The organism is Nonomuraea sp. NPDC003707, from assembly GCF_053587055.1.
Genome location: NZ_JBSFNK010000005.1, coordinates 111,263 through 225,806, shown reverse-complemented (window position 1 = coordinate 225,806; position 114,544 = coordinate 111,263). Strand labels below are relative to the sequence as shown.

The window sequence follows — 114,544 nt, the reverse complement described above, 5'->3', positions numbered from 1 at the left end:
GACGCCTGGGGAAGTGCGGCGGGCGTTGCGGAGGGCGGCGGCCGATCCGGGTGGGTTGAGTGACGCCGAGGCCGTGGCGTTGCTGGCCGCCGAAGGCGAGGCGCTGGACGAGCTGGCCGCCATCGCCGACGACCTCCGCCGGCAGGCCGTGGGCGACGAGGTCACCTACGTCGTCAACAGGAACATCAACTTCACGAACGTGTGCTACACCGGATGCCGCTTCTGCGCCTTCGCCCAGCGCAGGACGGACGCCGACGCGTACACCCTGAGCCTGGACCAGGTGGCCGACCGGGCGCAGGAGGCGTGGGACGCGGGCGCGACCGAGGTGTGCATGCAGGGCGGCATCCACCCCGATCTCCCCGGCACCGCGTACTTCGACCTGGCCAGGGCGGTCAAGGAGCGGACGCCCGGGATGCACGTGCACGCGTTCTCCCCGATGGAGGTCATCAACGGGGCCAGCCGCACCGACATGTCCATCCAGGCGTGGCTGGAGGCGGCCAAGGAGGCCGGGGTCGACTCGCTGCCCGGGACGGCGGCCGAGATCCTGGACGACGACGTCAGGTGGGTGCTGACCAAGGGGAAGCTGCCCGCGAAGGAGTGGGTCGAGGTCATCACGACGGCCCACAAAGTGGGCATCCCGACCACGTCCACCATGATGTACGGGCACGTCGACAACCACCTGCACTGGGTCAGGCACATCAAGCTGATCCGCAGCCTCCAGGAGCGGACCGGCGGGTTCTCCGAGTTCGTGCTGCTGCCGTTCGTGCACACCAGCGCCCCCATCTACCTTGCCGGGATCGCCCGCCCGGGCCCCACGGCGGCAGAGAACAGGGCCGTGCACGCGCTCGCCAGGATCCTCCTGCACGGCTCGATCAAGAACATCCAGTGCTCCTGGGTGAAGCTCCGCGACGACCTGTGCCGCCAGGTGCTCCAGGGCGGCGTGAACGACCTCGGCGGCACCCTCATGGAGGAGACCATCAGCCGCATGGCGGGCTCGGAGAACGGCTCGTACAAGACGATCAGCGAGCTGCGCGAGATGGTCGAGGTCACCGGCAGGCCGGTCAGGCAGCGCACCACCGAGTACGGCGTCCCTGCGGACGAACGGCTCGCGGCGTCCGAGGCCAGCGACGGCGTGTGCAAGAGCGTCCGGAGGGTCCTGCCGATGGCGTAGTTGTAACATGTTCTAACAAGGCTTGCGCCCGCCATGGGAGGCGCTGGAAGAATCATCACTCCCCTGGGAGAGAGGTTCACCGTGCGGTTAGGTCGGCACCGCGCTCCGCTGCCCGCTGAGCTGCGACGCAGGAAGGCTTTACGGCGCGGCATGCTGGCGGGTTTGACCGCGGTGGCCATTGTGGCCGCCGGCCTCGTGGTGGTGTTCGGCAGTGGCGGCCTGCTGTGCAGCACACGAGAGCCTGTTCTGGTCAGCGTCGCGGCGGCCGTCGACGTGGCCCCGGCTGCCATGGAGGCGGCCGAGCGGTTCAACGAGACGAAGACGTCCGTGGGTGGCCGGTGCGTGCTGGTCCAGGTGACCGAGCAGTCGCCGGCCACCGTCCTGCGCACGCTGATCGGCGACCGCGCGGGCGTCCTGCGCGAGCGGCCCGACGGGTGGATCGCGGACTCGTCGGCCTGGATCAGGCTGGCCCGCCAGCAGGGCGCGAGCGCGCTGCCCGCCGGTGAGAGCGTGGTGGCGACCTCGCCGCTGGTGTTCGCCACCCGCTCGTCGCTGGCCCAGCGCTTCTCCGTGGGCAGGACCGAGATGAACTGGCGGATGGTCTTCCCCGCCACCGTGCGCGGGCGGCTGACGCCCAACTCGGACGAGCCGGACGTCGTACGCGTACCAGACCCGTCGCTGGCCGGGGCGGGCATCGCGACCGTGGCCGCCGCCAGGGACGTCGTCGGCACGGGGCCGGAGGCGGACAAGGCGCTGACCGCGTTCGTACGGTGGGCGCAGGCCGGCTCCGCCCCCGACTACCGCAGCATGCTGGCGGCGGTCGACGACCACACGTTCTGGCAGCGTCCGGTCGTCATCGTCCCCGAGCAGTCGGTCTGGAACCACAACCAGCGCCCCTCCGCCGACCCGGTCGTCGCGCTGCACCCGCGCGAGGGCACGATCAACCTCGACTACCCATACGTCGTCACCGCGACCGACCCCACGGTGGCCGAGGCGTCCACGGTCTTCGCCGACTGGCTGAAGGGCTCGCAGGCGCAGGACATCGTCCGGCGGGCCGGGTTCAGGTCGGGCGACGGCACCCTGGGCCCGATCTCGCCGGGGCCGCAGATCCCCTCGGAGACCCCGAAGACCAGGTCGTCGGTGTCGTCGCAGGACATCGACGAGGCGCTGCGGGCCTGGAGCCGGCTGGCCCCGCCGACGAACATCCTCGTCCTGGCCGACACCTCCAAGCACATGGCCGAGTCGCTGAACGGCACCACCAGGATCAGCATCGCGCTGGACGCGGCCAAGATCGGGCTGCAGCTCTTCCCGGACTCGACGCACATGGGCCTGTGGGAGTTCGCCGAGGGGCTGGGCGGCCTCAAGCCCTACCGGGAGCGGGTCGGGCTCGGCCCGATCAACGAGCCCCAGACCGGACAGGTGGTACGCAAGAGCCGCCTCGCCGAGCTGACCGGCACGATCACCGCCCATCCCACCCTGGACAGCTCGCTCTACGACGCGGTACTCGGCGGCTTCCGCAAGGTCACCAGCGAGTACCGCGAGGAGATGAACAACGCGCTCCTGGTGATCACGGCCGGCAAGGACGACGGCAAGGGCACGAAGCTGCCGGAGCTCCTCGACAAGCTGCGCCACGAGTGGAACCCCGACAAGCCCGTACAGATCATCATCATCGCCTTCGGCAAGGGCGTCGACCACGACAGCCTGTCGCGGATCACGGCCGCCACGAACGGCTCGCTGCACGAGGCCCAGGAGGCGGGGGAGATCATCGACGTCTTCCTCGCCGCCCTGGCCCGCCGGCTCTGCCACCCCACCTGCAAGCCGACCCCATGAGAAAGGGGGCGCTCCTGGCGGAACGCCCCCTTCTGGCTGGCTAGACGCGCTGCCAGAGCGCCGGGACGTTGGGCGGCTCCCAGCCGGCCAGCGCGGTGTGGGCCTGGATGCAGCGGTACGTGACGCCGTTGTAGGTGACGGTGTTGCCGACCGCGTACGTGGTGCCGGCCTTCCACGTGCCCGACGGCGTCGTGGGAGTGGGCGTGGGCGTCGGGTTGGGGGTCGGCGTGACGGTCGGGGTGGGGGTCGGGTTCGGGTTGCCGCCACCGCCGCCGATCTGCAGGTCGATGCACGAGTAGAAGGCGTTGGCGGTGTCGGAGATGTTCCAGATCGCCAGGACCTTCTGCCGGCCCGAGTAGCCGGACAGGTTGACCGTGTGCGAGACCGTCGCGGGCGGCTGCTGGCCGTTGCCGTTGAAGACGGCGACCCGCGTGTTGCCGATGTAGTACTCGTAGTTGAGCGTGGCGTGCCTGGCGGTGAACGTCCAGTTGAAGGTCACCGTGGTGCCCACCTGGGCGACCGGCCACGGCTTGCTCTCGTCGCTGAGCTGCGCGAACTGCGACAGGTTGGCGTGACAGCTCCGCAGCCCCTTCGGGCCCTCCACGCTCTGCGGCTCGTAGATGATGTTGCCGCAGTTGGGGACCTTGCCCTGGGCGCAGTTGGCCTGCCGGCTGGGCGGGGAGTTGACGTAGCCGTGCGCGAACGCCGGCGCCGTGTTGAACAGCGTGGTGGCGACGGCGATCACCACCACGGCGACTAACGTGAGCGTCCTTCTCATGAAGTTGCTCCTTCACATGGGGGGATGCCCCAAATGTAAAGGAAACTTTCCTAACGGTAAATGCCCGTCTGACCTATCCTTTCGTGCCGTGGTCAGCGCGTGACGATGAAGTCGTCCGGGTCGCGGGGCGCGCGGTCGCGCGGCGGGGCGGCCGCGTGGCCGACGGCCACGCAGCCCATCGGGTCCCAGGAGCCGGGCAGGTCGAGCACCTCGCGGACCACCGGGCGGCAGAACATCGTGGATGACACCCACGCCGAGCCCAGCCCTTCGACGGCGAGCTGGATGAGGAGGTTCTCCACCCCGGCGCCGGCCGCCGCGACGAACATCTCCCGCTCCGACGCGTTGCGCCGATCGTCGCGGTAGGTGTGGGAGCCCTCCATCACCAGGCACGGCACGATCAGACAGGGCGCGTCGCGCAGCACGTCGCCCCGCTTGATCCGCTTGGCGATCGACTGCTCGCTGAACCCGTCGCCGCGCAGGTCCTCGATCCACGCGTCGCGCATGGCGTCGAGCAGCTTGGTGCGCGTCTCCGGCGACTCGACCAGCACGAACCGCCAGGGGGTGGTGTGGTGCGGCGCCGGCGCGGCGATACCCGCCGCGACCGCCCTGCGTACCTTCGCCGGATCGACCGGCCGGTCCGAGAACTCCCTGATCGTACGGCGGGCGAACACGACATCCCGCGACCCGTAGCGGAACAGGTCGTCGTCGGCCGGCCGCACCAGCGGCCTGACCCCGGGCCCGTCGTCGTCGGTGACCAGGTGGGACAGCCCGCGCACGATCGCCACCGGGACCCCGCCGAGCTTGCCCTTGACCAGCTCGGCCGCGCCCGCGATCTCGTCGGCCAGCGCGGTGACGGTGGCGTTGAGCTCGTTGCCGTAGCCGTCGGAGGTGCCACGGAAGTCGTCGAGCGGGCGCATGCCCGCCACTCCGATGGCCACGTCGGTGAGCCCGTTGCGCCACGGGCGGCCGAACGTGTCGGAGACGATCACCCCCGCCCGCACGGCCAGGCCCTTCCTGATGCGCCTGGCCGAGGCGTCGGAGTCTTCGGGGAGGAGGAGCACGGTGCCCGGCTCGGTGTTGGAGGCGTCGACCCCGGCGGCGGCCATGACGAAGCCGTGGCGGGTCTGGGAGATCACGGTGTCGCCCCGCCTGGCCACCACGCGCTCGGTCTCGTCCTCGATGGCCTTGGTGCGGTCGGGCGCCCGGCGGACGCGGCCCTCGGCCTTGCTGATGATCTTGGACGTGACGACCACGATGTCGCCGTCCCGCAGGCCGGCGGCCTTGAGCAGCTCCGCGACGTCGTCGCCGGGCCGCACCTCGCCGATGCCCTCGACGGCGATCACCTCGAAACGCCGGGGGGCGCTGGTCATCGGGCGAGCTCCTGGGCCAGGTCGAGTGCGGTGCGGGCGATGTCGGCGGCGGCGTCGGCGTCGTGCATGAGGATCGGCCGGGCGATCACCCGTACGCCGTCGAGCGCGACCCCTTCGTCCTCCTCCGCCACCAGCCACCCGTCGATCAGCTCCGGGCCGTACAGGTCGAGCACGGCCTGCGCCGTCGTCTCCACCCCGATGGCGGTCAGGCAGGCGTCGGCCATGCCCCTGACCGGCGCGCCGCCGATGATGGGCGAGACCCCGACCACGGTCTTGGGCAGCAGGGCGTCGCGGATGCCCGGGACCTGCAGGATCGTGCCGATGCTCACGACCGGGTTGGACGGCGGCAGGATCACCACGTCGGCCTGCTCGATCGCGTCGAGCACGCCCGGCGCGGGCTTGGCCGTGTCGGCCCCCACCAGCGCGAACGACTGCGCCGGGACCGAGGCGCGCAGCCGCACCCACCACTCCTGGAAGTGGATGGCGCGCTTGCCGTTTTCGTCCTCGATCACCACGTGGGTCTCGCAGCGGTCGTCGGTCATCGGCAGCAGTCGCACGCCGGGCTGCCAGCGCGCGCACAACGCCTGCGTGATCTGGGAGAGCGGGTAGCCGGCCTCCAGCATCTGCGAGCGCACGATGTGGGTGGCGAAGTCGCGGTCGCCGAGCCCGAACCACTGCGGCTCCACGCCGTACGCGGCCAGCTCCTCCTTGACGACGTGGGACTCCTTGGCGCGCCCCCAGCCCTGCTCCTCGTCGATGCCGTTGCCCAGGGTGTACATCACGGTGTCGAGGTCGGGGCAGACCCGCAGGCCGAACAGGGTGATGTCGTCACCCGTGTTGCCGATGACGGTGATGGTGGCATCCGGCGCGGTCGCGCGCAGTCCGCGCAGGAAACGGGCGCCGCCGATGCCGCCCGCGAGTGACACGATGTGCATGCCGCCAGTCTTCCATCGGCCCCTGACAGCCCTGTCTCGGGTGTGGTTTTACCCCACTTGTTATGAGAGAAGTGCCAGGTGTAGGCCGAATTGGGATGCAGGAGGTTCCTGGGACCCCCGCCACCCGAGTCGGTCATGTGGCAAACTCCCTTCGGGCTAAAGGGTCCGATGGGGGTACTTGTGAGCAAATTTGACGTCGCCCGGCTGAAGGAGCCGGGCGCATGGATCATGCTCGTCCTCGGCTTGCTGACCGTGCTGCTGACGGTCGGCGACGTCCTGGTCGGCTCGTCGCTGTCCCTGACGAGGCGGGCGGCGGCGAACGTCCTGGACCTGGCGAACCCCGTCGTGCCCGCGCTGCTGCTCGGAGCCGTGCTGCTGGTCACCAAGGTCGGCGAACCGTCGCCCAAGGCCAAGCCGATCATGTACGGGTCGGCGGTCGGGCTGGTGCTGGCCACGGTGTTCGGCATGCTGTCGCTGATCCTCGGCCTGTTCTCCGGGCTCGGGGCCTGGCCGACGATGCAGCTGGTGCTCCTTGGCGTGCCTTCCGTCGCGTTGATCGCCGTCGCGCTGGTGTACCTGATCCCGCAGATCCTGCCGGAGCGGCCCGTCGCGCAGGTCTACCACCACCCGAACCTCGGGCAGCAGGCGCCCTGGCAGCAGCAGCAGTTCGGCCAGCCCGACCAGCCGCAGCAGTTCGGCCAGCCTGAGCAGCCCCAGCACTTCGGCCAGCCCGACCAGGCCCAGCAGTTCGGCCAGCCCGAGCAGCCCCAGCAGGGCTTCGGGCAGCCCGAGCAGGCTCCCGGCTACGGCCAGGCCCCTTACGGCCAGCAGCCGCCCTCGGGCGCGTACGGCCCGCAGCCGGGCTTCGCCCAGCAGCCGCCGTCCGGCCAGCAGCCCGGCTACGGGCAGCAGCCCCCTTCCGGCCAGTACGGCCAGCAACCCCCGTCGGGCCAGTACGGCCAGCAGCCCCCGAGCTTCGGCGGCCAGCCCGAGCCCCAGGCCGCGCAACCGGAGCCGCAGCCCCAACTGCACGTGATCAGGGGCGCCCTGCCCGCCGCCCCCTCGGACCAGAGCCAGCCCGAGCAGCCCTACCCCGCGCCCAGCTTCGGCCCGCCGGAGCAGAGCCAGCCCGACCAGTCCTACGCGCCGCAGGGCTTCGGATCGGTCGAGCAGGGCCAGCCGGACCAGTCCTACTCCACGCCGAGCTTCAGCCCGTTGGAGCCGAGCCAGCCGGACCAGTCCTACGCGCCGCAGGGCTTCGGATCGGTCGATCAGAGCCAACCCGAGCAGCCCTTCGCCCCGCAGGGCTTCGGGTCGGGCCAGCCCGAGCAGCCCTACGCTCCCCAGGGCTTCGGATCGAACCAGCCTGAGCAGCCCTACGCCCCGCAGGGCTTCGGACCGGGGGAGGCCGGCCAGGGCTATTCCTCGCCGAGCTTCCAGCCGGTGGAGCCGCCCGAGCAGTCCTTCGCTCCCCAGGGCTTCGGACCGGGCCAGCCTGACCCGTCCTATGCCCCGCCGAGCTTCGGCTCGTCGGACCAGGGCCAGCCGGACCAGGCCTACGCCCCGCAGGGCTTCGCCCCGTCGGCCTACGCCCCCGCCGACACGGCCCCGTCGGCCCCCTCGGCCCCCTCGGCCCAGGAGTACTCCACCCCGCCGGCCGTCGAGTACCAGCCCGCCCCGTACGTTCCGGCCGACAGCCAGCCGAGCGCCTACGGCCAGCCCAGCCCCAACCCGTACGCGCCGCCCGGGACCGACCAGCCCAGCCCGTACGCCCCGCCCGCGGACCAGCAGCCCAATCCCTACGCCCCGCCCGCGGACCGCCCGAACCCGTACGCGCCCCCGGAGGCCGCGCCCAACGCGTTCGCCGACCAGGCCTTCCCGACGCCGGCCGGCGACACCGCGCCGAGCGTCCCCTACCCGCCGGCCGCCGAACAGCAGCAGCAGCCGTACTTCGGCCAGAGCGCCTTCGACCAGCAGGGCGGCCAGCCGTTCACCGGCTACTCGGGCCGCGAGTACGCCACCCCGTCCGCGTACCAGGAGCCCGACCCGCCCGTGGACCCGCGCTCCCAGCAGCTCATGGACGCCTACCAGCAGGCGGAGACGTACCAGCACTCCACCGGCCAGCACTCGACGTACCAGCACTCCACCGCGGGCACTCAGCCGGAGCTGCGCGTGCCCGACTACTCCAGCCAGGCGCCCAGGTCGTACGAGGACCCGCTCGGCCACCCGCAGCACCACCAGCAGGGTGGTTACGAGCCCCAGCAGGGCCAGTACCGGCCCACCCACCAGGCGCCCCAACAGCAGCAGCCCTGGCCCCACCAGGCGGAGCCTGTCGGCGACGCGACCATGCGGCTCGACTCCACCCCCTACGGCGCGCGCCCGGGAGACGACCCCATCGACCCTACGGCCATATACACGCCCAACGAGCCCCGCAGGTAACGGACCGGTCATGAACGACTAGAGAGAAGGTGGGGCCTGGGCGGGTGTCTATCCCGCCCTGGTACGGTTCGGACCGCTGACAGGTTGAACGAGCCTTACGACGCCGCGCGCAAAAGGGTGTCGGCCGGGCGTGAACATCACATGCCAAGCACACCGGGGCGAGCTCTGGTCTTTCCCCGGATAGCTGCATGCCGCTTGACGTCAGCTACAGCACACGCGTGTAATTACAACCATGTTGTTACGCCTTCCGATGGGTGGGTAATAAGGAAGGCGTCCATGGGGGGCTCCATTGCGGGCGGGCGGCAGGGAGGTGTGCAGTGACCGATCCGGTCATCGCACAGGATCAGCTTGACGCTGAAGAACTCGGCTGGCAGGAGCGCGCGTTGTGCGCGCAGACGGATCCGGAGGCGTTCTTCCCGGAGAAGGGCGGCTCCACCAGAGAGGCCAAGAAGGTCTGCCGATCGTGCGAAGTCCGTGCAGAGTGTCTGGAATACGCACTCGAGCACGATGAGCGGTTCGGCATCTGGGGAGGGCTGTCCGAGCGGGAGCGCAGACGGATCAAGCGCCAGGCCGTTTAGGTATATGGGCGGAAGGGTCACGCGGTCGAACGCGTGACCCTTTCCGCATCTGCTGTCCCAGCTGTCACAGGTATATGGTGGGCGCGCCTGCTCTACCCCCCTCAGGAGCATCCGCCCATGTCACGTCCCTATGTCACCGTGATCGTCGTCGCGCACGACGGCGCGCGCTGGCTGGGGGAGACGCTGCGTGCTCTGGTGAACCAGAGTCGCAGGCCGGACCGCGTGGCCGGCGTCGACAACGGCAGCAGGGACGGCTCGGCCGACCTGCTCGCCCAGGCGTTCGGCCGCGGCAACCTGATCTCCCTGCCGCGCTCCACCGGCTTCGGCGAGTCCGTCGCCGAAGTCCTCGCCAAGCTGCCACCCGCCGGAAGCGACGAGTGGATCTGGCTGCTGCACGACGACTGCGCCCCCGACAGGCGCGCGCTGGAGGCGCTGCTCACCGCGGCGGCGCAGGATCCGAAGGCCGCCGTGCTGGGCCCGAAGCTGCTCGACTGGCTCGACCGCCGGCGTCTGCTCGAAGTGGGCGTCACCGTGGGCCGTACCGGGCGCAGGGAGACGGGGCTGGAGCCGCGCGAGTTCGACCAGGGGCAGCACGACGGGACGCGGGACGTGCTGTCGGTGTCCACGGCCGGGATGCTCATCCGGCGCGACGTGTGGGAGCGGGTCGGCGGGCTGGACCCGTTCTTCCCGCTGTTCCGCGACGACCTGGACCTGTGCTGGCGGGTGCGCAACGCCGGGCACAAGGTCCTGAACGTGACCTCCGCCGTGGCCTGGCACGCCGAGGCGGCGGCGCGCAGGCGGCGCAGGATCACGGTCAGCGGCGACCATCCCCGCAGGCTGGACAGGCGTAACGCGATCTTCGTGGTGATGGCGAACCTGCCGTTCGGCGCGATGCTCTGGGCGCTGCTGCGGAACGTGCTCGGCTCGGCCTTCCGCACGGCGCTGTTCGTGGTGAGCAAACAGCCCGCGAACGCGCTGGACGAGCTGGCGGCGATGGCGTCGATCCTGCTGCATCCGTTCCGGCTGCTGCGGGCGCGCCGGGCCCGTCGCCACGCCGGAAACAGGCAGGCCCGCAAGAAGGGATATATCCGCATAAAGCGGTTGATGTCCCCTCGGGGTGCGGCCTGGCGGCGGCTCATCGACATGGTGCAGAGCTTCCTCGCCGGCGAGGCGCCCGTGGACTCGACGGGCCGCCACCACCACGCCACCGCCTCCACCTCCGCCGAGGACGAGTACGAGGTCGTGCCGGCGGACACCGGCGCGGTCAAACGCTTCCTCAGCCGCCCCGGCGTCGTCCTCATGCTCGCGCTGACCGCGGTCGCGCTGGTCGCCGAACGCTCCCTCCTCGGCGGCGAACGGCTCGGCGGCGGCGCCCTCGTCCCGGTCACGGGCGGCGCGGGCGACCTGTGGGCCTTCTACACCGAGGGCTTCCACGACATCGAGCTCGGCTCGAACGCCTGGACGCCCCCGTACGTCGCCGTGCTCGCGGCCCTGTCCACGCTCGCGTTCGGCAAGACGTGGCTGGCCGTGTCCGTGCTGCTGCTCGGCTCGGTGCCGCTGGCGGGCGCGACGGCGTACCTGGCCACCCGGCACGTCATCCCGGCGGTGCCCGCGCGGGCCTGGGCGGCGGGGACGTACGCGCTGCTGCCCGTCGCGACGGGAGCGATCGCGGCCGGACGGCTGGGCACCGCGGTGGTGTTCGTGCTGGTGCCGCTCTACGCCTCGCTCGGGACGGTGGTGCTGTCCGGCGAACGCCGCCGCGCCCGCCGGGCCGCGTGGGCGCTCGGGCTGCTGCTGGCCGTGGGGACGGCGTTCGCGCCCCTGGTCTATCCGCTGTTCGCCGTGCTGGGGGTGCTGGCGGCCGTCGCGTTCCGCGGCGCGGTGACCTCGATGGCCATCGCGCTGGCGGTGCCTCCGGTGCTGCTCTTCCCCTGGCTGGCGGGGCTGGTGACCTCCCCGGGCAAGATCCTGCTCGAAGCGGGGCTGCACGATCCCGCCCTGGTGGACGCCGCGCTCGCCCCCGAGTCGCTGCTGGCGCTCAGCCCGGGAGGGCCGGGGCTGCCGCCGTTCTGGGTGACCGGGGGCCTGGTGGCCACGGCGCTGGCCGCGCTCCTCATGCGCCGCCAGCGGATGATCGTCGCCATCGGCTGGGGCATCACCCTGTACGGGGTGCTGGCGGCGATCCTGGTCAGCCGCGTCACCGTCGAAGGCGCACGGGCCTGGCCAGGGGTCCCGCTGGCGTTCGCGGGGACCGGGCTCGTGGTCCTCGTGGGCCTGACCGCCCACCGCCTGGCCGAACTCCGTGCCGGAGGCGCGCTGCGCCGGCTGGGGGCGATGGCGGTGGCGGCGGTGGCGTTCAGCACGCCGCTGCTGGCGGCCGGGTACTGGGTGGCCACCGGGGTGCGGGGACCGCTCGTGGGCGACGTGCCGGACGTGCTGCCCGTGCTGGCCGCCGCCCTTACCACGCAGGGGGAGCGCACGCTGGTGATCAAGGGCTCCTCGTTCACCGTGCTGCACGGCCGTACCCCGCTGATCGGCGAGTCGGAGCTCCCGATCGAGTCCGAGGCCCGCACCCGCCTGGGGGCGGCGGTCGAGGGCCTGGTCGGCGGGCGTGGTGGCGACGCGGCCACCCTGGGCAAGCTCGGCGTGGGCATGGTGGCCGTGGCGCCGCCCGTCTCCGCCGAACTGGCCAGAACGCTCGACTCGCAGCCGTCCCTGGCGCGCATGAGCCTGTCGGAGGCGGGCGGGCTGTGGCGGCTGGCCGAGCCGGTCGTCCGCGTACCCGCCCAGCCGGTCAGCGCCCTGCACACGCCCTGGCTGTGGACCCAGGCGGTGCTGGTGCTGGTGATCGCGGTGCTGGCGGCGCCGGGGCGGCGCGAAGGCGCCCCCGAGGCCGTGGAGGCGCCGCCGGCGGTCGCCGCCAGAATGGCCGTGAACGTGGCGGGTGGGCGATGAAGGCGTTCGTGGAGAACCGGTTCGGGCTGCCGGCGCTGGTCGTCGTGGCACTGGCGGCCCTGTACGGCGTCGCGTACGTCACCAGGCCCTCCCTCCCGGCGGCGGCCGCCCCGCAACCGCAACCCAGGAAGGTCGCCGTCGAGTCGGTCACCGCGGTGTGCCCCGGCTCCAAGGGCGAGCGGGTCAGTGTCTACCTGCCCGGCACGCTCACCTACGAGCCGATGCGCGACGCCAAGCCGTACGTGACGAAAGGCCCTGGCGGGTTGGAGGCCGGCTACCTCACCCGCGCCGCCCAGGGCGCCGGCCGCGGCCTCGCGGGAGTCCGCTGCACCGAACCCGCCCCCACGACCTGGCTCGTGGGCCCCGGCCCCGCCAACGCCGACGTCCTCCTGCACCTCACGAACGCCGACAAGGCGCCGGCCCTGGCGGACATTCAGGTCTACGCGGCGGAAGGCCCCATCTCGGGCGACAAGGGCATCGGCCTGGAGATCGCGCCCGGCGAGCACCGCGAGATCGACCTCAAGACCATCGCCCCGTCGGCGGACATCATGGCCGTGAGCGTCACCACCGCCTTCGGCCGCCTCGCCGTCGCCGCCAGGACCGTCCTCGAAACCGGCGGCGTCGACTGGCTCCCCTCGGCCGCCCCGCCCGCCACCCGCGTCGTCGTACCCGGCCTCCCCGGTGGCGGCGGCCGCCGCGAACTCCTGGTCGCCGCCCCCGGCGAGAACGACGCCCAGGTGCGGATCAAGGCGGTGAGCGAGGACGCCGAGTACGCCATGAAGGGCCGCGAGTCGTTGGACGTGCCCGCCGGCAGCGTGGTCTCCCTGGACGTCACCACAGGTGTGGGCGGCTCCTCGGCGGCCCTGGTCCTCACCTCACCCACCCCGATCGTGGCCGGCCTCGTCATCACGGGCACGGGCGGACGCTCGGACGTCGCCTTCACCGCCGGCACCCCCGCGCTGGACCTGGGCAGCACGGTGGCCCGCAACGGCCCGGGCTCCAAGCTGATCCTCACGGCCGTCGGCGTCCCCGGCAAGGTACGGATCCAGGTGATACCCGAGAAGGGCCGGCCGGAGGAGCCGTTCGAGGTGTCGATACCGGCGGGCCGCACGAAGAACGTCAAACCGAAACCGAAGGGGGACTACGCGCTGGCGGTCACGCCGGTCGCGGGGGAGGTCTACGGCGCGAGAGTGATCGAGGACCACCTGAAATCCGGCCTCCTCCTCACCACCCAGCCCCTGGCCCCTTCCCGCCTATGGACCCTGCTCCCACCCTTGACCGACACCCCCAACGTGGTTGCGCCTTAGACCCCGGGGACCGCATGGACCTCCGCGTTGCGGGGCGCTTCGCGCGATGGAGAGCTCGGGCAGCGCTCTGTGGGGGCAAGCCCCCACACCCCCGGCGAGGGGCTTCCCAGCCCCTCGCGCTCCCAGGCCCTGGACATCTCCACCACGGATGATCTTTGATCTGAGGGCACAAACGCTTGATTCCAAAGGGTCCAGGAGAAAAAGAGTCGCGAGAGGGTGGATGAGAGCCGTACCGTCACGCTGTATGAGGCTCCTCTCCGTCAATGTCGGCAGACCTCGGCCCAACCCCTGGAAGGGCCTGAGCGCGACGGGCATCGACAAGCGGCCCGTTTCCGGCCCGGTCGCCGTGAGCGCCCCTGGCCCGAAGGGCACCGGTGAGGTCGGTCTCGCCGGCGACCGGGTGTATGACGTGAAGCATCACGGCGGCGTTCACCAGGCCGTCTACGCCTACGCCCGCGAGGATCTCGACACCTGGCAGGCCGAGCTGGGCAGGCCGCTCGCCAACGGCGTCTTCGGGGAGAACCTCACGACCCTGGGTCTGGACGTCAACGGTGCCCTGATCGGTGAGCGTTGGCGGATCGGGTCGGATGTCGTCCTGGAGGTGTCGTGCGCGCGGATCCCGTGTGGGACCTTCCAGGGCTGGCTGGAGCGTGACGGCTGGATCAAGCGTTTCACCCAGGCTGCGCGGCCGGGCGCGTATATGCGCGTGATCGAGCCCGGCGACATCAGCGCCGGCGACCCGGTCGAGATCGTGCACCGGCCCGATCATGATGTGACCGTCGCGCTCGTCTTCCGTGCGATGACCCTGGAGCCGGAACTACTGCCGCGGCTGTTGGCCACCGAGGCACTGCCTCCAGAGGAGAAGGAATCGGTCCGCAGGCGCTCCGCATAGAGGTCATCTTCAGGGGGTCGCCTGTGCTGACGGGGTGGGGGTGAGTCGAGCCCCGCTCTACGGACCGGGTTCGACTCCGCCAGGCTCTCCAGCTGGAATTGGCTCGCCCCGACCCGAATCGATGCCGACAGCCCCTGTGAGATCGGCACCACTAAGATCCGCTCCAGAAAGGCTCGAACCGGTCAGGTCGGCGTTCCGCAGGATGGCACCGGCGAAGAGGGCCTCCGTGAGGTCGCATCCGGTCAGGATCGCGCCCTCAAGGTTGGAGCCGGCGAAGCAGAATCGGCTCAGGTCGTGCCCGGCCAAGTCGGCCGCCCGTAGATCGATCTTCTCCAGTTCGATGCTGTCGCCCGGAAGGACCATCGTTCGCCGGCTGAGCACCGCCATCGCCGCACCGATATCGTCGCGCAGCCCTCCGTGGTAGCGCTTCCGTTCAAGATCGACCTCCTGCGTCGGGCGGCTTGGCGGCCAGGGCGCATGCAACCGGACGAAGGAGGCCAGCAGGGCGGCGGCGTGACCGCGATAGTGCGGCGCGGCAGACGCGATCTGCTCCATCGCGTATACACCGCCCATCCGCGTTCCGACGTGATCGCTCGCCAACTGCTCGATGGCCTTGGTGAACAGATCGATGAACTGTCCCTCCCTGCTCACCCGGATCTGGCGCAGCGTTATCACCGCGCCCAGCGCAACGCTCCCCAGTGCCACCAGCGCGGCCAGCCCCTGCAGCAAGGTCACCCGCACGTCGTTGACCGCTTTGAGCCGGTCGCCGGCCGAGAACCCGGGCGCTGCGCCCCCAAGGTCGTGCCGGACAATCCAGGCGGGAAGAAAGAAGACGCATGCGACGACCAGGACACCCACAACAACAACGATCAGAGTCGTCAAGACAGCGCGCCGCTTCACGCCTCGAAGCATGACGGCACCACCCTGTGGACAACCCCGAAGTCGCTCGCTAACGCAGGATCCTCGCCGAACCCCAGGACGGTCATAGCTGTCATCTTCCCTCTGCCGGATCTCTCCTACCGTGACCGCGGAGGGGGCAGGCGTGCTCAACCCCCGGCTCCCGGAGCGCCACGATCGCCACCGCCGAAAAGGCTCGGCGAACCGCATCAAGGCCAAGGTGAAGGTCGCCAAGGCGTACGCCAAAGTAGCCAACACGCGCCGAGACTGGGCACACAAGCTCTCCACCACGATCATCCGCGACAACCAAGCGGTGTACGTGGAGAATCTTGCGGTGTCCGGCCTGGCGCGCACACGCTTGGCGAAGTCGGTGCACGACGCGGGCTGGTCGCAGTTCGTCGCCATGCTGGAGTACAAGGCCGTCAGGTACGGCCGCCACTTCGGCAAGATCGACCGCTGGTTCCCGTCATCGAAGCTGTGCTCGGCGTGCGGGACCATCGCCGAGTCGATGCCGCTGAACATCCGGGAGCGGACCTGCCCGTGCGGGGCGGCTCACGATCGGGACGTCAACGCAGCGATCAACATCCTCGCCGCCGGGCAGGCGGAGAGGCTAAACGACTGTGGAGCGCAGGTAAGACCGGGACTTGTTCCGGCACCGCGCGAAGAAGCAGTAACCCGCCCGGAGCCACACGCGTGGCAGACGGGAATCTCCGTCCTTTAGGGCGGAGTGGATGTCAATTGATCCGTTCCAGCAGGTGGATCGTGACGCTGTCCCCAGGCCCTTTCCCGATCAGCTCCCGGACGTCGTTCTTCACGGGCAGCTTGTGCGTGCCATCCCCCAGTGCCATGAACGAGCTCCGGAACGGGTGACCGTCGATGGTCCCCCGGATCTTCACCAGTCCCCGGGTGCCGAAGAACTCGGCGGACCCGGGCATCACGACGTACGTCCACCCGCCCTTGTTCGGGCTCTTCCGCAGTGTCGCGGTGAACTCCTTGTCGAGCTCCTGGACCACGTCATCCGCTCGCGTGACACCACTCATCGCAGGTTCCCCTCTCCGCTATTCGACGATCTCGAGGCCGTTGCCGTCCGGGTCGCGCAGGGCGAACATCGGCGGGACGCCCTCCCACTGCAGCAGCTCGCCCACGTCGGCCCCGCGCGCCACCAGCTCCTTGTGCAGGGACGCCGCGTCCGCCGTGCTCAGCCGGATGCCCGTCTCGACTCCGACCGCAGTCCCGGGCGCCGCCAGGATCAGCGCGATCGTGGTCGTCGCTCCCGGCGGCGCCACCTCGATCCATCGCCCGCCGAGCTGTTCGACGGGCGCGTCCAGCCGCTTCTCCAGTCCCAGTGTGCCCACGTAGAACTCGACGGCGCGGTCCTGGTCGGTGACGGGGATACCGACGGTCCTGACGCCGGTGACCCCGGTACTGACTTGCTCGCCCACTTCGGGCCTCCTGTCGTTCGGTTCACCTGGTTGGACTCGTGAACCGCGCAAAACTCATCGCTTCCTGTCGAGTTGTCAGGTCGTACTACCCGTTGCACGTCGCCGCGGGTACTCCTCTGGCTGTTCGGAGAAAGATCCGTGGAGGCGCGCCCCAGGTCCTGGCCGAGCTGGGATTTCCGGAGCGGCACTTCGAGGACCGCATCTCCGTGCGGCAACCCACGACGGAGGACGTCGAAAGCCTCGACTTGCCGCCCGGCGTGCCGGTGTTCCGGCAGTTCCGGGTCGTCTACAGCGACTCCGGACGACCCGTGGAGGCTTCGATCCTGATCAAGGGTGGCCACCTCTACGAACTGTCGTACCGGCAAGTCGCCGACTCGGAGAAATCGCCCGGCACGGTGGAATGACTCTTGACCGGTGGTGACGAACGATGACCGCCGCGCTCCAGCTCTTTCTCTTCCCCTGAACGCACAACTGTCATTCGGCTCAAGCGCATGAGCCACACGCTTGCCACGAGATAACTGGGATCGCGTCCGAGGGGTGCGGGGACCGGCAGGTCCCCGCCTGGGGGTGTGGGGACCGGCCCCCACAGGGCGCTGCCCGAGCTCTCCATCGCGCGAAGCGCGCCCCCGTGCGAGGACCTCGCTGTTTGCCCCGGGAGCGCCCGTACGGGGTCAGCGGCGGTCGTCGTAGCCGGGGTCGACGGTTTCGGGGGAGAGGCCCAGGAGGGTGGCCACTTGTTCCACCACCGTGTCGTGGACCATGGCGCCCAGGGTGTCCCGGTCTCTGGCGCGTGCTTCGAGCGGGCGGCGGTAGACCACGATCGACGCCGGGTTCTGGCCGGCTGCGGCGTCGGCGCGGCCGAAGGGGATCGGGTCGGTGCCCAGGCTCGGGCCGTCGCCGAGCTCGCTCAGCGGAGGGACCTCTTCCACCGCGAACTCCACCGCCGACAGCTGGCGCTCCCAGCGGGGGCGCAGGCGGTCGACCGCGTCCAGCACGAGGTCGTCGAAGCGCTCGCTCCGGGACTTGGCCATGGGCACGTGGGAGGGAGCGAGCGGGCCGCGGAGGCCACGACCGTGGCGATCGCGCCGTCTGGGACCGCGCTTCTGTGTCACGCAAGCAAGTGTACGGGGATGGCCTGTCGATTCTGAGGAACGGTGTCACCTCTCCGCGCCTCTGGGTGATGTTCCGAGGCTCTGGGTGGTTGCCACCACCGTGAAAGGTCGTGGGCCGCTGAGGCGTTGGCTGTAGCCCGGCGTTCGGGTGGGGTGTCGGGGTGTCGGTCGTGCTTCGGCGTTCGGGTGGGCCGGGGTGCGTGATCTCTGGGGGTGGGGTGCGGCGTTGCCGCTCCTCACCACGCGTTGATCCCCTTAGGCTCTGAGGAAGCGTCACTGCTCACCACCTCTACGTGATCCCCCAAGGTCCGGAGGGCCGGTGTCTTCGGGGCATGTGGGTGGAAAGGCTGCGACAGGTGTCCGAATTGTGGCGACACGCTCGTTAAGAGCGCTCAGATAGTGGCGCCTCGCACACTTACCAGATACGGTCCCTCCGTGAGCCCCGTCCGCCGCTGTTCCCGCACCGCCTGCAGTCAGCCTGCCGTCTTCACGCTCACGTACGTATACGCCGACTCGACCGCTGTTCTCGGCCCCCTGGCGACGTACGCGGAGCCACACTGTTACGACCTGTGCGCCGAACATGCCGAGCGGTTGACCGCTCCCCGAGGCTGGGAAGTGGTACGGCTGCCGACGGACGGCAACTCCCCGAGTTCCGACGACCTCGAGGCGCTGGCCAACGCGGTCAGGGAGGCCGCGCGGCCCACGCCGTCCGGCAGCGGTGAGCCGGTCGGTCAGGGCGTCGAGGTCGGTCGCAGGGGGCACCTGCGCGTTCTGAGGTCGGCTCAGCAGCACCGCGACCGGTAGGCTCGATTACGCCGGAGAATCGACCCAAGGGCGGAGCTGGAGAGTGGGCGACCTCGCCAAGATCTTCAAAGCGTACGACGTTCGCGGAGTGGTGCCCGAGGAGCTCGACGAGCCGACCGCCGAGGCCGTGGGGGCCGCCTTCGTCGAAGTGACCGGGGCCGAGTCGATCGTGGTCGCGCACGACATGCGCGAGTCCTCAGTTCCGCTGGCAGAGGCGTTCGTCAGGGGTGCCCGTTCGCGTGGCGCCGACGTGGTGCACGCCGGGCTGGGCTCCACCGATCTGCTCTACTACGCCAGCGGCAGCCTGGGGCTGCCCGGGGTGATGTTCACCGCCAGCCACAACCCCGCCCGCTACAACGGCATGAAGATGTGCCGGGCCGGTGCGGTGCCGATCGGGGGCGACACGGGGCTCATCGACATCCGTGACCGGGCCGCCGAGCTGGTGGGCGTCACGGCCACCCCCGGCGGGTCGGTGATCGAGAAGGACCTGCTGCAGGGCTACGCCGACCACCTGCGCACGCTCGTCGACCTGTCGCGCATCCGGCCGCTCAAGGTGGTCGTCGACGCGGGCAACGGCATGGGCGGGCACACCGTCCCGGCCGTGTCCGAGGGGCTGCCGATCGAGCTGACGCCGCTCTACTTCGAGCTGGACGGCGACTTCCCCAACCACGAGGCCAACCCGATCGAGCCGCAGAACCTCGTCGATCTCCAGCGGGCCGTGGTCGAGAGCGGGGCGGACCTGGGGCTGGCGTTCGACGGTGACGCCGACCGGTGCTGGGTGATCGACGAGCAGGGGCGGTCGGTCTCGCCGTCGGCCGTCACGGCGCTGGTCGCGACCCGGGAGCTGGCCAAACATCCCGGCTCGACGATCATTCACAACCTGATCACGTCGCTGGCCGTCCCCGAGATCGTGCGCGAGCAGGGCGGGGTGCCCGTGCGCACGCGCGTCGGGCACTCGTTCATCAAGGCCGAGATGGCCCGCACGGGAGCCGTCTTCGGCGGTGAGCACTCGGCCCACTACTATTTCCGCGACTTCTGGTTCGCCGACTCCGGGATGCTGGCGGCGCTGCACGTGCTGGCCGCGCTGGGCGAGCAGGAGCGCCCGCTGTCGGAGGTGGTGGGGGTCTACTCGCGCTACCACGCCTCCGGCGAGGTCAACAGCACCGTGGCGGACCAGGGCGACGCGTTGCGGCGGGTGCGGGAGGCGTTCGCGGCGCGGGGGGAGTTCGACGAGCTCGACGGGCTGACCGTGACCGGGCCGGACTGGTGGTTCAATGTGCGGGCGTCCAACACGGAGCCGCTGCTCAGGCTGAACGCCGAGGCGGCCGACGAGAGCACAATGAGGGCGATCAGGGACGAGGTCCTCGCCATCGTGGGAAGGGTGTCAGAGTGAAGATCGACGACTGGCTGCTGGAGATCCTGGCCTGTCCGGCCTGCAAGGCTGCCTTGCGTGCCGAGAACGAGGCCGAGGAGCTGGTCTGCACGGGCTGCGGCCTGATCTATCCGGTACGGGATGACATCCCCGTCCTGCTCGTCGACGAGGCCAGGAAGCCGTGACCTGGGAGCCGGAGCGGCTCGACGACCAGCGTCACCTCAGCGAGGCAGATCCCGGCGGGATGCTGCCGGCGGTCGCCTCCTCGGCGGCGCACGTACGCACCGGCTACCGCACCGCGGTCGAGGCCCGCGTCGGCCGCCTGGCCGACCACGGGCGCCCGCGCGCCATCGTGGTCGCGGGCATGGGCGGCTCGGGCATCGTCGGCGACATCCTGGCGGCGATCGTCGGCAACGGCGCGCCGCTGCCGATCGTCACGCTGCGCTCCTACCAGCTCCCCGGCTGGGTGGGCGCCACAGACCTGGTCGTGGCCGTGTCCGGCTCGGGCGACGCCGAGGAGACGGTGTCCGTCGCCACCCAGGCGGTCCGGCGCGGATGCGCGCTGCTCGGCGTGGGCGCCCCCGGCTCTCCGCTGGAGGCCGTCGCCACCCAGGCCTCGGCGATCTACGTGCCGGTGCCGGTCACCGGCCCGTCCAGGTCGAGCCTCTGGCTGCTGGCTGCCCCGGTCATCGTGGCCGCCGCCGCGCTGCGGCTCGTCCAGGCCGACGCCGACCTGTTCGAACGGGTGGCCAAGACGCTGGAGGACATGGCGCACCGGTGCCGGCCGTCCAGCGAGTCGTTCATCAACCCCGGCAAGTCGCTCGCCATGGATCTGGCCGAGAGCGTGCCGATGATCTGGGGGTCGTCGCCCGTCGCGTCGGTGGCGGCGTACCGGCTGGCCTGCCAGCTCAACACCAACGCGAAATACCCCGCCGTCCACGGCGAGCTGCCCGAGGCCGGCCACAACCAGGTCGAGGTCTTCGACGGGCCGCTGGCCGAGCGCGACATCTTCGCCGACACCGCCGGGCGCACGCTCCGGCTCGTCGTGCTGCGCGACGTCGAGGAGCATCCCCAGGTGGCGCGGCGGCGCGAGACGTCGGTACGGCTGGCGCGGGAGCGCGACGTACCGGTGACGGAGCTGTCGGCGGAGGGCGAACATCCGCTGGAACGGATGGCCACGCTGATCGCGCTAGGCGACTACGCGAGCACGTATCTGGCGCTCGGATATGCCATCGATCCGACCCCTGTGTCAGCGATCACTGAGCTGAAGGCCAGAATTTCGCAATAGGATCCCTTTTCAGGCCTTTGTACGTGATCTTTATGAGTGGAGAAGACCGGTGAGCGCGAGCGGCGGTACTAAAGCGATCATTGCGGCCTTGACCGCGAACCTGGCAATCGCCGTGTCCAAATTCGTGGCCGCGTTCTTCACCGGGTCGTCCTCGATGCTGGCGGAGGGCATTCACTCGGTCGCCGACTCGGGCAACCAGGTGCTGCTGCTGGTGGGCGGCAAGCGGGCGGCCAGGGCCAGCACGAAGGAACACCCGTTCGGCTACGGCCGCGAACGTTACTTCTACGCCTTCGTGGTGGCCGTCGTGCTGTTCACGATCGGCGCGGCGTTCTCGATTTACGAGGGCATCCACAAGCTCTCCGCTCCGGAGCCGGTGCAGGCGCCGATCTGGGCGTTCGCGGTGTTGATCTTCGCGATCATCGCCGAGGGTTTCTCGTTCCGCACGGCCATCAAGGAGTCGAACGCCGTACGCGGCAAGCTGTCGTGGGTCGCGTTCGTCCGCCGGTCCAAGTCGCCCGAGCTGCCGGTCATCCTCCTGGAGGACCTGGGCGCGCTGCTCGGTCTGATCTTCGCGCTGTTCGGCGTGACGATGGCGGTCATCACCGGTGACGGCACCTGGGACGGCATCGGCACCCTGATGATCGGCGTGCTGCTGGCCGTGATCGCGGTGGTGCTGGCCATGGAGACCAAGTCGCTGCTGGTCGGCGAGGGCGCCACCCCCGAGATGGAGGCCCAGATCCGGTCCGCGCTGGAGGGCTCGCCCGAGGTGGCCAGGGTCATCCACATGCGCACGCTGCACCTGGGCCCCGAGGAACTGCTGGTGGCGGCCAAGATCGCGGTGGCGTACAACGACACGGCGGCCGAGGTCGCGAAGGGCATCGACGAGGCCGAGCGGCGCATCCGCGAGGCCGTGCCGATCGCCCGCGTGATCTACCTGGAGCCCGACCTGGACCGCCTCCGCAGCAGCACCTCCGCCTCCTGACGTTCACGACGTGAGCTGGGCCGGGCGGAGGCGCGGGAGGCGCAGCCGGGGCCTGCGGGGCCGGCCCAGGGTGATGAACGCCTCGGCCTGCAACGCCGAGACACCGATGCGGGGCAGGTCGCGGGCGTTCGGATAGACCACGAAGCGGGGCTCCCAGATCGGCCGGAACTTGGCGTTGAACCGGTACAGCGACTCGATCTGGAACCAGTGCGACAGGAAGATCAGCAACGCCCGCCAGGCCCGCAGCACCGGTCCGGCCCCGAGGCGCTCCCCGCGGGCCAGGACCGCGCGGAACATGGCGAAGTTCAGTGAGACCTGCGTGATGCCCAGGGCCGGCGCGGCCTGGAGGGTCTTGACGATCAGGAACTCGTTGAGCCCCGGATCGGCGCCGCGGTCGCGCCGCATCAGGTCGAGCGAGATGCCGTGCGGCCCCCACGGCACGAAGTGCAGCACGGCCTTGAGCTCGCCGTCCTTGTGGGCGGTGGCCACCAGGCACTGGGAGTCGGCCGGGTCGCCGAAGCGGCCGAGCGCCATGGAGTAGCCGCGCTCGGTCTCGGTGCCGCGCCAGGAGTCGGCCGCCTGCTGGACGCGTTCGCGCTCCTGGCCGGTCAGGTCGGCGCTGCGGCGCACGTGGCATGTGTAGCCGTTCCGCTCGGTCCTGTTGACCATCTGGCGGACGTTGCGCATGGCGCGGCCCTCCAGCGTGAAGTCGGCGACGTCGACGATGGCCTCGTCGCCGATCTCCAGCGCGGACAGCTTGGCCTCGCGCGTCCACACCTCGCCGCCGGTCTCGCCGCAGCCGATGACGGCGGGCACCCAGGCGTGCCGCCTGGCCTCGTTCATGAACACCTTGATCGCCGCCGGCCACGCCTCGCGGTCGCCGATCGGGTCGCCGCTGGCCAGCATGACCCCGGACACGACGCGATAGGCGATGGCCGCCTTTCCCGAGGGGGAGAACAGGACGCTCTTGTCCCGCCGCAGCGCGAAGTAGCCGAGCGAGTCGCGTTCGCCGTGCTGGGCGAGCAGGGCGCGCAGGCGCCGCTCGTCGTCCTCGGTGAGCTCGGCGGCCGGGCGCTCGGGGCGCAGCGCCAGGTAGAGCGTGGAGACGGCGGTGAGTGTGCCGAGCGCGACCAGGGAGAAGTAGACCAGGTCGGAGATCCGCTCGACGGTGAACGTGACCGGTCCCTCGATCCCGACCAGGCCGAGCAGGACGTGTTCGAGGCGGTCGAGCACGCTCGGACGGCCCACGATCACGTGGGGGCGGGCGCTGATGATGAGGTAGCCGAGGCCCACGTCGATGGCGCCGAGCACGAGCAGGTTCCCCAGGGCGCGCCAGCGCGAGCGTGGGTCGGGCAGCGCGGAGAACTCGCCCCTGCCCCACACGAGCAGGACCAGCAGGGCGAGGCTGATCACGGCCGAGGCCGGACGCAGGTGGACGAAGCTCACGGCGGCGCTCACCGGGAGCAGCAGCACGACCGCGCGCCAGGCGCGCACCTTCCCGCGGCGCAGCGCGTGCGCGAGCATGATCAGCATGATGCCGACGACCAGGGAGGACGCTCGGGCGAAGGTCGTGACGATGCCCGGCAGGATGTCCGTCCACACACCCATGCGGCTGTGCTCGAAACGGGGGAACACCGCCTTGCTGATGTCCAGCAGACCGACCACCAACGACGCGTAGGCGGCGACGGCACGAATCCAGGAGCGCTTCACACTCCGAGATTGAAGACCCGGCCGGGTAATCTCCATGTTAACTCCCTGCTTACGGCCCTCCCTGTATTCCATGCCTCATGGGACTGAACTCAATCGGCCTGCTGGTCACCTTCTCGGTGCTGGCTGTGGCGGCGCTGGCGACGACGGTGTGGCTGTGGCCACGGCTGAGCGCGGCGCGCCTGAGCGCCGTGCTGGGCCGGGTGGGCGCGCTGACCGTCTGCCAGGCGTTCACGCTGGCCGCCCTCGGTTTGGCGGTGAACCAGTACTTCGCCTTCTACAGCTCTTGGAACGATCTCCTGGGCACCGACACGGGGACGGCGCCGATCACGGTCGCCGCCTCGGGGCTGCAGGTGCTGAGCACCCGCTCGGTGCCGGGCGGGCGGATCGAACAGGTGATCATGCCGGGGCCGTCCACGCGCCTGAGCGAGGAGGCGTACGTGTTCCTGCCCACGGCGTACCTGAAGCACACCACGGAGCGCTTCCCCGCGATCATCGCGCTCACCGGCTACCCGGGGGACCCGCGCAACCTCATGACCCGGCTCGACCTGCCCGGCCGGATGGCGAAGGCGATCGCCCAGCACCAGGTCAAGCCCACGGTCCTGGTCATGATGCGGCCCAGCGTGGTGCTGCCGCGCGACACCGAGTGCGTGGACGTGCCGAACGGGCCGCAGATCCAGGCGTACTTCACGAACGACGTCAAACATGACATGACCACTCACTACCGGGTGGCGGAGGGCCGGGACTCGTGGGGCATCCTGGGCGGCTCGACCGGCGGCTACTGCGCACTCAAGATCGTCATGAGCCATCCCGACCAGTTCTCCGCGGCGGTCTCGCAGTCGGGCTACTTCAAGACGATCGTCGACAGCACCACCGGCGACCTGTTCCACGGGGACAAGTCGGTCGAACAGCGCAACGATCTGATGTGGCGGCTGGCCAACCTGCCCGCGCCCCCCGTGAACGTGCTCGTCACCAGCAGCAGGAAGGGGGAGAGCGACTATCCGGCGACCATGAGGTTCCTGAGTGCGGTGAAGCCGCCGATGCGGGCGTCCTCGCTGATCCTGCCCAGCGGCGGGCACAACTTCAACACCTGGAACCGCGAGCTCCCGCAGGCCCTCCCGTGGCTGGCCCAGCAACTCGTCACCCCCGCCGCCTGAATGGTCAGCGGCCGGAGGGACGCAGGAGGCGCAGTGCCTTCTCCTTCTCGAAGTCCAGGGCCCGGCGCGGCACCTGGATCCGCCCGATCCGTATCCCGAGGTCGCGGACGGCCGCCGCCACCGTGGGCTCGCTGAGCACCCGCAGCGCGAAGGCCAGCTCCGCGGGTGAGACGTCGAACTGCTTCTCCAGCTCCACCCCCTGCGCCACCGCGGCCAGCTCGTCGGGCCCGAACCGCCGGTGCGCCCCCTGCTCCCGCACGGGCGGCAGCAGACCGAGTGCCTCCCGATATCGGAGCATTCGAGGGGACATGCCGAGCCGCTTCGCGGCCTCCGTGATACGCATTCTTACATTCTTACGTCAGTTTCGGCCGCCTCGAGATGCGCACCCCTCGAAGGGCCGCCTAAACTCGTCGGGACAACCATCAGTGACGCGAGGGGAAACCCGATGGACTTCAAGGTCGCAGACCTTTCACTTGCCGACTTCGGCCGCAAGGAGATCCGGCTCGCCGAGCACGAGATGCCCGGCCTCATGGCGATTCGCAAGGAGTACGCGGCCTCCCAGCCCCTTCGCGGTGCGAAGATCATGGGCTCCCTGCACATGACGATCCAGACGGCCGTCCTCATCGAGACGCTCGTCGCGCTCGGCGCCGAAGTCCGCTGGGTCAGCTGCAACATCTTCTCCACGCAGGACCACGCCGCCGCCGCGGTGGTCGTCGGCCCCAACGGCACCACGGACGACCCGCAGGGCGTGCCGGTGTTCGCCTGGAAGGGCGAGACGCTGGAGGAATACTGGTGGTGCACCGAGCAGGCCCTCACCTGGCCCGGCGGTGACGCGCCCAACATGATCCTCGACGACGGCGGCGACGCCACGCTGCTGGTGCACAAGGGCGCCGAGTACGAGAAGGCGGGCGCCGTGCCGGCCGCCACGGCCGACGACCCGGAGGAGTGGCACGTCATCATCGACCTGCTCACCCGCACGGTCGGCGCCGACAAGCGGTGGACCAAGATCGCCGAGAGCATCAAGGGTGTCACCGAGGAGACCACGACCGGCGTGCACCGCCTCTACGAGATGCACAAGAACGGCCAGCTCCTCTTCCCGGCCATCAACGTCAACGACTCGGTCACCAAGTCCAAGTTCGACAACAAGTACGGCTGCCGCCACTCCGTCATCGACGGCCTCAACCGCGCCACCGACGTGCTCATCGGCGGCAAGGTGGCCGTGGTGTGCGGCTACGGCGACGTCGGCAAGGGCTGCGCCGACGCGCTGCGTGGCCAGGGCGCCCGCGTCATCGTCACCGAGATCGACCCGATCTGCGCGCTCCAGGCGGCCATGGACGGCTTCCAGGTGACCACGCTGGACGAGGTCGTCGGCATCGCCGACATCTTCGTGAGCTCCACCGGCAACTTCAACATCATCACCGCCGACCACATGGCGAAGATGAAGCACCAGGCGATCGTCTCCAACATCGGCCACTTCGACAACGAGATCGACATGGCCGGCCTCGCCAAGCAGCCCGGCATCACGAAGAACAACATCAAGCCGCAGGTCGACGAGTGGGTCTTCGCCGACGGCCACTCGATCATCGTCCTCGCCGAGGGCCGCCTGATGAACCTCGGCTGCGCCACCGGCCACCCGAGCTTCGTCATGTCCAACTCGTTCACCAACCAGGTGATCGCGCAGATCGAGCTGTTCGCGAAGACGGCCGAGTACCCGATCGGGGTCTACACGCTGCCCAAGCACCTGGACGAGAAGGTCGCCCGCCTGCACCTCGACGCCCTGGGCGTCAAGCTCACCGAGCTCACCAAGGAGCAGGCCGCCTACATCGGCGTCCACGTCGAGGGCCCCTACAAGCCCGACCACTACCGGTACTAAATCGTCTTGAGCTCCGGGAGGTGGTTTCTCGCCTCCCGGAGCTTTCCGCTATAACCCGTTTTTTACGGCTGCGCACGGTGGGCCGCACGCGCCGACGTCAGTGGCCGTCCGTCATGGCCGGTCGTGAAGGCTCACGGGTCGCTCGCCGTGACGACGCGTGTTCTTGGCCGTCTTCTTCGCTCAAAGGGCTGGCATGGATCTCTGGGAAAGTGGCGAGCGGCAGATCTCCTGGGCCGCTCGTTCGATGCCGGTGTTGACCGCGATCGGAGAGCGGTTCGGCATCGAACGGCCGCTGGACGGGCTGAAGATCGCCGCCTGCCTGCACGTCACCGCCGAGACGGCCGTTCTGATGGGCGCGTTGAAGGCGGGCGGGGCCGAGATCGCGCTCGCCGCGTCCAACCCCCTGTCCACGCAGGACGACGTGGCCGAGGCGCTGCGTGTTTACGGGATCTCCGTGCACGCGCGGGCCGGCGTCGATCGGGCCACCTACTACCGGCACATCCACCAGGCGCTCGACCTCGAGCCCGACCTCGTGCTCGACGATGGCTGCGACCTGGTGAACATTCTCCACACCGAACGCACCGACCTGCTCGAACACGTCACGGGCGGGTGCGAGGAGACCACCACCGGGATCATCCGGCTGCGGCAGATGGCCGCCGAGGGCGCGTTGAGGTTCCCCGTCGTGGCGGTGAACGACACCCGGACCAAGCGCATGTTCGACAACCGCTACGGCACCGGGCAGTCCACGCTGGACGGCATCATGCGCGCCACCAACACCATGCTGGCCGGGCGCACGGTGGTCGTGGCCGGGTTCGGGTTCTGCGGGCGGGGCGTGGCCGAGCGGGCCAAAGGGTTCGGCGCGCGGGTGATCGTGACCGAGATCGACGCCGTGAAGGCCCTCGACGCGACCCTCCAGGGATACGAGGTCCGGCCCATGGCGCAGGCGGCGATGCTCGGCGACCTCTTCGTCACCGTGACCGGCAACCGCGACGTGATCAGGGCCGAGCACCTGTCGGTCATGAAGGACGGCGCGATCCTGGCCAACGCCGGGCACTTCGACGTGGAGATCGACGTGCGCGCGCTGGACGAGCTGGCCACCGAGGTGCACCGGGGGGTGCGGCCCAACACCGACGAGTACGTGCTGCCCGACGGCCGCAGGCTGCTGCTGCTCGCCGAGGGCCGGCTGGTCAACCTCACCGCCGCCGAAGGCCATCCCGCGGCCGTCATGGACATGTCGTTCTCCGCGCAGGCCCTGGCCGTGGTCTGGCTGGCCGGCGAGCGTTCCCGCCTCGATCCCGGCGTCTACGACGTCCCGGAGGAGATCGACCACGAGGTCGCCAAGCTGAAGCTGGCCGCGGCCGGGATCGGGATCGACGAGCTCACGCCCGAGCAGGAGGAGTATCTCCACTCCTGGAGGGTCGGCTCCTAGAGGGGCCCGAGAGGGCTGTGGGGTTGGCGTGGCCGATGATATTGCAGGATGATCGGATGATCCTGGTATGTCCGGTGGAGAAAGGGTCTGCCACGTGAGTCCATCCCCCAAGTCCCTTCCGATGGGAGGGTTCGCGTTCTCCGCCCTCGGTGTCGGCGCCGTGGTCCTGCAGATGCTGTCCGTCGCCTACCCCGACGGCGACCCGGCCAAGGCGCGCGAGGCCGCGCGCCTGTTGCGGCAGCTGGCCACGCGGGTGGACACGAGCCTGGACGACGTGGAGGACGTCGCGCGAACGGTGTGGCGGCCGCCCAGCTCCGGCGCGGGGGTCGACGCCTTCAGGAAATACTTCAACGAAGATCTCGCGCCCTATCCGCCGCACGTGTCCGCGTACCTCCGCGGGCTGGCCGACGCGGTCGACGACTACGCGGACATGCTGGAGCAGACCCAGCACGCGCTCCACACGATGGCCATGATCCAGTGGCTCGAACTGCTGATGTTCTTCTGCTGGCCGGCCATCGACAAGAAGGTCCAGGTGCTGATCAACTGGGCGATGCGCAGGAGGCAGGCCGGGCTGCTGCTCAAGCTGTTCAACCACGCGGTGGGCAAGCGCTTCATCTACGCCGTCGGCGGCAGCCTCGCCTACACGGCCCTCGACCAGCTGCTCGTCGACGGGGTCAAGCTGGGGCGCGGCGAGGACATGGGGTCGTGGGGCGACCGCGGCGAGTACATGGTGAAGAACTTCGCGGCGTGCATGGTCTTCTACCATGTGGATCCCGCCAACTTCAAGGCGGCCGCCAACCTGCTGTCGAAGAACAAGGCGGGGAAGAACGCCATCGAATTCCTCGGAAAGGGCGCCAACCTGCTGCCGAAGAACAAGGCGGCGCAGGACGCCATGTGGTTCCTGACCGGGTCCTCCATCTTTACCTCCACGGCGAACGCGCTCAACCGCCCCGGCGACGTGATCGACGATCCGGCCAGCCTGCTGCCCACCTGGGAGCAGATGCTCGCCAAGCTGGGTGTCGCCGCGGGCCAGGACCAGTTCAGGCGCTGGCGCGGATACTGACGGCTGGTGACCACGTAGCTATTCCCGGCTGAAACGCCTGACCTCGTCGGCGAACGGGGTCAGGCCGTCCGTCATCATCCCGGCCATCTGCTTGGCCAGGTCCGCGGCGGCGTCGTTCGCGGCGGCGAGCACCGCCTCCGCCAGCGCGTCCGCGCCGAGCCGCATCGCCCGCGGGTCGATGCGCAGGCCGCCGAGCGCGCCGCTCGGCAGCACCTCGGCCTTCACCTGGCCATTGGCCGCCTCACCGCGGCCGCGGATGTCGTTGAGGCTCTCCCGCAGCTCTTCCAGCGGCCGAAGGTCGGCCTGGAACTGGGCGAGAAGGCGCTGCATCTCCTCGTCGAGGAAGTTGGCGCCGTCGTCTGGTGTGGGCATCAGGTCTCCGAACAATGTCAGGGGTTGAGCTTTCCGTCCGACTTCGAGTACTTGGGCGGGTCGGACACTTTCGGCAGGGACTGGATGCTGGCCCAGTGTGCGACGTCGAAGCCGGTCTTCATGCCGGCCAGCCGTTCGGCGATCCCGGGATAGACGTCGCGTAACGCGTTGACGTACGTCTCGGCCTTCTTCAACCCGGTGGAGTAGCCCTGTTTGAAGGTGTTCGCCGTCTCGTCCGTGCCGGCGAAGTCGCCCAGCGCGGTGATGGCGTCGAGAATGCGGCGGGCGTCCCTGGCCAGCTCGTCGTGCTCGGTGACGAAGCCACCGGCCGCCCCTGTGAAGGTGCTCCCGCGGACATCGATGTTCGGCATGCCCGGGCGGCCGAGGCCGGGTGAGCTGGGCGAAGGGGTGGGGACGGGATACGTGGGGGCAGTCGTGGGAGTCGGCGACGCCACAGGCGCTTTGGTTGGCGACGACGATGGCGTGGGCGTCGGGGTGGGTGTGGGGGAAGGGCTTGGCGACGTCGGACTCTGGCTGGGCGTCGGGGATGGGGAGCTTGGGGTGGGCGTGGGGCTGGACGTGGGTGTCCCAGTGGGTGTGCCAGTGGGTGTGCCCGTGGGGGTTCCGGTGGGGCTCGGTGTGGGTGACCCCGTGGGGGTGGCCGACGGCGTTGGCGATGCGGATGGAGCGTTTGAATCTGCCATTGGACGTGACATCCTCCTCGCACATTGCCTGCACTACCGGCAGGGATAGTGTACTTTAGCGCCGGGACGAGGCCCCCGTCCTCGAAGTTCCGGCCTTCCTAAAGGGCGGACTGCATCTGCTGCATGCGGCGGATCTCGGCGGCCTGGGTCACGCTGACGTCACTGGCCAGCTCCTCGACCCGGATGTGCGAGCCGCTCGTCAGCACCTGCTCCGACATCTTGATCGCCCCCAGGTGGTGGTTGATCATGAGCTCCAGGAACATCCGGTCGAAGTCCTTGCCCTTGGCCGCCTTCAGGGCCTCCATCTGGGCGGGCGTGGCCATCCCCGGCATGCCCTCATGCGCGGCGTGGTGCTCGGGCACCGTCTGCTGCTGCTCCCGCAGCCACGTCGTCATGAACTGGATCTCCGGCCCCTGGGCGTCCTTGATCCGGCCCGCCAGGTTCTTCAGCTGGGCAGACTCGGCCCGGGTGGGCGCGAGGAGCGACATGTCCAGGGCCTGGCGGTGGTGGACGATCATGTCCTGGACGTACTTGATGTCGGACGCGTTGGCCGTGGCCGAGGGCACGGCGGTGGCGGCCTCGCTCGGCGACAGCGTCCTGGCCTGCTCCCCGGGGCGGCCGGGAGCGAGCACGGGCGCGGTCGAGTCGGCCCGTGGAGCCGGCGGCGGAGAGGAGGAGGTGCAGCCGGAGAGGGCAACGACCGTGCCCATGATGACGATGAGCGCGGCGCGCACCCACAACCTCCCTGACTGACTCGGACGAGAATGCGCACTCTAGGCCATAAGTGGACAAATTAAAAGAGAGTGAACAGGAACAAAATTTGACAAGTTGTCTGCTTGGCCAGTCGAGGGGGGAAACGCGAGGATGGCGTAGATTTATGCTCTCTTTATAGGAGGATCCCTAGTGTTCTCCCTCCGCAGGGCCCTCACCCTGGTCACGGCGGTCGTGGCGATGGTCGGCGCCGTCTTACCGGCTCAGGCCGCGGACATCCCGGCTCCTGGCGAGATCGTCATGAGCCCCAACATCCAGCACGTCACCAACGTGCCCAAGCCCGAGGCTCTGGCCGACATCCACACGGACATGGCCTTCCAAGGCGACTACGCGTACGTCGGCAACTACTACGGCTTCTCGATCTACGACATCAAGCGCCCGAAGCGGACCTCGCTGGTGAGCTCGGTCGTCTGCCCCGGTGGCCAGATGGACATGTCCGTCTACGGCAACCTGCTCTTCGGCTCCGTCGACTCCTCCCGCAACGACGACTCGTGCAACAGCACCTCGCAGCCCGCGTCGGTCAAGGAGTCGTGGGAGGGCATCCGCATCTTCGATGTCTCCGACAAGGCCAACCCGAAGTACATCAAGTCGGTCGAGACCAACTGTGGCTCCCACACGAACACGCTGGTGCCCGACCGCAAGCGCGAGAACGTCTACATCTACGTCTCCTCCTACAGCCCGAACGCCTCGTTCCCCGACTGCCAGCCGCCCCATGACCTGATCTCGATCATCAAGGTGCCGCTGCGCGACCCGACGGCCGCCACCGTGATCGCCACGCCGAACCTCTTCCCCGACGGCGGCTACGGCGGCGTCCAGCAGCCCTACCCGGCCGGGAAGTCCGCCACCACCGGCTGCCACGACATCACGGCCTACCCGGAGAAGGGCATCGCCGCCGGCGCCTGCATGGGTGACGGCATCCTGCTCGACATCCGCAACCCCGAGCAGCCCAAGGTCACCGCGACCGTGCGCGACGAGACGAACTTCGCCTTCTGGCACTCGGCCACGTTCAACAACGACGGCACGAAGGTCATCTTCACCGACGAGCTCGGCGGCGGGACCAGGGCGACCTGCAACGAGGCCATCGGCCCGAACCGGGGCGCCAACGCGTACTACGACATCGTGAACGGGCAGCTCCAGTTCAGGAGCTACTTCAAGATCTCGCGCCACCAGGCCGACACCGAGAACTGCGTGGCCCACAACGGCTCGCTGATCCCGGTCAAGGGCCGGGACATCATGGTGCAGGCGTGGTACCAGGGCGGGATCTCGGTGGTGGACTTCACCGACTCGGCCCACCCGCAGGAGATCGCGTTCTTCGAGCGTGGCCCGGACAACACCGCGCCGGCGCTCAGCGGCGGCTTCTGGTCCGCGTACTACTACAACGGCTACATCTACGGGTCCGACTTCAACCTGGGCCTGGACGTGCTGAAGATCAACGACTGGCGTACCAACCGGGCGAACGGCGTCAAGATGCGCTCACTCAACGCGCAGACCCAGACGTCGTATCCCGAATACGGCCACTGATCCCCAGGCGGCGAGGGCCCCGACCGGGTCCTCGCCGTTTTCACTTATCCAGACATATGCGATAAGGAGTCTCGGAGTGTTCAATCCGCGCCGTGCCCTCGTCATGGCCGCGGCCGCCGTCGCGTTAGCGCTGACGAGCGTTCCCGCCCTGGCCACCGACATCCCACCGCCCGACGCCGTGGTCACCAGCCCCAACGTGACCCACGTGCTGAACATCCCCAAGCCCGCCCCGATCGCCGGCACCATCAACACCGACATCACCTTCCAGGGCGACTACGCCTACGTCGGCAACTACGGCGGCTTCTCGATCTACGACATCAGCAACCCCAAGAAGGCCAAGCCCGTCAGCTCGGTCGTCTGCCCCGGCTCCCAGATGGACGTCAGCGTCTACGGCGACCTGCTGTTCACCGCCGTGGACTCCTCGCGCAGCGACGACTCGTGCAACAGCACGGCGCTGACCGCCGACCACAAGGAGGCCTGGGAAGGCGTCCGGATCTTCGACGTCTCCGACAAGGCCAACCCGAAGTACATCAAGTCGGTCGAGACCAACTGCGGCTCCCACACCCTGACCCTGGTGCCGGGCAAGGGCCGCGACCGGAACAAGAACGTCTACATCTACGTCTCGTCCTACAACCCGAACGCCACGTTCCCCGACTGCCAGCCGCCGCACGACAAGCTCTCGATCATCAAGGTGCCGCTCAGGAACCCGACGGCGGCGGCGGTCGCGGCCACCCCGGTGGTCTTCCCCGACGGCGGCAACGAGACCCAGCCCGGCCTGCTCCTGCCGACCAGCGGCTGCCACGACATCACCGCCTACGCCGAGAAGGACATCGCGGCGGGCGCGTGCATGGGTGACGGCGTGCTGTTCGACATCTCGGACCGGCTGAACCCGAAGGTCACGGCCAGGACCACGGACCCGAACTTCGCGTTCTGGCACTCGGCCACCTTCAGCAACGACGCCAAGAAGGTCGTCTTCACCGACGAGCTCGGCGGCGGCGGCGGGGCCACCTGCAACGAGGCCACCGGGCCGAACCGCGGCGCGGACGCGATCTACGACATCTCGAACGGGCAGTTCACGTTCAAGAGCTACTTCAAGATCCCGCGCTACCAGGCCGACAGCGAGAACTGCGTCGCGCACAACGGCTCGCTGATCCCCGTCAAGGGCCGGGACATCATGGTCCAGGCCTGGTACATGGGCGGGCTGTCGGTGTGGGACTTCACCGACTCGGCCAACCCGAGGGAGATCGGCTACTTCGAGCGCGGCCCGCGCTCGGCCGGCGGTGGCGGCGGCATCTGGTCCGCGTACTACTACAACGGCTACATCTACGCGGCCGACTTCCACGAGGGCCTCGACGTCGTCAAGGTCACCGACCCGCTCACGAACAACGCCAGGCACGTCCGCACCGACCGGTTGAACGTGCAGACGCAGGAGTCGTACCGCAACTGGTGACCGATTCCGTCCCTGTGCGCCGCTCTCACTGAGGCGGCGCGAACCCGCCCGGAGTCGCCCTCGGCGGCTCCGGCGCGGGGGGCCGGGGCTGAGGCTGCGGCTGGTAGGACGCCGGGGGCTGAGGCTGGTACGGGCCTGGCTGCGCGTAGGGCGGCTGGGGCTGGTACGGCGCCGGCTGCGCGTAGGGGGCCTGGGGCGGGCGGCCGTTGGCGGCGCGTTGCGCGAAACGTACCTGCTCCCTCCTGCGGCGCTCGGCCAGGACGGCGCTCAGGTACGCGTGCGGCGGCACCCCGGCGGGCGCCGCGGGCGAGACGAAGGACGCCGTCTGGGTCGCGATCCGCACCCCCATCTCATGCTGGACCTGCGGCGACAGGTCGTGCCACCGCGACAGGTACTGCCGGGCCGCCTGCGCCACCTCGTCGGGGAGCTGGGAGAGCTCCAGCGTCGCCGCCCAGGCCGCCAGCGGCGGCGGCATCACGATGAGCTGCCCGGAGTCGCGCGGAGCCCGGTCGGAGATCACGATGGTGCCGGCGAAGACGTCGCCGAGCCGCTTGCCCCGCTGCGAGACCAGCGACGCGATCAGCGCGGGCGCCCCGGAGAGCATCCAGAACTCCACGACCCCGGCCAGGCCGCGGAACAGCGCCTGCCTGAAGCGCTCGGGACTGCCGTCGTCGCTGACCACCCGGAGCCCGAGCGCGAGCTTGCCGAGGCTGCGTCCCCTGGTCAGCGACTCGAAGATCACGGGGTAGCCGACCAGCACCAGCACCATGAACACGATCATCGCGGCCCCGAACATGGCCGAGTCCGAGATGACCGAGAACGCGCCTAAGATCGCATAGGCGGCGATCAGCACCGTGAACTGCACGGCCATGTCGATGACGATCGCCAGCGCGCGCGAGGGCATCTGGGCGATCCGCACTTCGACGACGACCGCGTCGCCGGTCACAACCTCAGACATATGTGGAGCCTAACGGCTATGTACTGGTGTTTGAGCGGCCAGAATGTTCGGGTGGACATCGATGCGTTCGTCACAGCTCACCGCCCCGTGTGGGACCGGCTCGATCATCTGGTCAAGCGTCGTTCGTCGCTGACGGGTGCCGAGGTGGACGAGCTGGTGGACCTCTACCAACGCGTGTCCACCCATCTGTCCATCGTGCGCTCCTCGTCCGGGGACGCGATGCTGACCGGTCGGCTGTCGGCGCTGGTGGCGCGGGCCAGGTCGGCGGTGACCGGGGCGCACACGCCCGCCTGGCGGGAGCTGGTGAGGTTCTTCACGGTGTCGTTCCCCGTGGTGGCCTACCGGGCGCGGTGGTGGTGGCTGGGGAGCACGGTGGCGTTCATCGCGGTCGCCTGGGTGATGGGCGCGTGGGTGGCGGCCAACCCCGACGTCCAGGCGACGATCGGCTCGCCGGACGAGATCGCCCAGCTCGTCGACCACGACTTCGCCGACTACTACTCCGAGCACCCGGCCGCCTCCTTCGCCAGCCAGGTGTGGGTGAACAACGCGTGGGTCGCGGCGCAGACGATCATCTACTCGGTGCTGCTCGGCCTGCCGATCCCGTACGTGCTCTACTCGAACGCCGCGAACGTCGGCGTCTCCGGCGGTCTCATGGCCTCCCGCGACAAGCTGGACATCTTCTTCGGCCTGATCACGCCGCACGGGCTGCTGGAGCTGACCGCCGTGTTCCTGGCGGCGGCGGTCGGGATGCGCCTGGGCTGGACGGTCATCGACCCGGGGCCGCGCCGGCGGACGGAGGCCCTGGCCGAGCAGGGCCGGGCGGTGATGAGCGTGGCGCTGGGGCTGGTCGTGGTGCTGTTCGTGTCGGGCCTGATCGAGGCGTTCGTCACGCCGTCCGGGCTGCCGACGTGGGCGCGCGTGAGCATCGGCGCGCTCGCGGAGGTGGGCTTCCTGCTGTACGTGATCGCCTTCGGCCGCCGTGCCCTGCGCCAGAACGAGACCGGCGACCTCGAACGCGCCCCGGACGTCGCCCCGACGGCCTGACGTCCCCCGGTCCAGGCCCTACAGCCGCCCGGCCGCCTTCAGCGCCAGGTACGCGTCCGCGAGCGCGGGGGCGATGTCCTCCGGGGGCGCGTCCACGACCTCCACCCCGTGCCGCCGCAGCCGGGCCGTGATGCGCCGGCGTTCGAGCTGGGCGTGCTCGGCCGCCGCCGCGTCGTACACCTCCTCGGCCGACGCCCGGCGCCCCGCCATGGCCGCCACCCGAGGGTCCGACACCCCGGCCACCAGCACCAGGTGGCGCGAGGAGAGCTGGGAGAGCACCGGCATGAGCCCCTCGTCCAGGGCCGCCCCGTTGAGGTCGGTGAGCAGCACGACCAGGCAGCGCCGCTTGGCCCGCGACAGGACGGCCGCGACCATGCCCTGCGAGTCGGCCTCGATCAGCTCCGCCTCGATCGGCGCCATCACGTTGACCAGCGACGACAGCAGCTCGGTGCGTGACGCCCCGCTCACCCAGGCGCGCACCGCCCGGTCGTAGGCGAGGAAGTCGACCTGGTCACCGGCCCTGGCGGCCAGCGCGGCCAGCAGCAGCGCGGCGTCCATCGACCAGTCGAGCCGCGGCCAGCCGGGCGCCGGCCGCGGATCCGGCCGTACGAGCAGCCCGGCGCCGCCCGCGGCGGCCCCGGCCATGGGGATGGGCGCGTCGCCCACCCGGCCCGCCGAGGTGCGGCCGGTGTCGAGCACGATCAGCACGCGACGGTCGCGTTCCGGGCGCCAGGTGCGTACGACCACGTCGTGGCGGCGCGCCGTGGCTCGCCAGTCGATGGAGCGCACGTCGTCGCCCACCACGTACTCCCGCAGCGAGTCGAACTCCGTCCCCTGACCGCGCACCAGAGCCGGGTGCTGGCCGTCCAGCTCGCGGAGCCGGGCCAGCCGGGACGGCAGGTGCTTGCGCGACAGGAACGGCGGCAGCACGCGTACCGACCACGGCGCCTGGTGGCTGCCCTGGCGGGCGGCCAGGCCCAGCGGGCCGACCGAGCGCACCGTGACCGCCACGGACGAGCGGTCGCCGCGCCTGGTCGGGGCGAGCGTCACGACGATCTTGCGGCGCTCGCCCTTGGGCACGTTCAGGTCGGCGACGCGCGGTGTGGCGCCCGCCGACGGCGGCCAGGCGTCCCTGAGCGCGCCGCGCACCCGGCGGGGGCCCGGGTTCTCGACGATCAGCTCGACCGTGGCCCGCTGGCCGAGCCGTACGAGCGTGTCGCCGGAACGGTGGAACCTCAGCGGGCGCACCGCGCCGGCGAACACCAGGTCCACCACGATCGCGGCGGCCAGCAGCAGGCAGACCCCGGCCAGCGCGGCCCCGGGCTGCGGCGCCAGCAGCACCACGACGATCCCGATCGCCGCGACCAGCCCGGCACGTCCCGTGAGAGCCATCAGCGCGGGACCGGTACGGAGGCCAGGATGCCGTCGAGCAGGCCGTCGGCGGTCGCGCCCTCCAACTCGGCCTCCGGCCGGAGCTGGATCCGGTGCCGCAGCGCGGGCCTGGCCAGCGCCTTGACGTCGTCAGGAGTCACGTACGGGCGCCCGGACAGCCACGCCCACGCCCGCGAGGCCGCCAGCAGCGCCGTGGCGCCACGTGGCGAGACGCCGAGCTGCAGCGACGGCGAGTTTCTGGTGGCGCGGGCCACGTCCACGATGTAGCCGAGCACCTCGGGCGCCACGTGCACCTTCGAGACCGCCTCCCGCCCGGCCGCCATGTCGTCGGCCGTGGCTACGGGCTTGACCTCGCTCAGGTCGCGCGGGTCGAAGCCGCGGGCGTGCCGTTCGAGCACGGAGATCTCCTGCTCGCGCGGCGGCAGCGGCACGGTCAGCTTGAGCAGGAACCGGTCGAGCTGGGCCTCGGGGAGCTGGTAGGTGCCCTCATACTCGACGGGGTTCTGCGTCGCGCACACCACGAACGGGTCGGGCAGCGGCCGCGCCGCGCCCTCGACGCTGACCTGCCGCTCCTCCATCGCCTCCAGCAGCGCCGCCTGGGTCTTCGGCGGGGTGCGGTTGATCTCGTCGGCGAGCAGCAGGTTCGTGAACACCGGCCCCTCGCGGAACTCGAACTCCGCGGTCTTCGCGTCGTAGATCAGCGAGCCGGTCACGTCACCAGGCATCAGGTCCGGCGTGAACTGCACCCGTTTGAAGTCAAGGGACAGGGCGGCCGACAACGTGCGCACCATCAACGTCTTGGCCACGCCGGGCACGCCTTCGAGCAGCACGTGCCCCCTGCACAGCAGCGCGATGACCAGCCCCGTCACCACCGCGTCCTGGCCGACCACGGCCTTGGACACCTCGGCGCGCAGCGCGCCCAGCGCCTCCCTCGCCGAGTCGCCCGAGCTCGGGACGCGGAACGTCTCCTCAGAGTTCACTGACCTGCCTTTCGATGAAGTCCAAATATCCGGCCAACCCGACGAGCCCGGCGTCGTCCACCGGTGGTGGCCCGTAGAGCGCCGCGCCGACCTGGTGGGCGTCCTGGCCGGTGCGGGCGGCGAGCGCCGCGACGACCTCGTTCGGCCCGGCCCCCGATCCGAGCCCCAGCCTGGGCGTGAGCCGGTCGATCGTGCCCTCGCGCAGCGACTCCGCGGCCCGCTGCCGCGCGCGCCTGGCCCGGTAGAGCCTGCCGCGGCCCTCGACGGTCTCGGCCGCGCGCACGATGACCGGCAGCTTCTCCGTCACCACGGGGCCCAGCCGCCTGCCCCGCCAGAACGCCGTGAGAGCCAGGGCGATGAGGGACATGTAGACGGTCCAGCGGATGCTCTCGGGCATGAGGTCGTACATCGACTTGCCCCGCTCGCCCGGAAGCTCGGCGACGGGCGGCGGGGTCGCGGGGCGGACCAGCCAGGTCACGGGCCTGCCGGTGCCGATCAGGTTGAGCGCGAGCGCGGCGTTGCCGTCCTCGGCCAGGCGCTGGTTGGTCATGAAGCCGCCGTCGCCGACGACCGTGGTCACGCCGCCCGCCTGCGGGAAGCTGACCAGCGTGTATCCGTCGCCGGCCGGGTAGCAGCCGGTGGCCCCGGTGGGGCCGCGGAAGACGGCGCCGCCCAGGTAGGCGCTGCCGGCGGCCCGGGCGGCGGGCAGCGAGCACTCGGGCTCGCGCGAGCGCGTGCGCGCCGGGGCCGGCTCGCTGCGCACGCCGGGGGCGAGCGCGTCGAGACCGGGGAGGTCGCCGACGATCAGCCGGTCGCCCTGGATCCGGGTCAGGCTGTATTCGTCGAAGTACGACATGTCGGTGATCAGCAGCAGCCGGTTGCCGGTCGTGGCCTTGGCGGCGGCGGCTTCCACGGAGTCGACCCGGTCCACCGTGACGCCCCGTGACCTGAGCACCTCGGCCAGCGCCTTGGAGCCCGCCAGAGTGGTGTCGTCGGGGTCCAGGGCCCGCGACGGGCCCCGCTCCGGGCCGAACAGGACGCCCGCGACCGCGATGAGCACGACGATGAGGCCGAGCAGGACGATGATCCGGCTGCCGCGCCAGGTGGAGCGCGCGGTGGGCGAGGTCGAGGAGGACGCGCCGTCGGCGGGACGCGTGAGGACGCTCATGCGCTCCCGCCCGTCCCGGGCCGCTCGCCCGGGGCCGCGCCGACCGGGGTCCAGGCCGTGGCCGCCGCGCCGGCCCCGACCGGGACCGGGCGGGCCTGGCGGAGCTGCTCGTCCAGGTCGGCCATCTCCTCGTACGCCTCCCGCGTGCCCGCCACACCGCCGTACGTCACGTCGTCGAACGACCGGGCGGCCGCCGCCAGCCTCGTGGCGAAGCCGGGCAGCGAGAGGGCCGCCTCACTGGTCAGCTCGTCGGCCGTGCGCCCCGGCATGCCGTCGACGAGCGCGCGTTCCTCCAGGTCACGGGCGATGGCGCGGAGCCGTTCCTGGACGGCCTCGGTCCAGCGCTGCTCGGCGGCCAGCCCGGCGGCCGCCGCCCGGTGCTCGGCCGCCGTCATCACCCGCTCCCCGAACAGCCCGCCCACGGCGAGCGCGTTCTTGCGGCTGGCCTTGCGGAGCTGCCACGAGATCAGCACGATCAGCGCGAGGATGACCAGCACGATGATCACGGAGGCGATGACCCCTCCGGCGGCGCCCCCGCCCGCGGCCGTGTCCACCAGGTCGCCGAGGAACTGCATGACCCGCCGGTAGATCAGGTCGAGCAGGGACTCCTTCTCGTATGCAGGCTTGAGGAGCTCCTCCGCGGCCCGGCGCGCGGCCTCCTCCCTGTCGATCGGGCTCACGGCCTGGCGGAGTTGGAGGGGTGCCAGAGCTCGTCCGCGGAGGAGTGCACCCATCCCTGGCGCTGCTGCTCGATGGCCGCCGTCTGCAGCACGAGGTCGAACGCCTCGCTGCGCATGCGCCGGTCGGCGTAGAGCAGGCCGGCGACCCCGGCCTGGAACGGATAGGTGAGCATCGATCCGAGCGTGCCGCCGAGGGCGATGAGCACGGCCGACACGACGGTGGTGGCCACCGAGCCCGCGCCGAACATGCCGAACAGCGTGCCCGCCAGCGTGAAGGGCACCGACAGGACGCCCGCCACGAGCCCGACCAGCAGGGACGTGAGCAGCAGGATGCCGAAGACGCGCCAGAAGTCGCCGGTCACCAGGTGCCACGAGCGCCGCATGGCCTCGATCGCCCCTCTGCCCTCCAGCACCACGATGGGCGAGGCGAAGGCGAAGCGGGTCGTGAAGAACAGGTAGTAGCCGAGGTAGGCGATCATGAACAGGAAGGCCAGCCCGAGGACCACGCCTGCTCCGCCGGAGGAGACGTTCAACGCGACCACCACGATGAGCAGCACCATCACGACCAGCGGCACCAGCATGATGACGGCCATCAGCGCCACGACGCCGAACAGCGCGGGCGCCCTGCCCTTGACGAGCCGCCACGCCTCCCCGGCGGTGATGGTGCCGCCGAAGACGGCCCGGCCGAGGATCCTGGTCAGCACGCCGGTCAGCAGCGTGACCACGACGAACTGGACCATGTACGAGACGAGCGTGCCGCCGTACTGGGCGGCGACGCCGTACACGCTGGTGAGCTGGTCGGAGGAGGTGTACGCGCTCTCGGGGTCGGTGAACGCGCCGCTCATGGTGTCGAGCACGAACGCCTGGCCGACGGCCACGGGCACGGAGGCGAGCAGGGCGGCGACGGCCGACAGGCCGAGCACGGCCTTCGGGTTGGACCGGATCAGCTTGATCGTGCCGTCGAGGATGTCACCGAGGCCCAGGGGGCGCAGCGGGATGATGCCCGGTCTCAGCGCCGGTGGTGGCGGCGCGTAGCCGTAACCGGGCTGAGGATGCGGATAGGGCGGATAGGGTGTTTGGGGCCCGGGTCCCAGTGGCTGTTGTTGCTGAAGGGGCTCCCCGTACGGCTGCCCGTAGGGCATCTGCTGTGGCGCGCCTGGCGCGGTCCACGGGGAGGCCGGCGGGGCGCTGTAGGGCGGGGGCTGTTCGGCCGACCAGCCTGATGGCGTCTCGGGCGGGGGACCGTGACCGTCTGACATATCCCAATCCTGGCATGCTGAACGGGGCATTGGTGTCGCTGAGCGCATTCGCCGTCTCATCCTTGCCGTATTCGACGGAGAATCCGGTCGAGGTTCACGTCCAGGGGATGGCAGAAAGTTGCTCTGTTACCGCAGACTTGAGATTGCGGTCGCGGGGGGCGGACCTAAAATTCGCCTTTTGCATGGCTCATGTCACACTCATGGGCCTACCAAGGGTAACCTTCAGCGATCGTGCGGGTATGTCCCACAATGCGTAGAACGAATGAGGGGCCATGAAAGGTCGCGTGCTGGTCGTCGATGACGACGCCGCTCTCGCCGAGATGCTGGGGATCGTCCTGCGAGGGGAAGGCTTCGAGCCGTCTTTTGTCTCCGACGGCGACAAGGCCCTCGATGCGTTCCGGGATACACGCCCGGATCTGGTCCTGCTCGACCTGATGCTGCCGGGGGCGGACGGCATCGACGTCGCGCGCAGGATCAGGGCTGAGTCGGGGGTTCCGATCGTCATGCTCACGGCCAAGAGCGACACGATCGACGTCGTTCTCGGGCTGGAGTCGGGGGCCGACGACTACATCGTCAAGCCGTTCAAGCCGAAGGAGCTCGTGGCCCGGGTGCGGGCGCGGCTCCGCCGCACCGATGAGCCGACCCCCGAGATCCTCCAGATCGGCGACATCACCATCGACGTGGCCGGGCACTCGGTCAAGCGGGGCGAGGAGACGATCAACCTCACGCCGCTGGAGTTCGACCTGCTGGTCGCGCTGGCCCGCAAGCCGCGCCAGGTGTTCACCCGCGAGGTCCTGCTCGAGCAGGTCTGGGGCTACCGGCACGCGGCCGACACGCGGCTGGTCAACGTGCACGTGCAGCGGCTCAGGGCCAAGATCGAGAAGGACCCCGAGCACCCCGAGATCGTGGTGACGGTCCGCGGCGTCGGCTACAAAGCCGGCCCCGCCTAGTCCACGTCCCGACCTGCTGCCGTGCCCCTGGCGAAGAAGAAGCGTTTCCGCCGACGGACATTCCGCCAGATTCTCGGCGGCGTTCGCCGGCGGGTGCGACGTGCGGCAGGCAGGACACGGAGCGTGTGGCGGCGCTCGCTCCAGCTCCAGGTGGTCACCAGCACGCTGGTGATCTCCGTGATCGTGGTGGTCGTGCTGGGCACGTTCCTGTCCGAGCAGATCAACCGGTCGGTCGTGCAGAGCAGCCAGCGCTCCTCCGCCAGCGAGGCCTTCGCCGACCGCCTCCAGATCGCCGACGCGCTGGCGCCCGAGACCGACGACCCGACCAAGCCCGCCGACAGCGGCAAGAAGGGCTCGGCCAACCCGCTCGACGACGTCATGGACATCGTCACCGGATCGGGTGAGAACGGCTCCAAGAAGCGCTACGACGTGCTGATACTCAACCAGGCGATCCCCGGCCAGTCGCGGGCGTCCGGGGGCGTCGTGCCGTCCAACGTGCCGGAGAGCCTACGGCACAACGTGCAGAAGAAGACCGTCGGGTCCATCGAGAAGATCAAGTTCGCCGGCGAGAGCCAGCCCAGGCTCACGTACGTGGTCGGCGGCACCGTGCACGTGCCCTCCAGCGGCCAGAACTACGAGGTCTACCACTTCTTCCCGTTCACGGACGAAGAGGAACTGCTGTCCAACGTCCGGCTGGCCATCGTCGTGGTCGGCCTCGGGCTCGTGCTGCTGCTCGCCGCCATCGCGTACCTGGTCGCCCGCCAGGTCGTCACTCCCGTGCGCCTGGCGCGCCAGGCCGCCGAGCGCCTGGCCTCCGGCAAACTGGACGAACGGCTCAAGGTTCGCGGCGAGGACGACCTGGCCCGCCTGGCGAACTCGTTCAACGAGATGGCCGCCAACCTGGCGCTGAAGATCCATCAGCTGGAGGAGCTCTCGCAGGTCCAGCGGCAGTTCGTCTCCGACGTCTCCCACGAGCTGCGCACGCCGCTGACGACCGTGCGCATGGCCGCCGACCTGCTCTACGACGCCCGCGAGGACTTCGACCCGATGGCCTCCCGCTCGGCGGAGCTCATGCAGGCCCAGCTCGAACGGTTCGAGTCGATGCTGGCCGACCTGCTGGAGATCAGCCGCTACGACGCCGGCGCCGCCACGCTCGACCTCGACCCTGTGGACGTGCGCGACGTGGTGCTGCGGGCCATCGCCGACTCCGAGGCGCTGGCCGAGCGGCACACGACCCGCTTCGAGCTCCGGCTGCCGAACGAGCCGTGCATGGCCGAGATCGACAACCGCAGGGTCGAGCGGATCCTGCGCAACCTGCTGTTCAACGCCATCGAGCACGGCGAGGGCAGGGACATCGTGGTCACCGTCGGCGCCGATCGGGACGCGGTCGCGGTCGCCGTGCGCGACCACGGGATCGGGCTGAAGGGCGGCGAGGACACGATGGTGTTCGACCGGTTCTGGCGGGCCGACCCGTCGCGGGCGCGGACGATCGGCGGCACCGGGCTCGGGCTGGCGATCTCGCGCGAGGACGCCACGCTGCACGGCGGCTGGCTGCAGGCCTGGGGACAGCCGGGGGAGGGCTCGCAGTTCAGGCTGACGCTGCCGAGGACGGCCGGGGCCGATCTGAAGGGCTCGCCGCTGTCGCTGGTGCCGCCGGAGATCGAGATGCGGCGTACGTGGCGTACGGCCATGACGCCGGTGCTGCTGCCGGCCTCGGCGGACGGGGCCGACCATGACGACGACTAGACGGGTGACCGGGCGGCGTGAGCGGGTGTGGCGGCTCGGCGCGGTGTTCGTGATCGGGGTCGCGGTGGTCTGCGCGGGCTCCGGCTGCACCGTGATCCCCGTGACCGGTCCCCTCACCGTCAACGAGGCCGGCAGCGGCGACCCGCTGAGCAAGCCGTTCCACCGCATGATCGCCTTCCCGCCCGACAAGACCTGGAACGAGGAGCAGACGATCAGGGGTCTGCAGGCGGCCATGGCCGCCTACGCCGACGACCCGACCATCCTGCCCCAGTACCTGACCCAGGAGGCGCGGGCGAAGTGGAGCGCCTCGGGGCCGGTGACGGTGGTCGACGACGCGTTCGAGGTCGTGCCTCCCACCGAGCGCGAGGGGACGGAGCCGGTGGAGAAGGTCACGGTCAAGGGCCGGTGGGTGGCGCGCATCAAGGAGGACGACTCGTACGCCCCCACCGCCGGTCCCTGGGTGGACTCCTTCGAGCTCGTGAAGGCCGAAGGCGGCGGTTACCTGGTCAAGAGCCTGCCCAACGGGCTGCTGCTCACCGACTCCGACGTGAGCCGCGCGTACCGGGCCACGAACCTCTACTACCTGAACGGCAACAGCCCGAACACGCTGGTCGTGGACCGCGTGCGCCTGCGGCTGAAGCCGACGGAGACGTACGCGCAGACCATCCTGCAGCGCCTGCTCAAGAGCCCCACCTCGGCCCTGCAGGGGGCGGTGACGACCAGCTTCCCGCTCGACACCAAGGTCGAGTCGATCAGGTCCGGCGAGGACCGCGTGGTGATCAACCTCTCCGGCCCCCTCGACACCCTTGACCTGGGCGCCGAGGACTCCCTGCGGGCCCAGATCAGGTACAGCCTGAACAAGAACGAGATCGCCAAGGGCCGCGTCATCGAGATCCAGGTGAACGGGGAGTCCTACTCCATCGACCGGCCCGACTCCGACGACGACTGGCTGGACGCCACCAGCGACGCCGCGTACTACATCAGCAAGGGCGCGGTCCACTACATGAGCAAGGACGGGCCCGCGGGCAGCGTGCCTGGTCCGGCGGGGCAGGAGCGCGACGGCTTCCACGGCTTCGCCCTGTCCAAGGACGGTGGGTACGTCGCCGCCCAGACCTCCACCGGCATCTCGGTGGCGGCGCTGACGCAGTCGGGGCGCTGGCAGGAGGTCATCCAGGGCACTCTGACCCCGCCCACGTGGCACCGCGACGGGTCACTGTGGACCTACGACCAGACGAACTCCGCCCTGCTCCGGTACGACCCGCTCAGCGGGAAGGGACCCCAGCGGATCTCCGCGCCCAAGCTGACCGGGCTGGACGTCACCCGGCTCAGGATCGCCAGGGACGGCGTGCGGGTGGCGGTCACCACCGGTCAGAACACGGTCCAGATCGGCGCGCTCACGGGCGGGGCGGCGGGGATGATGCTGGGCAACTTCCAGGCCCTGACCACCACCGAGGGGGGAAACAAGATCCTCGACGTGGCCTGGGAGGATGACGAGCACCTGCTGGTGCTGGTGGAGGGCCAGGCGGGGCAGGTGCTCAACGAGATCAACGTGGGGGACGGGGAGATCGAGGGAGTGCCGCTGAAGGAGCCGCTCGCGGCGGTGGCCGCGGTGAACGACCGCGTGCTGGCGGAGGCGAAGACGGCCAAGGGCAACCAGATCATGGAGCTCGGCCAGGACCGGCAGTCCTGGACCCCCAAGATCGAATCCGGCGCCAGCACGCCGCTCTTCCCCCTGGGCTAGCCGCTCGTCTCTCCCCGGGCCGGCCGCTCGTCGGCCCGGACGGAAATTGTCGGTCGCGGGCGGCATCCTGGCACGCGTGCTGACCGCCGTGCTCGACCTCGTCCTCCCGCAGTCCTGCGCCGGGTGCGCCGCCGGTGGTGCGCGGTGGTGCGCGGGCTGTCAGGCCGAGCTCGTCGGCGCGCCCGCCAGGCGGTTGCCCGAGCCCGTGCCGGACGGCCTGCCCGACTGCTGGTCGGCGGCACCGTACGAGGGCGCGGTGCGCAGGGCGGTCGTGGCGTACAAGGAGCGGGGCGCGGTGGCGTTGGCGGAGGTGCTGGCGGAGGCCGTGGCGTTCACCGTCGTGACGGCGGTCGACGGCGCGAAGGCACCCTGGGCCGGCGGGCGGTTCGCGGTGGTGCCGGTGCCGAGCGCGCGGCGGACGCGCCGGCACCGGGGCCACGACCCGGTCGGGCGGCTGGCGGTGCTGGCCGCCGGTCGGCTGCGGGCGTGGGGCCTGCGGGCCGAGGCCTGGCCGGCGCTGGGCCAGGCGCGGCGGGTGGCCGACCAGGCGGGGCTGAGTTCCGCCGAGAGGAGCTCCAACCTCGCGGGGTCACTCCAGGTGCGGCGGGCCGCGAAAGGCCCTCCAGCGGCCTGTGCGGTGCTCCTGGACGACATCGTCACGACCGGGGCCACCCTCGTGGAGGCCGCCAGGGCGCTGAGCTCGGCGGGGGTGCGAGTGCCGCTGGCCGCGACCGTGGCCGCGACACGCCGAAGATCTTGAAAAGGATTACGGTTACGGTGAGTAAAGAAAGATCCACATCGCTATCCTCACCACGAGGCCACATGTCACTTCCCCCAAGGGGGCGGCAGGGCTGCTCAGTGGGCGGGAGCTCCATCCTCATAAGGGTTGCCGACCGGTTAAATAGGGCATTTGGGAGAGCATGAGGACCTCGGGAAAATCACGGTACGTGATCCTTTGGCCGATCCTCCGGCTGACATTCGCGCAGGATGCGGATAGCGTTCTGACATGGCACCCGTTCGGGTCCGTGGTTGCGCAGGGTCGGGGTCCCCGACTCTGCTAGCCGATGCCAGCCGCAGGCAAAACGGTCCACGTAAGGCGACTCTTTGTCGACCGATCACGGTGCGGCTTAGGGGTAAGTCCTGCCTTCCCGAGGGTCCAGATGTCCCTCGCCAGAAGAGAAGGGCAGTAGTGGCAACAGAGCTGCGAAACCCTCAGCAGGCGGATGTGGGGTCGAAGACCAGGTCGGCCGGACGGGTGCCAACCGAGTTCCCGGTGACGCAGAGTCGGAAGAGGGTAACGGTGACAGAAAGGCAGACAGCAGACCCCGTCCGACAGGCACGTCGTCGGGCGCTCTTGCTCAGTCGCTAGACCGAAGGGGGGCTGTTGCATGGACATCATCGTCAAGGGCCGGCACACAGGTGTGAGTGATCGGTTCCGTGACCAAGTGACGACCAAGCTGGCCAGGATCGAACGTCTGGACAACAAACTCATCCGAGTCGATGTGGAGGTGTCGAAAGAACGCAATCCGCGCCTCGCTGACCAGCGCGAGCGCGTCGAGCTCACCATTCACTCTCGAGGACCGGCCATCCGCGCCGAAGCCTCGGCCGACGACCGATTCGCAGCCCTCGACATGGCCCTCGACAAGCTGGAAGGCCGCCTCAGGCGGCTGGCCGACCGGCGCAAGGTCCACCACGGCAACCACTGCCCGCCCTCTGTGGCGGAGATCACCGCGGCACTCCCCGACGTCGCGGACCTGACCCCGCGGGAGGCCACCGCCCCCGCCGAGGCCGAAGAGGACGAGCAGGTTCAGCGCGACCAGCGCTACGACGACATCGTCCCGATCGAGATGGACGGCGAAGGGCCGCTCGTCGTCCGAGAGAAGTTCCACAAAGCGGAACCCATGACCATCGACCAGGCCCTCCTCGAGATGGAGCTGGTCGGGCACGACTTCTACCTGTTCCGTGACAAGGAGAGCGGCCAGCCGTGCGTGGTCTACAACAGACGCGGCTACAACTACGGCGTGTTGCGGCTCGTAGAGCCATGATCGCGCGCTAAAAGATCTTCTCGACCACCCGAGAACCGCGGCTCCCGTGCCATCATTGCGGTTCAACGGCTCTGGCCCCCCGACGAGGAGGAGACGTGAGCGAGCTCAGTCAGGTTCAGATGAGCGAGCGAAGCGAAGCGAAGGCTGTCGCGAGGCGGATCAAGGAGGCCTCGTGACCGAGTCCGGCGAGGTCCGTACCTCAGCGACCGAGCCGATCCGCGTGTTGATCGTTGACGATCACGAGCTGATCCGGCGGAGCCTGGCTCTCGCGCTGGCCGCTGAGCCCGACATCGAGGTGGTCGGCGAAGCGAGTGACGGGCAGGAGGCGGTCGAGTTGGCCAACCGCCTCATGCCCGACATCGCGCTCATGGACGTGCGTATGCCACGGCAGGACGGGATCGAGGCCACGAAGGGCATCAAGGCCTCGGTCCCGAGCACGCGCGTCATCATGCTGACGGTGAGCGACGAGGAAGAAGACCTCTTCGAGGCCATCAAGGCAGGCGCCACCGGCTATCTGCTCAAGGACGTCCAGATCAACGACGTGCCGGCCGCGGTGCGCGGCGTGCACGAGGGCCAGTCCTTAATCAACCCGGCGATGGCCGCCAAGCTCATCAGCGAATTCCAGAACATGAGCCGCAAGGAGTCCGAGCGCCCTCCCCAGCTCCCCGTCCCCCGCCTGACCGATCGCGAGATGGAGGTCCTGCGGCTGGTGGCCAAGGGGATGAACAACCGCGAGATCGCCAAGCAGCTGTTCATCTCCGAGAACACCGTGAAGAACCACGTACGCAACATCCTCGACAAGCTGCAACTGCACTCGAGGATGGAGGCCGTGGTGTACGCGGTGCGGGAACGCATGCTGGAGATCACCTAGCCGTCCATGCGGGGAGCCTCACCCCGGCTCTCACCTGGACGGCTCAGGGGCAGGCAACCATCGCCGCCCGCGAGGCTGCGCCGCCCCGGGCTCCGCCCGTGCGGCCAGGAGACATGCAGTTACCACCGCCCGCGAGGCCGTGTCGCCCTGGGCTCCGCCTGCCCGGCCAGAGGCATGCAGCCACCGCCGTCCGCGAGCCGCCCCCCACTGGGCGGCCAGGGAGCAGGCAGCCACCGCCGCCCGCGAGGCCGGGTCCCCCGTTTCCCATCTGGGCGGTCAGGGACAGTCAGTCACCCACGCCCCGGAGGCCGTGCCGCCCCCCGTTCCTACCTGGGCGGTCAAGGGATAGGCACAGCCATCGCCGCCCGCGAGCCGTCACTCCTGCCCCCACCTGGGCGGCCTGGAGGCAGACACCCACTCGCGCCCGCCACCGCTGCCCGCAAGCCGTCTCACTCCCGCCCCCATCTGGGCAGCCTGGAGATAGGCAGCGACCCGCGCTCGCTACCCGCGCCGGCCCGTCTGGCGCCGTCGTGCTGGGGTGTTATCGGGCGGTGGCGGCGGCGTTCAGGATCGGGACGAGCTCGGGCGGATCGGCGTGCTCGACCCGTACGGAATCGCAGCCCACCCACTCCGCCGCAGACCACAGGGCGTCCGCCAGGGCGTCGGCCCACCTGGCGGGCGACAGGCCCGGCTCCAGGTGGAGCTGCCGGATCACCAGCGTGCTGCCCTCACGGGCCGGGTCGACGCGGCCGATCAGCCGGCCGCCCGCCAGCACGGGCATCGTGAAGTAGCCGTGGACCCGTTTGTGCTTGGGGACGTACAGCTCGAGCGTGTACTGGAAGCCGAAGACGCGCTCGGTGCGGCCGCGGTGCCAGATGAGGGAGTCGAACGGCGACAGCAGCGTCGTGCGATGGCGCCCGCGCGGCTCGGACTCCAGCGCCGTCGGGTCCGCCCAGGCGTTGGGGGAGCCCTTCTTGCCCGGCCAGCCCGAGACCGTCACGGGGACCAGGCCCGCCGCGCCGCTGCGCAGGGCCTCGTCGAGCATGGCGGCGTACTCGCCCTTCAGGCGCAGGAAGTCGATGAGGTCGGTCCTGTTGGCCACGCCCAGGGACCGGCCCGCCACGGCGGCCAGGCGTACGACGCACTCCTCGTCGGAGAGGTCGTCGGCCAGGAGCTCCTCGGGGACCACGCGCTCCGCCAGGTCGTAGACGCGCCGCCAGCCGACACGGCGGCTGCAGACCAGCTCGCCGATGTCGAGCAGCCACTCCAGGCCGATCTTGGAGTCGGACCAGTCCCACCACGGGCCGCCGTTCTTGGCCCCGCCGACGTCCGAGGTCGTCAGCGGACCCTGCTCGCGTACCTGCTCGAGCAGCTTGTCCACCCCGTCGGGGACCTCATGCCAGCGGTAGCGCCGCTTACGGTACGCCCGGCGCCGGAACGAGTAGAGGGGCCAGTGCTCGACGGGCAGGATGCAGGCGGCGTGGCACCAGTATTCGAAGCTCTGGGCGGGGTTGTGCCAGTAGGCCCGTTCGATGCTGGCCCGTCCCACCGCGCCCAGGCGAGCGTAGGCGACCAGCTCGTGGGAGCGGGCGAGCACTGAGATCGTGTCGAGCTGCACGGCGCCCAGCCTGCGCAGCATCGCGTGCGCCCCGCCCTTGCGCGCGTCGGCGCCGATCATGCCCTGGGAGCGGAGGATGATCCGGCGCGCCTCGTCGAGGGTCAGGTCGATGGTGCCGGTCATGGCTGCGATTGCGTATGGCGATGCATGCGAGCAATGTAGCGACGGCCACCGACAAAACATCCCCGCCCGCCCCACCCTTTGGGCACACCACCCGCCATCCGCGCCCGGCCCACCCACCGCCAACGCCACCGGCCCCACCAACACCGACCGCCCCCGTCGATGCCTCCCGCGCTGATGCGTCCCGCGCTGATATGTCCCGCGCCGACTGTGTTCCGCGCCCGCCTGACGCCTTGTCGACGTCACCCGCGCTCGTCGGCAGTGGAGGTCGCCCATCGCCCGCCAGCTGGCACCGCCCACACCTGGCCCGCCACCAGCCAATGCCCGGACTGCCGCCAGCCCACGCCAGGCGCCCCCGGCTCGCCGCCACTGACGCCATCCTCGCCCGGCGGGCCGCTCGTCAATATCGCCCAGTCCTCGACCGTCGGCGCCACCGCGTCTGGTCTGCGCCACCGCGTCCGGTTGGCGTCACGGCGTCACCGCGTCCGGTCTGCCCGCCGTCAACGCCAGCCGTCTTGCCCCGCCGATACGGATCGTGCCCGCCGTGCCACCTGAGAGCGGCCGGGCGGCAGGCGACGGCGCCTATAGCAGACCCAGGGGTCCTCCAGCGCCGCCTGTCCGGCCTGTGGCTCGTACGCCCCGTACGCAACCCCTCATCCCCGCCCGACACGCGCGGCGGGCTCGTCGTTACGGGGATTGTGCTCGCCTATTACGAAAGGCCGCGGCCGGGGCCATTGAGGTGCTCGCGGCCGGTGTGGGAGAACCGGTCACCGGCGGCGCACAGAGCGTGGGAGATGGGAGCTGGCGGGGCACCCGTGGGTGGGTGCCCGCCCGGTGAAGCGTGCGTCAGCGGTGATCTTCAGCGTGCATGCCCACGCGGGGCGCGTCGATCACGACATCGGTGAAGATATCGAAGACAAGGGCCAGGACGCCGCCCACGACGAACACTCCGGCGCCGATCCAGACGAGCGTCCAGTTGGCGGCCGTGAGGCCGAAGCCGGCCACCACCGTGCCCACCAGCATCACCGTCACCGCCAGCCACGATGACGCGCGCCCGGCGTGGCTGCCGAGATTCTCCGTATGCTCCGACTTCTTCCCTTCAACCATGATTAATCCTTCCTTTGCCGGTTATCGCGCTTATTGGTGCGAGCCGGCTCTCAACCGGCATACCCTCTGCCTTGACCCATTCTCCCAGATGGGTGTTGCGCCCTCGTCGTCACGGTGGCTGTGTCTGGTTGCGGAACCGCCTACGATGGCAACGGGGAAGTTTGTCTCGGCCTCTCCTCCTGGCGGCGCCGCCGGGGTAGACCTGCGAGGAGCTTTACATAAAGTGGCAGCCATTCTCGACAAGATCCTACGTGCCGGCGAAGGTAAGATCCTGCGCAAGCTCAAGCGGATCGCAGACCAGGTCAACTCCATCGAGGACGACTTCACGAGCCTGTCCGACGCGGAGTTGCGTGCGCTGACGGATGAGTTCAAGCAGCGCCATGCAGACGGTGAAACGCTCGACGATCTGCTTCCCGAGGCGTTCGCGACCGTGCGCGAGGCGGCCCGCCGCGTGCTCGGCCAGCGGCCCTACGACGTGCAGATCATGGGCGGCGCCAACCTCCATCTGGGCAACATCTCGGAGATGAAGACCGGTGAGGGCAAGACCCTCACCTGTACGCTTCCGGCGTACCTCAACGCCATCTCCGGCAAGGGCGTCCACGTCATCACGGTCAACGACTACCTGGCCAAGCGTGACGCCGAGACCATGGGCCGCATCCACCGGTTCCTCGGCCTCGAGGTCGGCTGCATCATCGCCGGCCAGCAGCCCGACGAGCGGCGCAAGCAGTACGAGGCCGACATCACGTACGGCACCAACAACGAGTTCGGCTTCGACTACCTGCGCGACAACATGGCGTGGTCGCTCGAGGAGTGCGCGCAGCGCGGCCACAACTTCGCGATCGTCGACGAGGTCGACTCCATCCTGATCGACGAGGCCCGTACGCCGCTGATCATCTCCGGCCCCGGCGAGCAGTCGGGCAAGTGGTACCAGGAGTTCGCCAAGATCGTCCCCCGCCTGCGCAGGGGCGTCGAGGCGAAGAACCCTGGCGAGGAGAGCACCGGCGACTACATCGTCGACGAGAAGAAGCGCACGGTCGGCATCCTGGAGGCCGGTGTCGAGAAGGTCGAGGACTGGCTCGGCATCGACAACCTCTACAAGCCCGAGCACACCCACCTCGTCGGCTTCCTGAACAACGCGCTCAAGGCCAAGGAGCTGTTCAAGAAGGACAAGGACTACATCGTCGCCGACGGCGAGGTCCTGATCGTCGACGAGTTCACCGGCCGCATCCTGCACGGGCGCCGCTACAACGAGGGCATGCACCAGGCCATCGAGGCCAAAGAGAGCGTGAAGATCAAGGACGAGAACCAGACTCTCGCCACGGTCACCCTGCAGAACTACTTCCGCCTCTACACCAAGCTGAGCGGAATGACCGGTACGGCCGCGACCGAGGCCAACGAGTTCCACCAGACGTACAAGCTGGGTGTCGTCCCGATCCCGACCAACCGGCCGATGGTCCGCAAGGACCAGGCGGACGTGGTCTACAAGACCGAGGACGCCAAGTTCGACGCGGTGGTCCAGGACATCAAGGAGCGCTACGAGGCGGGCCAGCCGGTGCTCGTCGGCACGACCTCGGTGGAGAAGTCCGAGCGGCTGTCCAAGGCGCTCAAGCGCCGCGGCGTGCAGCACGAGGTGCTCAACGCGAAGAACCACGCGCGTGAGGCGTCGATCATCGCCGAGGCCGGGCGCAAGGGCGCGGTCACCGTCGCCACCAACATGGCCGGTCGAGGCACCGACATCATGCTCGGCGGCAACTCCGAGTTCCGCGCCGATCTCGAGCTGCGCCAGCGCGGCCTCGACCCGGTCGAGACGCCGGAGGAGTACGAGAAGGCCTACGCCGAGGCGCTGGAGAAGGCCAGGGCGGCGGTCAAGGCCGAGCACGACGAGGTCACCTCGCTCGGCGGCCTCTACGTTCTCGGCACCGAGCGCCACGAGTCGCGCCGCATCGACAACCAGCTCCGCGGCCGCTCCGGCCGTCAGGGCGACCCCGGTGAGTCGCGGTTCTACCTGTCGCTCGGCGACGACCTCATGCGCCTGTTCAACTCGGCCAGGGTCGAGATGATCATGACCAGGCTGCAGATCCCCGACGACCAGCCGATCGAGTCGGGCATCGTCTCCAAGGCCATCGCCTCCGCCCAGCACCAGGTCGAGCAGCAGAACTTCGAGATCCGCAAGGAAGTTCTGAAGTACGACGAGGTCATGGACCGCCAGCGCAAGGTCATCTACGCCGAGCGCCACCGCGTGCTGGAGGGCGCCGACCTGCACGAGCAGGTGCGCGGCTTCGTCGGGGAGGTGATCGACGGCTACGTGCAGGGCGCCACGTCCGAGGGCTTCGCCGAGGAGTGGGACCTCGACAAGCTGTGGAAGGCGTTCGGGGAGCTCTACCCGATCTCGACCAGGATCGAGGACCTCGTCGAGGAGGCCGGCTCTCGCGAAGAGCTGTCCGCCGAGTTCATCTCCGAGAAGGTCAAGGCCGACGCGCTCGAGGCGTACGCCAGGCGCGAGGAGGAGTTCGGCCCCGAGACCACGCGCGACCTGGAGCGCCGCGTGATCCTCTCGGTCCTCGACCGGAAGTGGCGCGAGCACCTGTACGAGATGGACTACCTGCGCGAGGGCATCGGCATGCGGGCCTACGCGCAGAAGGACCCCAAGATCGAGTACGCCCGCGAGGGCTTCGAGATGTTCGCCGCGATGCTCGAGGGCATCAAGGAGGACTCGGTCGGGTTCCTGTTCAACCTCGAGGTGGAGGTGCAGGAAAACCCGATCGTCGAGGAGGAGGACGCGGCCATCGCGGAGACCCGCTCGATCATCGCGCGCGGGCTGCGCGGGCCTGAGCGTCCGGCCGAGCTCGAATACTCCGCGCCCGGCGAGCAGGGCGAGGTCGAGCACACCCGCGTCCGCACCACTTCGGCGGAGCGGGCCGCGTACGGAAACGTGGAGCGCAACGCGCCCTGCCCGTGCGGGTCGGGCAAGAAGTACAAGCGCTGCCACGGCGATCCCAAGAACGCCGCCTGACGCTTCTTTTTGAGACCCCCACCTCGTGTGGGGGTCTCTCCTTTTCTGCGTCTTTTCTGCGCCTTTTTTATGCTGTTTCAAAGTCGGTGCAGAGCCATTGGGCGCCTCTCCGTTCGAGCCGTATCGCCAGGACGCGGTTGCGGTCGCCACAGTGCACCAGCATGCACATCTCCACGGCGCCGTCCCTGGGCTCCTTGACGTGCACGCTGCCGGCGAACGGGGGGCGGCTGGTCTTGATCATCTTGCCTGCCTGGACCAGCTCTCGGTAGGCGCGAGCTGTGAGCTTGTCGGCCACGGTCTCCGGCGGGCGGCGGCCCGCGAGCACCTCTGCCAGCGCCTGGCCGAGGTGGCGCAGCTTGCGCTCATCGGGGATGGATCCCGGCGGGCCCCATACGAGGGGGTGGGGGTCCAGGGCCAGGGTGCCGTGGATTTCCGGGGGTGCGATTTCCGATGTCGGCTGCTCTTCGTCGTAGGGGGGTTCGGGGGTGGGGGTGACGCCGATGCGGGGGGTTGTTGACACGCATCCTCCAAATTCTTGGACGAAGAAAGAATCGTTATAAGGAGTTTTCGGTCTGGGCTAGGAATACAAATGCCGCCAACTTCTCCTGGGGGTGGATGGGTCTGTCCGTCTTTGATGGAGAAGATTTTTGGAAGTTGGATCCCCTTGGAGTGGGGGTGGAGGGCTATTCCGGACGCGATTGGCTGGGTTGCGGGCGCCCCAAACCCTTTTGGGCATGCACGTAGTGGGGTGGTGGTCGTCCCTTTTTCGGGGCGCGAGTGGGCTCCGCCGTTGATGGGCGCCGGGCGCGGCCGGTGGGGCGTCTCGCCGACGCGGCGCTTTGGAGGGCCGGGCGAGGTGATGGACGTGGGGCGGCGGTGTGGCGGGTGGCCTGGGGCTCGTGGGGCTCGCTCGTGGGGTGTTTGGCCGGGGCGGTGGTCGTGGGTTGCGGGGCGTGTCGTCCGTGGTGGCCCTGGCTGGGCTGTGGTGCGTGTCGTGTTCCCGTCGTTGGGTGGGCGCTGGGTATGGCCGTGGGGTGTCTCGGCGTTGCGGCGCTTGGGGAGCGGGCGTCGCGTGGGTTGGTGGGGCGCGTGTGTTCTGTGGGTGGGTGGAGCGGCTTGGGGTGGGAGGTTAGGTTTCGCCTGAGTCGAGGTCTGGTTCGGGTTCGCGGCCCGGGGTGAGGATGTTGAGTTTGCGGATGAGGAAGGTGAAGACGGCGTAGTAGATGACGCCGTAAATCACCCCCAAGATCAGGATCCCGGGCAAATTCTGGGTGTTCGACTTGCTGGCGTTCAGGAGCATGTCGAGCAGGCCGGCGGAGAAGCCGAATCCCAGTTGTCCGCCGATCAAGGTGGTCAGGGCCATGGCCAGGCCGGTCAGGATGGCGTGCACCACCAGGAGCAGGGGGGCCACGAAGATGAAGGCGAACTCGATCGGCTCCGTGATCCCCGTGACGAACGACGCCAGGGCGGCCGAGAGCATGATGCCGCCCACCGTGGCGCGGCGGTGGGGTGGGGCGGCGCGCCACATGGCGAGGGCGGCGGCGGGCAGGGCGAACATCATGATGGGGAAGAAGCCGGCCATGAACTGGCCGGCGTGCGGGGCGCCGCCGAAGTAGCAGTTCCAGTCCCCGCCCAGCACCCGGCCGCCCACCTCGCACTGCGGCACCACGTACCAGACGACGGAGTTGACGAAGTGGTGCAGGCCGAGGGGGATGAGCAGGCGGTTGATGAGGCCGTAGATGCCGGTGCCGATCGGGCCGATGGCGGCCAGGGCCTCGCCGGCGTGGCGGATCCACTCGCCGATCACCGGCCAGAGCCAGCCGAAGACCACGCCGAGGAGCAGGGCCACGATGGAGGTGATGATGGGGACGAATCGGCGACCGCCGAAGAAGGCCAGCCAGGACGGCAGCTTGATGCGGTGGAAGCGCTGCCAGAGGAGGGCGGCGACCAGGCCCATGACGATGCCGCCGAGGACCTTGGTCGGGTTCTGCATGCCGTAGTTGATGATCTCCTTGATGCCCTGGGCCTGGGCCTCCTTGATGAGGACGGTGTCGCGGATGTCGGAGCCGAAGAACATCACCTTGGTCACCCGGTCGAAGACCAGGTAGCCGACCACGGCGGCCAGGGCGGTGGAGCCGTCGGCCTTGCGGGCGAAGCCGATCGCCACTCCCACGGCGAACAGCAACGGCAGGTTCTCGAACAGCGCCGCGCCGGCCGCGGCCAGCACCTCGGCGACCTGGTTCATCCAGGCGAACCCGGCCACGTCCGCCAGGCCCCCCGGCTCGGCGCCGTTGGAGCCGAGCATGTCGGGCTGGCCGAAGCGCAGCAGCAGGGCGGCGGCGGGCAGGGCGGCGATGGGCAGCATGAGGGAGCGGCCCAGCCGCTGGAGCACGGTCATCACGCGAGCGAACGGCGAAGGCCGGGCGGCGGTGGTCTCGTTCACCGGGCGTTCCTCCGAGCCGGGTGAGGCCTCAGCCCCGTCTTACGGGCATTTCCAGGATGGTGCGCAACTGGTAACGATCCGCACGATACGTGGACACGCCCAGCTCCGCACAGACGCCGCCGGCGAACGACCTGCGCTGCAGCAGCAGTACGGCGCCGCCGCGCGGGAGCTTCAGCAGGTCCGCGTCGCTCGGGTCGGCGATGCCGCCGTCGATGGTGAGCTCGCCGGCGTCCATGACCAGGCCGTAGCGGCTCTCCAGCAGCTCATAAAGTGATTTATCCGACAAGTCGTGGGAACCCAGGTCGGGGGCGAGCTTGACCGGGATGTGCGCCCGTTCGATGGACAGCGGCTCCCCGTCGGCCATCCGCAGCCGCTCGATGAAGTGCACCTCCTCGCCCGGCTGGATCCCCAGCTCCTTGGCGAGGTGCGCGCTGGCCCGCACGATCCGGCGATCGAGGTCGCGCGAGCCCGGGATCATGCCCCGCGCCCTCATGTCGTCGGTGAACGACGTCAGCTGCAGCGCCAGCTCGATCTTGGGCCGGGCGACGAACGTCCCCTTGCCCGGAACCCGGTGCAGGCGACCCTCGGACACGAGGTGGTCGACGGCCTGCCGTACGGTCATCCTGGACAGGCCGAAGCGCTGGCAGAGCTCGCGCTCGGACGGGATGGCCGCCCCGATGCTCAGCTCGTCGCTGTCGATGAGGTCCAACAGGATCTCGCGGAGCTGGAAATACTTGGGCACCGGGCTGTCCGGATCGATGTGCGCCACGGATCCTCCCCTCGATCGCGACCTTGGCAATGGGTTATGGTTCGTACTGGTCTAGTCCGGACTAGACCACATGTCGCGAAAGACGGTCAAGTCCGCGTCGCAGTCGATCAAGGAAAGAGCCCGAGATGACCACGAAGATGCGCAGCGAGATCGCCGAGCAGCCGGCCGCGCTGCGGGCCACCCTGGACTCCCTGCTGCCGAGGGTCGACGAGGTGAGAGCAGTGGGCGAGCAGACTCGCCAGCTGCTGTTCATCGCGCGCGGTACCTCTGACAATGCTGCAGTTTATGGGCGATACCTGGTCGAATCACACGCGGGCCGCCTGGCCGCGCTGGCCGCGCCCTCGATCGCCACGACGTACAAGCGCAAGCTGGACCTGGACGGGGTGCTGGCCGTCGCGATCTCGCAGTCGGGGCGCACCGAGGAGATCGTCGAGACGCTGGCCTGGGCCAAGGACTGCGGGGCCAGGACCGTCGGCATCACGAACGGCGGCGAGCAGAGCCCCCTCGCGCAGGCCGCCGACGTGGCCCTGTGCACGGTCGCCGGCGAGGAGAAGGCCGTTCCCGCGACCAAGACGTACACGACGCAGCTCGCGGCCCTGGCGGTGCTCGCGCTGGGCCTGGGCGCCGACGTGGACGCAGAGGACCTGCGGCGGGTGCCCGAGGCAGTGGAGAAGCTGGTCACCGAGCCGGGCGACCTGGAGGCCGTGGTCGAGGGCCTGCTGGACAAGCCGGGCGTGGTCGTGTCCGGGCGCGGGCTGGCGTTCTCGACGGCCCTGGAGACGGCGCTGAAGCTCAAGGAGGCCTGCTACCTGCACGCCATGGGCCTGTCCTACGCTGACCTGCTGCACGGCCCCATCGCCGTGGTCGACGCCGACACGCCCGCCCTGCTGGTCGCCGCCGAGAACAGCCCGACCCTGTCCGGTACGGTCGCGCTGGCCGAGCGGGTGGTGGCCGCGGGCGCGGCGGCGTACACGATCGGTGGCGGCGACGCGCTCGCACGGGCGGGCACCGCCGCGCTGAACGGCCCCGACCTGCCCGAATGGGTGGCTCCGATGGGGTTGATCGTGCCCGGTCAGCTGCTCACCGAGGCGCTGGCCCGCAGGCTCGGCATCGACCCCGACGCGCCGCGCGGGCTGAACAAGGTCACCCAGACCGACTGAAATAGCCTGGTCACAAGAGCTCTAGGGAGGGCCGGATGGCGGCTGACGCGAACGCGATCATCGCCGGTTTGGGCGGGGCCGACAACATCATCGAGATCGAGCCCTGCATCACCCGGTTGCGCACGGAGGTGCACGACGCGTCCAAGGTCGATCAGGCCGCCCTCAGGGCGGCGGGCGCGCACGGCGTGATGGCCGCGGGGAACGTGGTCCAGGTCGTCGTCGGGCCGGAGGCGGACACCATCGCCAGCGACATCGAGGACATCATCGGCTAAGGGCGAGACCATGACGACTGTTCTCGCCCCGGTTGAGGGGGCAGCTGTGGGGTTGGCCGCCGTGCCCGACCCGGTGTTCTCCGCCGGGCTGGTCGGGCCGGGGGCCGCGATCGACCCGCTGCGCGGGCCGGGCAAGGCCGTAGCCCCCATAGCTGGAAAAATCATGAAACTGCATCCGCACGCGTACGTCATCGTCGGAGACGACGGCAGAGGCGTCCTGGTGCACCTGGGCATCGACACGGTCCAGCTCAAAGGCCAGGGGTTCGAGCTCCTGGCCGCCGAGGGCGACCGCGTGAGCGCCGGTCAGCCCGTCGTGGCCTGGGACCCGGCGGTCGTCGAGGCGGGCGGCCGCTCGCCGGTCTGCCCGGTCGTCGCGCTCGACGCCCTCTCCGGGTCCGTGACGGAGGTCGCGGAGGGGGCGGTTCACGCGGGGGACGAGCTCTTCCGATGGGAATAGCTCCGGAACGAGCGTGTTCGCCGAGACGGCAGAATGTACACGCGCTATCGCACGAGGGTCCGGCTGGTCTGGACCGGCACCAGAAGGAGGAGTAATGGGTGAGCGCAAGGTCACCGTGGCGGCGGAGGTGGGGCTGCACGCCCGGCCCGCCGCGACGTTCGTCCAGCGGGCGAAGAAGGCCCCCATGGACATCACGGTGACGAAGTCCCACGGCAGCCAGCAGGTCAACGGCAAGAGCATCCTCGCGATCATGGCCCTGGACGTCAGGCAGGGCGAGACCGTCGTGATCAGCGCGGAGGGCGAGGGGTCGGAAGAGGTCCTCGACGAGCTGGCCGCGATCGCCGCGGCGCCATGAACCTGCGGGGGGTCGGGGTCAGCCCGGGCATCGGGCACGGCCCCGCGTACGTGCTGACCGTCTCCGTGCCCGAACCCCCCGAGGGCGCCACCTACACCGGTGAGGCGGATCAGGAGAAGGAGCGCGCGATGGCCGCGCTCACACAGGTCGCGGGAGAGTTGGAGGCCCGGGGGAACCAGGCGGGCGGCGAGGCCGAGGAGATCCTCAAGGCCCAGGCGCTGATGGCCGAGGATCCCGGGCTGGTCGTCAAGATGCGAACGTTGATCGACCGCGGCCTGGCCGCCCCGAGGGCGGTTTTTGAAGCTTTCACGAAATATCGGGACGTACTGGCCGGGTCCGGGGGCTACCTGGGCGAGCGGGCCGCCGACCTCGACGACATCAGGGACCGCGTGATCGCGCTGCTCTACGGGCACGCCATGCAGGGGCTCCCGGTCGCGCCCGAGGAGCCGTACGTGCTGGTCGCCAGGGACCTCGCGCCCGCCGACACGGCGATGCTGCGCAAGGAGGACGTCGCCGCGTTCGTCACCCAGGAGGGCGGCCCCACCAGCCACACCGCGATCATGGCCAGGGCGATGGGCGTGCCCGCCGTCGTGGCCTGCCCGGGCGCGCTGGAGATCCCGCCGGGCGTCCGGGTGATGGCCGACGGCACGTCGGGAGACGTACGCGTCGAGCCGGCCGAGTCCGACGTGGCCGAGGCGGTCGGCGCGGACGCCGTGCGGCAGGCGGCGATCGCCGCGGCGAAGGGACCGGGCAGGACCGCCGACGGGCACCCGGTTCCGCTGCTCGCCAACATCGGCGGCCCCGCGGACCTCGACGACGCCGTCAACGCCGGGGCCGAGGGGATCGGGCTCTACCGCACCGAGTTCCTCTTCCTCGACAGGACCGAGCCGCCGTCCACGGAGGAGCAGCGGCGGGCCTACCGCGCGGCGCTGGAGGCGTTCCCCGGCGGCAAGGTGGTCGTGCGCACTCTTGACGTGGGCGCGGACAAGCCGCTGGCGTTCCTGCCCGGGCCCGCCGAGCCGAACCCGGCGCTCGGTGAGCGAGGGCTGCGCAGGTTCAGGAGATTCCCCGACGTCATGGCGGCGCAGCTCGGCGCGCTCGCGGCCGTCGCCTCCGAGCGGCTCCAGGTGATGGCGCCGATGGTGGCCACGGCCGAGGAGGCCGCGTGGTTCGCGCAGGAGTGCCGGGCCAGGGGCCTGACGAACGTGGGCGCCATGGTCGAGGTCCCGTCGGCCGCGCTGCGCGCCCGCGAGCTGCTCACCCGGGTGGACTTCGTCTCGATCGGCACCAACGACCTCGCCCAGTACGCCTACGCCGCGGACCGCCAGGTCGGCGCCGTGAGCGCGCTGCACGACCCGTGGCTGCCCGCGCTGCTGGACCTGGTCGCCATGACCGCGGCCGCCGCCGCGAGAGCGGGCAAGCCGTGCGGCGTCTGCGGCGAGTCGGCCGCCGACCCGGCGCTGGCCTGCGTGCTCGTCGGGCTCGGGGTCTCCTCGCTGTCGATGGGCGCCGCGGCGCTGCCCGCCGTACGCGCCGTGCTGGCCGTGCATACGCGCGAGCAGTGCGAGCGGGCCGCCGAGGCCGCGCGGGCGCAGACGACGGCGGCGCAGGCGCGTGCGGCGGCCCGTGTGCACCTGTCCGGGCTCACCCGGTTGGGGCTGTAACCGGGTCCACATTCGGCCGTCTTGGTAAAGGGACGGTCTGGTGTGGGTTGTCTCATGGATACCTTTGGAGGCATGCTTCGACGGATCGGTACGGCAGGCCTCCTCGCGATCGCTCTGACAGCCTGCGGCGCAGGCGGCAGCCCGGCGGGTGCGACCCCGACCGGAGGAGGCAAGGCCGCACCGCCCGCGCAGACCACGCCCCCACAGACGCCCCCACAGACGCCCTCGCAGACGACGCCGCAGAGCCCGCCGCAGGCGCGGCAGGGCGCCGTGGAGCGCGTCCTGGCGAAGATGAGCGTCGAGGAGAAGGTCGGCCAGCTCTTCATGCCCGTCCTGTACGGCACCGCGGCCGACACGGTGTCGGGCGAGAACCAGGCCAGGTACGGCGCCCAGACCCCGGCCAAGGTGATCGCGAAGTACCACCTCGGCGGCGTGATCCTCTTCCCGCACAACATCAAGGGCGTCGGCCAGGTCGTCGGCCTCACCAACGGCCTGCAGCGCGCGTCCGCGGACGTCCCGCTCCTGATCGGCACCGACCAGGAGAACGGCCTGGTGGCCAGGATGTCCGCGCTCATGACCGACTTCCCCGGAGCCGCCCAGATCGGCGCCACCAAGGACCCCGACCGGGCGCGGGCCGTGGCCAGGGCCACCGGTGAGGAGCTGCGCGCGCTCGGCGTCAACCTCGACTTCGCCCCGGTCGCCGACGTGAACGTGAACCCCAAGAACCCGGTCATCGGCCCCCGGGCCTACGGCAACGACCCGGCGCGGGTGGCGAAGATGGTCGCGGCGGCGGTCAAGGGGTTCGGCGAGGCGAAGGTGGCCGCCACCGCCAAGCACTTCCCCGGCCACGGCGACACCGACGTCGACAGCCACACGGGGCTGCCGGTGATCAAGCACACGAAGGCGCAGTGGGAGAAGATCGACGCGCCGCCGTTCAGGGCGGCGATCGACGCGGGCGTGGACGCCGTGATGAGCGCCCACCTCGTCTTCCCCAAGCTCGACCCGTCGGGCGACCCGGCCACGCTGTCCAAGCCCATCCTGACCGGCCTGCTGCGGCAGAAGCTCGGCTTCAAGGGCGTGATCTCCACCGACGCGCTCAACATGGAGGGCGTGCGCAAGAAGTACAACGACGGGGAGATCGCGGTGCGGGCCGTGCTGGCCGGGGCCGACCTGCTGCTCATGCCGAACGACCTGCCGAAGGCCTACCAGGCGGTGGTGGCGGCGGTGAGGTCGGGCCGGATCTCCAAGGAGCGGCTCGACCAGTCCGTCACCAGGCTGCTCACGCTCAAGCAGGCCAAGGGCTACCTGACCGAGGCCCCCGCCGCCGACGCGGAGAGGGCGGCCGGCGTGCTGCGCTCCGCGGCGCACCGCAAGCTGGCCGCCCGGGTCACGCGCTAGCTAGTGCGCGCCGCGCAGGCCGCTGGCGATGAACATCCCGGCCAGCATGGCGAACAGGAACGCCTGCAAGAACTGGATGAACATCTCGAACGCGGTCATCACGATCGTCATCAGCACGCCGAGGACGCCGAGCCCCGCGCCCAGCGGGGTGAGCCGCTCGAACAGGAACCAGAAGCCCACCGAGCTGAAGAAGGCCACGAGGATGTGGCCGGCGAACATGTTCGCGAACAGCCGTACGAAGTGGGTGAACAGCGACGTGATGAACACCTCGGCCAGGATCAGCGGGGCATAGAGGCCGTACGCCCAGCCGGGCAGGCCCGGGAGGTGCACGATGCCCCTCAGGTAGCCGCGCACGCCGTGGTGCCGGACGCCGAGGTAGACCTTGATGCCGTACACGATGAGCGCCAGCACCAGGGGGAAGGCGATGTGCGCGGCGACGGGGAACTGGATGAGCGGGACGATGCCCATCAGGTTCCAGATGAGCACGGTCAGGAAGGTCGTGAGGAGGAAGCCCATCCATCGGTCGGAGTCGGCGCCGAGGCTGGGCCGCGCGATCTGGTCGCGTACGAACAGGTACGCGTACTCGCCGATGCTCTGCCAGCCGCGTGGGATGATCTTCGGCTTGGCGAACGCGGCCCAGCACAGGGCGATGGCGATGACCGAGCTGAGCAGGGCGATGAGGACCGGTTTGGTGAGCCATTCCGGGCCGCCGGGAAAGATCGGCGCGAACTCGAAGAGTTCCAGTCCCGGGGCGGTCCATCGGTCAGGGGAGGTGATCAGGATCGTCGTCCGCACGGCGGTCCTTTCTGGGTAGCGACTATCGCTGGAAGCACACCTTAACCGGATATATCGGGCGACCTTTTTATAGGGTTTTAACGGTTTATAAGTGCCGGTGACGTTCTATTCTGGAACGGTGCTTACGGGTGTGCTCATCGACTGGGGCGGAGTGCTGACGACCAGCCTTTCCGACTCCATCGCGCGCTGGATCGCGGCGGACAGGATCGACGGCGACCACTACCGCCACGTGATGCGGAAGGTGGTCGACCACGCTTACGGCGACGGTGTCGGCGAAAGCGTCGTCCACGCGCTGGAAAGGGGCGAGATCGACGGCTCCGCCTTCGAGCGCGACCTCGCCGCCCGGCTGCTGACCGTCGACGGGGTGCCGCCCGTGGCCGAAGGGCTGCTGGAGCGGATGTTCGCGGGATTCGAACGCGTTGACGCAATGTACGACATGCTCCGCGACGTACGGGAAAATGGTGTCAAAACGTGTTTGGTATCTAACTCTTGGTCAAATGAGTATCCCCGCGCCGACTGGGACGAGCTCTTCGACGCGGTCGTGATCTCCGGCGAGGTCGGCATGCGCAAGCCCGAGCCGCGCATCTACCACCACGCGGTCGAGCTGATCGGCCTGGCCTGCGAGGAGTGCGTGTTCATCGACGACATCGAGGCCAACATCCTGGCCGCCCGCGCGCTCGGCATCGCCGGCATCCATCACAAAGATGCCAACTCGACCATCGAGGAACTCGAGTCTCTCCTCCGTCTCACGCTGCGACGGGCATGATAGAGCCCTTGCACGCTGAGATGTGGCCGCCGCCGAGTGCGGACCTCCATCTCGGCACGCCGAGCTGAGCTCGGCCAGAAAGAAAGCACGAAAGGTTCGTCATGCGCGTCTATCTGCCGTGCACTCTCCCGGCACTGGCCCATGCGGTCGAGGCGGGAGAGCTGGGTCCGGCCCCGCTGACCGGCTACGCGGTGACCCCCGCGCTGACCGAGTGGTACGCCTCGGGTGACACCGAGGAGCTCGAATACGTGGCACTCACCGAGGCGGCCCGCGCGTCGCTGCGGATGCTGGCCGCCGACCGCGCCGACGGCGCCGAGACCGCGTTCCGGCGCGTGGTGGTCGCCGCCGAGGTGCCGGAGCGCTCGGTCACCGCCGGAGTCGATCTGGAGGAACGGGCGAGAGTACGCCTCACCGACCCGATCCCGCTGGCCAAGGTGGCCGCGGTGCACATCGACGACCACGAGGCGATCACCGACATCGAGGCCGCCGTCGCCGCGCTGCCGGCCTCGGACGAGGGCGACGACGACGCGAGATTCACCGTGGACGGGGCCGAGGCGCACGAGCTCATGTGGTATGCCACGCAGGAGATTTCCGACCTTCTGCGATCATAACAACGACGTTACATCGATCACACTTCCTTGACCGTTTGGAGCCGGGCCTCGCTAGTGTCGCGATCTAGCAAGTGTTGTTTACGCAAGGAGTCGGTCCAAGTGAAGCTTCGAGTTGCCGCTACTGTCCTGGGAGCCGTCGCGGCGGTCCTCCTGGCGGGCGCGCCCGCGCACGCCCAGGCCAAGCCGGGCGACCACAAGGACCCGGCCAAGTCGGGATGCTGGAACTCGGCCAAGGTGGTCAAGACCGGCAACATCAAGAGCCGCCTCGACGGCAACGTCGGGACGATCAAGCTCTGGTGGTCCGGCAAGTGCAAGACCAACTGGGTCGAGATCCGGACGGCCTCGTCCGCGACGGGCACCATCAGCGTCTACGCCGCCGACGGCCGCTACGACCAGTTCCGCTTCAAGGCGGGCAACAAGGGCCGGCACTGGGGCAACATGATCTGGGCCAACAACATGTGCGCCTGGGGCAGTGCCTCGATCCAGTGGAACGGCGGCCGTGGGGGTCAGAACGGCGTCGGCGCCACCGCGAAGGCCTGCGGCTAACTCTCTCCCCTCAGGGGCCGTGGCCGGATGGTCGCGGCCCCTGTTCTGGGCGTTCATCGAAACGTCACACGTGCCGTCTAAGCTTGTCGCAACATGACAAAGCACATCATCTGGGATTGGAACGGCACGCTCTTCCACGACATCGACGCCGTGGTGGGGGCCACCAACGAGGTCTTCAAGCCGTACGAGCTTCCTGAGATGACCGCCGACGGATTCCGCGCGGTCTACACCCGGCCCATCTGGGTCGCCTACGAGCGCATGCTCGGCCGCCCCCTGACCGAGGGGGAGTGGGAGCTGCTCGACGACGGGTTCCACGAGCACTACTTCCGGCTGAGCGACGCCTGCGCGCTGGCCGCCGACGCGGAGCTGGTCCTCGCGAACTGGACGGGCACCCAGTCGCTCTGCTCGATGGCGCCGCACGCGCACCTCGTGCCCAAGGTCGACTCGTTCGGCATCACCCGGCACTTCACCCGCGTCGACGGGCTGCTGGGCACCACAGGCGGCGAGAAGGCCGCGCACATGACGGCACACATCACGGCCCTCGGGATCGATCCCGCCGAGGTCCTGGTGATCGGCGACAGCGTGGACGACGGGCTCGCCGCGCGGCACGTGGGGGCCAGGGCGGTGCTGTACACGGGCGGGATGACGACCCGCGCCGAGCTGGCGAGCATCGGCTTTCCCGTGGTCGACACGCTGTCGGACGCGCTGAATTTCGCGTAAAACCTTCATGCCCGAATCGCCAAGGCGTCGGCCCCGCGTATCGCGCCGGCCGTACCGTATGTGAACACGAACGGCGGCGCCCGCCGTACCCTATGCAGGGTCACCCCCCCAGGAGGCTGCCATCAACCGCCTTGTGCTGTGGAACATCGACCTCACGCTGGTCGACGTCGCCATCGTGACCAGAGACGCCTACGCGGAGGCGTTCCGCGTCGTCACCGGGCGACCGCTGGTCAAACTCGTGCCCCCGCTGGGGCGCCCGGACTCCGAGATCGTCTTCGAGACGCTCGCCGTCAACGGCATCCTGGCCGAGGACGATCATCTGCCCAAGTTCCTGTCGGCGCTGGCCGTGGCCTTCGCCGACCGGCGCGGGCGGCTGGCCAAGGAGGGGCGGGCCCTGCCGGGGGCCAAGGACGCGCTGAAGTCGGTGTCCAGGCTCGACGGCGTGATCCAGACGGTGCTGACCGGGACCATCAGGAGCAACGCCGTGCACAAGCTCAAGGCGTTCGGGCTGGACAAGCACATCGACTTCACGCTGGGCGGGTACGGCGAGGAGGTCTACCCCAAGGCGACGCTGCTGCAGGTGGCGCAGTCCCGGGCCAAGGAGCGCCTGGGCACGCCGTTCACCGCGGCGAACACCGTGGTGATCGGGGACTCCACGCGGGACGTCCAGGCCGCCAAGATCGGCGGCGCGGCGATGATCGGGGTCGCCTCGGGCCGGTCCATGGCGGCCGAGCTGCGCGAGGCGGGGGCCGACGTGGTGCTGCCCGACCTCTCCAACGCCTCCGAGGTCGTCGCCGCCGTGGCGGGCCTCACCTCGCCGGTCGGCCGCACCGCGTAGCATCACGTGCCGGCGCTGCCGAGGTTGTCGAGGAATCGGGCGGCGGCCGGGGCGGCGACGCCGGCGCCGGTGCCCGCGCCCTCGGCGATGACCGCGAAGGCCAGGTCGCCGCGGTAGCCGATGAACCACGAGTGGGTCGGCGGCTCCTTGCCGGACCCGAACTCCGCGGTGCCCGTCTTACCGGCCGTGCCCTCGGGGAACTGGACGGCGTGGGCGGTGCCGTCCGTCACCACGGCCGGCATCAGCTTGCGCAGGGCCGCCACCACGCCGTCCTCCAGCGGCCGGGGGTTGGTGGGCTGGGCGTCCGGGATCAGTTCCTCCTTGACGAGGGTCGGGGAGATCCAGGCGCCGGAGGCGATGGCGGCCGCGACCGAGGCCATGTTGAGCGGGCTGGCCAGGACGCGGCCCTGGCCGATGGCGGCGGAGGCGAGGTCCGTGTCGTCCTTCGTGTCCGGGAACTCGGCGCGGACCGCGGGCACGCCGGGGGTGATCGGGGTCCCGAAGCCGAAGCTGCGGGCGACCTGCGCCAGCCGGCCGCCGTTCAGCCGGCCCACGCTCATCTCCCCGAACGTCGTGTTGCACGAATGCGCGAACGCGTCCTGGAACGACAGCGTGCCGAAGTCCTCGAAGTCGGCGTTGTGGAACGGGAAGCCGCCGATGTTCTTCTCGGCGGGGCAGGTGACCTGGCGGGACGGCTCGACCCCGTCCGCGACCAGCGCGGAGGCCGTCACCACCTTGAACGTCGAGCCGGGCGGATACTTGCCGAGCAGGGCCCGGTTGAAGCCCCCCGGCTTGTTCACCACCGCGAGGATCTCGCCGGTCGAGGCGCGCAGCGCCACCAGGGACGCCGGTTCCGACACGTCCTCCAGGGCCTTGGCTCCGGCGCTGTGGACCTTCAGGTCGATGGTGGTCTGGAGCGGGCGGTATCCACTGGCGCGGACGACCGTCTGGATGGGTTTGTCCCCCTCGTACAGGTCGATCCGGGAGCGGGCGGGCTTCTCGAAGCGGTCGGGGAACGTCTGCCTGATGCCCTCCACGAGTTGCTGCACCGAGCCGGGCGCGGACGGCGTGTTGATCGCGGTGCCGTCGGCGGCCAGGACCCGCAGCGGGTCGCCCTGCTGGGAGATCACCCGCAGCGAGCGCCCCTTCTTGAGCAGCGGGTGGATGGTCGCCGGCGTCCAGGCCACCTTCCAGGCGCGGTCGCGTTCGACGAGCTTGATCTGGCCGTCGTAGTCCCAGTCCTCCTGGCCGGTCAGTTTGGCCTGGAAGCCGATGTCGTCTCCGTAGGAAGCGAAGACGCCCGACGCCGTGGGGACGTAGAACCGCGCGTCTGTGAGCTTGAGGTCGGTGCGGAAGCGGCGGTGCCAGGTCTCGAAGTCGGCGGGCGGGTCCGCCACCAGGGCGCGCATCCCCGCGTAGTCCTGGGCCGACCACGCCGCCAGATACTTGTCGGCCGTCTCCTTCGGCGAGCCCTCCGTGCGGAGCGCCCATACGACGACTCCCGCCGCGACGACCGGGATCAGGAGCCCCGAAAGGATCCACGGCCAGCGACGCTTTATCCCCCTTTGTGGTGCCATGAGGCAGAGGACACCAGAGGGACGGCAAGGGTGTCCAATACTGATATGAGCGCCTTACAGATATAAATCTGGATATAGTGGCTGGTCGTGGACCTCGTCCGACACCTTCGCTACTTCACCGTCGTCGCGGAGGAACTCCACTTCGGCAACGCCGCCATCCGGCTCGGCATGGCGCAGCCGCCGCTCAGCCAGCGCATCAAGCGCCTGGAGGAGGAGCTCGGCGTGCGGCTGTTCGACCGCTCGGCCCGCCAGGTGCGGCTCACCGAGGCGGGCCGGCTGCTCCTGGGCGAGGCCCGCGAGATCGTGGCCCGGGTGGACCGGCTGCACGAGCTGGCCAGGCAGGGCGAGGGCACGGTGCTCAAGGTCGGCCTCCCGCCCGACCTGGCCGCCGCCGCCATCGCCGCCCTGGTCGCGGGCTTCCGCGAGACCAATCCCGCGGTACGCCTCGCGCCCGCCGAGATCTGGACCGCCGACCAGGTGACGGCGCTGGCCGAGGGGACGATCGACGTCGGCCTCGTCCGCCATCCGGTCGCCGCGCCCGGCCTGCGGTTCGGCCAGGTGCTGGCGCAGCCGCAAGGTGTGCTGCTGGCCGAGGGCGACCCGCTCACCGGCGTCGGCGAGGTGCACCTGGCCGACCTGGCGGGGCGGGAGCTGCTGATGCCGCCCCAGGAGGGCGAGCCGGGGCTGTACGCGGAGATGCTCTCGGAGTGCCGCCGCCACGGCTACGTCCCCGTACAGGTGCACGAGGGCGCCGGGCTCGGGCTGGTGCTGGCGGGCGCGGCGGTGGCGTTCGGGCCGAAGGTGGAGCTCCCGGGGCTGGTCTGGCGGCCGCTGCTAGGCTCGCCGATCACGTGCCGGGTCTCCACCGCCTGGCGCCAGGCGGTGGCCGCCCCGATCGACGAACTGGTCGACGACTTCTCGGCCGTCGCCGTACGCACGCTGAAGGAGAGCGCCGGGATGACGGACGAGGGCGCGGTGTCCGTGCGGCGGATCAGCCGCAGGCCGGGGATGCTCGCATGAGCACGCCCGACTTCGAGGCGCTGTTCCGTGCGGCGGGGGTGCGGGGCTGGTTGTACGCGGCCGACATCGACTCGGGGCGCGAGGTGGGGCACGGGCCGGACGAGCCGGTGCCCACGGCGTCGATGTTCAAGGTGCCGCTGCTGGTGGCGCTCTGCGGGCAGGCCGACGCCGGGCTCCTGGACCTCTCCGAACGCGTGACCGTGACGGCCGAGGACAGGGTCTCGGGGCCGACGGGGCTCTCGGCGATGCTCGACGACGTGACGATCTCGCTGCGCGACCTGGCGTACCTGATGATCGCGGTGAGCGACAACACCTCGGCCGACGTGCTGCTGGGCCGGGTCGGGTGCGAGGCGATCAACACCATGCTGGCCGGGTTCGGGCTCGACGGGACGCGGGTGACGCAGAGCGCCCGGGAACTCCTCGGCAGCATGGCCGTCGACGCCGGGCACGCGTGGCCGTTCGTGGATCCGGAGGACATCGCGCGGCTGAGCGTACTCGACCCTGCGCGGGCGAACCGGTCCACCCCGCGCGAGCTGGCCGCGCTGTTCGGGATGATCTGGCGGGACGAGGCGGCCTCGCAGGAGTCGTGCGCCTGGATGCGCGGCGTGCTCAACATGCAGGTGTGGCCGCACCGGCTGGCCTCCGGCTTCCCGTACGACGACGTCGCGGTCAGCGGCAAGACCGGCACGCTGCCCACGCTGCGCAGCGAGTCGGGGGTCGTCGAGTACCCGGACGGCCGGCGCTACGCCGTGGCCGTGTGCACGCGTTCGTTCAGCACCGCGCTCAACCAGCCGCGCGCCGACGCGGTGATCGGCACGGCGGCGCGTATGGCGGTGGACCACCTACGGAGATAGCAAGTTATGTGGGGGTCCGGGTATGACTTTCCCCCCGACGGGCGACAGGATGGGCACATGGTTGCTGAGGGCGAGCTTCTCTGGGAGCCGAGCGAAGAGGTCGTCGCGAAGGCCGGGCTGACCCGCTACCTGGAGTGGCTGGGACGGCCGGGACCCTATGAGGACGTGTGGCGGTGGTCCGTCGAGCACCCGGGCGAGTTCTGGACGTCGATCTGGGACTACTTCGACGTGGTCGGCGACCGGGGCGACGGGCCGGTGCTGTCCGGGACGATGCCGGACGTCACGTGGTTCGAGGGGAGCACGCTCAACTACGCCGAGAACGCGCTGCGCCGCACCGAGGGCACCGCCGTGGTGTTCGTGTCCGAGGACGGCGCCCGCCAGGAGCTGACCTGGGACGAGCTGCGCGAGGAGGTCGCCCGCGTCCGGGCGGGGCTGGCCCGCCTCGGCGTGCGGCGCGGCGACCGGGTGGCCGCCTACCTGCCGAGCATCCCGCAGGCCCTGATCGCCTTCCTGGCGACCGCCTCCCTGGGCGCGATCTGGTCGGCCGGCTCGCCCGACTTCGGGGTGCCGAGCATCGTCGACAGGTTCAAGCAGATCGAGCCCAAGGTGCTCATCGCGGTCGACGGCTACCACTACAACGGCAAGACCTACGACCGCTCCGACGCCGTCAACGAGATCGCCGCCCAGCTCCCCACGCTGCGCGCGACCGTGTGGATCCCCTACCTGGCGGCGCTCGACGAGGGCAGCGCGCCCCAGCAGGCCGGGCCCGCCGAGGCGCACACCCGGGAGGTGCCGCACGGCGAGGTGATCGGCTGGGAGGGGCTGCGGGCCGAGGAGGGGCCGCTGGAGTTCGAGCGGGTGCCGTTCGGCCACCCGCTGTGGATCCTCTACTCCAGCGGCACGACCGGGCTGCCCAAGCCGATCGTGCACGGGCACGGCGGCGTGGTGCTGGAGCATCTCAAGTCCCTCACCTTCCAGCAGGACATCGGCGAAGGCGATGTGTTCTTCTGGTACACCACCACGGGCTGGATGATGTGGAACTACCTCATCGGCGCCCTGCTGGTGGGGGCCACGCCGGTGCTGTACGACGGCGCGGCCACCTACCCGTCGCCGGCCGCGCTGTGGCGGATCGCCGACTCCGAGAAGGTGACCTACTTCGGGGTCGGGGCACCGTACATCATGGCCTCGCTGAAGGCCGGGATCCACCCCCAGGGGCTGGAGCGGCTGCGCGGCGTCGGCTCGACCGGGTCGCCGCTGCCGCCGGAGGGGTTCTCGTGGGTGGCCTCGGAGCTGCCCGGGGTCCCGCTGGGGTCGTTCTCCGGGGGCACGGACGTGTGCACGGGGTTCGTCGGGGCGACCATGCTCCACCCGATCAGGGCGGGCATCATCCCGTGCCGGTCGCTGGGGGCGAAGGTCGAGTCGTACGACCCCGCGGGCAAGCCGGTCGTCGGCGAGGTGGGCGAACTCGTGCTGACCGCGCCCATGCCGTCGATGCCGGTGATGTTCTGGAACGACCCCGACGGCCGGCGCTACTTCGAGAGCTACTTCGACGTCTACCCCGGGGTGTGGCGGCACGGCGACTGGATCAAGATCAACGAGGACGGGAGCAGCGTGATCTACGGCCGCTCCGACTCGACCCTCAACCGAGGCGGCGTCCGGATGGGCACCAGCGAGTTCTACCGGGTCGTCGAGCGGTTCGACGAGATCGCCGACAGCCTCGTGATCGACACCGGGCAGCTCGGGCAGGAGGGGCGGCTGCTGCTGTACGTGACGCTCGCCGAGGGCGCGACGCTGACCGAGTCGCTCCAGCGGACCCTCTGCGACGCCCTGCGCAAGGAGCTGTCACCCCGCCACGTGCCCAACGAGATCCACGCCGTCCCCGGCATCCCCCGTACGCTCTCCGGCAAGAAGCTGGAGGTGCCCGTACGCAAGATCCTGCTGGGCACGCCCGTCGAGCAGGCGGCCAATCCCGACGCCATGGCCAACCCCGAGGTGCTGCGCCACTTCAGTCCGGCAGCAGAATGATCTTGCCGCGCGTCCGGCCCTGCCCGGCCGCGCGGTGGACCTCCTCCAGCTCGGTCAGGGGGCGATACTCGGCCACTTCGACCGTGAGCTCGCCCCGGTCGACGAGCTCGGCCAGCTCGGCGAGCTGAGCCGGGTCGTTGCGGGCCACGAAGTGGGTGCCGCCCTCGATCGGGGTGGCGATCGTGATCGTCCTGCGCCCGAGTCCGGCCAGGGCGGCGGCGTCCTCCTGGGGGAGCGCGGCCAGGTTCAGCACGACGTCCATGCCGCCGGGGAGCGGCGTGGTCGTGTAGTCGATCACCTCGTCGGCGCCGTACCGCTCGACCGCGGCCGTGCTGCGCGGGCTCGCCGTGGCGAACACGGTCGCGCCCGCGAGCTTGGCGAGCTGGACGGCGAACATGCCGACCCCGCCGCCCGCCCCGTTGATCAGCACCCGCTCGCCACGGGCGACGCGGGCGTGCTCGTGGATCGCCTGCCAGGCCGTGAGCCCGGCCACCGGGACGGCGGCCGCGTGGGCGAGCGGGATGCTCCGCGGCGCTCTGGCCAGGACGCTCGCGGGCACGGCCGCGTATCCGGCGGCGGCGCCGTCCACCAGGCCGAACACGCGGTCACCCGGGGCCAGGCCCGTCACGCCCTCGCCGAGCGCGACGACCGTGCCCGAGACGTCCGCGCCGAGCGTGTACGGCAGGCTCACCGGGAGCACCTCGCGCAGCAGGCCCGCGCGCAGGCCGACCTCCGACGGGTTGAAGGAGGTGGCGGCCACTTCGAGAAGGACCTGTCCCGGGCCCGGGCGCGGCGTCGGGATCCGGTCGAAGCGGATCTCGTCCCCGTATTCGTGAATGCGGGCGGCACGCATGGTCTCGGGCGGTTCGCCGGGAACGCGGAACTCCTCGGCGTGGTCGGCCACCCAGGCGCCGAACGTGCGGGGTGCGGTCTTCGTGACCCCCTCGACCGCCGGCGTGACGGGGGCCGGGTGGCGGACGAGGTCCGCCTGGGCCTGGAGCACGCCGTCCACCGCCTGCGGGGGCCAGCCCGTGGCCAGGAGCTCCGTACGGGTCCGGTCGGGCGGGACCTCCTCCCAGCGCGCCGGAAATTTCGTGATCTGGGAGATGATGCGGACCTGGTCGGCCTGGGTGATCGACTCCGGGCCGGTCAGGTCGTGGACGGCGCCATGGTGTCCCTCCTCCAGCAGCGCCCGTGCCGCCACCGCCGCGAGGTCCCGCTCGTCCAGCATGGGCATGGCGGCGAGGCCGTATGAGCCGCGCACCACCCCCGCCCTCACCTGCGCCGCCCACCGCAGCGCGTTGGCCGCGAAGGCGTGTGGGCGCAGCACCGTCCACTCCAGGCCCGACTTCTCGATCAGCCGCTCGACCTCGCGCTCGTGGTCGCGTACCGCGGCGGAGGAGAGGTAGACCACCCGCCGCGCCCGGCGCGCGATCGCGTCGATCACCGCCCGTGCCCCTTCCGCCGTGGCGAACGGCCACAGCAGGAACACCGACTCCACCCCGTCGAGCGGCAGCGACCCGGGGTCCGCCAGGTCGCCCTGGGCCCGGCCGAAGGGCCTGACCTCGGCCCCCGCCTCCGTCAACCGCGCCGCCACCAGCCTGCCGACCGTGCCGGTCGCGCCCGTCACCAACACTGTTCTCATGCAGGCCACCGTATGGGCCGTCCGCGAGACAACCAATGCGTCATCGAGCCGGATTTCATACGCGATCGTCCTCCCGTAAGCTTCCTCCGTGGACGTGCTCAGCGATGTGATCGCCCTCATGCGCACCGGCAGCCCCCGATCGGCCCGCGTCGAATGGCGTGCCCCCTGGGGCCAGCGGTTCCCGACGGTTCCCGGCTCCGCCGGGTTCCAGGTCGTCCTGCGGGGGTCGGGCTGGTTGATCCGGCCGGACGGCGATCCGATCGCGCTGTCGGTGGGTGACGTGGTCTTCTTCCCCCACGGCCACGGCTACGCCATGGCGGACTCGCCGTCCACCCCGCTCGCCGAGCCCGACTGCGACCCGCTGGACGACGGTCCCGGCCTGTTCGCCTCCGCCACCGTCGATGGGCTCGTTGACGGGCCCGTGGCGACGGTGCTGCTGTGCGGCGGCTACCGCCTCGATCCGGGCCGGGCCCACCCGATCCTGCGCGATCTGCCCGACCTGATCCACCTCCCGGCCGGCGTCGGCCTCCACACCGAGCTGCGCGCCGCCGTCGAGGCCCTGGGCGCCGAGATCCAGCGCCCGCGGCTGGGCGCGGACACGGTGGTGTCGTCCCTCCTGGACCTGCTGCTGCTCTACATCCTGCGGGCCTGGTTCGAGGGGGAGCACGGCCAGTGCTCGGTCGGCGGGTGGGCGCAGGCGCTCGCGGATCCCGGCATCAGCGCCGCGCTGGACGCCGTCCACCGGGATCCCGCCCACCCGTGGACGGTCCAGGAGCTGGGCGCGCGGGCGGGGCTGTCGAGGTCGGCCTTCTCGCGCCGCTTCGGCGAGCTGATCGGCCGGCCGCCGCTGGCGTACCTCACCTGGTGGCGGCTGGCCACGGCGGCCCACCTCATGCGCGCGTCGGACGCCCCGCTGGGCCAGATCGCCGCCAAGGTCGGCTACACCTCGGAGTTCGCCTTCGCCAACGCCTTCAAACGGGAGTACGGCGTGGCGCCCGGCAGATATCGCCGCGAGATCTGCCCGGCCTGACTTCTTGCCCTTGCGCAAATAGGTTAAAACGTAACAATTTCCGAACGACTTCGGGTGCTTGGAAATCTTGTAATAGCCAGGCATTGACGCTTCGCCACTCGCTGATTTACCGTCCTCCCACCGCTTAAAACGATTTTGCCGGGAGTGCGGCAATGAATGAGACTCCCGTTCTATCCCTTTCCCAGGTCAGCAAGGCGTTCGGTGCGGTGCGCGCCGTACGCGAGGTCTCTCTTGAGCTCTTCCCCGGCGAGGTGCACGCGCTCGCGGGGGAGAACGGCACGGGCAAGTCGACGATCGTGAAAATCCTGTCCGGCGTGCACCGGCCGGACTCGGGCCGGATCCTGCTGGACGGCGAGCCGGTGGAGTTCGGCGGGCCCGCGGACGCGCAGCGGGCCGGGGTCGCCGTCATCTACCAGGAGCCGACCCTTTTTCCCGACCTGTCGGTCATGGAGAACATCTTCATGGGCCGCCAGCCCCGCGGCCGCCTCGGCATCGACCGGCGGGCCATGCGCGCCGGGGCCGCCGAGCTGTTCGAGCGGCTCGGCGTGCCCCTCGACCCCGACCAGCCGGCCCGCGGCCTGTCGATCGCCGACCAGCAGCTCGTGGAGATCGCCAAGGCGCTGTCGCGGCAGGCGCGGGTGCTCGTCATGGACGAGCCCACCGCCGCCCTGTCGGGCACGGAGGTCGCCCGGCTGTTCGGCGTGGCCCGGACGCTGCGCGCGCAGGGCTGCGCGCTGCTGTTCATCTCGCACCGGCTGGAGGAGATCTTCGAGCTGTGCCGGCGGGTCACCACCCTGCGTGACGGCGCGTACGTGGCCGAGGACCTGGTCGCCGACATCACCCCTGACGACCTGGTACGCCGCATGGTCGGCAGGGAGCTGGAGGCCCTGTTCCCCAAGCAGGAGACGGAGGCCGGCGAGGTCGCGCTCAAGGTGCGCCGGCTCACCCGCGAGGGCGTCTTCACCGACGTCTCCTTCGAGGTGCGGCGGGGCGAGATCGTCGCGCTGGCCGGGCTCGTCGGGGCCGGGCGCAGCGAGGTGGCCAGGGCCGTGTTCGGCATCGACCGGTGGGACGCGGGGAGCGTCGAGGTGGACGGCAGGCGGCTGCGGCCCGCCAGCCCCACGGCGGCCATGGCGGCGGGGCTGGCCCTCGTGCCCGAGGACCGGCGGCAGCAGGGGCTCGTCATGGACCTGTCCATCGAGCGCAACATCGGGCTCGCCGGCCTGGCCGACGTGCGCCGGGGGCCGTTGGTCTCCCGGGCGGCCGAGCGGGAGCGGGCCAGGGACTGGGCGGTGCGGCTGCGGCTGAAGTTCGCGCGGCTGACGGACGCCGTGAACGTGCTGTCCGGCGGCAACCAGCAGAAGGTCGTACTGGCCAAGTGGCTGGCGCGCCGACCGTCGGTGCTCATCGTGGACGAGCCGACCCGGGGGATCGACGTGGCCACCAAGGCCGAGGTGCACCGGCTGCTGTCGGAGCTGGCCGGGAGCGGGGTGGCGGTGCTGATGATCTCGTCCGAGCTGCCCGAGGTGCTGGGGATGGCCGACAGGGTGCTGGTCATGCACGAGGGGCGGCTGGCCGCGGAGATCCCGCGCGCGGACGCCACCGAGGAGAGCGTGATGGCCGCCGCCACCGGAAGGAGCCCGGCGTGACCGCCACCGGAAGGAGCCGCGCGTGACCGCCACCGCCACCAGGACCGAGGCCGTGCGCCGCAACGGCGGGCGGCGGCTCGTGGACCGCGTCGCGCGGGTGCGCGAGCTCGGCATCGTGGTCGCGCTGGGCCTCCTCTTCGGCGTCACCGGCGCCGTCAACCCGTCCTTCCTCACCTACGCCAGCCTGCGCGACATCCTGCTGAACTCCGCCATCGTCGCCATGCTCGCCGTCGGCCAGACGCTCGTGGTCATCACCAGGAACGTGGACCTGTCCGTCAGCTCCGTGGTGGGGCTGTCGGCGTTCGGGGGCGCGCTGATCCTGGCCGACCACCCGGGTGTGCCGATCCCGGTCGTGATCGCGGGCTGCGTGGTGCTCGGCGCCCTGTGCGGGGCGGTCAACGGGCTGCTCGTCGGGGCGGCCAAGGTGCCCGCGCTGGTGGCCACCCTCGGCACCCTGTACGCCTTCCGCGGCATCGACTTCGCCTGGGCCGGCGGACGCCAGGTGAACGCGGCCGACATGCCCGACGGCTTCCTGTCCCTGGGGACGCGCTCGGTGCTCGGCGTGCCGCTGCTCGCGCTGGTCGCCCTGGTCGTGCTGCTGGCGGTCGGGTGGATGCTGGGCAACCTGCGCGCCGGCCGCGAGCTGTACGCCATCGGCTCCAACCCCGAGGCGGCGGTGCTGGCCGGGATCCGGGTGCGGCGCAGGATCGTCGCGGCGTTCGTGGCCAACGGGGCGCTGGCGGGGCTGGCCGGGGTCATGTGGGCGGCCCGCTTCGGCACCGTGGACGCCACCGTGGCGACCGGCAAGGAGCTCGACGTGATCGCCGCCGTCGTGGTGGGCGGGGTGGCCATCTTCGGCGGCAGCGGCACGGTGTACGGGGCGGCGCTCGGGGCACTCCTGCTGACCGGCATCACCAGCGCGCTGGCCGTGCTCCGGGTGGACGCGCTCGCCCAGACCGCCATCAACGGCGCCCTGCTGCTGGCCGCCATCGTCCTCGACCGCGTGCTCGCGCTCCGGGTCGCCGCGGCCCTGCGCCGCCGCAGATTCCACGACCCCGCCGAACCGGACGACCTCGCCGACCGCTCAGACCCCGCCGATCCTGTGGATCCCGCCGATCCCGCTCCTGGGAGGACCGCCGATGGCAGCTGATCTCGCTCGGATGGCGCGCCGGTGGGAGGGGCTCATCCTTGTGCTGCTCGTCGGCGTGACCGTCTGGGCCTCGCTCGGCGTGGACGGGTTCGCGAACGGGTCCAACGTCTCCTTCCTGCTCCTCGACACCACCGAGATCGCCCTCATGGCCCTGACCATGACGCTGGTCATCGTGGCGGCCGAGATCGACCTGTCGGTGTCCTCCACGCTGGGCCTGTCGTGCGCGGTGCTCGGCCAGTTGTGGAACGCGGGTCTGCCGATCGAGGCGATCATGCCCATCTGCCTGTTGGTGGGCGCCCTGTGCGGCGCGTTCAACGGGCTGCTCGTCACCCGCCTCGGCCTGCCCTCGCTGGCGGTCACCATCGGGACGTTCGCGCTGTTCCGCGGCCTGGCGTACGTCATGCTGGGCGACCAGGCGGTGGCCGACCTGCCGCCCGCGTACACGAGCCTGGCCACCGCGTCCGTCGGCCCGATCCCGCTGGCGTCCGTGCTGGTCGGGGTGCTGGCGGTGGTGGCGGCCACGCTGCTGCACGCGACCGGGCTGGGCCGCTCCATCGTCGCGCTCGGCTCGAACGTGGAGGCCGCCTACTTCGCGGGCGTCCGGGTCAAGCGGATCAAGTTCTGGCTGTTCGTGGCCTCCGGGGTGATGGCGTCGCTGGCCTCCCTCGTCTACACGTTCCGCTACGCCAGCGCCAGGGCGGACAACGGCGTCGGGCTCGAACTGGCCGTGGTGGCCGCCGTGCTGCTCGGCGGCGTGTCGATCTTCGGCGGGCGCGGCACGCTGCCCGGAGTCCTCATGGCGGTGCTGCTGCTCGGCGTCGTGCGCAACGCGCTCATCCTCGCCGACGTGGCCAACGAGGTCCTGAACTTCGTGACGGGCCTGCTGCTCGTCGCATCCGTGCTGGCGCCGAACCTGGGGGCGGTATGGCGGCGGCGCACCTCACCACAAGTGGAAGGGAAGTCCGTTTCATGACAACGCGCACCCCTTGGCGGCCGACGGCGCTCCTCGCCGGACTCGTCCTGCTGACGGCCGCCTGCGGCGGCACCACCAAGAGCGACGTGGCACAACAGTCCTCCGCCTCCGCCACGGCCGCCGCGTCCTCGGCCCCGGCCGTGGATCCCAATGCCCCGCTCAAGCAGGGACTGAAGATCGCGTTCCTGCCCAAGCAGGTCAACAACCCGTACTTCACGATCGCCGACGGCGGCGGGATCGCGGCCGCCAAGGAGTTCGGCGGCGAGGGCAAGGAGGTCGGGCCGTCCGACGCCAGCGCGTCCTCGCAGGTCTCCTACATCAACACGCTGATGCAGCAGAAGCAGGACGCCATCGTCATCTCCGCGAACGACCCCAACGCCGTCGTGCCCGCGCTCAAGCAGGCCAGGGCCGCCGGGGTGAAGGTCGTCAGCTACGACTCCGACACCGCCCCCGAGGGCCGCGACGTGTTCGTCAACCAGGCCAGCCCCGAGGACCTGGGCCGGACCGAGGTGCAGCTGCTGGCCGAGCAGCTCGGGCACAAGGGCAAGATCGCCGTGCTCTCCGCCACCCCCAACGCGACGAACCAGAACACCTGGATCGACTTCATGAAGGACGAGCTCAAGAAGCCCGAGTACAAGGACATGGAGCTGGTCAAGGTCGCCTACGGCAACGACGACGACCAGAAGTCGTTCACCGAGACGCAGGGGCTGCTGCGCTCGTACCCGGACCTGGCGGGCATCATCTCGCCCACGACCGTGGGCATCGCCGCGGCGGCCCGCTACCTGTCGGACTCGCCGTCCAAGGGCAAGGTCAAGCTGACCGGGCTCGGCACCCCCAACCAGCTCAGGAAGTTCGTCAAGGACGGCACCATCGAGGCGTTCGAGCTGTGGAACCCGGCCGACCTCGGCTACCTGGCCTCGTACGCGGCGGCGGCGCTGGCGTCCGGGCAGATCACCGGGGCCGAAGGGGAGAAGTTCAAGGCCGGCAAGCTCGGTGAGTACACGATCGGGGCCAAGGGCGAGGTGCTGCTGGGCAAGCCGACCGTGTTCAACAAGGACAACATCGACAAGTTCGACTTCTGACGCTCACGCCCGGCCGCGCGGCACGACCAGGCCCGTCTCGTACGCCATGACGACGGCCTGGGTCCTGTCGCGCAGGCCGAGCTTGTTCAGCACCCGGCTCACGTGCGTCTTGACCGTCTCCTCGGTGACCACCAGCCTGGCCGCGATCTCGGGGTTGGACAGGCCCTCGGCGACCAGGCGCAGGACCTGCGTCTCGCGCGGGGTCAGCGCGGACAGCGTCTCCGCCGCCGGTCTCGGGCCGCCCATGCGGGCGAACTCGCTGATGAGGCGGCGGGTGACGGCCGGGGCCAGCAGCGCCTCGCCGGCGGCGATCACGCGTACGGCGTCGAAGAGGCGCTCGGCGGTGACGTCCTTGAGCAGGAAGCCGCTGGCTCCGGCGCGCAGGGCGTCGTAGACGTACTCGTCCAGGTCGAACGTGGTCAGGATGAGCACCCTCGGCCCGCCGTTGAGGCGCCTGGTGGCCTCGATGCCGTCCATGACCGGCATGCGCACGTCCATGAGCACCACGTCGGGGGACAGGTCGCGGCAGACCCGCACCGCCTCGGCCCCGTCGGCGGCGGTGCCCGCGACCTCGAAGTCCGGCTGGGTGTCGAGCAACTCGGCGAACCCCGTCCGCACCACCAGGTGGTCGTCGGCGATCACGATCCTGAGCCTGGCGGGCCCGCTCATCCGCCCTCCTCGTCCCGTCCGGGCAGGCGGGCCTCCACGAGGAACCCGCCGCCCTGGGCGGGGCCCGTGCGGAGCTCGCCGCCGACGGCCGCGGCCCGCTCGCGCATCCCGGACAGGCCGTGCCCACCATTGGGCCCTCCCCCTTCCGGGTCCACCGGCCCCGGGCCGTTGTCGCGGACGAGCAGGCGCAGGTCGGGGCCGGTGTAGTCGAGCTCCACGTCCACGGCGGCCCCGGGCGCGTGGCGGCGCGCGTTGGTGAGCGCCTCCTGGATGATCCGGTACGCGGCCAGCTCCACGCCGGGATCGAGCTCCACCGGCGAGCCCCGCAGGACGAGCCGGGTGGACGTGCCTGACGCCTCGCGCGACTCGTCGAGCAGCTCGTTGAGCTCGTGCAGGCGCAGCCCGGGCTGGGGATGCCGGGCCGAATCGGCCTCGGCGTCCTCGCGCAGCACGCCGAGCAGCCGCCGCATCTCGGTCAGCGCCGCCCGCGCGGTGTCGCCGATGGCCAGCAGCCGCTCCGCGCCCGCCTCCGGCATGCCGGGGACGGCCAGCCGGGCGGTCTCGGCCTGGACGGCGACCATGGAGATGTGGTGGGCGACCACGTCGTGCAGCTCGCGGGCGATGCGGGCGCGCTCGCCTCGGGCGGTGTGCTCGATCAGGCTGTCGGCCATGACCCGCCGGGCGGCGGTGTCGGCACGGGCCCTGCGGCGGGCCCGTACGGCGATCCCGGCCAGCGCCAGCGCCGGGGCCAGGCAGGCGAGGAGCAGCGTGAGCGCCCGCACGCGCTCGCCCGGCCCGATCGCCACCGCCAGCACCGGGTACGGCACCGCGACGAGCACGGCCGCCGCCGGCGCACCGTGGCGGCCGGCCCGGTAGCCGGCGATCAGCTGCGCCGCCGCGCCCGCCACGGTCAGCGTGTGGAAGGCCAGGACCGACAGCGCGCCCGCCCCGGTCGCCAGGAGCGCCGCCACGGACGGCTGGGCCCACAGGAGGGGGAGCGGCAGCGTGGTGGCCAGCGCGAGCAGGGGGAACACCATGAGGAGCAGCGGGGCCGTGTCGTCACCTGCCGGCGACAGCGCGTCGGGGTTCACGGGCTGACCGCCCACCGGCGCGCTCACGGTCTCCGAGAGCGCGGGCGCGCTCCCGGACTGCACGACCGACTCGGCCACCGCGAGCACCGCCAGGGCCACCCCGAGCACGACCGGCAGGTGCCGGGCCGCGGCGGGACCGTACGGCACGGCCGCCCCGATCCGGCGCGCCCACGCGAGCGGCACCGCGACGATACGGCTCCCCCTCCGGTCCTGCACTCGTTCCACCAGGTCATTGTCCCGGGCGCGGGCAATTGTGGCATCCCTCGTAAGAGGGACGAGGCGTAGCTGGCGCCAGCGATGCCGCAGATCGCTCCGCCGCGTGACGACCCGGGCCGGGCCCGCTGCCTAGTCTGCCTGCCGTGGAAGCAACCATCGAAGTCAGCGGCCTGCGCAAGCGGTTCGGCCAGACCCGGGCGCTGGACGGGATGACGTTCACCGTGCTGCCCGGCCAGGTCACCGGGTTCGTCGGGCCGAACGGCGCGGGCAAGTCCACCACCATGCGGGTGGTGCTCGGACTGGACGCGGCCGACGAGGGCCACGCCCTGGTCGGCGGGCGCCCGTACGCGAGCCTGCGCAGCCCGCTGAGCCACGTCGGCGCGTTGCTGGACGCGGCCGCGCTGCAACCGGGCCGCACCGCGCGCAACCACCTCCTGTGGCTGGCCCACTCCCAGGGGCTGGGCGCCGGGCGGGTGGACGAGGTGATCGAGCAGGTCGGGCTGACGCCCGCGGCCCGGCGCCGGGCGGGCGGCTACTCGCTGGGCATGCGCCAGCGCCTCGGCATCGCCGCCGCGCTGCTCGGCGACCCGCCGGTGCTCATGCTGGACGAGCCGTTCAACGGCCTCGACCCCGAGGGCATCGTGTGGATCCGGGGCTTCCTGCGGTCGCTGGCCGGGGAGGGGCGTGCCGTGCTGGTGTCCAGTCACCTGATGAGCGAGCTCCAGGACACCGCCGGCCATCTCGTGGTGGTGGGCAGGGGCCGGGTCGTCGCGGACACCAGCGTGGCCGACCTGATCGCGACCGCCTCACGGGACCGGGTCACGCTGCGTACGCAGGCGCGTCCGGAGGCGATGTCGGTGCTGGCCGCTGCCGGGGGCACCGTGACCGTCACCGATCGCGACACGCTGGTCGTCTCCGGGCTGGCGTCCGAGCACATCGTGCGGCTGCTCGCCTCGCGGGAGGTGCCGTTCTCCGAGGTGGCGGCCCACCGGGCGTCGCTGGAGGAGGCGTACCTGGACCTCACCAGGGACGCGGTCGAGTTCAAGGGGGCGGCGCGATGACCGCCGTGACCCCCTACCGCTCGGGCCTGCGGGCCGGGCGCGACGGCTTCGCGCAGCTGCTGCGGGCCGAGTGGACCAAGCTCCGCACGCTACGCGGCTGGATGGCGGGCCTGACGCTGACGACGCTGCTCATCGTCCTGCTCGGGGTGCTCTTCGCGACCGGCAGCCGCTCCTCCTGCATGAAAGGCCCGATCGAGGTGCCCTGTCCCGCGCCGCCGACCGGGCCCGGCGGCGAGGCCGTGGAGGACCGGTTCTACTTCGTGCACCAGCAGCTCGACGGCGACGGCAGCATCACCGTACGCGTGAACAACCTGACCGGGCAGCTCCGCAAGCCCGACGTGACCCCCGGTGTCCGGAACGTCGTCCCCGGCGTCACGCCGTGGGCCAAGGCCGGGGTCATGATCAAGCAGAGCGTCCGCCAGGGAGCCGCGTACGCGGCGGTGATGGTCACCGGCAGCCACGGGGTGCGGATGCAGCACGACTTCACCGAGGACGTGGCGGGGCGGCCCGGCGGGGCTCCGCGGTGGCTGCGGCTGACCCGCACCGGCGAGACGATCGTCGGCGAGGAGTCGGCCGACGGCTCGCGGTGGACCAGGGTGGGCACCGCCCGGATGGCGACCGGGAGGGTCCGCGTCGGGCTGTTCGCGGCCTCTCCCGGCGACCTGACCGTGACCTCCAACGTGATCGGCGGGGCCGCGACGGCCTCCCGCTTCGCCGAGGTCACCGCCGACATGGACCAGGTCAGCGTGCGGGGCGTGTCCTCCGGGGGTTCGTGGACCCGCGACGACATCGGCGTCACGCTCGAGGTCGACGGCACCCCGCACCACCCGGGCGGGCTCGTGCGCTCCGGTGACACGTTCAGGATCACGGGAGTCGGCGACATCGCGCCGGCTCTGGAGGGCATGCCCGCCGAGCGCGTCCTGACCGGGGTGCTGGCGGGGCTGGTCGTCGTCATCGTGGTCGCGGTGTCGTTCGTCACCGCGGAGTACCGGCGCGGGCTCATCCGCACCACCCTGCTGGCCGCCCCGCGGCGCGGCCGGGCGCTGGCGGCCAAGGCCGTCGTGATCTCCGTGGCCGTCTTCGTCTTCGGGCTGGTCGCCGCCGCCGTCACGGTGCCGGTCGGACGGGCTCTCCTGGCGGGCAACGGCAACGTCCTCGCGCCCCTGGCACCGCTCACTGGGCTGCGGGTGATCGCCGGGACCGCCGCGCTGCTCGCCGTGGTGGCGGTCTTCGCGCTCGCTCTCGGGTCGCTGTTCCGGCGCAGCGCGGTGGCCGTCATCGCGGCCATCGTGGCGATCGTCGTCCCGTACCTGCTGGCGACCGCGTCGCTGCTGCCCGACGAGGTGGCGCGGTGGCTGCTGCGGCTCACTCCGGCGGCGGGCTTCGCGATCCAGCAGAGCACGGTCACGTACGAGCAGATGACCGCCCGGTTCGCCCCGGCGGAGGGCTTCTTCCCGCTGCCGCCCTGGGCGGGGTTCGCGGTCCTGTGCGCGTACGCCGCGCTCGCCCTGGCCCTGGCCGCCCACCGGTTGCGCCGGAGGGACGTATGAGACGCGAGATACACGCCGAGTGGACCAAGCTGCGGACGGTGGCGGGGCCCGGGTGGCTGCCGGCCGGGGCCGTCGTGCTGACCGTGGCCCTGAGCGCCCTCGCGGCGGCCGTCGTGTCCTGCGCGACGGCGGGATGTGGGCAGGACGCGGCCAGGATCAGCCTCGTCGGGGTCCAGCTGGGCCAGGCGATGGTGGCGCTGCTGGCCGTGGTGGCGGTCTGCGGCGAGTACAGCACAGGCATGATCCGCACCAGCCTCACCGCGATGCCGCGCCGGGCCACCGCCCTGGCCGCCAAGGCGGTGGTGGTCGGCGGGCTCACGCTGGGCGCGGGGACCCTCGCGGTGCTCGGGTCCGTGCTGGCGGGGCGGCTCCTGCTGCCGGGCAGCGGCTTCACGGCCGCGCACGGCTACCCGCCGCTGTCGCTGGCCGACGGGCCGACCCTGCGCGCCGCCGTGGGCTCGGTCCTCTACCTGGTGCTGATCGCGCTGCTGAGCCTCGGCCTGGCCACCGCCGTACGCGACTCGGCCGCGGCCGCCGGGGTCGTGATCGGGCTCCTGTACGTGTTCCCGGTCGTGATCCTCATGGTCGCGGACCCCGAGGTGCGGCGGCTCCTGTGGACGCTGTCCCCGACGAACGCCGGGCTGGCCGTCCAGACGACCGTGGATCTCGCGTCCCTCCCCATCGGACCGTGGGCGGGCCTCGGCGTCCTCGCCGCGTGGTCCGCCGCCTCCCTCGTGGGGGGCGGTCTGCTCCTCCGGTACCGCGACGCGTGATCGAATAGCGAATAAAGCGGAAATGCCGGTATTTACCGGAATTGATATTCTCGCGGACTTTGCTTGACAAAACCTCCCGTTGGATATGAATTATCGGCGATCTGGGTACGCGTCGATTTATGAGGATAAGGGGAATGGCGGCGCTGGCCGCGGGATGTTTTCTGCCGCTGCTGGCCGCGGCGCCCGCTCTGGCGGACGAGCTCCCGCAGGGGGACCCGGGCGTCCAGACCGACACGGGCGTCCCGGCGGTGGAGGCGGTGCCGGACGTGATGCCGGTCCCGGCGGTGGAGACGGTGCCGGAGACGGTGCCGGAGCCGGTGAAGCAGGTCCGGGTGGTCAAGGGCGTCAAGGGCGCCCGCGCCGGGAAGATCGGTGTGCTGCGGCCGGGTGACCGGGGCGAGATGGTCAGGCAGCTCCAGCGGCGCCTGCACGACGGCGGCTTCTACTTCGGCCAGGCGCACGGCGTCTATGACGAGCAGACGAGGTACGCGGTCTGGGGGTTGCACAAGAGCAGGGGGATGGTGCCGAGGGGCGAGGTGGGGCCGAAGACGTGGGCGGCGCTCAGGCGGAGCAAGGGCCTGCGCCCGCTGGTGCCGCAGGGCGGCGCGAACCGGATCGAGATCAGCCTGACCCGCCAGTTGCTCACCATCTATCGCGACAACCGCCCGGTGCTGGTCACCCACGTCTCCACCGGCGCCGAGGTGCAGTACTGCGAGAAGGGCCACTGCGGCAACGCCGTCACGCCGGTGGGCGACTTCCGGGTGACCAGGAAGGCGCCCGGCTGGACGACGGGCCTGCTGGGCTCGATGTTCAACTCGCTCTACTTCGTCGGCGGCATCGCCATGCACGGCTCGACGGAGGTGCCGCTCAGGCCCGCCTCGCACGGCTGCGTACGCATGCCGCTGTCGACGTCCGTGCGCGTGTTCAACATGGTGAAGGAGGGGGAGCCGGTGTACGTACGCGGACAGATCTAGATGCCCTGGGGCAGCCGGAACAGCCGGCCGGGGTCGTACGTGGATTTCACCTCGGCCAGCCGGGCCGCATTGGGCCCGTAGTACGCATTTCGCCAATTACTCAAATCGGGGTCGATGTAATTAACATAAGCATGATCCCCGAAAAATGGCGACATGTCGGAATGTAGCCCGCGCAGCCACCGCCGATCCGTCCCCTCCGCGTAATACTGCACGCTGTAAAGCGCCGCCCGATGCGGGAACGCCGTGTCCGCCGGACCGACCCGGCCGATGGCCCCGCCCATGGCGTCCAGCAGCACCGAGTGCCGCCCGCCTCGCGCCACCCCGTCCACCAGCGCCCGCACGCCGTCCGCCGGCAGCTTCCGGTACGCCATGTGCGACTTGGCCGCGAACGCCTCCCGCGGCATCCGCCGGCACTCGGCGATCGACATGGCCGCGCAGCCGCCCATGATCTTCATGCCGTCCAGATAGGGGACCGTCCGGGCCGAGCGGGAGGAGGGCTGCCCGATCTTGCCGACGAGCGGGGCCAGCAGCCGGTCGAGCGCGGGCCTGCCGCCCACGTACGTGCCGACGATCGCGACGTCCAGGCCGCCGCCCGAGCGTCCCAGGTGCAGCGAGGACCACAGCTCGTCCGGCGCCGAAGGCCCCCACGACTGCCACGCCTTGACCGCGGCCCCCGCCTTGGCCCACGGCCAGTGCAGGAAGAACACCGTGACGTCGCGCGCCGCGAACGTCCTGAACGTGAAGGACACCGCCACGCCGAAGTTCCCGCCGCCGCCGCCCCTGCAGGCCCAGTAGAGGCCGGCGTTGCGCGCGGCGTCGCAGTCCAGCGTCCGGCCGTCGGCCGTGACGACGCGTACCGACTGGAGGTTGTCGCAGGTGAGCCCGTACTTCCGGGACACCACGCCGATGCCCCCGCCCAGCGTGAGACCGCCGACCCCGACCGTGGGACAGGAGCCCGCGGGGATGCTCACGCCGTGGCGGGCGAGCTTGTCGTAGACGTCGATCAGCTTGGCGCCCGCGCCGACCGTGGCCCGGCCGCCCGCATAGGCGACCGAGCTCATCCTGGACACGTCGATCACCAGCCCTGGGCCCGTGGACCAGCCCGCGTAGGAGTGACCTCCCGAACGGGTGGTGACCGGCACGCCGCCGGTGCGCGCGAACGTCAGGCACGCCGACACGTCGGCCGCGCTCGCGCAATAAGCGACCCCGCCCGGCCGGATCCGGTCGTAGGCGGGGTTGTACAGGCGGCGCGCGGTGTCGTACCCGGCGTCGCCCGGCAGCACGAGCGTGCCCTTCAGCTGTCTCCGCAGCCGCGCCCAGTTGGGCGGCGGCGCGGAGAGCCCGGACGTGCCGGTGGGCCGCGCGGTGGCGGCCAGCGGGGCGAGCGCGGCGACATGCAGAAAGTCCCGGCGGTCCATGGACGCCTCCGTGTGATCGGTGTTGAGCCGCTCGGTAAGACGTCCGGATGACCCGCCAGGTTTGGTCACATCTCCATCACTTCAGGGTTCAGCCGGCGCTCCCTCCGAACGCGCTCCTGGGGGTGACGCCCCCCACCCGGGTGAGCCGCGGCGGGCCGCTCTTCTCGGACTTCTTGAGAGCTCCGTCCTTGACGAGCCGCAGCGGCGAGGCGGACGGCTTCGGAGCCGGACCACCGTGACCGTCTCCCGTGGTCTGGACCATCCGCAGGGCCAGCGCGGGGCACATCTCGACCGTGCGCCGCGCCTCCTTGGCCATCCAGCCCGGGACGGTCCTGAACGACGGGAACCCGTAGTCGTCCAGTTCCACGAACTCCGGCAGCAGATGGGCGCAGAGTCCGTGTCCCGCGCAGCGGGACCAGTCGACCTCCAGCCGGTACTCCACGTAGTCCTTCTCGGGCTCGGGCATCGGCAACGCGCCGCGGACCGGCCGGCCGCACGAACCGTGCTCGAGGTGGAGCGCGATCTCGCTCTCGAACGCGTCCAGCGCCGACAGCACGAACTTGGCCGTGCCGTCCGGGTGGAAGCACGCCCCCCGCCGCTCGACGCCGCGCACGCAGCGTCGTACGGCGTCCACGGAGCCGCTGCCCTCGACCAGCGCGTTCATGGCCCACGCCAGGTCCGGCAGGCCGAGCCGGCACGGGCCGCACTGGCCGGCCGACTCGCCCGCCAGGTAGGAGGTGACTCGGGCGGCCTCGCCCAGCGAGCACGTCGACTCGCCGAGCGGGACGATGATCCCGGCCCCCAGGGTCGCGCCGGCGAGCTTCATGCCCTCGCGCGAGATCACGGCCGTCTGCGCCACCTCGGCCGACAGCCAGGCGCCGTGGTAGCCCCCGATGAGCACCCCGTCGCCGATCTCGGCCTCGGTGAGCGCGAGCACGTCCGCCAGGTACGTGCCGGTCGGCGCCTCGATGACCGCGCCGTTGGCCGCGCCGCCGCTGACGGTGAGCAGGATGGTGCCGGGCTCCTTGGGCGTGCCGACCTCGGCGTACCTCTCCGGGCCGAGCTCGGCCAGCAGCGCCAGCTGCGCGTACGTCTCCGTGTTGGACAGCAGGGTCGGCAGCCCGTCCACGCCGCTGATCGCGGCGCGCCTCTTGCGGCCGGGCGGGATGCCTATCTCGCCGTTGACGGCGTTGACGAGCGCGCCGCCCTCGCCGGAGATGAACCGCTCCTTGATCCCGACCACCCGGATCGGGATGCGGCTCTCCGCGCCGCCGGCGACGTTCGCGGCCCGGCGCTCGTCCACGGCGGCGTTGACGGACGCCTCGGCGACCTCGCCGCCGGCCGTGGCGAGAACCACCTCGCGGGCGCCCAGCGCCTCGGCGGCCAGCACGGCGCCGTCGAGGACCAGGTGGGGGTTGCGGGTGAGCAGCATGGCGTCCTTGGAGCTGGCCGGCTCGCCCTCGGCGCCGTTGATGAGGACGACGCACTCGCCGCTCGAGCCCACCGCGTCGGCGACGGCCCGCAGCTTGCGCGCGAACGGGAACGCCGCGCCGCCCCGGCCGCGCATGTCCACCTCGTTGGCCATCGAGATGAGCTGATCCAGGTCGCGCGGCTTGGGGGAACCGTGGAGGGTGCGGTGGGCGGGCAAGTCCAGTCGGCGGGTCTGGTCCAGCCCGGCGGTCAGCCGGGCCGGACCCATCCGTAAGACCCGCGGCACTCGGGCCGGAATCACGATCGCTCCTGTCGGGTTGCGGGGGTCATCCAGATGGCCGGCGGTCTCATCCCGCCTCCCGGTACCTGCGCCGCTCGGCGAGGCTCACTGGTGCGTTTCTTCTCTGGGCCTGAGCCTGAGCTTGGGCCTGAGCCGGGCCCGTGGCGGCGGCCCCGGCTGCGACCTTCTGCGGCTGCTCGGCGGGTACGCCCATGGCGGCGGGGTTGGTCACCGCCGGCCCCTGGATCTTCTCGAGCGTGACCGGCGGCCGGAAGGCCGCGGCCAGCACGCGGATGACCAGCGCTCCGCCGACCGCCGCGATGCTGGCCACGTAGGACCAGGCCACCCAGCCGGCCGGCGGACGGCCGGCCGTCAGGCCGTGCATGATGGCGACGGGCCAGCCCAGGTACGCGACCGAGTGCATCACCCGCCACATCCATGGCCTGGCCTTCGCCGCCCAGCGCCTCCTGAGCAGTCCCGTGGCCACGGCCACGATCATCATGTCGAAGGCCAGGATGCCGAGACCCTTGTTGATTCCGGCGATCGGGACGACCGCCGCGCCCGGCGGCACGTGGCCCAGGCTGATCATGAGGGAGATGTGCGTGATCAGGAAGATCATCCCGAGAAGGCCGAAGGCCTTGTGGGCGAGCTGCGACCTGACCCGGTTGACTGGAGACAGGAAGACCCGCTCGGTGGTGATGATGCCGAGCGCGACGGTCGCGGTGAAGGTCACCAGGGCCATCACGCCCACGTAGAACTCGAGGAAGCCGACCACCCGGCCGAGGATTGCTATGCCACGGTCTGTCCTGGTCAGCGCGAACGCCGACAGCACGACTGCCATGACCATGGCGCTGGCTCCCAGTCGGACACTGCGGGTGTCTAACTTGGTGGGAGTGTGCCGGGGGTGTCGTCTGTGGAGCATCTAAGGTTCCCTCCAAGGTCGGGTGAGGGTGCGACTCGGAAGGCTGGGTAGCCCGTGAGGGCTTTCAGATCAGCATCGGCGGCCCCGGTTGATGCAAGAGACGACGAACTGCATCAGCCGGTCGGGCATCACGTTCGCGAAGTCGGCGTGGTCGGTGATGGGGTTGTGCTTCTGTTCAGGGAAGGCGTCCACTGCGAATGACGGGCCTTGCGGCACGGTGTACGTGAGGGTCATGCGCAAAGCCGGCACCGCCTTAGTTCCTTGCGGGCAGGCGCCACCCTGTCCAGGGAAGACCACGTGCGTTCGGTGATTGGCGCTATCAGTGTTCTGGCCGTCCCAGCAGCTAGGGAAGTCCAGAATACGAACGACTTGGCTGCTGCGCGGGCAAAGCGGATATTTGTCGGGACTTATGCGGTTTTGGAATCCCGTGCAGCTCCAGGCGGCCCTGGCGTTGCCGGCGCCGTTGGTGGCGGCCTTGGCGTCACCGGTGATCAGCCTGAGGAACCTCGGCATCGCGACGACCTGGGAGGTGGCGTTGCCGCGGAACTGGAGCGTCACGGAGCGTGCGCGCAGCACCTGGCCGACGTTGCCGTCCGCGTCCTCGGTGTTCACGTCCACCTTGCGGTCTCTGAGGACCGGCCAGAAGTAGGTGGATTTGTCGCCCTGCCGGCACGTGGTGCCCGCGGCGGCCAGGCTCTCGTCCGTGGAGAAGCCGTCCGTTGACAGGTTGCCCACGTAGTCGTGGAGGTGGTGGGCTCCGTTGCTCACGCCCGGCGCGACGATGAAGTTGTCCGGGTTGTTGTGGCCGTTGCGGTTCGTCCCGCACTGGGAGACGAAGGAGCCGCGCGAGCCGCCCCTGCCGATGCGGGCGTCAAGCTGACGCGGCGCTACCTGGCGGATGTTGACGAAGTCCTCGACGAACGGGCCCAGGTCGGCGCATTCGTTGTGGTCCTCGTCGGACGCTGTGGGGGACGGGCTGGGGGAGGCGCTTCCGTTCCCGTTGTTCCCGTTGTTGCCATTGTTCCCGTTATTACCGTTGTTGCCGTTGTTGCCCTGGCCCGGGTTCTGGGTCGGCCGGTTGCGGCGGCCGAACGTCTCGGCGGTCTGCTCCGGGTCCGGGTTCTGGGCGTCGGGGTTCTGGGCCGGGTCGAGCACGGCGCGCCCGCCGCCCTGGCCCTGCTGGTCGGCGTTCTGCTGCTGGTCGCCGTTCTGGTCCTGCTGCTGGCCCTGCTGCTGGTCGTTCTGCTGCTGGCCGTTCTGCTGGTTGTTGTTCTGCTGGTTGTTGTTCTGGTCCTGCTGGTTCTGGTTGTTGTTCTGGCCTTGGTTCTGCCCGTTCTGATCCTGGTTCTGGTTCTGGTCCTGCTGGTTCTGATCCTGTCCCTGCTGATCTTGATCTTGTTGCTGGTCCTGGTTCTGGTTGTTGTTCCGGTTCCGCTGACCCTGCTGCTGCTCCTGGGAGGCCTGTGCCGGGTCGCAGTGGTCGGCGCGCGCGGGGCCGACGCCGATGACGGCCGCGGACACCAATCCGCCGGCCACCACGGCCAATGCGGACACGGCCGAGGCCATGCGTCTAGATCTCGTCATGCGTCTCTCCTCTTTTCAACCGCCATCGCGACGGGTGGAGCTGGTGAGGGCGTCGGAGGCTCGGGCAACTGCGTGTGATCGACCAGGCCGGTGGACTCCAGGAGCGTCATGTGGCGCATGACGAAGTTGATGCCTTCCTGGGCGAACTTCCTGATCTCCGCGTTGCGCGTACCGGCCCGTACAGCCGCCACGACGGTGAAGACCTTGCCGTGCGCGGCACGCAACAGGTTCGCGAAGTCCTGGTCGAAGGCGGGTCCGCGCTCCGCAGCCAGCTGGGCCATCCAGCTCTGCTGATCGGCGTTGGGCTCGCTGGGCAGTGCCACACCGAGCTTCTTGGCGGTTTGCCGTGTCAGCAGGTCCAGCCTCTGGTGGTCCTGCATGATCAGCCTGCCGACTTCCTTGACGCGCTGGGACTCGGCGCGGGTCTGGGCATAGTCGCCCGCGGGCATCTCCCAGAGACCGGCCTGCCGCACCTTGATGAGCAGGTCACGGTCGGCGGCCGTGACGGGCCCCGATGATGTCTGGGTCGCCGCAGTGGCGGCGGGATCGATCGAAGGCGGCATGACCAGCACGATCGTCACCGCGGCCGCCACGACGAAGCCACCGAGCATGAACAGCTCGCCACCGCGCAAAAGCCTGTGCATGGTCGGAGGTACGCGGGTCTCTCGGGCTTGGTTCAGCACATGGCCGGAGATAGTTAGAAATGACTGGAGTTATCGGAGTGGCTACCGCTGAGATAACGAAGGTGTAAAGATGTGCCCCGTGCTAGGTCACCTCGACGGCAGGTTCGAGAGTGCGGATGCCGAGGCGGAGCATCGCATCGCGGTGCTTTACCAGGAGTTCGGCGGCCCTCTGCTGCGCCACGTACGCAAATCGACAGGTAACGACCTTCAATGGGCCGAAGACGTGGTGCAGGAGACGCTCGTCCGAGCCTGGAAAAACTCGGCAAGACTGCAGTGGGAACCAAGCCTTATATGGGCGTGGCTACTGACGGTAGCCCGCCGCATCGTTATCGATGGACGTCGACGGAAGAGCGTCCGGCCTCAAGAGGTCGAGCCGCCCGAAGTCGACATGATGGCCGTACCCGACGGCTCGGAGCGAGCTCTGTCGCGGATGGTCGTCGCCGACGCCCTTCGCAGCCTCTCTGAAGAACACCGCGAAGTCATAGAGCAGACCTACCTCCGAGACCGTACGATTAGTGAAGCGGCGGAGATACTGGGGATACCTCCGGGCACGGTGAAGTCCCGGCTCTATTACGGGATCCGGGCTCTCCGCGAACTGCTGCGGGACAAGGGGGTAGCCGGCTGATGCATGACGAGGTGGCTGCCTATGTCCTCGGAGTCCTCGATGAGGATGAGCACGAGGCCTTCGAACGCCACCTCGATACATGTGAGAGATGCCAGGCGGAGCTGGTTGAGCTTGCCGAGCTTCCGGAAGAGCTCGACGAGCTCAAGAACGCTCCCGCAGCCTCCGACGACGACCCCCCGAGGTCGATGTCACGCTGACGTCTGTACGTTGACGTCTGTGCCCTTTTCGGGTGGTATCGGTACGGCGAGGCGTTGCGTCCGGTGTAGCGTGACCGGACGGTCAGGGGGAGGTGTTCGGTGGGCATCGACGGAGATGCGCCCGTTCCCCCGCATCGGCGGTTCGGCGAGGAAGGCGGCCGGCTGTCGTATGGCGGCTATCTTCGCCTGCCCGCGCTTCTCGCACAGCAACGGCCACAGTCGGAAGCGCCCGACGAGCTGCTCTTCATCACCATCCACCAGGTCTACGAGCTGTGGTTCAAGCTGCTGCTCCACGAGCTGGAGAACGCCCGCGAGGCCATGTTCGCCGGCGAGCTCTGGCGGGCCAGGCACCTGTTCCGACGGGTGCACGCGGTCGAGAAGGTGCTGATCGAGCAGGTGGACGTCCTGGAGACGATGACGCCCCAGGACTTCCTCATGTTCCGGGAGAAGCTGGCGCCCGCCAGCGGCTTCCAGTCGGTGCAGTTCCGGGAGCTGGAGTTCCTGTCCGGGCTGAAGGACGAGCGCTATCTCGGCAGCTTCAGGCACGCCAGCGACACGGAGCTCGCACGGCTGCGCCGCAGGCTGGAGGAGCCCTCGCTGTGGGATGCTTACCTCACCGCCCTCTCCCAGCGTGGCCTGCCGGTCTCCGACGACGAGATCATGGGCTCGCTGCTGGCCGTGGCGAGGGACCGCGGGTCGTACGACGACCTGTGGCAACTGGCCGAAGACCTGCTGACGCACGACGCGACCGCCGCGCAGTGGCGGACGCGTCATGTCCAGATGGTCGAACGCCAAATCGGCACCAAGTCGGGCACCGGCGGCTCGACAGGCGCCCCCTATCTACGCGGCAGAACGCGTTTGCACTACTTCCCGCTGCTGTGGGAGCTAAGGGCCTGGCTATGAACAGCTTTGGCAAACCCTCACAAAGGAGTGAGACCGAAATGCCCCTCGACGAGGCCAAGGACGAGCTGCTCCAGCGAGCCGCGGAAAGTTGCGCGGCGAGCAGCGAACATGTGGGCCCCGAGGAGGCCCTGTCCTTCCTCCGGTTCTACTACCGGCACGTCGCGCCGGAGGACCTGCTCGACCGCAACCCCGTTGACGTGTACGGCCCCGCGATGTCGCAGCGGCAGCTGGCCGAGGTCCGCCCCCAGGGCCGGGCGGTCGTCCGCGCCTACACCCCCACGCTGGACGAGAACGGCTGGGACCCGGGCCACTCGGTCGTCGAGGTGGTCACGGACGACATGCCGTTCCTCGTCGACTCCGTCACGATGGAGCTCGACCGCCACGACCTGGGCATCCACCTGCTGGTCCACCCCCAGATGCGGGTGCGCCGCGACATGACGGGCCGGATGCTCGGCCGCGGCCAGGAGGACGTCACCGGCCAGATGCTGGTCGAGTCGTGGATGCACATCGAGGTCGACCGGCAGGCCGATCCCGAGGCGCTCAAGGCGCTCGAGGCCGACCTGCAGCGGGTGCTCACCGACGTGCGCCACGCGGTCGAGGACTTCAGGAAGATGCGGGCGCTGGCCGTACAGACCGCCGAGGACCTGGGCATGAGCCCGCCGCCGCTGGAGCCCGCGGAGGTCGAGGACAGCATCGACCTGCTGCGCTGGCTCGCCGACGGGCACTTCACCTTCCTGGGCTACCGCGAGTACCGGCTCGAGCACACCGACGAGGGCGAGACGCTGCGGGCGCTGCCGGGCGCGGCGCTGGGCATCCTGCGCGACGACAAGGTCGGCTCGGAAAGCTTCTCGGCGCTGCCCGCCGAGGTGCGCGCCAAGGCGCGCGAGAAGCAGCTCGTGATCACCACCAAGGCCAACTCGAGGGCCACCGTCCACCGGGCGACCTACCTCGACTACATCGGCGTCAAGATCTTCTCGCCCGAGGGCGAGGTGATCGGCGAGCGGCGCTTCCTGGGCCTGTTCACGCACGTGGCGTACAACGAGTCGATCTCCAGGATCCCCGTGCTCCGCCGGAAGCTGGCGGAGGTGCTGGACAGGGCCGGGCTGGCGCCCGACAGCCACGACGGCAAGGACCTGATCGAGATCCTCGAGACGTTCCCGCGCGATGAGCTCTTCCAGACCTCGATCGACCAGCTCCTGCCGATCGCGCTGGGCGTGCTGCGGCTGCGCGAGCGCAAGCAGGTCAAGCTCTTCCTGCGCCGCGACGACTACGGCCGCTACATCTCCTGCCTGATCTACCTGCCGCGCGACCGCTACACCACCAAGGTGCGGCTGAAGATGCAGGAGGTGCTGCTGAAGGCCCTGGGCGGCAAGTCGCTCGACTACAGCGCGATGATCGGCGAGTCGGTGCTGGCCCGGCTGCACGTGGTCGTGCGGGGCGAGCGGGGCAAGCAGCTCCCGCCGCCGAGCGTGGACGTCGAGGAGCTGGAGGCGCGGCTGGCCGCCCTGACCCGCTCCTGGGAGGACGACCTGGCCACCGAGCTGGGGCGGAGGACCGCCGAGGACGAGGCGCCCGCGCTCATCAAGCGGTACGCCTCCGCGTTCCCCGAGGGCTACAAGGCGGACTTCCCGCCCAAGGTGGCGGTCGTGGACCTGCGCCGCCTGGAGGACCTCGTGGCCGTGGGCGACGGCGCGGAGGTGGACATCAACCTCTACGAGCCGTACGACGCGGCCGAGGGGGAGCGGCGGCTCAAGATCTACAAGGTGGGCTCGCCCATCTCGCTCTCCGAGGCCCTGCCGCTGATCCAGCGGCTCGGCGTGGAGGTCGTGGACGAGCGGCCGTACGAGATCGACCGCGACAACGACCCCAACACCAAGAACGCCTGGATCTACGACTTCGGCCTGCGGTACACGCCGACGGAGGAGGTCGGCAGGGACGACTTCAAGCGGCTGTTCCAGGACGGGCTCAGCGCCCTCTGGAAGGGGCAGGTCGAGGCCGACGACTTCAACTCGCTCATCCTGAGCGCCGGGCTGACCTGGGGGCAGGTCGAGATCCTCCGGGTCTACGCCAAGTACCTGCGCCAGGCCGGGGGCACGTTCTCGCAGACCTACATGGAGCGGGTGCTGGCCGGGAACGTGCGGCTGGCGCGGCTGCTGGTGAGCTTCTTCGAGGCCAAGCTCGATCCGCGGCGCGGCGAGGACGTGCGGCTCGATCTCGCCGAGGCGCTCAACGAGGAGATCCTGGGCGCGCTCGACGAGGTGGCCTCGCTGGACGAGGACCGGATCCTGCGGGCGTACCTGGAGATGATTCAGGCGACATTGCGCACGAATTACTTCCAAACGGTCGATGGGCACCGCAAACCGTACATATCCCTCAAATTCGACCCGCAGGCGATCAGTGTCCTGCCGCTGCCGCGGCCGAAGTACGAAATATTCGTCTATTCGCCGCGGGTCGAGGGCGTGCACCTGCGCTTCGGGAAAGTGGCGCGGGGCGGGCTGCGGTGGTCGGACCGGATGGAGGACTTCCGTACGGAGATTCTCGGCCTGGTAAAGGCGCAGATGGTGAAAAACACCGTCATCGTCCCCACTGGGTCTAAAGGCGGATTTGTCGTTAAACAGCCGCCTGTGTCCGGAACGCGGGAGGAGATGCTCGTCGAAGGCGTCGCCTGCTACCGGACGTTCATCTCCGGCCTGCTCGACGTGACCGACAACCTCGTGGACGGCAAGGTCGTGCCGCCGCCCGACGTGGTCAGGCACGACGGCGACGACACCTACCTCGTGGTCGCCGCCGACAAGGGCACCGCGACCTTCTCCGACATCGCCAACAGCGTGGCCAAGGAGTACGGCTTCTGGCTGGGCGACGCGTTCGCCTCCGGCGGCTCGATCGGCTACGACCACAAGGCCATGGGCATCACCGCCCGCGGAGCCTGGGAGTCGGTCAAGTACCACTTCCGGACCACGGGCCTGGACGTGCAGAGCACCGACTTCACGGTGGCCGGCATCGGCGACATGTCCGGCGACGTGTTCGGCAACGGCATGCTGCTGTCCCGCCACATCCGGCTGGTGGCCGCCTTCGACCACCGGCACATCTTCGTCGACCCCTCGCCCGACGCGGCCGCCTCGTACGCGGAGCGGCAGCGCCTCTTCGAGCTGCCGCGCAGCTCCTGGGAGGACTACAACGCCAAGCTGATCTCGGCCGGCGGCGGCATCTTCCCCCGCACGGCCAAGTCCATCCACATCACGCCGCAGATGCGCGAGGCGCTCGGCATCCCCGCCGGGGTCACCTCCCTGGCCCCCAACGACCTGATCAGCGCCATCCTGCGGGCCCCCGTCGACCTGCTGTGGAACGGCGGCATCGGCACCTACGTCAAGGCCGGCTCCGAGTCCAACGCGGACGTGGGCGACAAGGCCAACGACGGGCTGCGGGTCAACGCCGCGGACCTGCGCTGCAAGGTCATCGGCGAGGGCGGCAACCTGGGGTTCACCCAGCTCGCCCGCATCGAGTTCGCGCTGAACGGTGGGCTGGTCAACACCGACTTCATCGACAACTCGGCCGGGGTCGACACCTCCGACCACGAGGTGAACATCAAGATCCTGCTCGACCAGGTCGTCCGCGACGGCGAGCTGACCGACAAGCAGCGCAACCAGGTCTTCACCTCGATGACCGACGAGGTCGCCGACCTGGTGCTGCGTGACAACTACGCGCAGAACGTGGTCCTCGCCGCGGCCCGCACCCAGGCCGTCGAGATGCTCCACATCCACTCCCGCTACCTGCGCCGCCTCGAACGGGACGGCCTGGTCAACCGGGAGCTGGAGTTCCTGCCTTCGGACAAGACGCTGGCCGAGCGCCGCCAGGCCAGGCTCGGCCTGACCGCGCCCGAGTTCTCCGTCCTGCTGGCCTACACCAAGCTGGTCGCCGACGCCGAGTTGCTGGGCTCCGACCTGCCCGACGACCCCTACCTGGCCTCGTGGCTGGTGTCGTACTTCCCGTCCGCGCTGCGCGAGCGCTTCCGCCCCTACATGGACGCCCACCCGCTGCGGCGCGAGATCATCACCACCTGCGTGGTGAACGAGCTGGTCAACTCCATGGGCACCACGTTCATGTACCGCTTCGGGGAGGAGACCGGGGCCTCGACCCCCGACATCGTGCGTGCCTACCTCGTGGCGCGCGAGGTGTTCGACCTGCCCAGCTTCCACCGGGCCGTGGAGGCGCTGGACAACAAGGTCGACACGGCCACCCAGATCGCCATGCTGCTGGAGGCCCGCAAGCTGGCCGAGCGCGGCACCCGCTGGCTGCTGGTCAACCGCCGCCCGCCGCTGGACCTGGCAGGGTCGGTCGCCTTCTTCGTGAAGGGCGTCAACGGCCTGCTGACCCACATCCCCAAGCTGCTGACCGGGCCCGACCTGGCCGCCTACGAGGAGCGCCGCGACTCGTTCGTGGCCAGGGGGGTGCCGCTGGAGCTGGCCGAGCGGGCGGCCGCCATGGTGCCCGCGTACTCCATGCTGGACCTGGTGGAGGTGGCGTCGCTGACGGGCCGCCCGGTCGCCGAGGTGGCGGAGGTCTACTTCGACCTGGCGGACCGGCTCCAGCTGGCCCGCCTCCGGGAGCGCATCATCGCGTTGCCCCGGGACAACCGCTGGAACTCGATGGCCCGCTCCGCCCTGCGCGACGACCTCTACGCCGCGCACGCCTCGCTGACCCGCGACGTGCTGGCCCACAGCACGCCGGGGCTGCCGCCGGAGGAGCGGCTGGCCCGGTGGTCGGAGGCCAACTCGGCGGCGGTCTCCAGGGCGCGGCAGACGCTCTCGGAGATCTGGGAGAGCGACCACTTCGACCTGGCCACCCTGTCGGTCGCGCTGCGGGCGATCCGGACCCTGGTGGCGGCCAGCAACCTCCCGCACACGGAGGCGTAGCCAGGCCGCGCCGCGGCGACAGCCCGGCCGCCGTGCTTACAGCGGCCGGGCCCGGCCCGGCCGCTGTGTCTACAGCGGCCCGGGCCTGTGCTCGGCCGTGCCCCGGTGGTGCGCCCGGAGCGCCGCGTGGCGTGGGGCGCCTTCCAGGGCGCTCCAGGGGGTCACCAGCTCCCGTCCGCCAGTACCTGCCGGAGGCGGGTCGCCAGCGCGGCCCGGTCCACCCCTGCCAGGGTGAGCGCGCGGGGCACGGTGCCGAGCTCGGCCTCCAGGATCCCGAGCACCAGGTGGCCGGGTCTGAGGTCCTTCTTGCCCGTGGCGGAGGCGAAGCCGCGTTCGAGGGAGAGCCGTCCCGAGGCCCCCAGGTTCAGGCGGCGGTCCGGGTCGGGGGTCGGCGCCGGGAGGCCGAACGAGGCGGCCGACACCCCGGCCGTGCCCAGGCTGTGCTCGAACTCCCGGTCCAGCGCGTCGCGGATCGCCTGGCGGTCCAGCCCCGCCGAGGTCAGGACCTCGCGGGCGGCGGTGCCCTCCTGGGCGGCGATGCCCAGGAGCAGGTGGTGCGCCTCTATCGCGGCGGACCCGTCCTGCCTGGCCTCGGTCTGGCCGTGCAGGATGACGGCCTGGATGTAGTGGTCGATCGCGCTCACTGTCGTCTCCTCAGCGTGACGCCGGCGGCGATGAGCCGCTTGACGTGCTTCTTGTGCACCGCTTGACGGGTGACTCCGAGCGCCTCGGCGACCTGCGGCCAGCTCCAGCCGGCCCGCATCGCCTGCTCGACGGCGGCGTCCTCCAGCTGATCGGCCAGGCGCCGCAGTGCGACCACGGCCGCCAGCGCGTCAGCGGGCTCCTGGGGTTCGGGAATGTCGGCCGGCATGCAAGCAACCATAGTTGCCTACAGGCGAATTAGTCAACTCAAGTTGCTACTGGCCCGAGGTGCGCGTCAGGGCGCCGTCGTGGGCGATGACGTCGGCGGCGGCGGGGGCCTTCAGGGGAGGCACCACGGTGGCGTACTGGTGCGTCTCGATCAGTCGCAGCGTCTTCCGCACCTTCGGTTTGCCGAGCGCCCATTGGGCCGGCTCGGGCACCGAAATCCCCTCGTCCTCGGCCGCCTTCGTCACGGCGGTCGTGGTCGACGTCCGCGACAGCGAATACTGGATCAGCGCCCCGCCGTCCTTGGTCCGCAGCGAGTACACAGGGAAGTTGTCGGCGCTGAAGATCGAGTCGTAGCTGTAACCGCCTTGCTCTGTACTGTTCTTGAGAACATCCCGCAGATGGGCGATCTGCGCGGCTACCTCGGTCGTGTACGGCCCCGGCGCGAGCAGCCCGGCCGTGGGCCCGGCCGCCCCTGTCTCGGCCACGCTGGCGTGCACCGGACCCATGAACTGCGGGCTGATCGTGACCGACTTGTCGTCGGGCGCCACCGCGGTCGCGTAGCCGTCGGCGTCGAGCTGGATCTCCGGCACCTCCTGCCTGGGCAGGAGCTCGGCCGCGGAGCTGAGCCGCCACCGGTCGGCGGACTTGGCGAACGTCAGCAGGGTCGGGCTGCCGTCGCGCGTCACCAGCGCGCTGAACCAGGGCGCCTGCTCCGTCGGCGCGAACCTCGGCACGAACAGCTTCGGCGTCCCCCACCTGTAGCGGGGCGGCGCGAAGTCATGGGACAGGAACGCCGCCGCGGTCAGCGGCAACTGCCCGCCCGTCACGACGTCCTTCAGCTCCATGTCCAGCCGTCCCTGGAACTCGCTCGGAGCCCGCAGCGTGTCGTCGGTGGCCGTGAACTTGACGAACTCCTCCGCGGCCTCGGCCTGAGTGACGGCCGTCATGGGGACGGAGGGCGAGGGGGACGCGGACGCCGACGAGGTCGCGGCCGCATTGGACGGCTTGGCCGGGGCATTGCCCGTGCAGGCGGTCGCCGCGGCCAGTACGCCGGCGGCGAGCGCCAGCACCTTCCGCCGACCGTATGCACGCACCTCGCCATGTTATTCGCGACCGCGGGGCGACGGGCCCTCCGGTGCCCGAACAGAAGCCGCCTTTTGACGACGTGGGCGGGATGGGGGGCGCAGCCCTCCGGGGGAAGTAGGCTTGGGAGACGTGGCAGGCATCGATCCGGCAGAAGAGATCAACGAGCTCGCGGGCACGCTCCGCAGCATCCAGGACGTGCTCGACCTCGACGCGATGCGCAAGCAGATCGAGGAGCTGGAGCAGCAGGTTGCCGCACCGGACCTGTGGGACGACCCCGACCAGGCGCAGAAGGTCACCAGCAAGCTCTCGCACCTTCAGGGTGAGCTCAACCGCGTCGAGGGCGTCGCGCGCCGCCTCGACGATCTCAACGTCCTCTACGAGCTGGCGGCCGAGGAGGGCGACGACGACACGCGCGCCGAGGCCGACAAGGAGCTTGAGACGCTCAAGTCCGACATCGGGGCTCTCGAGGTGCGCACGCTGCTCTCGGGCGAGTACGACGCCCGTGAGGCGCTCGTCACGATCAACTCCCAGGCGGGCGGGGTCGACGCCGCCGACTGGGCCGAGATGCTGCTGCGCATGTATCTGCGCTGGGCCGAGCGCAAGGGCTACTCGACCGAGGTCTACGACACCTCCTACGCGGAGGAGGCCGGCATCAAGTCGGCCACGTTCACGATCAAGGCTCCCTACGCGTACGGCACGCTCCGTGGCGAGCACGGCACCCACCGGCTGGTCCGCATCAGCCCGTTCGACAACCAGGGCCGCAGGCAGACCTCGTTCGCCGGGGTCGACGTCGTGCCGGTCGTCGAGCAGACCGACCACATCGACATCATCGAGGACGAGATCCGCGTCGACGTCTACCGGTCGAGCGGCCCGGGCGGCCAGGGGGTCAACACGACCGACTCGGCGGTGCGCATCACGCACCTCCCGAGCGGCATCGTCGTCTCCTGCCAGAACGAGCGCTCACAGCTCCAGAACCGCGCCACCGCCATGAACGTCCTGCAGGCCAAGCTGCTGGAGCGTAAGCGGCAGGAGGAGGCGGAGAAGATGTCGGAGCTGCGCGGCGCCACCACGACGTCCTGGGGCACGCAGATCCGCAACTACGTGCTGCACCCGTACCAGATCGTGAAGGATCTACGCACGGCCACCGAGGCGGGCAACCCGTCGGCCGTGCTCGACGGCGACCTCGATGAGTTCATCGAGTCCGAGATCCGCTGGATGCGCCGCCAGGAGTCGGGGACCGCCGACTAGAGCCCGCTCAGGTGCTTGAGCACCAGGCTCACGAAGAGCAGGACGAGCAGCAGCAGGGCGATCAGAGCGGGTGACAGCCCGGCGAAGCCGTGCTGGTGCATCCGCTCCCTGCTGGCTCGGCAGGTGGGGCAGCGTCCCTCGATCACAGGGTGGGCGCACTGCGCGCATACGAGGTGTTCACAACTCATGACAGCCCCAAGTCTAGCCGCACAATCGTTTTGTTTCCGTTATGGACTTTCCATGCCAGTCTTCCCCCTAGACTGTCGTCTGGCCAATCGGAACGTCGATCAACAGTAAAGACCGCGTAACCCGATCGGCCGGTGGCGGGAAGTGGGCATGTGCCACCCTCGCTTCCGTCCTGACCCCTAGACTGGCATGCCGTGATGCTCTCGTGATCCATTTCGATAATGTCACCAAGGTCTACGCGAACCAGAACCGGCCCGCCCTCGACCACGTGTCCGTAGACGTGGACAAGGGCGAGTTCGTGTTCCTCGTCGGTCCCTCGGGATCAGGCAAGTCCACGTTCCTGCGTCTGGTCCTCAAGGAGGAGCGGCCCAACTCCGGCGCGATCCATGTCGCCGGCAAGGACCTGGGCCGCCTCTCCAACTTCAAGGTGCCGCACCTGCGCCGCCGCATCGGCTGCGTGTTCCAGGACTTCAGGCTGCTCCCGAACAAGAACGTCTACGAAAACGTGGCGTTCGCCCTCGAGGTCATCGGAAAGCCCCGGCGGTTCATCCGCAAGGTGGTGCCCGAGGTCATCGAGCTGGTCGGCCTGGAAGGCAAGGCCCACCGCATGCCCGACGAGCTGTCCGGCGGCGAGCAGCAGCGCGTCGCCATGGCCCGCGCGTTCGTCAACCGGCCGATGATCCTGCTGGCCGACGAGCCCACGGGCAACATCGACCCCGCGACGAGCATCGGCATCATGAAGGTGCTCGACCGCATCAACAGGACTGGCACCACGGTCGTCATGGCCACGCACGACGCGGCCATCGTCGACTCCATGCGTAAGCGCGTGGTGGAGCTGGAGGACGGCAAGATCGTCCGTGACCAGTCGCGTGGCGTGTACGGCCAGGCGTACTGACAGGGAGCTGCAGACAGAACATGCGGGCGAATTTCATCTTCTCCGAGGTCTGGATCGGCCTCCGTCGCAACCTGACCATGACGATCGCGGTGGTGATCACCGTGGCGGTCGGCATGGCGATGCTGGGCGTCGGCTTGATGATCAACGCCCAGGTCGGCATGATGAAGGGCTACTGGGACGACAAGGTCGAGGTCTCGGTCTTCTTGTGCACCAAGGGCTCGGCCATGGAGTCCTGCAAGGGCAAGGAGGTCTCCAACGCCCAGAAGGAGGCCCTCAACACCCTGATCAAGGGCACCCCCGGGGTCAAGGAGGTGTTCTTCGAGGACCAGTCGGCGGCGTACCAGAACTTCCAGAAGCTGTACGCGACCAACAAGGCCCTGGTGAGCACCGCCAAGGTCGAGGACATGCCGCAGTCGTTCCGCATCAAGGTGGCAGACCCCAACAACTACAAGGCCGTCGTGCAGGCCCTTCAGGGGCAGCCGGGCGTGTCGCAGGTGCTGGACCAGGCCCAGTTGGTCGGTCCGTTCTTCGAGTTGCTCGACAAGCTCGCGTTCTACGCGCTCGCGGTGGCCATCATCCTGGTGCTGGCGGCGGCGCTGCTGATCGGCAACACGGTACGGCTCTCGGCGTTCAACCGGCGTAGAGAGACGGGCATCATGCGCCTGGTCGGCGCGTCCAATCTTTACATCCAGCTCCCGTTCGTCATGGAAGGCGTCATCGCCGGCCTGATCGGCGGGGTGTTCGCGGCGGTCATCCTGATCGTCACGAAGGTCTTCCTCTTCGAGGAGCTCGGGAAGTACCTGGGCGACGCCACGGCGCAGCTGGGCTGGAACGATGTGGCCCAGACCATCACCATCACCATGGTCATCGGTGTGGTCATCTGTGTGCTGGCATCGTTCGTGACGCTCCGACGCTACCTGAGGGTCTAGGGATCGCCGGTAAAGTCGAAGCATGCCACGTGAGACCGGGCGTAAGGTCATCGCCCAGAACAAGCGTGCCAGGCACGACTACCTCCTCGAGGACACGTTCGAGGCGGGTCTCGTGCTCCAGGGCACCGAGGTGAAGTCGCTACGTGAGGGCCGCGCCTCGCTCGTCGACGGCTACGCCAGCATCGACGGCGACGAAGCGTGGCTGCTCAACGTCCACATCCCCGAATACTCCCAGGGGACGTGGACCAACCACGCCGCCCGCCGCAAGCGCAAGCTGCTGCTGCACCGCAAGGAGATCGACAAGCTCGCCGCCAAGACGAAGGAGGGCGGGCTCACGATCGTGCCGCTGACGCTCTACTTCAAGGACGGCAGGGCCAAGGTCGAGATCGCGCTCGCCCGGGGCAAGAAAGACTGGGACAAGCGGCAGTCGCTGGCGGAGCAGCAGGCGAAGCGGGAGATGGCCCGGGCCCTGCGGCACCGCAACCGATGAGACGGCGGCACCGCACCCCATGACACGCGCTCGCCGCATCCTCTCCGCGGCCGCCACCCTGGCGGTCGCGAGCACGACCCTGACCGGCTGCTTCGAGGAGCCCTCACCGCACGACGCGGTGCGGGACTTCCTCGTGGGCTGGCAGTCGGGCGACTACGAGCTCGCCGCCGGCCGCACCGACGGCGATCAGGCCACCGTGCGCAAGACGCTGTCCGACGCCAAGCTGGAGCTCGACGCGGCCTCCTTCCGCTTCAAGATCAAGAGCCTCAGCATGACGGGCGAGGAGGCGAAGGCCGACTTCCGCGCCGAGGTCGACCTGGGGGAGAACAACCCCCTCTGGGAGTACGACGGGCTGCTCCCGCTCCACCTCGTGGACGGCACCTGGAAGGTGCGCTGGTCGCCTTCGGTGCTGCATCCACAGCTCAAGGAGGGGCAGCGGTTCGCCGTCGACACCGACCCGAGGCCGCGCAAGCCGATCGTCGACCGCACGGGCGAGCCGCTGCAGGGCAACACCGTGTTCTACAGCGCGGGTGTCTACCCGGCCAAGCTCGGCGACAAGGCGGAAGAGGTCGCCGCCAAGCTGTCCAAGATCACCGACTACGCGCAGGACCGCCTGCTGAGCCGCATCAGGTCGTCGCCGCCCGACAAGTTCGTGCCGCTGGTCACGTTCGGCCGCTCGCGCTACCAGACGATGCAGTCGAAGCTCGACGCCATCGACGGGATCGAGACCGTGCAGCAGGATCAGCCGGTCAACCCCGAGCCGCCGCAGCAGATCGTCGGCAGCGTCAGCGCGCTCACCCCCGAGACCGAGCAGAAGCTCGGCGGGCCCGAGCGGGCCGGTGACTCGGTCGGCAGGAGCGGCCTCCAGCAGGCCTACCAGGACTACCTGACCGGTTCGACGCAGACCAAGGTGATCACGCTCGACCTGAAGACCGGCAAGCAGGTCGCCCTGCTGAAGGAGTGGCGGGGCCGGGAGAACGTCTCGGTGAAGACCACCATCGACCGGTCCGTCCAGGCGGCGGCCGAGCAGGCGCTGGGCGACACGGAGGCCAGCCTGCTGGTGGCGGTGCAGCGCGACACCGGTCAGATCCTCGCGGTCGGATCCCAGGGCGAGCTGACCCGGCAGAAGGACCTGAACCAGGAGATGGGCGCGCTGGCCGGCCGCTTCCCCGCGGGCACGGCGTTCTCGATCGTGGCCGCGAACGCGTTGCTCAAGAAGGACGTCAGCCCGAAGCTACGGCTGGCCTGCCCGGACGAGCGCACGGTCGGCGGCGCCAAGTTCGTGCAGGCCGCGGAGTCCACCGGGGTCACGCCCTCGGCCACCTTCCAGGAAAACTTCGCCAAGGGCTGCGTCACCGCGCTGGCCTCGCTGGCCCGCCGCGTCACGGCCGACGACCTGTCCGGGAGCGCCAAGGCGTTCGGGGTGGGCCAGCCGTGGCGGCTGCCGCTCAAGTCGTTCAGCGGCGCGCTGCCGCAGCTGGCCGGCGACGCCGACAAGGCCAAGGCCATCGCGGGCCAGAACGTCGAGGTCAGCCCGCTCGGCATGGCGCTGGTGGCCGCCGCGGTCGCCTCGGGCACCTGGCGCCCGCCGGTGCTGGTCACCGACCCCAGGTCGCCCGACCCGACGGTGGAGGCCGCGCAGGCCCCGCAGCCCGCCCCCGTACCCGTCGACCCCAAGGTCCTCGCGACGCTGAAGCGGATGATGGCGGCCGGGGCGACCGGCACGCCCGCCCAGGCTGGCAAGGGCAGGGTCTACGGCGTGACGGCCACGGCAGGCAATCAGCTGAAGTGGTTCGTGGGCTGGCAGGGGGACGTGGCGGTCGCCGTGCTGGCGCGCAACCACGACGCCGGAGCGGTCGCGGGCAGCTTCTTCTCGGCTCTTCGGAACTCTCCGTGAAATTGTCGTCACACTGAGCAACCATTCGAGGGTCCGGCTGCGTCTTACTGAGTGACTGGACCCGCTCGGGGGGTTGCGGATCCAGTCGCCGTGATGAGATCAGGACTTCATCTCGGGGGAAGTCCTGCCGTCCGGACCGGCTCGACCCTGCCGGTCGGCCCCCGGGAGCGCGAGCCGCTGAGCCGCGCTCCCGGGGGTTTCGTCATGGGGAATCAAGTTGGCGTTGGGGGCGTTGTTCCCTGTAGATTCTTGTTGCTCACCTCCGCGGAGGTGTGTTGACAACTGCACAGGGGGTGACTGGCTTCGACTTCGACTTTGCAAGCCAGGTGAAGCGGGCCGAGGACTGCGGACATAACCTCGTTAATCCTGTGACCGCAAACAACAAGTGCCAATTCTAAGCGCACTGTGGCTGCCCAGGATTCCCTGGGCCTCGCTGCCTAAGTAGCGAAACCACTGTCAGCCCGGGAGTGCCTTCGGCCCGGGGTCTGGCATCGTTAGAAGGCTCAACCGCTCGACCCGGCCACGGGGGAGAGCGGGAAATCAAACAGTGGCTGGGCCCGTCGGCGACTCGCCTGCGTGATCGCCGGGGCCGAGAAAAGCACAGCAGGCTGCGCCCGGAGAAGCCCTGACTTGGGGTTGAAGGACGCGGGTTCGATTCCCGCCACCTCCACACCATCAGACCGCCTCTGATCTGCCGAGACCTCGGCAGGCAGGGGCGGTTTTTTGTGTTCAGGGACCCCCAACGTCCTCAGGGGCCTCAAGGTCCTCAAGGTCCTCAAGGCGACGAGGGCGCCACAGGCCTTGGACCCGAGGTGTGAGCAGGGGGTTCAGGGGCGCGCAGGGCCCAAAGGGGCTCAAGGGAGAGCGTTTCCTTGGCAGGACGCTTGATGCCGCTTGGAGAGGGGCGTCGCGGGGCCGGGGCCGCCGGATACAAGTGGCCCCAGGCCATTCCCAAGGTGCGAGCGCCAAGCTCCTGCACCGGGCCGTAGATCGCGGTCTTCTGTAACCAGATGGGATGTTTCATGAGCAACCTGCTCAAGATCGAGGATCTGCCCGCCGGGGTCTCCGAACTCGTCGGTGAGGAGCTCGAGGTCGTCGCGGGCATGCCCATGGCGGACATGAAGCCCGGCTCGGGCTACACCTGCAGCTCCACGTGGGGCAACCCGAGCGCCGACTGCGTGAATCGCTGATGGTTGCGGCGGGGAGCCGGCGATCACCGGGTGCCGGCTCCCCGCCGCGTGAACGGCTGAAGGAGCATCCGACCGTGTTATTGATCATCAGCAGCCCGCGCGACGACTCGGTGCACACCGTGCGCCCGAAGCTGGAGGAGCGCGGCGTGCCGCTGCTGTGGTGGGACGAGGCCGAGTACCCCGGGTCCTCCACCCTCACGACCGCCTTTCTCGACGGCCGGTGGCGGCAGACGCTGACGTTTCAGGGCGAGACGTACGACCTGTCGAAGGTCACCGCGGTCTGGGACCGCCGCCCCGGCAAAGTGGCCGCACCCGGCGTGCGAGAGCCGTCGCAGCGGGCGTTCGCCGAGCACGTGGCCAGGATCGCGCTCGCGGGCGCGTACGACCTGATGGCAGGGGCGCGGTGGATGCCGGCGCCGCCGCCGCACGTCGTAGCGGTGGACAACAAGCTCCTGCACCTGCACCGGGCCACCGAGCTGGGGTTCACCGTGGCCGACACCGTCGTGACGAACGATCCGCAGGCGCTGGCGCACCTGTGGAACCGGGCCGGCGGCCGGGTCATCACCAAGACGCTCGACTACCGGCCGTTCTTCGTGGACGGCGAGGACCGTCACCTCTTCACGACGGTGGTGCCGAGGCGGCGGCTCGCCGGGCGGCACCGGTACGTCTTCCTGGAGCTCAACGTCAACGGCCAATGGGCCTTCGTCGAGATGCTCACCGGCCTGCCCATCAGCGACGCCATCGCCGACTGGCTCGCCGACGCCGCCACCATCGCCACCGCCCGTCCCCGCATCGAGGAAGCCGCCGATGTCCGCTGATTCGTTCGCCATGGATCTCTTCGACGCGGTCGTGCTGCTGCGCGACCTCCCGACCTCCCAGGAGGAGGTGGGCGACGCCCGGCGGCGCGTCGGGGACTGGGGCGCGAAGCGGCCGCACCTGCGTGTCCAGCTCGCGGTCGACGAGCCGCCGGGCACCACCAGGGCGGGCTACGACCTGCTCCTGGAGCACCCCGAGGGAGGCACCGTCGCGCTGTCGGCCGAGGTGGACGACGGCATTCCCTGGCTGGTGGACCACCGGATCCTGCTCAGCGAGCTGGAGAAAGACATGCGGCCGGTGACTCCGGAGGAGGCGCGGCGGGCCGCCGACGAGTTCCGGCGACGGCGCGGGCTCACCGGTCGTGCGCAGACTCTGCGGTGGCTGGCCGAGACGGGCATGTCGGAGGACGCCTTCTGGAGCCACGTCAGAACGCAGGGCCTGATCGCCCGCGTCCGCGAGTGCTTCGCCGGTGAGCCGGCCCGTCGCCGTCTGGCCGAGCACCCGGAGGAGTTCACGGTGCGGCATGCGGTGTGGGTGATCGGGCCGGACGCCGATGAGCTGGGCGCCCTGCTGGACGGGCCGGTGCCGGGTTTCCACGCGCGGGCGATGGCCGCGCTGCCCGGGAGCCCGGCATCCGGACGGCGCGGGATGCGGTTGCAGGCCGCCGTCGCGCTCACCCCGGAGCTGCCCGAGCCCCTGCGGGCGCTGCCCGAACAGGCCTCGGCCGGGCCCGTCCCGTACGACGGCGGCTATCTGGCGGGGGTCGTCCACGAGGTCGTCCCGCCCGATCCCGAGGCTCCCGAGGTGCTGGAGGCGGCGCGGGACGCGGCGTTCCAGGCATGGCTGGACGAGCGGCGGCGCACGTCGGAGGTCCGGTGGTTCTGGTTGTGAGAAGGCGCCCGCGGAGCGCCGGCGCTCACCTTCGCTGACAACATTTGGTACCGCTGACACCGCAGACCGTAACCAACGCGTGTTTTACATGTGCTTAGGTGGGTCTCTGACATTTTGCGGGCCGGAGTGAGGGTAAAGGGTGTCAAGGTACGGCTGGCGTCACTCGGTGTTCGCGCCTGTGGTGGGTGTGGTGTTCTCCGCGCTGCTGATGGCGGCCGGAATGGTGGAGGCTCTGCTGGTGTCCGTGGGCGCGACCACGGCCCCCGTGGCAGCGGAGCTTGTGGTCACGCTGATCATCGCGGTGTTCCTGACCGCGGTGCTCAGGATCGTCAGGGCCGTTCCGGACATCCGGCGTGAGAACGCCGCGACGGCTCGGGCCGTGTCGAACGTCCAGGCGGTGAAGCCGACGGACGACACGCTGGTGGCGCGGCGGCTCAAGCTGTTCAGGGAGGCGGCCGAGGCAGGGAACGACTGCGAGGCGGTGCTGAGCGCGCGGTCCGCGCTGGACGAGAGCGAGATGGCCAACAAGCACCATCTCGACCACGCGCTCATCTGGGCGCTGCCGGTCTTCGGGTTCATCGGCACCGCGCTGACGATGGGCGCGATGGTCAACTCGTTCTCGAACGCCCTGGACCGCGAGGGCGACCCCGGGGTGCTGATCGCCGCGCTCAAGCAGCACGTGCTGCCCGAGCTGGCCTCCGCGTTCGGCGTCACGCTGATCGCGCTGTTCCTGAGCGTGCTGGCGTTCAGCGCGATGGCCCTGGTCGAGCGGGGCGAGCGGGCCAACGTGGTGGCCGCCGACGAGGTGTTCCTGATCTACATCGCGCGGCTGCCCGCCAAGCAGGCGGCCCCCGCGATGCACGGGCTCACCCAGGAGCTGGCCCAGTCCAGGGGCCGGACCGAGGAGCTCGTCAAGGGCCTGGACGCGCTGCGTACGGCGGTGGAGCGGCTGAGCGCGGCCGAGAGCCGCCCGCAGAAGTACACGCTGGTGAGGGAGCCGTGAGGCGGCGGCCCGCCCGATCGTTCGCCCCGCCGCTCGATCTGCGCTTCATCGACCTGTTCATGGCCATCGTCCTGGCGCTGTCGTTCGTCGCGATCATGCTGACCGTCGTGGCGCGGATGCTCCCGACGGACACCCCCGCGACTCCTCCGCGCCAGGAGAGGAGCGTCGCCCAGCTGAAGAAGCAGCTCGACGCGGCCGTGGAGGCCAAGCTGAAGGCCGAGACGGAGCTGCGTACCACGCAGCGGCAGATCGCCGACCAGACCGCCTTCGCGCTGCCCTGGTGGCTGATCGGGTTCTGCGCCCTGCTCGGCGTGCTCGCCGTCTTCATGGGCTGGCGGATCCGGCTGTGGAACAAGGGGAATCTGCCGCGCCTGCGAAGCTGGCTGCTGGTCACCCTGGTGGTGGCCGTGGTCACGGCGGTGATCAGGTCGCTGAGCGACGGCGACGGCTATCTGCTGCTCGCCGAGATCCCCTGGTGGGCCGCCGACGCGCTCTGTCTCGGGCTGATACTGGTCTCGTACGTGCTGATCTCCGTCATCCGGGAGAACCACACCACGCTCGGCGAGATCAAGGCCCGCTCGGCGCGCACCGAAGCCCGGTAAATACCGTCGCATCGGTGCGAAAGGCCCGGTAAGGTCCGGACCAGACTGGCCGCGGGACTCAGGTACGACTTCCGGAACCCGCCTGTACAGCGATGCTTCGCAGCTCGTGCCCCCATTCCCCGGCCAGTCCGCCGACCCCCGGGGGAGCCCATGGAGACCTACGCCGACCTGATCGAGTGCGAGGACGTCCTGATCTTCGCGAACGCGGCCATCACCTCCACCGGCCAGCGCGAGTTCCACGGCACGGCCGGCGAGCAGCGGCTCTCCCTCGACTTCCTGCACCGCTACGTCCAGGGCAACTATCCCGACCTGTACGCCGCCGCGCTGGCGCTCGACATCAACGACCACAACGCCGCCCTGATCATCGCCAACCTGCTGAGCGGACGCGCGGGCGACGGCCGGCTGATCGCCTGGCGGCTGGAACGGATGAGCCCGCCGAGGGTCTACCGGCTCTTCCGGCGCCTGCGCCGCGACGGCGTCAACAACCGGCGCGCCAGGGCCGTCGTCCGCGACTGGCTCACCGGCCGCCCCGACCTGGCCTTCGACGCGGTCAAGTACCGCGCGCAGGTGAAGTCGGCGGTGCGCCACGCCCACCTGCGACTGCCGGGAGAGCTGGGCGACTTCCTGTTCGCGCCGTTCAGCCGGGCCCGCTACGAGACGCCCGTCCTGGAGGCGTGGCGCCGCGCGCACTTCGACAAGAGCGCCCTGTACGACCTCCCGTACACCGTCGCCGAGGGCTTCGCCGCCCGCCACGGCATCGGCAGGGAGATCTTCCTGGAGCGCATCGCGCCCCGGCTGACCAGGCTGGAGCGCCTGCGGCTGATGGAGTCCGCGAGCCGGGACAAGGTGGACACCGAGGCGGATCTGGCCGCGATGCCGCTGGTCAGGCTGGCCTCGTACATCCTGTCGCTGCGTGCCGACGTGCGCGCGAGCCGCCGCGCCGAGCTGGTGGGCGCGCTGCGGGCGGCGGCGGCCCGCGTGGCCGGGGCGCGGGCGGGCACGTGGGGGAGCGTCGCGGCGGTGCTGGACGACAGCTTCTCCTCGTTCGGCTCGCCGGTGAAGCGCCGCCGGCCGCTGGCGGTCGCGCTGGCCTGCCACTACCTGCTGGAGGCCCTGGCCGGCGACTACCGCGGCCTGTGGCTGTCGCGCCGGACCGACCCGCTCCAGGTGCGGCCGTACGGGCCGACGCCGCTGGGGCAGCGAATCCTCGACGCGCTCGAACACCGGCCCGGCCTGCTCGTCATCGTCTCCGACGGCTGGGACAACGCGCCGCCGGGGCTGGCGGGCGAGGTGCTGCGCGTGTGGCGGCGCAAGCTCGATCCCGGAGGCGAGGTGGGCATCGTGCACGTCAACCCGGTCTACGACGCCGACCGGTTCGACGTGCGGCGGCTGTCGCCCATGGTGCCGACGGCCGGCATCCGCGACGCCGAGGACCTGCCCGCGCTGGTGGAGCTGGCCCGGTTCGCGGAGGGGCGCACGGGGCTCGGGGAGCTGAGGGCGTACCTGGAAGATCGGGCGGCACGGCGATGACGGACCTCACGGGGCTGGACACGCGGCCCGCGCAGACCTGGGGAGGGCTGCGGCTGGTGCCGCTCGTGCGCCGCGAGCCCATCGAGGACCTGCGGCTGCACGCCAAGGTGTACGGCGACGAGCTGTCCATGGTCCACCTGCCGGACAAGACCCTCTACACGGCGTACATCCCGCACGCCTTCGTCGCGTCGTGGACCGGCGACGGGACCCCGGCGGCGGCCTACGGCACGCAGCTCGGGCAGCCGCTGCGCCACATGTGCATCAGGACCAGGCGCAGGATGGCCCGGCGGGTGGACAAGAACCGGCTCCGGTTCCTGCCGCTGCACCTGGCCGTGGAGGGATACCTCGCGCTGCACTTCGGCGGCCCCGTGGTCGCGTGGGAGGAGTGGTCGCGGCAGGCGCTCGTCCACGGGCTGTCCCCCCGCTCCGAGGAGGCCTACGCCGGGGCGGAGGTGCGCGGGCTGGAGGACGCGCTCAAGATCTTCGAGATCTACCCCGGGCAGTGCGGGCTGCTGCTGTACGCCGGTGACACGCTGGCCAGCGCTTTCGTGGTGCCACACCCGGAGGACTACCGGGCGCTGCACCCGACGCTGGTCCGCGACATGTACGGCGAGCTGATCCACGACTATGCCCTGTTCTACCCCGCCAGGGACTTTCCCGCGACGATCGACGAGAGCGCGGTCGCCTCGCTGGCCGACCTGCGGGCCGAGGCCGTACGCGCCGAGCGGGACTGGGCCGGCTTCCACGACTCGGTGATGGCAGCGGGCCTCCTCCGCGCCCCCGCGCGGGTGGAGGAGGTCTACCGGATGGGCGGGTTCACGCTGAGCCGGTTCCTGCCCGCGTTCGAGCGGAAGAGCGAGAACCACATCGGCGAGATGATCAACGACGCGGACGGGCGGACGGCCTACCTGAAGACGTTCAGGCTGTCGGA

102 protein-coding genes, 1 other RNA gene and 1 pseudogene (2 of these 104 cut by a window edge) are annotated in these 114,544 nt (G+C 70.2%); 68 read left to right on the top strand and 36 right to left on the bottom strand.

Going from position 1 to position 114,544, the window contains the following annotated elements; translation table 11 throughout:
• A protein-coding gene (locus ACWDRB_RS14985; protein WP_449894073.1) for a bifunctional FO biosynthesis protein CofGH crosses the window boundary here: on the top strand, positions 1 to 1,171 show its final stretch. 1,607 nt of this gene lie to the left of the window's left edge; the window shows 1,171 of its 2,778 coding nt (coding positions 1,608–2,778); the start codon falls outside the window, past its left edge; the stop codon is at positions 1,169 to 1,171.
• A gap of 171 nt (positions 1,172 to 1,342) precedes the next feature.
• A complete protein-coding gene (locus ACWDRB_RS14980; protein WP_449894683.1) occupies positions 1,343 to 3,001 on the top strand; it encodes a substrate-binding and VWA domain-containing protein in 1,659 nt (552 codons plus the stop codon).
• A 40-nt stretch (positions 3,002 to 3,041) separates the two neighbouring features.
• Here the strand turns inward: ACWDRB_RS14980 and ACWDRB_RS14975 are convergent, their stop codons facing one another.
• The 3 genes from ACWDRB_RS14975 to cofD form a co-directional block, all read right to left on the bottom strand.
• Positions 3,042 to 3,779, bottom strand: a complete 738-nt coding sequence (locus ACWDRB_RS14975; RefSeq protein WP_449894071.1) for a lytic polysaccharide monooxygenase — start codon at positions 3,777 to 3,779, stop codon at positions 3,042 to 3,044.
• 92 nt (positions 3,780 to 3,871) lie between these two features.
• On the bottom strand, positions 3,872 to 5,149 hold the full coding sequence (locus ACWDRB_RS14970) for a coenzyme F420-0:L-glutamate ligase (RefSeq protein ID WP_449894070.1): 1,278 nt from the start codon (positions 5,147 to 5,149) through the stop codon (positions 3,872 to 3,874).
• A complete protein-coding gene (gene cofD, locus ACWDRB_RS14965; RefSeq protein ID WP_355190746.1) occupies positions 5,146 to 6,084 on the bottom strand; it encodes a 2-phospho-L-lactate transferase in 939 nt (312 codons plus the stop codon). The genes ACWDRB_RS14970 and cofD overlap by 4 nt, the downstream gene beginning before the upstream one ends.
• Before the next feature lie 180 nt (positions 6,085 to 6,264).
• Here cofD and ACWDRB_RS14960 point away from each other — a divergent pair, with 180 nt between their 5' ends.
• The 5 genes from ACWDRB_RS14960 (at position 6,265) to ACWDRB_RS14940 (ending at position 14,255) form a co-directional block, all read left to right on the top strand.
• Positions 6,265 to 8,523 (top strand): hypothetical protein, encoded by a 2,259-nt coding sequence (locus ACWDRB_RS14960; RefSeq protein ID WP_449894068.1) that lies wholly within the window; start codon positions 6,265 to 6,267, stop codon positions 8,521 to 8,523.
• Between the two features lie 317 nt (positions 8,524 to 8,840).
• Positions 8,841 to 9,101, top strand: coding sequence for a WhiB family transcriptional regulator (locus ACWDRB_RS14955; RefSeq protein ID WP_020546325.1), 261 nt, complete (start codon positions 8,841 to 8,843; stop codon positions 9,099 to 9,101).
• Between the two features lie 117 nt (positions 9,102 to 9,218).
• Entirely contained in the window at positions 9,219 to 12,056 is a 2,838-nt protein-coding gene (locus ACWDRB_RS14950; protein ID WP_449894066.1) for a glycosyltransferase, read from the top strand.
• A complete protein-coding gene (locus ACWDRB_RS14945) occupies positions 12,053 to 13,363 on the top strand; it encodes a DUF5719 family protein (RefSeq protein ID WP_449894063.1) in 1,311 nt (436 codons plus the stop codon). The genes ACWDRB_RS14950 and ACWDRB_RS14945 overlap by 4 nt, the downstream gene beginning before the upstream one ends.
• 244 nt (positions 13,364 to 13,607) lie before the next feature.
• Positions 13,608 to 14,255 carry an MOSC domain-containing protein gene (locus tag ACWDRB_RS14940; RefSeq protein WP_449894061.1) on the top strand — a complete coding sequence of 216 codons (648 nt, stop codon included), beginning with the start codon at positions 13,608 to 13,610 and terminating at the stop codon, positions 14,253 to 14,255.
• Between the two features lie 57 nt (positions 14,256 to 14,312).
• On the opposite strand, the gene ACWDRB_RS14935 is transcribed toward ACWDRB_RS14940, so the two are convergent.
• A complete protein-coding gene (locus ACWDRB_RS14935) occupies positions 14,313 to 15,155 on the bottom strand; it encodes a pentapeptide repeat-containing protein (protein ID WP_449894059.1) in 843 nt (280 codons plus the stop codon).
• A 142-nt stretch (positions 15,156 to 15,297) separates the two neighbouring features.
• Between ACWDRB_RS14935 and ACWDRB_RS14930 the strand changes: the two genes are divergently transcribed.
• Positions 15,298 to 15,873: an RNA-guided endonuclease InsQ/TnpB family protein gene (locus tag ACWDRB_RS14930; protein WP_449894057.1), complete on the top strand. Its 576-nt coding sequence runs from the start codon at positions 15,298 to 15,300 to the stop codon at positions 15,871 to 15,873.
• Positions 15,874 to 15,886: 13 nt separating this feature from the next.
• Here the strand turns inward: ACWDRB_RS14930 and ACWDRB_RS14925 are convergent, their stop codons facing one another.
• Both ACWDRB_RS14925 and ACWDRB_RS14920 read right to left on the bottom strand, forming a co-directional pair.
• Complete coding sequence (locus ACWDRB_RS14925) at positions 15,887 to 16,192, bottom strand: DUF1905 domain-containing protein (protein WP_449894055.1); 306 nt, start codon at positions 16,190 to 16,192, stop codon at positions 15,887 to 15,889.
• An 18-nt stretch (positions 16,193 to 16,210) separates the two neighbouring features.
• Positions 16,211 to 16,594: a VOC family protein gene (locus ACWDRB_RS14920; protein WP_449894053.1), complete on the bottom strand. Its 384-nt coding sequence runs from the start codon at positions 16,592 to 16,594 to the stop codon at positions 16,211 to 16,213.
• Positions 16,595 to 16,686: 92 nt separating this feature from the next.
• Between ACWDRB_RS14920 and ACWDRB_RS14915 the strand changes: the two genes are divergently transcribed.
• A complete protein-coding gene (locus tag ACWDRB_RS14915; RefSeq protein ID WP_449894051.1) occupies positions 16,687 to 16,998 on the top strand; it encodes a UTRA domain-containing protein in 312 nt (103 codons plus the stop codon).
• Between the two features lie 267 nt (positions 16,999 to 17,265).
• On the opposite strand, the gene ACWDRB_RS14910 is transcribed toward ACWDRB_RS14915, so the two are convergent.
• A complete protein-coding gene (locus tag ACWDRB_RS14910) occupies positions 17,266 to 17,706 on the bottom strand; it encodes a metallopeptidase family protein (protein ID WP_449894048.1) in 441 nt (146 codons plus the stop codon).
• 435 nt (positions 17,707 to 18,141) lie between these two features.
• Between ACWDRB_RS14910 and ACWDRB_RS14905 the strand changes: the two genes are divergently transcribed.
• Genes ACWDRB_RS14905 through ACWDRB_RS14885 form a run of 5 tightly spaced genes read left to right on the top strand, consistent with a single transcriptional unit; the run spans position 18,142 to position 22,152 of the window.
• On the top strand, positions 18,142 to 18,510 hold the full coding sequence (locus ACWDRB_RS14905) for a DUF3499 domain-containing protein (RefSeq protein ID WP_352323386.1): 369 nt from the start codon (positions 18,142 to 18,144) through the stop codon (positions 18,508 to 18,510).
• Between the two features lie 43 nt (positions 18,511 to 18,553).
• Positions 18,554 to 19,903, top strand: a complete 1,350-nt coding sequence (locus tag ACWDRB_RS14900) for a phosphomannomutase/phosphoglucomutase (protein WP_449894046.1) — start codon at positions 18,554 to 18,556, stop codon at positions 19,901 to 19,903.
• The gene (locus ACWDRB_RS14895) at positions 19,900 to 20,067 is read left to right on the top strand and encodes a Trm112 family protein (protein ID WP_185070977.1); all 168 of its coding nucleotides are present in this window, start codon (positions 19,900 to 19,902) and stop codon (positions 20,065 to 20,067) included. The genes ACWDRB_RS14900 and ACWDRB_RS14895 overlap by 4 nt, the downstream gene beginning before the upstream one ends.
• Positions 20,064 to 21,170: an SIS domain-containing protein gene (locus tag ACWDRB_RS14890; RefSeq protein ID WP_449894044.1), complete on the top strand. Its 1,107-nt coding sequence runs from the start codon at positions 20,064 to 20,066 to the stop codon at positions 21,168 to 21,170. Before ACWDRB_RS14895 ends, ACWDRB_RS14890 begins: the two co-directional genes overlap by 4 nt.
• 49 nt (positions 21,171 to 21,219) lie before the next feature.
• Positions 21,220 to 22,152, top strand: a complete 933-nt coding sequence (locus ACWDRB_RS14885) for a cation diffusion facilitator family transporter (protein WP_449894041.1) — start codon at positions 21,220 to 21,222, stop codon at positions 22,150 to 22,152.
• A 3-nt stretch (positions 22,153 to 22,155) separates the two neighbouring features.
• Here the strand turns inward: ACWDRB_RS14885 and ACWDRB_RS14880 are convergent, their stop codons facing one another.
• A complete protein-coding gene (locus ACWDRB_RS14880; RefSeq protein WP_449894039.1) occupies positions 22,156 to 23,862 on the bottom strand; it encodes a phosphatidylglycerol lysyltransferase domain-containing protein in 1,707 nt (568 codons plus the stop codon).
• Positions 23,863 to 23,939: 77 nt separating this feature from the next.
• Between ACWDRB_RS14880 and ACWDRB_RS14875 the strand changes: the two genes are divergently transcribed.
• Positions 23,940 to 25,016 carry an alpha/beta hydrolase gene (locus tag ACWDRB_RS14875; protein ID WP_355190768.1) on the top strand — a complete coding sequence of 359 codons (1,077 nt, stop codon included), beginning with the start codon at positions 23,940 to 23,942 and terminating at the stop codon, positions 25,014 to 25,016.
• A gap of 4 nt (positions 25,017 to 25,020) precedes the next feature.
• On the opposite strand, the gene ACWDRB_RS14870 is transcribed toward ACWDRB_RS14875, so the two are convergent.
• Positions 25,021 to 25,359: a MerR family transcriptional regulator gene (locus ACWDRB_RS14870; protein WP_192790205.1), complete on the bottom strand. Its 339-nt coding sequence runs from the start codon at positions 25,357 to 25,359 to the stop codon at positions 25,021 to 25,023.
• 102 nt (positions 25,360 to 25,461) lie between these two features.
• Between ACWDRB_RS14870 and ahcY the strand changes: the two genes are divergently transcribed.
• The 3 genes from ahcY (at position 25,462) to ACWDRB_RS14855 (ending at position 29,381) form a co-directional block, all read left to right on the top strand.
• Positions 25,462 to 26,889 carry an adenosylhomocysteinase gene (ahcY, locus tag ACWDRB_RS14865; RefSeq protein ID WP_449894035.1) on the top strand — a complete coding sequence of 476 codons (1,428 nt, stop codon included), beginning with the start codon at positions 25,462 to 25,464 and terminating at the stop codon, positions 26,887 to 26,889.
• A gap of 193 nt (positions 26,890 to 27,082) precedes the next feature.
• Complete coding sequence (locus ACWDRB_RS14860; RefSeq protein ID WP_449894033.1) at positions 27,083 to 28,318, top strand: adenosylhomocysteinase; 1,236 nt, start codon at positions 27,083 to 27,085, stop codon at positions 28,316 to 28,318.
• A 94-nt stretch (positions 28,319 to 28,412) separates the two neighbouring features.
• Positions 28,413 to 29,381 (top strand): WXG100-like domain-containing protein, encoded by a 969-nt coding sequence (locus ACWDRB_RS14855; RefSeq protein ID WP_449894031.1) that lies wholly within the window; start codon positions 28,413 to 28,415, stop codon positions 29,379 to 29,381.
• An 18-nt stretch (positions 29,382 to 29,399) separates the two neighbouring features.
• Here the strand turns inward: ACWDRB_RS14855 and ACWDRB_RS14850 are convergent, their stop codons facing one another.
• The 3 genes from ACWDRB_RS14850 to ACWDRB_RS14840 form a co-directional block, all read right to left on the bottom strand.
• Entirely contained in the window at positions 29,400 to 29,753 is a 354-nt protein-coding gene (locus ACWDRB_RS14850; protein WP_397368276.1) for a YbaB/EbfC family nucleoid-associated protein, read from the bottom strand.
• A 17-nt stretch (positions 29,754 to 29,770) separates the two neighbouring features.
• Entirely contained in the window at positions 29,771 to 30,124 is a 354-nt protein-coding gene (locus ACWDRB_RS14845; RefSeq protein ID WP_355190777.1) for a hypothetical protein, read from the bottom strand.
• Positions 30,125 to 30,555: 431 nt separating this feature from the next.
• On the bottom strand, positions 30,556 to 31,191 hold the full coding sequence (locus ACWDRB_RS14840) for a DUF305 domain-containing protein (RefSeq protein WP_397368275.1): 636 nt from the start codon (positions 31,189 to 31,191) through the stop codon (positions 30,556 to 30,558).
• A gap of 217 nt (positions 31,192 to 31,408) precedes the next feature.
• Between ACWDRB_RS14840 and ACWDRB_RS14835 the strand changes: the two genes are divergently transcribed.
• Positions 31,409 to 32,749 (top strand): LVIVD repeat-containing protein, encoded by a 1,341-nt coding sequence (locus tag ACWDRB_RS14835; RefSeq protein WP_449894680.1) that lies wholly within the window; start codon positions 31,409 to 31,411, stop codon positions 32,747 to 32,749.
• 103 nt (positions 32,750 to 32,852) lie between these two features.
• Positions 32,853 to 34,199: an LVIVD repeat-containing protein gene (locus ACWDRB_RS14830; RefSeq protein ID WP_449894678.1), complete on the top strand. Its 1,347-nt coding sequence runs from the start codon at positions 32,853 to 32,855 to the stop codon at positions 34,197 to 34,199.
• Positions 34,200 to 34,224: 25 nt separating this feature from the next.
• On the opposite strand, the gene ACWDRB_RS14825 is transcribed toward ACWDRB_RS14830, so the two are convergent.
• Positions 34,225 to 35,157, bottom strand: coding sequence for an RDD family protein (locus ACWDRB_RS14825; RefSeq protein ID WP_449894028.1), 933 nt, complete (start codon positions 35,155 to 35,157; stop codon positions 34,225 to 34,227).
• 51 nt (positions 35,158 to 35,208) lie between these two features.
• Between ACWDRB_RS14825 and ACWDRB_RS14820 the strand changes: the two genes are divergently transcribed.
• The gene (locus tag ACWDRB_RS14820) at positions 35,209 to 36,201 is read left to right on the top strand and encodes a stage II sporulation protein M (RefSeq protein WP_350728402.1); all 993 of its coding nucleotides are present in this window, start codon (positions 35,209 to 35,211) and stop codon (positions 36,199 to 36,201) included.
• Between the two features lie 18 nt (positions 36,202 to 36,219).
• Here ACWDRB_RS14820 and ACWDRB_RS14815 read toward each other — a convergent pair whose 3' ends face one another.
• The 5 genes from ACWDRB_RS14815 to ACWDRB_RS14795 are packed head-to-tail and all read right to left on the bottom strand — an operon-like array spanning position 36,220 to position 41,680.
• The gene (locus ACWDRB_RS14815) at positions 36,220 to 37,593 is read right to left on the bottom strand and encodes a DUF58 domain-containing protein (protein WP_449894026.1); all 1,374 of its coding nucleotides are present in this window, start codon (positions 37,591 to 37,593) and stop codon (positions 36,220 to 36,222) included.
• Entirely contained in the window at positions 37,593 to 38,573 is a 981-nt protein-coding gene (locus tag ACWDRB_RS14810) for an AAA family ATPase (RefSeq protein WP_363962484.1), read from the bottom strand. The genes ACWDRB_RS14815 and ACWDRB_RS14810 overlap by 1 nt, the downstream gene beginning before the upstream one ends.
• Complete coding sequence (locus ACWDRB_RS14805) at positions 38,563 to 39,741, bottom strand: DUF4350 domain-containing protein (RefSeq protein ID WP_449894023.1); 1,179 nt, start codon at positions 39,739 to 39,741, stop codon at positions 38,563 to 38,565. Before ACWDRB_RS14805 ends, ACWDRB_RS14810 begins: the two co-directional genes overlap by 11 nt.
• Positions 39,738 to 40,421 (bottom strand): DUF4129 domain-containing protein, encoded by a 684-nt coding sequence (locus ACWDRB_RS14800; RefSeq protein WP_449894020.1) that lies wholly within the window; start codon positions 40,419 to 40,421, stop codon positions 39,738 to 39,740. Before ACWDRB_RS14800 ends, ACWDRB_RS14805 begins: the two co-directional genes overlap by 4 nt.
• The gene (locus ACWDRB_RS14795) at positions 40,418 to 41,680 is read right to left on the bottom strand and encodes a glycerophosphoryl diester phosphodiesterase membrane domain-containing protein (protein WP_449894018.1); all 1,263 of its coding nucleotides are present in this window, start codon (positions 41,678 to 41,680) and stop codon (positions 40,418 to 40,420) included. Before ACWDRB_RS14795 ends, ACWDRB_RS14800 begins: the two co-directional genes overlap by 4 nt.
• A 272-nt stretch (positions 41,681 to 41,952) precedes the next feature.
• Between ACWDRB_RS14795 and mtrA the strand changes: the two genes are divergently transcribed.
• From mtrA to ACWDRB_RS14765, 6 genes are all read left to right on the top strand, one after another.
• On the top strand, positions 41,953 to 42,630 hold the full coding sequence (gene mtrA, locus ACWDRB_RS14790; protein ID WP_043620615.1) for an MtrAB system response regulator MtrA: 678 nt from the start codon (positions 41,953 to 41,955) through the stop codon (positions 42,628 to 42,630).
• Positions 42,631 to 42,651: 21 nt separating this feature from the next.
• The gene (gene mtrB, locus ACWDRB_RS14785) at positions 42,652 to 44,376 is read left to right on the top strand and encodes an MtrAB system histidine kinase MtrB (protein WP_449894016.1); all 1,725 of its coding nucleotides are present in this window, start codon (positions 42,652 to 42,654) and stop codon (positions 44,374 to 44,376) included.
• Complete coding sequence (locus ACWDRB_RS14780; protein WP_449894014.1) at positions 44,363 to 46,117, top strand: LpqB family beta-propeller domain-containing protein; 1,755 nt, start codon at positions 44,363 to 44,365, stop codon at positions 46,115 to 46,117. The genes mtrB and ACWDRB_RS14780 overlap by 14 nt, the downstream gene beginning before the upstream one ends.
• A gap of 76 nt (positions 46,118 to 46,193) precedes the next feature.
• Positions 46,194 to 46,877, top strand: coding sequence for a ComF family protein (locus tag ACWDRB_RS14775; protein ID WP_449894012.1), 684 nt, complete (start codon positions 46,194 to 46,196; stop codon positions 46,875 to 46,877).
• A gap of 628 nt (positions 46,878 to 47,505) precedes the next feature.
• Positions 47,506 to 48,162, top strand: a complete 657-nt coding sequence (hpf, locus tag ACWDRB_RS14770; RefSeq protein WP_350728411.1) for a ribosome hibernation-promoting factor, HPF/YfiA family — start codon at positions 47,506 to 47,508, stop codon at positions 48,160 to 48,162.
• A gap of 172 nt (positions 48,163 to 48,334) precedes the next feature.
• Positions 48,335 to 49,033 carry a response regulator gene (locus tag ACWDRB_RS14765; protein WP_397368267.1) on the top strand — a complete coding sequence of 233 codons (699 nt, stop codon included), beginning with the start codon at positions 48,335 to 48,337 and terminating at the stop codon, positions 49,031 to 49,033.
• 541 nt (positions 49,034 to 49,574) lie between these two features.
• On the opposite strand, the gene ACWDRB_RS14760 is transcribed toward ACWDRB_RS14765, so the two are convergent.
• Positions 49,575 to 50,774 (bottom strand): winged helix-turn-helix domain-containing protein, encoded by a 1,200-nt coding sequence (locus ACWDRB_RS14760; RefSeq protein ID WP_449894008.1) that lies wholly within the window; start codon positions 50,772 to 50,774, stop codon positions 49,575 to 49,577.
• 843 nt (positions 50,775 to 51,617) lie between these two features.
• Positions 51,618 to 51,878 carry an HGxxPAAW family protein gene (locus ACWDRB_RS14755; RefSeq protein ID WP_350728414.1) on the bottom strand — a complete coding sequence of 87 codons (261 nt, stop codon included), beginning with the start codon at positions 51,876 to 51,878 and terminating at the stop codon, positions 51,618 to 51,620.
• Between the two features lie 223 nt (positions 51,879 to 52,101).
• On the opposite strand from ACWDRB_RS14755, the gene secA reads away from it, so the two are divergent.
• Positions 52,102 to 54,891, top strand: coding sequence for a preprotein translocase subunit SecA (gene secA / locus ACWDRB_RS14750; RefSeq protein ID WP_449894005.1), 2,790 nt, complete (start codon positions 52,102 to 52,104; stop codon positions 54,889 to 54,891).
• Positions 54,892 to 54,958: 67 nt separating this feature from the next.
• Here secA and ACWDRB_RS14745 read toward each other — a convergent pair whose 3' ends face one another.
• From ACWDRB_RS14745 to ACWDRB_RS14735, 3 genes are all read right to left on the bottom strand, one after another.
• On the bottom strand, positions 54,959 to 55,411 hold the full coding sequence (locus tag ACWDRB_RS14745; protein ID WP_449894003.1) for an Rv3235 family protein: 453 nt from the start codon (positions 55,409 to 55,411) through the stop codon (positions 54,959 to 54,961).
• Positions 55,412 to 56,020: 609 nt separating this feature from the next.
• Positions 56,021 to 57,334: a PTS transporter subunit EIIC gene (locus ACWDRB_RS14740; protein ID WP_449894001.1), complete on the bottom strand. Its 1,314-nt coding sequence runs from the start codon at positions 57,332 to 57,334 to the stop codon at positions 56,021 to 56,023.
• 28 nt (positions 57,335 to 57,362) lie between these two features.
• Entirely contained in the window at positions 57,363 to 58,103 is a 741-nt protein-coding gene (locus ACWDRB_RS14735; protein WP_350728418.1) for a GntR family transcriptional regulator, read from the bottom strand.
• Positions 58,104 to 58,228: 125 nt separating this feature from the next.
• Between ACWDRB_RS14735 and ACWDRB_RS14730 the strand changes: the two genes are divergently transcribed.
• The 6 genes and pseudogenes from ACWDRB_RS14730 (at position 58,229) to nagZ (ending at position 63,409) form a co-directional block, all read left to right on the top strand.
• On the top strand, positions 58,229 to 59,263 hold the full coding sequence (locus ACWDRB_RS14730; protein WP_449893999.1) for an SIS domain-containing protein: 1,035 nt from the start codon (positions 58,229 to 58,231) through the stop codon (positions 59,261 to 59,263).
• A 32-nt stretch (positions 59,264 to 59,295) separates the two neighbouring features.
• A pseudogene (locus ACWDRB_RS14725) lies at positions 59,296 to 59,535 on the top strand (glucose PTS transporter subunit EIIB); the annotation flags it as partial.
• Positions 59,536 to 59,545: 10 nt separating this feature from the next.
• On the top strand, positions 59,546 to 59,992 hold the full coding sequence (locus ACWDRB_RS14720) for a PTS sugar transporter subunit IIA (protein ID WP_350728420.1): 447 nt from the start codon (positions 59,546 to 59,548) through the stop codon (positions 59,990 to 59,992).
• Positions 59,993 to 60,086: 94 nt separating this feature from the next.
• Positions 60,087 to 60,347: an HPr family phosphocarrier protein gene (locus ACWDRB_RS14715; RefSeq protein WP_192790234.1), complete on the top strand. Its 261-nt coding sequence runs from the start codon at positions 60,087 to 60,089 to the stop codon at positions 60,345 to 60,347.
• Positions 60,344 to 62,011, top strand: a complete 1,668-nt coding sequence (gene ptsP, locus ACWDRB_RS14710; protein ID WP_449893995.1) for a phosphoenolpyruvate--protein phosphotransferase — start codon at positions 60,344 to 60,346, stop codon at positions 62,009 to 62,011. The genes ACWDRB_RS14715 and ptsP overlap by 4 nt, the downstream gene beginning before the upstream one ends.
• Positions 62,012 to 62,083: 72 nt before the next feature.
• Positions 62,084 to 63,409, top strand: a complete 1,326-nt coding sequence (gene nagZ / locus ACWDRB_RS14705; protein WP_449893993.1) for a beta-N-acetylhexosaminidase — start codon at positions 62,084 to 62,086, stop codon at positions 63,407 to 63,409.
• Here the strand turns inward: nagZ and ACWDRB_RS14700 are convergent, their stop codons facing one another.
• On the bottom strand, positions 63,410 to 64,204 hold the full coding sequence (locus ACWDRB_RS14700; protein WP_363962498.1) for a F0F1 ATP synthase subunit A: 795 nt from the start codon (positions 64,202 to 64,204) through the stop codon (positions 63,410 to 63,412).
• A 91-nt stretch (positions 64,205 to 64,295) separates the two neighbouring features.
• Between ACWDRB_RS14700 and ACWDRB_RS14695 the strand changes: the two genes are divergently transcribed.
• From ACWDRB_RS14695 to ACWDRB_RS14675, 5 genes are all read left to right on the top strand, one after another.
• Complete coding sequence (locus ACWDRB_RS14695) at positions 64,296 to 64,970, top strand: HAD family hydrolase (protein WP_449893991.1); 675 nt, start codon at positions 64,296 to 64,298, stop codon at positions 64,968 to 64,970.
• Positions 64,971 to 65,071: 101 nt separating this feature from the next.
• The gene (locus ACWDRB_RS14690) at positions 65,072 to 65,581 is read left to right on the top strand and encodes a DUF6912 family protein (RefSeq protein WP_449893989.1); all 510 of its coding nucleotides are present in this window, start codon (positions 65,072 to 65,074) and stop codon (positions 65,579 to 65,581) included.
• Between the two features lie 99 nt (positions 65,582 to 65,680).
• The gene (locus tag ACWDRB_RS14685) at positions 65,681 to 66,127 is read left to right on the top strand and encodes a DUF2690 domain-containing protein (protein ID WP_449893987.1); all 447 of its coding nucleotides are present in this window, start codon (positions 65,681 to 65,683) and stop codon (positions 66,125 to 66,127) included.
• Between the two features lie 93 nt (positions 66,128 to 66,220).
• Complete coding sequence (locus tag ACWDRB_RS14680; protein ID WP_397368255.1) at positions 66,221 to 66,847, top strand: HAD family hydrolase; 627 nt, start codon at positions 66,221 to 66,223, stop codon at positions 66,845 to 66,847.
• 133 nt (positions 66,848 to 66,980) lie between these two features.
• Positions 66,981 to 67,685, top strand: a complete 705-nt coding sequence (locus ACWDRB_RS14675) for an HAD family hydrolase (protein WP_350728428.1) — start codon at positions 66,981 to 66,983, stop codon at positions 67,683 to 67,685.
• Between the two features lie 2 nt (positions 67,686 to 67,687).
• On the opposite strand, the gene ACWDRB_RS14670 is transcribed toward ACWDRB_RS14675, so the two are convergent.
• Positions 67,688 to 69,262 carry a penicillin-binding transpeptidase domain-containing protein gene (locus ACWDRB_RS14670; protein ID WP_449893984.1) on the bottom strand — a complete coding sequence of 525 codons (1,575 nt, stop codon included), beginning with the start codon at positions 69,260 to 69,262 and terminating at the stop codon, positions 67,688 to 67,690.
• A gap of 87 nt (positions 69,263 to 69,349) precedes the next feature.
• Between ACWDRB_RS14670 and ACWDRB_RS14665 the strand changes: the two genes are divergently transcribed.
• Genes ACWDRB_RS14665 through ACWDRB_RS14655 form a run of 3 tightly spaced genes read left to right on the top strand, consistent with a single transcriptional unit; the run spans position 69,350 to position 73,161 of the window.
• Positions 69,350 to 70,282, top strand: coding sequence for a LysR family transcriptional regulator (locus ACWDRB_RS14665; RefSeq protein WP_355190818.1), 933 nt, complete (start codon positions 69,350 to 69,352; stop codon positions 70,280 to 70,282).
• Positions 70,279 to 71,136 (top strand): serine hydrolase, encoded by an 858-nt coding sequence (locus ACWDRB_RS14660; protein ID WP_350728431.1) that lies wholly within the window; start codon positions 70,279 to 70,281, stop codon positions 71,134 to 71,136. The genes ACWDRB_RS14665 and ACWDRB_RS14660 overlap by 4 nt, the downstream gene beginning before the upstream one ends.
• 57 nt (positions 71,137 to 71,193) lie before the next feature.
• Positions 71,194 to 73,161 (top strand): acetoacetate--CoA ligase, encoded by a 1,968-nt coding sequence (locus tag ACWDRB_RS14655; RefSeq protein WP_449893981.1) that lies wholly within the window; start codon positions 71,194 to 71,196, stop codon positions 73,159 to 73,161.
• Here the strand turns inward: ACWDRB_RS14655 and ACWDRB_RS14650 are convergent.
• A complete protein-coding gene (locus ACWDRB_RS14650; RefSeq protein ID WP_449893979.1) occupies positions 73,142 to 74,806 on the bottom strand; it encodes a zinc-binding dehydrogenase in 1,665 nt (554 codons plus the stop codon). The genes ACWDRB_RS14655 and ACWDRB_RS14650 overlap by 20 nt on opposite strands.
• An 88-nt stretch (positions 74,807 to 74,894) precedes the next feature.
• Here ACWDRB_RS14650 and ACWDRB_RS14645 point away from each other — a divergent pair, with 88 nt between their 5' ends.
• The 5 genes from ACWDRB_RS14645 (at position 74,895) to rhaS (ending at position 80,690) form a co-directional block, all read left to right on the top strand.
• Positions 74,895 to 75,836, top strand: a complete 942-nt coding sequence (locus ACWDRB_RS14645; protein WP_355190822.1) for an AraC family transcriptional regulator — start codon at positions 74,895 to 74,897, stop codon at positions 75,834 to 75,836.
• A 152-nt stretch (positions 75,837 to 75,988) separates the two neighbouring features.
• Positions 75,989 to 77,485, top strand: coding sequence for a sugar ABC transporter ATP-binding protein (locus ACWDRB_RS14640; RefSeq protein ID WP_449893977.1), 1,497 nt, complete (start codon positions 75,989 to 75,991; stop codon positions 77,483 to 77,485).
• A gap of 22 nt (positions 77,486 to 77,507) precedes the next feature.
• Positions 77,508 to 78,635 (top strand): ABC transporter permease, encoded by a 1,128-nt coding sequence (locus ACWDRB_RS14635; RefSeq protein WP_449893975.1) that lies wholly within the window; start codon positions 77,508 to 77,510, stop codon positions 78,633 to 78,635.
• Complete coding sequence (locus ACWDRB_RS14630; RefSeq protein WP_449893973.1) at positions 78,625 to 79,608, top strand: ABC transporter permease; 984 nt, start codon at positions 78,625 to 78,627, stop codon at positions 79,606 to 79,608. The genes ACWDRB_RS14635 and ACWDRB_RS14630 overlap by 11 nt, the downstream gene beginning before the upstream one ends.
• Positions 79,605 to 80,690, top strand: coding sequence for a rhamnose ABC transporter substrate-binding protein (gene rhaS, locus ACWDRB_RS14625; RefSeq protein ID WP_449893971.1), 1,086 nt, complete (start codon positions 79,605 to 79,607; stop codon positions 80,688 to 80,690). Before ACWDRB_RS14630 ends, rhaS begins: the two co-directional genes overlap by 4 nt.
• 3 nt (positions 80,691 to 80,693) lie before the next feature.
• Here the strand turns inward: rhaS and ACWDRB_RS14620 are convergent, their stop codons facing one another.
• Positions 80,694 to 81,359 (bottom strand): response regulator, encoded by a 666-nt coding sequence (locus ACWDRB_RS14620; RefSeq protein ID WP_449893969.1) that lies wholly within the window; start codon positions 81,357 to 81,359, stop codon positions 80,694 to 80,696.
• Complete coding sequence (locus ACWDRB_RS14615) at positions 81,356 to 82,675, bottom strand: sensor histidine kinase (protein ID WP_449893967.1); 1,320 nt, start codon at positions 82,673 to 82,675, stop codon at positions 81,356 to 81,358. The genes ACWDRB_RS14620 and ACWDRB_RS14615 overlap by 4 nt, the downstream gene beginning before the upstream one ends.
• Before the next feature lie 134 nt (positions 82,676 to 82,809).
• On the opposite strand from ACWDRB_RS14615, the gene ACWDRB_RS14610 reads away from it, so the two are divergent.
• The 4 genes from ACWDRB_RS14610 (at position 82,810) to ACWDRB_RS14595 (ending at position 87,024) form a co-directional block, all read left to right on the top strand.
• Complete coding sequence (locus ACWDRB_RS14610) at positions 82,810 to 83,727, top strand: ATP-binding cassette domain-containing protein (RefSeq protein WP_449893965.1); 918 nt, start codon at positions 82,810 to 82,812, stop codon at positions 83,725 to 83,727.
• On the top strand, positions 83,724 to 85,277 hold the full coding sequence (locus ACWDRB_RS14605) for an ABC transporter permease subunit (protein WP_449893963.1): 1,554 nt from the start codon (positions 83,724 to 83,726) through the stop codon (positions 85,275 to 85,277). Before ACWDRB_RS14610 ends, ACWDRB_RS14605 begins: the two co-directional genes overlap by 4 nt.
• Positions 85,274 to 86,050 (top strand): ABC transporter permease, encoded by a 777-nt coding sequence (locus tag ACWDRB_RS14600; RefSeq protein ID WP_449893961.1) that lies wholly within the window; start codon positions 85,274 to 85,276, stop codon positions 86,048 to 86,050. The genes ACWDRB_RS14605 and ACWDRB_RS14600 overlap by 4 nt, the downstream gene beginning before the upstream one ends.
• A 134-nt stretch (positions 86,051 to 86,184) precedes the next feature.
• On the top strand, positions 86,185 to 87,024 hold the full coding sequence (locus ACWDRB_RS14595) for a L,D-transpeptidase family protein (RefSeq protein WP_449893959.1): 840 nt from the start codon (positions 86,185 to 86,187) through the stop codon (positions 87,022 to 87,024).
• Here the strand turns inward: ACWDRB_RS14595 and ACWDRB_RS14590 are convergent.
• The 5 genes from ACWDRB_RS14590 to ACWDRB_RS14570 all read right to left on the bottom strand — a co-directional run bounded on the left by ACWDRB_RS14590 (position 87,021) and on the right by ACWDRB_RS14570 (position 93,240).
• Complete coding sequence (locus ACWDRB_RS14590) at positions 87,021 to 88,442, bottom strand: FAD-binding oxidoreductase (protein WP_449893957.1); 1,422 nt, start codon at positions 88,440 to 88,442, stop codon at positions 87,021 to 87,023. The genes ACWDRB_RS14595 and ACWDRB_RS14590 overlap by 4 nt on opposite strands.
• A gap of 88 nt (positions 88,443 to 88,530) precedes the next feature.
• Positions 88,531 to 90,174: an NADH-ubiquinone oxidoreductase-F iron-sulfur binding region domain-containing protein gene (locus tag ACWDRB_RS14585; protein WP_449893955.1), complete on the bottom strand. Its 1,644-nt coding sequence runs from the start codon at positions 90,172 to 90,174 to the stop codon at positions 88,531 to 88,533.
• Positions 90,175 to 90,220: 46 nt separating this feature from the next.
• Entirely contained in the window at positions 90,221 to 91,000 is a 780-nt protein-coding gene (locus ACWDRB_RS14580) for a hypothetical protein (RefSeq protein ID WP_449893953.1), read from the bottom strand.
• Between the two features lie 144 nt (positions 91,001 to 91,144).
• Positions 91,145 to 92,659: a DUF1996 domain-containing protein gene (locus ACWDRB_RS14575; RefSeq protein ID WP_449893951.1), complete on the bottom strand. Its 1,515-nt coding sequence runs from the start codon at positions 92,657 to 92,659 to the stop codon at positions 91,145 to 91,147.
• A complete protein-coding gene (locus ACWDRB_RS14570; protein WP_364243891.1) occupies positions 92,656 to 93,240 on the bottom strand; it encodes a DUF4142 domain-containing protein in 585 nt (194 codons plus the stop codon). The genes ACWDRB_RS14575 and ACWDRB_RS14570 overlap by 4 nt, the downstream gene beginning before the upstream one ends.
• Before the next feature lie 181 nt (positions 93,241 to 93,421).
• On the opposite strand from ACWDRB_RS14570, the gene ACWDRB_RS14565 reads away from it, so the two are divergent.
• The 4 genes from ACWDRB_RS14565 to ACWDRB_RS14550 all read left to right on the top strand — a co-directional run bounded on the left by ACWDRB_RS14565 (position 93,422) and on the right by ACWDRB_RS14550 (position 99,980).
• A complete protein-coding gene (locus ACWDRB_RS14565; RefSeq protein WP_185071037.1) occupies positions 93,422 to 93,967 on the top strand; it encodes a sigma-70 family RNA polymerase sigma factor in 546 nt (181 codons plus the stop codon).
• Entirely contained in the window at positions 93,967 to 94,164 is a 198-nt protein-coding gene (locus ACWDRB_RS14560; RefSeq protein WP_449893948.1) for a zf-HC2 domain-containing protein, read from the top strand. Before ACWDRB_RS14565 ends, ACWDRB_RS14560 begins: the two co-directional genes overlap by 1 nt.
• Positions 94,165 to 94,263: 99 nt before the next feature.
• Positions 94,264 to 95,067 carry a tryptophan 2,3-dioxygenase gene (locus ACWDRB_RS14555; RefSeq protein ID WP_350728449.1) on the top strand — a complete coding sequence of 268 codons (804 nt, stop codon included), beginning with the start codon at positions 94,264 to 94,266 and terminating at the stop codon, positions 95,065 to 95,067.
• A 38-nt stretch (positions 95,068 to 95,105) separates the two neighbouring features.
• The gene (locus ACWDRB_RS14550; RefSeq protein WP_449893944.1) at positions 95,106 to 99,980 is read left to right on the top strand and encodes an NAD-glutamate dehydrogenase; all 4,875 of its coding nucleotides are present in this window, start codon (positions 95,106 to 95,108) and stop codon (positions 99,978 to 99,980) included.
• A 161-nt stretch (positions 99,981 to 100,141) separates the two neighbouring features.
• On the opposite strand, the gene ACWDRB_RS14545 is transcribed toward ACWDRB_RS14550, so the two are convergent.
• Genes ACWDRB_RS14545 through ACWDRB_RS14535 form a run of 3 tightly spaced genes read right to left on the bottom strand, consistent with a single transcriptional unit; the run spans position 100,142 to position 101,944 of the window.
• Entirely contained in the window at positions 100,142 to 100,624 is a 483-nt protein-coding gene (locus tag ACWDRB_RS14545) for a Clp protease N-terminal domain-containing protein (RefSeq protein WP_449893942.1), read from the bottom strand.
• Entirely contained in the window at positions 100,621 to 100,851 is a 231-nt protein-coding gene (locus ACWDRB_RS14540; protein ID WP_350728452.1) for a hypothetical protein, read from the bottom strand. The genes ACWDRB_RS14545 and ACWDRB_RS14540 overlap by 4 nt, the downstream gene beginning before the upstream one ends.
• A gap of 46 nt (positions 100,852 to 100,897) precedes the next feature.
• Positions 100,898 to 101,944: a hypothetical protein gene (locus tag ACWDRB_RS14535; protein WP_449893940.1), complete on the bottom strand. Its 1,047-nt coding sequence runs from the start codon at positions 101,942 to 101,944 to the stop codon at positions 100,898 to 100,900.
• Between the two features lie 121 nt (positions 101,945 to 102,065).
• Between ACWDRB_RS14535 and prfB the strand changes: the two genes are divergently transcribed.
• From prfB to ACWDRB_RS14470, 13 genes are all read left to right on the top strand, one after another.
• Positions 102,066 to 103,184: a peptide chain release factor 2 gene (gene prfB, locus ACWDRB_RS14530; RefSeq protein ID WP_350728454.1), complete on the top strand. Its 1,119-nt coding sequence runs from the start codon at positions 102,066 to 102,068 to the stop codon at positions 103,182 to 103,184.
• 391 nt (positions 103,185 to 103,575) lie between these two features.
• Positions 103,576 to 104,265 (top strand): cell division ATP-binding protein FtsE, encoded by a 690-nt coding sequence (gene ftsE, locus ACWDRB_RS14525; RefSeq protein ID WP_185088544.1) that lies wholly within the window; start codon positions 103,576 to 103,578, stop codon positions 104,263 to 104,265.
• A gap of 20 nt (positions 104,266 to 104,285) precedes the next feature.
• Positions 104,286 to 105,194: a permease-like cell division protein FtsX gene (gene ftsX, locus ACWDRB_RS14520; protein ID WP_449893936.1), complete on the top strand. Its 909-nt coding sequence runs from the start codon at positions 104,286 to 104,288 to the stop codon at positions 105,192 to 105,194.
• A 22-nt stretch (positions 105,195 to 105,216) separates the two neighbouring features.
• Positions 105,217 to 105,684 carry an SsrA-binding protein SmpB gene (smpB, locus tag ACWDRB_RS14515; RefSeq protein ID WP_350728456.1) on the top strand — a complete coding sequence of 156 codons (468 nt, stop codon included), beginning with the start codon at positions 105,217 to 105,219 and terminating at the stop codon, positions 105,682 to 105,684.
• Positions 105,685 to 105,703: 19 nt separating this feature from the next.
• Positions 105,704 to 107,581: a penicillin-binding transpeptidase domain-containing protein gene (locus tag ACWDRB_RS14510; protein WP_449893933.1), complete on the top strand. Its 1,878-nt coding sequence runs from the start codon at positions 105,704 to 105,706 to the stop codon at positions 107,579 to 107,581.
• A 289-nt stretch (positions 107,582 to 107,870) separates the two neighbouring features.
• Positions 107,871 to 108,254: a transfer-messenger RNA gene (ssrA, locus tag ACWDRB_RS14505) on the top strand.
• Positions 108,255 to 108,603: 349 nt separating this feature from the next.
• Positions 108,604 to 108,771 (top strand): hypothetical protein, encoded by a 168-nt coding sequence (locus ACWDRB_RS14500; protein ID WP_355190865.1) that lies wholly within the window; start codon positions 108,604 to 108,606, stop codon positions 108,769 to 108,771.
• 74 nt (positions 108,772 to 108,845) lie between these two features.
• The gene (locus ACWDRB_RS14495) at positions 108,846 to 109,589 is read left to right on the top strand and encodes an MvdC/MvdD family ATP grasp protein (RefSeq protein WP_449893930.1); all 744 of its coding nucleotides are present in this window, start codon (positions 108,846 to 108,848) and stop codon (positions 109,587 to 109,589) included.
• On the top strand, positions 109,579 to 110,478 hold the full coding sequence (locus tag ACWDRB_RS14490) for a hypothetical protein (RefSeq protein WP_449893928.1): 900 nt from the start codon (positions 109,579 to 109,581) through the stop codon (positions 110,476 to 110,478). The genes ACWDRB_RS14495 and ACWDRB_RS14490 overlap by 11 nt, the downstream gene beginning before the upstream one ends.
• 166 nt (positions 110,479 to 110,644) lie before the next feature.
• Positions 110,645 to 111,481, top strand: coding sequence for a hypothetical protein (locus tag ACWDRB_RS14485; RefSeq protein WP_449893926.1), 837 nt, complete (start codon positions 110,645 to 110,647; stop codon positions 111,479 to 111,481).
• Complete coding sequence (locus ACWDRB_RS14480) at positions 111,478 to 112,083, top strand: hypothetical protein (RefSeq protein ID WP_449893924.1); 606 nt, start codon at positions 111,478 to 111,480, stop codon at positions 112,081 to 112,083. The genes ACWDRB_RS14485 and ACWDRB_RS14480 overlap by 4 nt, the downstream gene beginning before the upstream one ends.
• A gap of 150 nt (positions 112,084 to 112,233) precedes the next feature.
• A complete protein-coding gene (locus ACWDRB_RS14475) occupies positions 112,234 to 113,613 on the top strand; it encodes a hypothetical protein (RefSeq protein WP_449893921.1) in 1,380 nt (459 codons plus the stop codon).
• Positions 113,610 to 114,544, top strand: partial view of an ARPP-2 domain-containing protein gene (locus ACWDRB_RS14470; RefSeq protein ID WP_449893918.1) — the 5' portion only. The gene runs 229 nt beyond the window's last position; only the first 935 of its 1,164 coding nucleotides appear in the window; it begins with the start codon at positions 113,610 to 113,612; the stop codon falls past the right edge of the window. Before ACWDRB_RS14475 ends, ACWDRB_RS14470 begins: the two co-directional genes overlap by 4 nt.

Coding starts and splice junctions, on each gene's coding strand:
- ACWDRB_RS14975 (WP_449894071.1), bottom strand. CDS start 3,779: ATGAGAAGGACGCTCACGTTAGTCGCCGTGGTGGTGATCGCCGTCGCC.
- ACWDRB_RS14970 (WP_449894070.1), bottom strand. CDS start 5,149: ATGACCAGCGCCCCCCGGCGTTTCGAGGTGATCGCCGTCGAGGGCATC.
- cofD (WP_355190746.1), bottom strand. CDS start 6,084: ATGCACATCGTGTCACTCGCGGGCGGCATCGGCGGCGCCCGTTTCCTG.
- ACWDRB_RS14950 (WP_449894066.1), top strand. CDS start 9,219: ATGTCACGTCCCTATGTCACCGTGATCGTCGTCGCGCACGACGGCGCG.
- ACWDRB_RS14945 (WP_449894063.1), top strand. CDS start 12,053: ATGAAGGCGTTCGTGGAGAACCGGTTCGGGCTGCCGGCGCTGGTCGTC.
- ACWDRB_RS14940 (WP_449894061.1), top strand. CDS start 13,608: ATGAGGCTCCTCTCCGTCAATGTCGGCAGACCTCGGCCCAACCCCTGG.
- ACWDRB_RS14925 (WP_449894055.1), bottom strand. CDS start 16,192: ATGAGTGGTGTCACGCGAGCGGATGACGTGGTCCAGGAGCTCGACAAG.
- ACWDRB_RS14875 (WP_355190768.1), top strand. CDS start 23,940: ATGGGACTGAACTCAATCGGCCTGCTGGTCACCTTCTCGGTGCTGGCT.
- ACWDRB_RS14870 (WP_192790205.1), bottom strand. CDS start 25,359: ATGCGTATCACGGAGGCCGCGAAGCGGCTCGGCATGTCCCCTCGAATG.
- ahcY (WP_449894035.1), top strand. CDS start 25,462: ATGGACTTCAAGGTCGCAGACCTTTCACTTGCCGACTTCGGCCGCAAG.
- ACWDRB_RS14860 (WP_449894033.1), top strand. CDS start 27,083: ATGGATCTCTGGGAAAGTGGCGAGCGGCAGATCTCCTGGGCCGCTCGT.
- ACWDRB_RS14850 (WP_397368276.1), bottom strand. CDS start 29,753: ATGCCCACACCAGACGACGGCGCCAACTTCCTCGACGAGGAGATGCAG.
- ACWDRB_RS14845 (WP_355190777.1), bottom strand. CDS start 30,124: ATGCCGAACATCGATGTCCGCGGGAGCACCTTCACAGGGGCGGCCGGT.
- ACWDRB_RS14835 (WP_449894680.1), top strand. CDS start 31,409: ATGGTCGGCGCCGTCTTACCGGCTCAGGCCGCGGACATCCCGGCTCCT.
- ACWDRB_RS14830 (WP_449894678.1), top strand. CDS start 32,853: ATGGCCGCGGCCGCCGTCGCGTTAGCGCTGACGAGCGTTCCCGCCCTG.
- ACWDRB_RS14825 (WP_449894028.1), bottom strand. CDS start 35,157: ATGTCTGAGGTTGTGACCGGCGACGCGGTCGTCGTCGAAGTGCGGATC.
- ACWDRB_RS14815 (WP_449894026.1), bottom strand. CDS start 37,593: ATGGCTCTCACGGGACGTGCCGGGCTGGTCGCGGCGATCGGGATCGTC.
- ACWDRB_RS14805 (WP_449894023.1), bottom strand. CDS start 39,741: ATGAGCGTCCTCACGCGTCCCGCCGACGGCGCGTCCTCCTCGACCTCG.
- ACWDRB_RS14795 (WP_449894018.1), bottom strand. CDS start 41,680: ATGTCAGACGGTCACGGTCCCCCGCCCGAGACGCCATCAGGCTGGTCG.
- mtrA (WP_043620615.1), top strand. CDS start 41,953: ATGAAAGGTCGCGTGCTGGTCGTCGATGACGACGCCGCTCTCGCCGAG.
- ACWDRB_RS14780 (WP_449894014.1), top strand. CDS start 44,363: ATGACGACGACTAGACGGGTGACCGGGCGGCGTGAGCGGGTGTGGCGG.
- hpf (WP_350728411.1), top strand. CDS start 47,506: ATGGACATCATCGTCAAGGGCCGGCACACAGGTGTGAGTGATCGGTTC.
- ACWDRB_RS14760 (WP_449894008.1), bottom strand. CDS start 50,774: ATGACCGGCACCATCGACCTGACCCTCGACGAGGCGCGCCGGATCATC.
- ACWDRB_RS14755 (WP_350728414.1), bottom strand. CDS start 51,878: ATGGTTGAAGGGAAGAAGTCGGAGCATACGGAGAATCTCGGCAGCCAC.
- ACWDRB_RS14730 (WP_449893999.1), top strand. CDS start 58,229: ATGACCACGAAGATGCGCAGCGAGATCGCCGAGCAGCCGGCCGCGCTG.
- ACWDRB_RS14720 (WP_350728420.1), top strand. CDS start 59,546: ATGACGACTGTTCTCGCCCCGGTTGAGGGGGCAGCTGTGGGGTTGGCC.
- ACWDRB_RS14715 (WP_192790234.1), top strand. CDS start 60,087: ATGGGTGAGCGCAAGGTCACCGTGGCGGCGGAGGTGGGGCTGCACGCC.
- ptsP (WP_449893995.1), top strand. CDS start 60,344: ATGAACCTGCGGGGGGTCGGGGTCAGCCCGGGCATCGGGCACGGCCCC.
- nagZ (WP_449893993.1), top strand. CDS start 62,084: ATGCTTCGACGGATCGGTACGGCAGGCCTCCTCGCGATCGCTCTGACA.
- ACWDRB_RS14690 (WP_449893989.1), top strand. CDS start 65,072: ATGCGCGTCTATCTGCCGTGCACTCTCCCGGCACTGGCCCATGCGGTC.
- ACWDRB_RS14680 (WP_397368255.1), top strand. CDS start 66,221: ATGACAAAGCACATCATCTGGGATTGGAACGGCACGCTCTTCCACGAC.
- ACWDRB_RS14670 (WP_449893984.1), bottom strand. CDS start 69,262: ATGGCACCACAAAGGGGGATAAAGCGTCGCTGGCCGTGGATCCTTTCG.
- ACWDRB_RS14660 (WP_350728431.1), top strand. CDS start 70,279: ATGAGCACGCCCGACTTCGAGGCGCTGTTCCGTGCGGCGGGGGTGCGG.
- ACWDRB_RS14655 (WP_449893981.1), top strand. CDS start 71,194: ATGGTTGCTGAGGGCGAGCTTCTCTGGGAGCCGAGCGAAGAGGTCGTC.
- ACWDRB_RS14650 (WP_449893979.1), bottom strand. CDS start 74,806: ATGAGAACAGTGTTGGTGACGGGCGCGACCGGCACGGTCGGCAGGCTG.
- ACWDRB_RS14640 (WP_449893977.1), top strand. CDS start 75,989: ATGAATGAGACTCCCGTTCTATCCCTTTCCCAGGTCAGCAAGGCGTTC.
- ACWDRB_RS14630 (WP_449893973.1), top strand. CDS start 78,625: ATGGCAGCTGATCTCGCTCGGATGGCGCGCCGGTGGGAGGGGCTCATC.
- rhaS (WP_449893971.1), top strand. CDS start 79,605: ATGACAACGCGCACCCCTTGGCGGCCGACGGCGCTCCTCGCCGGACTC.
- ACWDRB_RS14620 (WP_449893969.1), bottom strand. CDS start 81,359: ATGAGCGGGCCCGCCAGGCTCAGGATCGTGATCGCCGACGACCACCTG.
- ACWDRB_RS14605 (WP_449893963.1), top strand. CDS start 83,724: ATGACCGCCGTGACCCCCTACCGCTCGGGCCTGCGGGCCGGGCGCGAC.
- ACWDRB_RS14600 (WP_449893961.1), top strand. CDS start 85,274: ATGAGACGCGAGATACACGCCGAGTGGACCAAGCTGCGGACGGTGGCG.
- ACWDRB_RS14595 (WP_449893959.1), top strand. CDS start 86,185: ATGGCGGCGCTGGCCGCGGGATGTTTTCTGCCGCTGCTGGCCGCGGCG.
- ACWDRB_RS14590 (WP_449893957.1), bottom strand. CDS start 88,442: ATGGACCGCCGGGACTTTCTGCATGTCGCCGCGCTCGCCCCGCTGGCC.
- ACWDRB_RS14580 (WP_449893953.1), bottom strand. CDS start 91,000: ATGGTCATGGCAGTCGTGCTGTCGGCGTTCGCGCTGACCAGGACAGAC.
- ACWDRB_RS14575 (WP_449893951.1), bottom strand. CDS start 92,659: ATGACGAGATCTAGACGCATGGCCTCGGCCGTGTCCGCATTGGCCGTG.
- ACWDRB_RS14560 (WP_449893948.1), top strand. CDS start 93,967: ATGCATGACGAGGTGGCTGCCTATGTCCTCGGAGTCCTCGATGAGGAT.
- ACWDRB_RS14550 (WP_449893944.1), top strand. CDS start 95,106: ATGCCCCTCGACGAGGCCAAGGACGAGCTGCTCCAGCGAGCCGCGGAA.
- ACWDRB_RS14540 (WP_350728452.1), bottom strand. CDS start 100,851: ATGCCGGCCGACATTCCCGAACCCCAGGAGCCCGCTGACGCGCTGGCG.
- ftsX (WP_449893936.1), top strand. CDS start 104,286: ATGCGGGCGAATTTCATCTTCTCCGAGGTCTGGATCGGCCTCCGTCGC.
- smpB (WP_350728456.1), top strand. CDS start 105,217: ATGCCACGTGAGACCGGGCGTAAGGTCATCGCCCAGAACAAGCGTGCC.
- ACWDRB_RS14510 (WP_449893933.1), top strand. CDS start 105,704: ATGACACGCGCTCGCCGCATCCTCTCCGCGGCCGCCACCCTGGCGGTC.
- ACWDRB_RS14500 (WP_355190865.1), top strand. CDS start 108,604: ATGAGCAACCTGCTCAAGATCGAGGATCTGCCCGCCGGGGTCTCCGAA.
- ACWDRB_RS14490 (WP_449893928.1), top strand. CDS start 109,579: ATGTCCGCTGATTCGTTCGCCATGGATCTCTTCGACGCGGTCGTGCTG.
- ACWDRB_RS14475 (WP_449893921.1), top strand. CDS start 112,234: ATGGAGACCTACGCCGACCTGATCGAGTGCGAGGACGTCCTGATCTTC.